This is a genomic window from Shewanella sp. 5S214 (genome assembly GCF_041439795.1).
GTDB classification, from domain to species: domain Bacteria; phylum Pseudomonadota; class Gammaproteobacteria; order Enterobacterales; family Shewanellaceae; genus Shewanella; species Shewanella vesiculosa.
Genome location: NZ_JBGOOV010000016.1, coordinates 1 through 108,750 on the forward strand (window position 1 = coordinate 1; position 108,750 = coordinate 108,750).

Genomic DNA, 108,750 nt, shown 5'->3' on the forward strand with positions numbered 1-108,750 from the left:
GTGCTGGCATGTCTTGTGGATAGGCATTAAACAAACGCTTAGGAAAGCCTTTCACTGAGGCGCGACTGTTACGATAAAGAACGCGGCCAGTACCATGACGATCGAGTAATTCTTGCAGTAATTCTTGACGTGCCGCTTGCTGTGATTCGGCATCAACATCCTTTGACTGGATCAAGCGGATACTTGGCTCGATGTCTTTTTCGCTCAGCAATTCGGTTAAGCTATTAATGGCGCTGTCGGGTAATTTACTGTCTTTACTTAATGCTTCAGCCGCTTCTGCCACATCTTTATAGCTTGATTCTTCTGCTAAAAAAGCATCGTAGTCATAAAAACGATCTGGGTCGAGTAGGCGCAAACGAGCAAAGTGACTTTGATGGCCCAGTTGATCTGGTGTTGCAGTTAATAGCAATACGCCAGGGACGACTTCACTTAACGCTTCAACGATTTTATAGGCGCGGCTTGGCGCATCTTCTGACCATTCTAAATGGTGAGCTTCATCGACAACCATTAAGTCCCAATCGGCATCGACAGCTTGTTCAAGACGTTTTTTCTTACGCAATAAATCAAGTGAACAAATAACCAATTGTTCGGTATAGAACGGATTATCATTGTCGGCATAAGCTTCAACACAACGATCTTCATCAAATACTGAAAAACGTAAATTAAAGCGACGTAACATTTCAACTAACCACTGGTGACGTAGCGTATCGGGTACGATAATTAAAATGCGTTCAGCACGACCTGTGAGTAACTGCTGATGAATAATTAAACCCGCTTCAATGGTTTTACCTAACCCTACTTCATCGGCCAATAATACACGCGGCGCATAGCGACTACCGACTTCATGAGCAATCCATTGTTGATGAGCAATTAAGCCAACTCGTGGGCCTTGCTGACCGAGTAAGTCTGATGTGGCTAATTTGTGGCGTAATAACTGACATTGGTAACGTACACCAAAGCGTTCTAAGCGATCAATTTGCCCAGCAAATAAACGGTCTTGGGGCTTATTGAAACGAATATTGTGGTTCAGCATCGTCTCACGAAGACTGACCTTTTCTTTGGTTTCGCTGTGGATCCCGTGATAAATCACCAATTGATTTTTTTCTTCAAGCTCTTCAATGGTGATACTCCAACCTTCACCGCTTTCGACAGTGTCTCCGGGGTTAAAAATAACCCGGGTTAAGGGAGCTTCACTGCGAGAAAACATCCGGTTTTCTCCAGTGGCAGGAAATAGCAGCGTAACCATGCGGCCTTCAACTTGAACGACTGTTCCTAATCCGAGTTCTGACTCGGTATCACTTATCCAGCGTTGACCTAAGGCAAACGGCATCTTCTACTCTCATTTATTGCGTGAAACAAAAAAGGGGGCGTATGTTAAACCAAACCCATCCAGATTGAAATTCTAGCATTGATTTATCGTGTAGATGTTCATTTTTACACCATCTTGACATGTTAGCGTCACATTGACGTCATAGTGTGAAACAAAGGCGTTAATGATGACATTGAGTTTTTCTTCAGCCAGTGGCATATTTTATGAAGGCAGCATTGTTATGGCAATGGCCTGTTTTCAATAAAGACTTTAATTATCCCTTTAATGTTATACGTTTAGCTAAGTGATACTGATTCTATTCATTGAGAGCACTCTGGAGGCACCATGCAACAAGACGACAAAAAGTTGTTTGTACTGGATACCAACGTGTTACTGCATGAACCTTTAGCGATATATTCGTTTAAAGAACATGACGTAATTATTCCCATGACTGTGTTAGAAGAGCTCGACAGTATTAAGGACAGGAAGCGAGATGTGAGTCGTGATGCTCGGGTTGCCATACGAGCATTAGAAGATATTTTGGGGGGACCCACTACTCCGGAGCAAATTTTAAAAGGCGTTCCATTACCTACACGCGAGGAGCATGCTGAGGTATCGGGGCATTTGTCGATTTTTCCTGATCATCAAATAGAATTTATTATCGGCTCACTCCCTGGCGATAATAACGATAACCGCATTATTAATACCGCGCTGCATTTACAAAAACTTCATTTTCCCCGCATCGTAGTGCTCGTTACCAAAGACATTAACATGCGCTTAAAGGCCAAAGGCGCGGGTATTGAGCGAGTAGAAGATTATCGTACTGATCAATTGATTGATGATGTGCGCTTTCTTGCTAAAGGCTTTTACCAGTTCCCGGGTGATTTTTGGCAAAATATCGATAAAGTCTCTACCGATCGCAAAGACCGCCATACGGTTCATCAAGTACCATTGGAGCATCTTGGTAATGAAAACTTTTATCTTAATCAGTATTTAATTGACGACAGTTCCGATTTTTGCGGCCGTGTTGCCAGTAAAACAGATCAATACCTAGAGATCATTGATCGTGGCCGCGATCGCTTATTGCATCATCAAGCTTGGGGGGTTAAACCGAAGAATATTTATCAAGGCATGGCACTTGATGCCTTGCTGGATCCTGACATCGAACTGATTATTCTGACGGGGCCCGCTGGCTGCGGTAAAACACTATTAGCCATGGCGGCTGCATTAGAGCTGGTGGTTGAGCGTAAACGTTACGACAAAATCATTGTAACTCGTAACACCCCCGAAATTGCTGAGTCGATAGGTTTTTTACCTGGCACCGAGGAAGAGAAGATGACTCCCTGGCTAGCGGCAATTACCGATACCTTAGAAGTGCTCCACAAAAATGATGTTAACCCTAGCGGCAGCGTGAACTACATAATGGAAAAGGCCAACATTCAATTTAAGTCGATTAACTTTATGCGTGGTCGCTCGATTCAAAACTCAGTGGTCATTTTAGATGAATGCCAAAACCTCACCGCATCACAAATTAAGACCATGATCACTCGAATGGGTGAGGGTACTAAGCTGATCTGCAGTGGTAATTTAGCGCAAATAGATTCGACTTACTTAACCGCAGTGACGTCAGGCTTAACCTACATAGTCGAGCGTTTTAAAGACTTTGAAGGCAGTGCTAATATTTATCTCAATGGTGTGGTTCGTTCACGATTAGCTGAATTTGCTGAGGAGCATCTGTAATCGGTTAACCAATAGAAAGCGTTATCTGCACCAAAGAAGCTGATATTCTCATACATACATAAGGTTACATTGGGTAACCTTATGTATTATCACTCTTTTAAATAAGTCTTAAGGTTTGTGATGTTTATTGGCCGCAGGTTGGGCAAGTCCCTTGGGCTATTAATACATGTGCTTGAGCTTATGTTCCTGATATCATAATCAATAGTTTTATATTACCGAATTTTTTGGTGTTATTCGTTCGACAGCGGGTCTTTCTTACGCTGTATCAAGGGTGGTTAATGAAACCGACTGAGCCAGATTTACAACTAAAATCTCCTATTCAACGTAATTATAACCGAGCGGTGTTCTACACTTATATCGGGGTAATTGTGATGGCGTTACTGACGGCAGGCATTATGTTTGAACGTCAAAAAGAGCAGCAAATTCAACAGCGAGAAGAGCAGGTTGCCCGTCATGTTATGCAGATCGACTTATTGCTCGAGTCGAGTATTCGCGCCGTGAAAAGTTTACGTGATGTGGCTGTTGATCATTTACGCTTGGGTGAGTTTGTGCGTAAACAACGCTTACCAGAATATGAAAAGTTTAACGAAGATGGCCAGTATTTTACCTTAGAACCCAATTACGCTAACAGCGGCTTGCCATTTACTAACATGGGCAGGATTACTGGTGCGGGCTCACTAGAAGGACGTAGTGAGAGCTTCTACCAAGAGTTGGAAATGCTGTTTGAACTATCATTATCTTTCCCCGTTGCCAAAGAAGCAGCCCCTAAAGCCTCATCAATTTATTATATTTCTAAACGTCGAATGATGTCATTTTACCCATGGGAAAGTAATGACTTACGCTTTAGAGATGAATTACTCAATAAGAAACAGTTTCAATTATCGACCCCTTCAATGAACCCGCAACGCAGCGTATTTTGGAGTGAGGCCTACATTGACTCAGCCCACCAAGGCTTAATTACTACGCTAGGTTTACCGGTATATTTAGACGATGAGTTTATTGGTTCAATTAATTTAGACATGACCTTGTCGTCGTTAGATAAGCAAATTCGTACTTACTTTAAAATGCCTGGTACGGTGATTTTGCTTGATCAGCAAAACAATATTTTATCTCACAGTGACTTTGATTCTAATGAGATGAATAAGGTTTATCACATTAGCCAGCGCATTCCGGCAGAGTTACATTCGTTGTCTGAATCTGAGTTATTTGATGCCCACGAAGGCATTTTACGTAACGGCTATTATATTCACAGCGTTGCACTGCATAACGCCCCATGGCGCTTGCTGTATTTGCAAGATGAAGATGATTTATTTAAAGATTCGTGGGACAAGCTGCAACTGAGCTTTTTGTTAGTGGTGCTGGCCCTGTCGCTGCTGGTTACTATTGTGCATTGGCAAACGCGTCGTGCATTCGTTAGCCCAGCTTCACGCTTGCTAACACATTTGGAAGCGTGTTCTCAAACACCAATCAGACCGCCGGAAAAAATGACTCATGGCTGGGAGCCGTGGTTTGCACTGGTGAGCCGTATTTTTGAAGAAAACCGCCAATATACTCATCATCTAGCCGAACAAAATAAACGCCTAGATAATTTAGTGGCGCGCCGAACTCAGCGTTTACGTGAAACGACTGAGCGCCGTGAACGTGAATTTGCACTACTGCGGTCATTAATCGACTCAATCCCTGAAGCGATTGTGTTTAAAGACAAAGAAGGTAAATATTTAGGTTGTAACAAGTCAGCAGAAAGAATGCTGGGTTACCGCGAAAATGAGATTATTGGCTTAACCTCATCAGAAGTGGTTAGCCCAGAGCAGGGCCAGCGCATTGGTGAGGAAGATAACAAAGTATTGACCCAACAGCATTCATTACGTTACCAAGAGCGGGTGAATATTGAAGGTAAACCAGTATTACTCGATACCTTTAAACTGCCATTTTATAATCGCCGTGGCGACCTATTAGGTTTGATTTCCGTTTGGCGTGATATTACTCGTGAATACGAGGCCGCTGAACAATTGCGGATGTCTGAGCAACGTTATCATCTTGCTATGGATGCGGTAGAAGATGGATTGTGGGATTGGTACATTGATTCGGAACAGATTATTTGTAATCCGGCCTTCTATTCGATGTTAGGTTATCAAGCCCATGAATTTCCGCCATTACTCGAATCAATCGATGAATTGTATCATCCTGACGATCGTGACCGGGTGCAGGAATATCGCTCTCAGTATGTGCGTGATCCGGTTGGTACTTATGAGATTGAGTTCAGAATGCGCGGTAAAAATGGCCAGTATTACTGGGTGTTATCCCGTGGTCGCGCAGTCGAATTTTCTGAGGACGGTTGCAGTAAGCGGATGCTCGGTACTCATAAAGACATTACCCGTCAGAAGAGTAACGAAGTGGCCTTGCTCGAAGCCAAACAAGATGCTGAATTGGCCAATATGTATAAGAGTGAGTTTTTGGCTAACATGAGTCATGAAATTCGCACGCCAATGAACGCGATTATTGGCATGCTGCAGTTGGCGCAACGGACTAATTTAACCCCGCAACAGCAAGATTACCTTCATAAAGCTGGTTTCTCAGCGCAGTCGTTACTGCGTATTATCAACGATATTCTAGATTTTTCTAAAATCGAAGCCGGTAAATTAGAGTTAGAAAGAGTCGCTTTCCCGCTGGATAAAGTGCTTGATCATGTTATTGATATTAATGCCATGAAAGCGCAAGAGAAAGGCGTTGAATTACTGCTGTATGCGCCAGTCACCGCAGGACTTATCCTGTACGGCGATCCGCTGCGTTTAGGCCAAGTCATCGTTAATTTATTGTCTAATGCGGTTAAATTTACCCAAACGGGTGAAGTTGAGCTGGGTTGTGAAGATGTGGGTGAGCGTGACGATCGCATTACCATGAAGTTTTGGGTACGCGATACTGGTATTGGGATCAGTAAAGATCAACAAGCAATGCTGTTTGATGCCTTTTCACAAGCAGATGGTTCAACCACACGTAAATATGGCGGCACTGGCTTAGGTTTATCGATCAGTAAACATTTAGTGTCGATGATGGGCGGCACCATGCAAGTTGAGTCCGAGCTAGGATCGGGCAGTACCTTCAGTTTTACCATTAGCTTTGAAATTGCCGAAGAACAAGTCGTCGAGCCATTAGTGGTGCCAGAACAATTAAATAATCTCACTACACTGGTGGTTGATGACAATCCAAGTGCATTACAGATTTACTCTACATTAATGACAGATTTCAGCTTTGGAGTGAATACCGCCGACAGCGGCCAAAAGGCTCTGGAGATTTTACGTAAAAAGCCGGTCGATTTATTGTTGCTAGATTGGATGATGCCAGAAATGAACGGTTGTGACGTGATTAAAGCCGTTGATCAAATGATTGAAGACGGCAGCTTAGAAAAACGTCCGATTATTATTTTAATGACAGCTTATGCAGCAGAACCATTAGACCATGAATTACAAAAAGATTCTGTTTATGCCGTATTACAAAAACCGTTCAAAGCTTCGGCCTTGTTTGATGAAATTATTAATGCTTTTGCCAAAGAGCCAAAGCTTAATGCTATGCCGGTTATTATTGAAGCCGAACCTACTAAAGCATCCGGTTTAGTGCTATTGGTTGAAGATAACTTTATTAATCAACAAGTGGCATCTGAATTACTCAAAAGTGCCGGTTATGAAGTGGTGATTGCCGATAATGGCCAAGTGGCGTTAGATGTGATCGATTCTAAGCCGTTTGATGCAGTGTTAATGGACATTCAAATGCCAATAATGGATGGATTAACCGCTACCGCAGAATTACGCAAACGTTTTAGTAAAGAACAAATGCCGATTATTGCCATGACTGCCCATGCAATGTCCGGTGATAAAGAAAAAAGTTTAGCCGCAGGCATGAATGCCCATATCACTAAGCCAATTGTGCTTACTGAATTATTTGAAACCTTATCGCATTGGATTACATATAAACACAATCATCAAGACGAGTAGTCTTTTGACGATAGGACATTACCGACAAGGAGATTAATTATGGTCCGCCGTAGTATTTCATTGGCACTGTTGCTGGCGATTACGCCAGCAACATTATTTTCTACAGCCGCAATAGCGGCTAGCGACTCAGCCCAAACAATAATCAACAATGCTGAGGCTGCAACAGGCTTTATCAATCTATTTTACGATGCTAAATCCGCTGAGTTATACCTACAAGCAGATAAACTCAATCAACCCTTTTTATTGCTGACCAGCTTACCTCATGGTGTGGGTTCAAATGATATTGGTTTAGATCGTGGCCAATTAGGCCAAACCCGCATGGTGCAGTTTGAACAGCACGGCCCTTTCATTATTTTAAAGCAGCTTAATCCTAATTTTCGCGCCTCTAGTGATAATGTCGCTGAACGCCAAGCGGTTACACAAGCCTTTGCTGAGTCGATTTTATGGCGCGGTAAAGTTGTGGCAGGTAAAACGGCAATCGTTGCAATTAATGACCTAGTGATTAATGATTTGCATGGTGTAACTGATGTGTTGGCGGCAACCAATCAAGGCACCTATAGCTTAGACAGCAGCCGTTCCGTCATTTTACCGCAAGGGATTAAATCGTTTGCACGAAATGCAGATGTTGATGTTAATTTAACCTTTACGGCTAGCAAAGCGGGTAAGCAAGTTGAGCAAGTCACTCCAGACGGTAAAATGCTGTCTGTACGGGTGCGTTATTCATTTGTACAACTGCCAGAGGCCGGTTATCAAGCCCGCAATTATCATCCTATGAGCGGTTATTTGTCTGATCAATATGCCGATTATTCTACTGCGGTTGATCAACCGCTGATACAACGTCATTTATTACGCCACCGATTACAGAAGGTCACGCCTGGGGATGCGCCTAGCAAAGTGGTTAAGCCCATTGTGTATTACCTTGATCCCGGTGTACCAGAGCCGATCCGCAGCGCCTTACTCGAAGGCGCCCGCTGGTGGGAAACGGCCTTTACTGACGCTGGCTTTATCGATGGTTTTAAGGTGGAATTACTGCCCGAAGGTGCTGACCCTCAAGATGTGCGTTATAACATGATCCAATGGGTACATCGCGCCACCCGAGGCTGGTCATATGGCGCAGCGGTTACCGATCCGCGAACGGGTGAAATTATTAAAGGTAATGTCACCTTAGGCAGTTTGAGAGTTCGCCAAGATCACCTCATCGCTAGGGGACTGATTGCTGGATGGCCAGATCGTAAAGCCGCAGCCGACGCGGCAATGGCATTATCACTTGCTCGTATTCGTCAGTTAGCCGCGCATGAGGTGGGCCATACTTTAGGACTGGATCATAACTTTGCCGCATCAACAAATGATGATGCCTCGGTGATGGATTATCCGCATCCATATGCCAGTATTCAAAACGATAAAATCAATATCGCCACCCCATATCGTGAAGGTATTGGTGAGTGGGATAAATACACCATAGCGTATGGTTATGGTGATATAAAACAAACGGATGCATTGTTAACATCGACCTTGACTAAAGGTTTTCGTTATATTGGTGAAGCAGATTCTCGCAGTGTTAGCGCCAGTAATGCATATGCCAGTTTATGGGATCGCGGTAACGATGCTGTTGCTGAGTTAGTGCGTTTAGAAACCGTGCGCCGTAAAGCGATTGACGATTTTAATTCAGATGCATTATTAGCCGATGAGCCCCATGGCGAATTAGCCGATGCGTTTGTGCCTATCTACTTGCTGACTCGTTATCAAATCGACGCCGCAGCGAAGTGGATCGGCGGAACAGATTACAGTTATCAACAAGTCGGCGCAGGTGTACGTTGGAATTATATTCGCCCTGAAATGCAATTTGCTGCACTCGATACCTTGTTGACGAGTTTGCAAACCAAGAGTTTATTAGTGCCGAGTAATGTGTTGCAAGCTTTGGTACCTAAAGCGGGAAACTATGCTAAAACTCGCGAAAGTTTTGGATCAAACTTAGGTGTGATTACCGATCCCGCTGCGATGGCTGAAGTCATGAGTCGTCATGTTGTGACTCAACTATTAGCGCCAGAGCGTTTAAATCGAGTCAGTCAGGGCTATATGGGTGATAGTCAGCAGCTGTCGGTGGTTAAATTAGTTGATAAACTTGTTGGCGCAACCTTGTACCAAGATTTACCTAGTGGACAAGGCTTAGCAGAGCAAATGCGGGTGAACACTGTGGTGATTGATGGCCTATTAGCGACGTATCATAATCCTAAAACAGCCCCTGAAGTGAAAGCCCAGTTGGCGGCAAGAGTTGATTATATTATCAAGCAGCTTAAACGCCGCAGTAATCGTGGTAGCGATTATCAATCAGCACATTATGATTGGTTATTTCAAGGGATAACCAAAGGGATGGATGACTCAAGTTATCGACTCATTACTAAGCCTGTGGACATGCCACCTGGCTCGCCGATTTAACATAGCCCATTATTTTTGACGACAAATATTTTTAACTGCTAATAATTTTGACGGCTAATAAAACGCGACTCTATCGGGTCGCGTTTTAGCTTGTGGCAGCTTAAAAACATACTTGTTATGTGGTTAAAAATATTAAAGTGGATGCCGGCATATAGTTTCATCACTCATTATGCGCAACTTGATGATCAATCTCTTTAGGGTTTTTAGGATAGAAGTTATCTGCTTTACGATCGATATGGCTAAATTGACGGGTATTTTTGTAGGGCAGTTTCATGAAGCCTGAAATCCCATGACCTTGAATTTTATTGGCATGAGCGATAATACGATCTAAACAGGCCCGAAACGAAGCTTGTTTACGTGGATTTAATAACCGTAAATAGCTATGAATTTTTAAGTGGTTTGGTAGCGCTTCAAAAATAATACAACCTGTGTGATGTATTTGGTTTAACCAGCCAAGTTCTGTCATGATTTCAGCTGGTAGTTCTAAGTTTTCTTCTGGATCTTTACCGTCTTCAAAGTATGAATGCAGCCGAGATTTGTCTTCTAAAGTGGGCACATCACCGACTTCAAAAGGCATTTGCAGTTCACCGGTTATTTTATATTGGTGCTCAGTGCTTTTCCGCTCAAGATGTAAGGTATCTTTAGCATTGAAGAAACAAGCTTTAAATACTCCGATTCGTTTAATTCCCCGCGCCATAGTGACCATGTTATTCACCGCTAATATTAACGGTGCTTTGCTGTCGGGATCGTAAATGGCTAAATTGGAGTCAATAAACACCCCTGATTCTTGCCAATGGATCACGAGACCACCGACAATCGGATACTGTGCTAAACGGCCTACTGCAGCAATAAAGCCTTTTTCGGTATCAGCCATACCGGCCATAAAGTTACGATAATATTTATCCAGTTGCACATCATCCATTTTAGCAATGGGATCTTGAGTATTGTGCTCTTTTAAAAATGATTTTCGTGAACTATAACTCACGGTTTCAACCGTTTTTGAGCGCGGTTGAGCCCACACTGGAATGTCGGGTGTTAACGGCGGAGTCGATAATATCGGTAAATGCATTCTATGGCTGTGACGCAAACTTTTGAGGAAATAATCACCAGCAAGATTGCGCCGTTCTACATCGTCACTGAGCATTGCATCGAGTGTTTTTGCCAGTTCTATGGGCAATCCTATGCTGGTGGCTGGAATGACTTTGGTGCCGAAACGACTGATTTGGCCTGAGGCGAGTGCATACAGGGTTGCAGCTGCGCCTTGCTCGTCAAATCTTGGTGTTGATAATGCGCCACTCAGTTGCTCGTCACCAATAAAGTAAACATCTCCCATGCGAGCATTGGTATGTTGCTGATCGCTGGATAATAAAGACATAACATTGTCATCAACCGCGCGGTTGTGTTCATCTCGCTGAGCAAATACCGCAGACCCCCAATCGATTAATGATAGCTTGTCGGTTTCAATATCATAAACTAAGTTCGATGGCTTAATATCGCCGTGTACTAGAGGCTTGCCTTTGCGCAGATAATATAAAATATTAGCCAATTGCCTGGCAATACTCACCACCATTACTGGAGGCAAGGCACCTAATCGCTGACAAATTTTGTCTAAATCTTCGCCTTGAGCCCGCTCCATGACTAATATTCCCTGCTTACCAACGCGTTCAAATTTAATTGCTCCAGGCACGTTAGGATGATGCACTTGGCTGAGCATATAGGCTTCTTCTTCCAGCCTATCTTGAACACTTTGGGGTAAATTTACTCTTGAGAATTTAAACACATGCGACTGGTTAAACTCATTGACTCCTGCAAACACAAAACCATAAGCGCCTTTACCAATAAATTCAATTTGTTGATATCCCAGCTTGCTGAGCTGTTGCTTACACAGACGAACCCATGCTTTATGCTTACGGGCGTCATTAGCGCTTAGCAGGTAGATAGACTGCTCTTCGTTAATATAAAAGTGCTGCAGTTGCGGTGTTTGCAAAGATTAGCCTCCATTGACTGTTAACTCATTAAACCTTGATTAACCTTACGACGGCAAGTGCTGTTATTTAAAACATGCGATATCCATTGATATATCATAAAGTCTATTTAACCTTTTTAGCTGCAAATCACTCAAAGAGCCTATATCAGTCGCTATTTTTAACTGATTAACAGCGGCTTCCTATCTAAAAAAATCCGATATGTAAACCTTGACCTATATCAAATCAAAATGAATCAACACTGGGTATTATGGTTGAAGCAGTTAATGAATGTTTTTTGTGAGAGGTTATATGCATAATATAAATAAAGCTGAATTAATTCAGTTGTTTAATTTTCCTCGGCAGCGAATTTTACAGTCTATGGAAGTGACCCATTGTCCTCATGCGGTATTTTTTAATCAAAGTGATGAGCAATGCATAACATGTCATCAGGGTGAAGAATGTGTGTGGATTAATCATAATGATGAAATGGTCGCACTTGAGTTGAAGTCAATCGACGAATTAAAGCAGCAATTATTAATCGCAGTTGATTACATCGATTCTAATTTAAGCCCACACCATATGTCGCGAAGAAAGTGCCAATGTGAAAACTGTCGTTGGTTAAGGCAAGTACAAATGACTCTAGACGGCAAAGCCTAGGTCGCATATTGCTAAATCAGTAACGGCAGTTGCATCCCTTTTTTTTAGTCTTTAAAGTAGCCTGCACAACACTAGCAACTTGACTGAAGAATAGCATTATGGAACCCAGCTTTTGGCATGAAAAATGGCAATTACAACAAATCGGTTTTCATCTAAACCAAGTGAACCCATTTTTAGTAAAATATTGGCCGCATTTGGGCTTACCTGAAAATAGTGAGGTGTTTGTTCCTTTATGTGGTAAATCGTTAGATATGTTTTATTTGGCCGAACAGCGTCATACGGTGTTAGGCTGTGAATTAAGCTTAATCGCGGTAAAAGATTTTTTTACTGATAACGATATAGTGTATCAAGAGTCTCGTATTAATGATCACGCGGTATTCTCTGCCGAGCAAGTGACCTTATATCAAGGTGATATTTTTACTCTACCTTCCCAGTTAACATCATCGATTAGCGGCTTTTATGATCGCGCGGCACTGATTGCTTGGCCTGAAGAAATGCGCCAACAGTATGTTCATACACTAGCTGCACTAGTGCCTGCTGATGTTAGTGGTTTACTCATTACCCTTGATTACCCACAAGAAACCCTAAAAGGACCACCGTTTGCTGTGAGTCCAACCTGGATTGAAACCTACTTAACAGCTTATTTTACGGTCGAGTTACTTGAGTGTGCTGACGTGTTGGCCGATAACTCTAGGTTTGTTTATAAACAGGTGCCTTGGCTTAATGAAGCTGTGTATAAATTGACTCGAAAATCATAACAATGCCCCCAAAAACCTACCGATATACTCTGTAGGTTTTTTAGGCTCAATAGTTTGTTAAGCCATTGCAGTGGAGAGCATAAGGGTTATGCTTTCAGCGTTATCGGTGGACACAAATCGATTTCAGCGTCGGCATAAATTGCCGCTAAATTTGCCAGCTCACGGACCGAGTCTAGCTGCACAGGTAGAGTAAAAGCATAACTAAGGCCAAACCAAGGGTTAATAGCAACAGGCTAAGTCAGCTATTTTCTGTAGGCTACCACATGAATAATCAAAGGATCCGCAATGAATTTCAGTGATAAACCTGACCGCAGATGGTCAAAAGCCCATAAATGGGAAAAATACAAAGGTACAGATATATTGCCTATGTGGATTGCTGATACTGAGTTTCGCTGTGCTGAACCTATTTTATCTGCCTTACATCAGCGCATTGATGATGGTCTGTTCGGTTATACCTCACCGGCTCACGATACAGATGCCTGTGAGGCCGTTGTGGCGTGGTGTCAACGTCAATATAACTGGAAGATTGATCCCAGTTGGCTAGTGTGGACTCCGGGTATAGTGCCGGCGTTTAATGTGGCTATTAAAGCATATTGCCAAACAGGGGATACGGTTATCGTACAAACACCCAATTATCCTCCTATATTAGCTGCAGCGGGTATTAATCATCTCAACCGAACCTGTATAGGTTCGATAAAAGTGGCAGGGCGCTGGACACTCGATTTTAATGCCTTAGAAGCGGCGGCCGCGGATCCCAAAGCCAGCTTATTTATTATGTGTAATCCAATGAATCCGCTTGGAACAGTCTTAAACCAAGCAGAACTCGACACAATTGCAGCAATATGCACAAAGCATGGCGTCATGCTGTGTTCGGATGAAATACACTGTGATTTAATTTTAGATGACGTGCCACATTTACCTGCCAGTGCGCACCCAGAGTTGGCTGAGCATTCAGTGACATTGATGGCCGCGAGTAAAACCTTCAATATTGCGGGATTAGGTACGTCTTTTGCTATTATTCCCAACGCAAAATTAAGAGCAGCCTTTAACCATGCCGCCCGTGGAATTATGCCATCGGTCACTGTGACAGGCCTTACTGCCACCAATGCAGCCTTCAGACATTGTGATGAGTGGCATCAACAACAAGTGGCTTATTTAACAGAAAATCGCGATTATTTAGTCACTGAAATTAACAAAATCGACGGTTTAAAAGCTATCGCACCCGCGGCAACTTTTTTACTCTGGGTTGATGCCAGCGGGTTGCAAGTTACCGATACGCAAGCCTGGTGTGAAGCCAAAGGTGTCGGCCCATCAGCGGGCAGAGACTTTGGTGATAAAGACTGTTTTCGCTTGAATTTCGGCTGTTCACGAGATTATTTAGTCGAAGCCATTAAAAAACTGCAGGGCAGAGACGTTTAACCGCCGGCAAAACTTTTGTTTTTTTACGGGTAATATCAATATAAAGTAAAAAAATTGACCCTTCATCCAGTAGTTACTCGTATAAATGTAGAATAAGAATTAAGGGAACGTGTTCCACGATGACATTACCTATACAAAACGCTCAAGAAATGGCTAAACGATCGACAAAGTTTGTTGACTCTGGAGCATTGCGCAGAACCCCTAAACTCAACAGTGGCACCGTGGATGATAAGCGCCAAGAAATAGCGCTTTACTTCACCAACACCTTTGATACCTATACGCAACTGTTTGATTGTTTGCGCGATGATGCCGGTTTTTATCAAAAACCTATCCCCTTGCGCCACCCGCTTATTTTCTATCTTGGGCATACGGCCACTTTTTTCATCAACAAGCTACTATTGGCAAAACTGATACCCGATAGGATTAATCCTCATATGGAATCAATTTTTGCGGTGGGTGTTGATGAAATGAGCTGGGATGATCTGTCTGAAGACAGTTATGACTGGCCCAGTGTTGCTGCGGTAAAAGACTATCGCGCTAAAGTACGTGCCACAGTATTAACATTAATTGATACCTTGGACCTGGTGCTACCCATTGATTGGGACAATACCTGGTGGCCTATCGTCATGGGTATTGAGCATGAGCGTATCCACCTTGAGACGTCGTCGGTACTCATTCGCCAACATGAATTGGCCAAAGTCCAGCCATTACCTCAATGGCAAGCTTGCAAAGATACTGGCCAAGCTCCAAAAAACAAACTTATCAGCGTTGCCGCTGGCTCAGTAAATCTTGGCAAATCACTTGATAGTGCCTTCTATGGCTGGGACAACGAATATGGCCAACATCAGGCAGAGGTCGCTGAATTTAAAGCCAGCCAATATTTAGTCAGTAATCAGGAGTTTCTCGAGTTTGTTGAGGACGGTGGATATGAGCAAAATCGTTTCTGGAGCGATGAAGGCCTGGCTTGGCGGCAATTTACTGAGGCGAAACACCCAGCATTTTGGCGTTGGCATAATGGCTGGTATTTGCGCTTGATGACGGAAGAAGTTGATATGGCTTGGGACTGGCCTGCTGAAGTTAACTACCATGAAGCGAAAGCGTTTTGTGAATGGAAAACAGTAGTAACCGGGCAACAAATTCGCATGCCAACTGAAGACGAATGGTATCGCTTGTGTGCACAAGCGGGCGTCGAAGAGTTGGGGAATAGTGCCGCCAATGCTAACTTGCATCTTGACCATTTTGCCTCATGCTGCCCGGTAACGCGCTATCAACATGGTAATTGGTTTGATGTAGTGGGCAATGTATGGCAATGGACCGAAACGCCGATTTACCCGTTCGATAACTTTAAAGTACACCCATTGTATGACGATTTCACCACGCCAACTTTTGATGGTAAACACAATCTGATCAAAGGTGGCTCATGGATTTCAAGTGGTAATGAAGCACGCCTTAGTGCACGTTATGCATTTAGGCGTCACTTTTTGCAGCATGCAGGATTTCGCTATATTGCCTCTGAAGTGGAGGCAACGTCTCATAAGGCTTACTACGAAAGTGACCAGTTGCTGTCAGAATATGCAGAGTTTCACTTTGGTGACACCTGGTATGGCGTAGATAATTTCCCTAAAGCCTTAGCTGATATTGCACTTGAGGCAATGAAGGGTAAACCCACTGTTAAAGCCCTTGATCTAGGCTGTGCCTGTGGCCGAGCAAGTTTTGAGTTGGCGCGTCAGTTCGATGAAGTAGACGGTATTGATTTTTCTGCCAACTTTACTCGCCTAGCGGCTAAAATGGCACAGCAAGGCGCAGTGCGTTATGCCCGAGCGGAAGAAGGCGAATTAGTGAGCTATCATACTCGAACCCTGCAAGAACTAGGGTTGGAAGCTTATGCAAACCGTGTCGCATTTCATCAAGGTGATGCCTGTAACCTCAAACCCCAATTCACTGCTTATGATTTAGTGCTAGCAGCTAATTTGATTGATAGGCTCTACCAGCCAAGCCGTTTTCTGGCGGATATGGCACAGCGCATCAATGATGGCGGTTTGCTTATTATTGCATCGCCTTACACTTGGCTGGAAGAACATACACCCAAGGCAGAATGGATAGGGGGTTTCAAAAAAGATGGTGAAAACTACAGCACGTTAGATGGCTTGAAAGATCAACTATCAAGCCACTTTAAGTTGATCGGTGAGCCGCGCAAAGTGCCGTTTGTGATCCGTGAAACTCAGCACAAGTTTCAGCATACCTTGTCTGAACTTACGGTTTGGGAGCGCTTGCCACGCTGATAAGCGCCTCAATTTCCTCAGCAATCAATTTGTGGTCTACCAGTTGTTCAAACCAGCTGGTGGCCACAATGTCGCTTTGCAATCCAAGCAAGGTTCCCAGCACTATGCCGCGATGTACGTTGTCGCCGCCTAAGTTAGTATTCACTCGCAGTGCTTGCCAAGGATCATGTTGGTATTTACAGGCCAGATACAAGACCACAGGCCAAGAATCTGAAATATAACATGCCCTTGAAAACACTTGGCCGACGACCTGATTGTCGGGCACATTACGTTTTAACAGACCGGCCAAATTAGTACTCGTTAAGCCTTTACTTGCTTCAAGTAAAAGTGCTTTCGCGCTGGCCTCATCCGGCCCTTCCATCAGAGCACACAAGAGTTGTACGTAGCTATCACACACCTGCATTAAGGATTCATCAGGATGGGTTAAGGCCAAATGCGCTCGGCAGGTAATCTTTATTTCGGCTTCGCTTATGCCCTTAAGTCGTTCTGAAAACACCAAAGGCGCTATGGTTACCAATGCACCAATGGATGCAGTGTCGTGAGTTATCATCCCACAATTTTCAGGCTTGCGTCCCTGTGCTAAGTTAGCAAAAAATCCTCTATGGTAAGACTCTGCATAAGTATCGGGATGAGAGGCGGGAGTCATTGTCATAAAGTCAATGTAGGCATTAACAAATGCTTGTCGGTCGTAGCGTTGTGGCGAACTCGCCAGAGTACGCATCAGTACGCGAGCGCAATGGGCGTTAAGGGTATTTTCACCCGCCTGCATGCCTTGATGATAATGCACATTCGGTCTGTCCCAAAACTGAGCTTTATCTTTTAAAATAATATCGCCTATTACTTGCGGCGGCTGATTGTGAGCATCATGTCCCTTAGACGACCGAGCATTGGATTGTCGCCCTCCTTTGTGTTTTGAGTGCAATGACATAATAGATGAAGGGTGAAACTCAGGTGCAGCTTCAAAGCGCTGAATACCACCCGTAAAAGCACGCTCGATTTCCATTGGTTGATAATACCAATGCACTGGCATGGCTAAAGCATCAGCAATAAAGCTTGTTTTAAGTGCCCAGGTAACGCGAAGTGGCTGAGAAGGATTGTGATTCATGGTAATGCCTCTTTCACATGGTATAAAAGCACTCGCATCTAGATTAGATACAGCAACAATGGATAACCAATGGATAATTTTTACGATGTGAATATTGATTAAAAACGTCTGTGTTTATACTTGATACGTGATTTATACAAAACTAGACGTTTTTTTAAGGCAATAGGTTAAATTTATTTCGCAAGCATAATCTTCACCCCGACAAGTACAACCGCTTTTTGAGTGTGTGGAAGATATAGAGGACGTAACAGATTATGTACAGCAATCTATGATGATATACCTGTTGATTTGGCTTTTGCTTCGGGGCTAAACCATTGCGGCTAAAAGATGAAAGGTTTATTTTTGATATCCTGCTTGTTTATAGTTTACCCAATTATCTGTACTGATATACTCAGCTTTATCTCAATTGTTACCATAATGTGTGCCAATGTCTGTAATTACGCCTAACTTACCCCGTAGCCCTAGTTTTTTGCAGTCTCTTATCTGTTTTAGCGTGATTATCATCACCATTGCAGGTGGGCTTTTTGGTCTAGGCATCAGCCTGCATACATTGATGTTCCTGTGTCTGTTGTGGGTAGGACTCAACGCTTTTAGTCTTGGTTACGGCTATATACATATACGTGAGTTGATGACTAACGCCCTCACCAGAGCCATGCCTGCCATCTATATATTTATATTGATCGGCATGGTGATTGCCAGTTTTATGCACAGTGGAACCATCGCCACGCTGATTTATTATGGCCTTAGTTGGCTGAGTCCGAGTTTGTTTCTGGCTGTCGGTTTATTACTGTGCGCCTTGATGTCGCTAGCAACTGGAACATCTTGGGGTACCGTCGGCACCTTAGGCGTGGTTTTTATTGGCATTGGTTCTGCCATGAATATTCCCCTGCCTTTGGTTGCAGGTATGATTGTCTGCGGTGCCACCTTCGGTGATAAAATGTCGCCGATTTCAGATACCACAAACCTCGCCGCTATGAGTGCTGGCACCGATCTTTATCGACATATTTATGCCATGCTGTTCACCACAACGCCGACCTTTATCCTCACTTTCTTAATATTTTTAGTGATCGGATTGAACTATGGCGAGCAAAATATAGACTTGGCAGAGGTCACTTCAATTCAAACAGCACTTGCTAACAATTACAGCCTTACGCCGCTGATCACCTTATTACCCCTGATTTTACTCGCGGTACTGAGCATTAAAAAAGTGCCCGCTGAAGTGACTATGTCATGCAGTATTATACTTGCTGTGTTAATTGCGATTTTTTATCAGCAACAAAGTGCTATCTCTGTGCTAAATGCGCTGTGGGAAAATACGCCCGAATCAACCGGTATTGCCAGTTTAGATGCTTTGCTTGGTCGCGGTGGCATTAGCAGCATGAGCTGGACCTTACTGCTGGCGTTAATGGCTATCGCGCTAGGCGGAATTTTGCACGGCGCGGGATTTCTCAGCGCACTATTAGCCGGTATTATAAAAAGAGTGCAGCGCACCGCCACCCTTATTGCGACGACGATTATGTCCGGCTTCTTAGGTAACATTGCTATGGGTGAGGCTTATATTTCGATTATTCTAAGTTGCCAACTGTTTAAGCCCAAATATGAGCAACAAAATGTAGAGGCAGCCATTCTTTCGCGCTCAGTAGAAGAAGGGGCCACTATGACCACAGGCCTTATTCCGTGGACCACGGCCGGTGCCTTTTATACTGCCACTCTAGGGGTAAACGTACTTGACTACGCACCCTATGCTTTTTTCAACTACCTTAATGCCATCATAGCAGTGGCAATGGCCGCCTTTGGCATTGGTCTTCTCAAACCAAACCTGCGCTGACATAAAGGAGATTAATCTTATATCAGTGAGTAGGGCTTTTAGGGTTAATACTGTAAATCTGGTCAATGCTTGAGTTGAATCGACCGCTGTGGTGTTTAACATGTATTGTAGAGAATATGGATTATCCCTCTTAAGCGTCACAGTGGCCTTTTAATATAAAAGGCCTATTTTACGTTTGAAATATACAGGCTAAATAGTCAAACTCAGTTAACGTTAAGGGTGAGTTGTCTTACCTCTCTAGTTGTTTGCCCACTGTTTTAATGATGTTCACATACCCAATAAAATGACGTTAATCCATAACCGAAGAGTTAAATATTAGCGTTCAATAAGCTTAATTAGCGTCACAATGCTAATTTTATCTCTGTCTTTCATGCGGTTTTATGAATCCAATTTAACTCAATAAAGCCTAAAATATCCTCTGTTAAACACAAGTTTGATTTTGCATAATATGGGTATTTTATAATGTTTATTTTTAATGCTACTAGCTAGACTTCGTCTTCAAAAATGCTTTCAATGGGTAAGTTAAACAATCTGGCTGCTTTAAAGGCTAATGGTAAACTGGGATCAAACTTACCGGTTTCGATCGCATTAATGGTTTGCCTAGAAACATTAAGTAAATCAGCTAGCTGTGCTTGGGTAAAGCCTTGCTCTGCTCGGAGCACTTTTAAGCGATTTTTCATTGGTACTTCCTATGACCTAGAATTATGCCAACTAAATAGCTTAGGCTCATGATAATGACCAAATGTGAAATCTCAGCATGACCGCTTATTAGGTTAGTGGTGTCTAAATTTGAGTAGCTTAAACCAACTATTAACCCCACCCCTAGACTGAGTCCCATCGCATGTAATTGAATTTTTTGCTGTAGCTCATCTAGGCCAAGTAGTTGGCGGCGGTTGGCCATAATCATCCCAATACCAATTATAAAGTTAATCCCAATGGCCAGAGCTGTGATGGCTTGTTGTTGCCACAGATATATTGGGCCAAAGTTTGCTATGGCCATAGTGATCACCCAAGCGAAGGTCCACTTTGCTAAGCGAGCAGTGTTTTGTTTGTTGGCGTTTTTCCAGTCTCGTGGATCTGATTGTGATGACATGATTAATACTCCTTTGGTCGTGTTTGTTTGTCATTAAGTAAAGTAAGCTTGACTTAAGTTAACGCAACCTCACAATAAATGTCAAGCACGCTTTACTTTTGGTCGTGGCTTAAATTGATGATAGAAGCAAAACCCTTAACTAAGCATCACCTTGTGTCATTCGAGTGATGAATGAACTTATTTATGGTTTTTAGCGAATGAATAAATGAATAAATGAATAAATGAGTGATTAAATATGAATGTAAGCGCATAACTGAGGGCACTTTTAGTTGCAAGTTTAGGCGCTATCACACTTACATCATGATGATTTTTGTATAGTGCTAAGTCACTCATGAGCCTCTGTGTATTTATATTGGACTAAAGTGTCGACTATCTTGTTGATATACATAGAAGTGTCTATGAGTATCATCGCCAAATAGCCAGTAAAAATCATTTTAATCAATTCACCTAAATTGAGTAGGACAGCTATCCCCATGATAACTAAAATTATATTAGACACAGATCCCGGTATTGATGATGTATTTGCGATTCTATTTGCCCAAGCGCATCCAGCAATTGAACTAAAAGCGATCACCACGGTTTATGGCAATGTGACCATTGAAAATGCGACCCATAATGCGCTTTATCTTAAGCAAAAATATCAGTTACAGGCTGATATTGTCACAGGTGCGAGTAAACCTATCGTACGATCTCCGCTAGGACCTACAGTAGTTGTTCATGGCGAAGGTGGTTTTGGTGATGTCATGGTTCCTTCTGAGGTCGAGGGGCAAGCGGATCCTCGTCCTGCATATCAATATATTATCGATACAGTAAAAGCCGAGCCAGGTGAAATTACCTTGGTCGCTATCGGTCCGTTAACTAACCTTGCACTCGCGCTTCAGGCTGATCCCACGATTGTTGATTTAGTTAAACAAGTGGTCATCATGGGTGGGGCCTTTGGTGAGAACAATCACAGTGGCAATGTGACTCCATTTGCTGAAGCCAATATTCATGATGACCCTCATGCGGCTGATATGGTTTTAACCGCCTCTTGGCCTGTGGTAGTGATTGGTTTAGATGTCACCGAGCAAAGTTTCTTTACCCGAGAGTATCTTGATAAGTTGCGCGATGATGCTGGTGAGGTAGGCCAGTTTATTTGGGATATTAGCCGGTTCTATTTACGGTTTTACAGTGAAAAAGTTGGCCTCGAGGCTTGCCATGTACACGATCCATCAGCGATTGCCTATGTGATTAATCCAACGCTTTTTACTCTTAGAGAAGGGCCAATACGGGTCGTGACCGATGGAGTCGCTGAAGGAATGACTATTCAGAAATTAGATAGCCGTGTGTATCTGCATGATGAATGGATGAGTAAGCCCTCACAAAAGGTTGGTGTTGCAGTAAAAAATCTCGAGTTGTTGGAGTTATACCGCAGCAGTATCATCGAATATGCCGCACGCTTGAAACCATCCAGTTAGTGAATTAACGTAAAAGTGCAGTTGTATTTACTCAGATAACGGTGCTGTTATTGGCTGTTTTGTGCCGGCTGAGCCACTGCGATGTAAAAATTGCATAGCATGCAGACTCGTTATATTGGGTGTAACCCTCGCGACTTTTAGTTAGACGTTAGCTTATGCTGCAACGAGGGAGGCTAAGCGTTATGTGCTGGCCTCCATAGCGCTGAAGACTAACCGCCCAAATGCTAATACTAGCGCTGTAAATGAATTTCCTTCACAGGACATGGGATAGTAATGTTTGCTGCCGTTAGCGCCTTCATAATAGCTAAGTTAGTGTGATATTTTTCTTCATAGTAACGTTGTGTTGGCACCCAATAGCGTACGCCAATCTCAATACCGATAGCATTAAAGCCATTGATGCCAACCAAGGGTTTCTTTTCTTGATAAATCGCAGGTGAGGCGGCTAGTACAGCGTTTATTAATTGGATAATGTGATCGGCATCGGCTTGATAATCAATATTAAATTTATTCTCAACCAGCTTATAAGCGAATGAGTTATGTAAAATCTCGCCAATAATATGTTTGTTGGGGATGCTGATCTGCTCACCTTCTTCATTCGTTAAAATGGTTTGGCCTAATTTTATTGTCTCGACAACACCACTAACATCCTTAATTTCAATGGTATTGCCCACCACAAAAGGGCGGGTAACAATAATTGTAACGCCAGCAGCATAATTAGCTAGCATGCCCTGTAATGCCAAGCCTGCACCTAGAGATGCGGCACCAATTGCAGCCACCATAGGTGTTACGCTAATTCCCAGTTTGCCTAAACAAATTACCGCGACCATTACGATAATGATTATTCTGACTAAGTTTGAGGCAAAATTACTGAGGGTGATATCAATGTTATGTTTTTGCAGTTGAGCGGCGACTATGCTGGCAGCTTTACTAGCAAGCCAAAGCCCCAATAAGAAAATAATAATTGCGCCTGCGATTTGAAAACTATATTCAATGACAAACTCAGTGATGAGACTATAAACATTTTGCAGTTGTTGGAGCTCTTGATCTAAACTGGGTTCGTTCATTTAATGTTCCTTATTGAAGATCATTGAGTTGATATCAACCTAGATAATAACAACTTTCCATACTCAGGGCTAAATCTGAGGCGAGTGTAAAAGCCATCATAGTGAAATATTTTACCGGCTTCATGCGCATTATCTTCACGAATGACTATACTTTTAGGCACAAAAGCGAATCAATAATGCGGATAAGTGGGTTGGCAATTTAGACATTTTGATTAAATTGCTTTAAAGAATAAAAAACTACACTTCCTGCATAAAAATTCGTTGCGTAATGATTAGAAATATCGTTTACTGCGCATGTTTTTACACAATAGCATTGACACTTTTTTCGCCCAACTAACAGGAGGCACTGGCCTAATGAGCCAATTTCAATCGATTGATGTTGCAGATTATTATGACAAGGACACGTTTGACCGCATTAAGGCATTTGCTGAAGATAAGCCAACGCCATTTGTCGTTATTGACACCCAAATCGTTGCGAAACAATACGATGATATGGTTACCAATTTTCCTTTCGCAAATATTTATTATGCGGTTAAGGCAAATCCGGCCAAAGAGATTTTAACTTTATTGCGAGATAAAGGTTCAAACTTTGATATTGCATCCATTTACGAACTTGAAATGGTGACGTCGATAGGCGTTTCTACTGATCGTGTTAGCTACGGCAACACTATTAAGAAACGTGTAGATGTTCGCTCTTTCTATAAGCAAGGCGTTCGTATGTTCGCTTCAGATTCTGAAGCTGATTTACGTATGATTGCTGAAGAAGCCCCAGGTTCAAAAGTATATGTACGTATTTTAACTGAAGGTACCCACACCGCTGACTGGCCTTTATCGCGTAAGTTTGGTTGCCAAAATGAAATGGCTTATGACTTATTAGTGTTAGCAAAAGAGTTAGGCTTACAACCTCATGGTATTTCGTTCCATGTAGGTTCACAACAACGTGATATCGGTGCGTGGGATTCTGCTATCGGCAAAGTAAAAAGTATCTATGACCGTTTAAAAGAAGAACATGGCATCGTACTTAAAATGATTAACTTAGGTGGTGGTTTTCCTGCTAACTACATGGATAAAACTAATGAGTTAGGCATTTATGCACAGCAGATTAAGCATTTCCTAGAAGAAGATTTTGGTGATGAATTGCCTGAAATCATTTTAGAACCGGGTCGTTCATTACTTTCAAATGCCGGCGTATTGGTGTCTGAAGTGGTGTTGATTTCACGTAAGTCGCACACCGCTTTAGAGCGTTGGGTATTTACTGATGTGGGTAAATTCTCTGGTTTAATTGAAACCATGGACGAAGCCATTAAATTCCCTATCTACACTGACCGCAGAGGGGAGTTAGATAAGTGTGTGATTGCCGGACCAACCTGTGATAGCGCTGATATTATGTACGAGCATTACAGTTATGGTTTACCGGTTGATCTTGCTATTGGTGACCGCATGTATTGGTTAACTGCAGGTGCTTACACCACCACATACTCGGCAGTCTGTTTTAACGGTTTTCCGCCACTTAAAGATTATTACCTTTAACTGATTGGTTTTAGATATCATTCTTTGTAAGACAAAAGGACGCTAGTGCGTCCTTTATTTTTATCTGTGACCTGAACTTAGTTTTATTCCTGATGGCTTTTTAACATCTCAAATATTTGTTCTTTAAGATGTAATCGCTTAGTTTTCATTAGTTTGAGCTCTGGTGTAGCATCGCTGCTACTGTGTTTTTCTAATTCGGTAATTTCTGCATCAAGCTGATTATGTTCATTAAATTTTTTTAAAAAATGATTATCAGTTGTTTTAAGTGTTGTAATTAAATCTCGGTACTCTGGAAACATACGTGACTCCTTATAAGTTAAGTTGACAATGCCGATCTCATATCGAACAGATTAATGGCATAATGGTAATTGACATTGATTGTATAAAATCATGAGTCCCTGCAGCAGTATCAACAGCTCTTCCAAAGATGGCATATATTAAAGCGACTATTGTATGCGCGTGACACTCTGTGATGGTGGTTAGCTTCAGCCTAGAATCATTGCTGTTAGGTTAACTTGATGTAAATCACGTTAATGCTTTTTGGGTTAGATAAATAGATTGTTGTTTATGCCTGTCCTCCATTATGCTGAAGTCCATGTATTTGGTGGGTTATGGTCATTTATTAGTAATAATTTAACGAATCAATATTATCTATTATGAATTTATATGTGATCAAGTTAACCTTATCGTTCGAAAGACTAGGTTAAAGTCTGTGATATAAGAATTTAATATTCAAAAATGAAAGGGGTTTTCATAATGTCCGATGTATTTCACTTAGGATTAACTAAAAAAATGTTAGATGGCGCAACCTTAGCAATCGTTCCTGGTGATCCAGAACGTGTTAAGCGAATTGCCGAGCTAATGGACAATGCAACATTCTTAGCAAGTCATCGTGAATATACTAGCTATTTAGCTTATATCGATGGCAAAGCTGTGGTTGTTTGTTCAACAGGTATCGGCGGACCATCAACGTCTATTGCAGTTGAAGAATTAGCACAACTAGGTGTAAGAACATTCTTGCGCGTAGGTACCACTGGCGCCATTCAACCAAACGTCAATGTAGGTGATGTTATTGTCACTCAAGCTTCTGTACGTTTAGATGGTGCGAGCTTACATTTTGCACCGCTTGAGTTCCCAGCTGCAGCAAACTTTGAATGTACTACAGCTATGGTTGCAGCATGTCGTGATGCAGGTGTAGAACCACATGTTGGTATCACTGCTTCTTCTGACACCTTCTATCCAGGTCAAGAGCGTTACGATACTGTGTCTGGTCGCATTACTCAGCGTTTTGTTGGTTCTATGAAAGAATGGCAATCAATGGGCGTGCTGAACTATGAAATGGAATCAGCGACACTATTTACTATGTGTGCGACTCAAGGTTGGCGTGCAGCATGTGTTGCGGGTGTTATTGTTAACCGTACACAGCAAGAAATTCCTGATGAAGCAACAATGAAGAAAACTGAAGTGAGTGCCGTTTCTATTGTTGTCGCAGCAGCGAAAAAATTGCTAGCGTAAGTTAACGCTTTTAATCAGCGATTACGTAAAAATACGTATTAAAAAAGGTGCCCTAGGCACCTTTTTTGTTAGCTGATTATTATCAATTGCTACGCGGATTAGAAATGATATTGTGCAATGATTGAATAGGTATTTTGATCAATACCAGCAACACCATATTTACTCTGCCAGTAATCATATTCAAAACCGACTAGCAGCTGGTTTTGTTTGTGATCACCAAATAAACTTTTGCCTAAGTCATATTTGATTTGCGGATTAATGTGTAGGTTTTCGTCATAGCCGTTATTGTCGGCAGAAAATACCCAATCAATAAAACCATCAACAATTATATTGGCATTACCGATAGGCATGTCGATTCTAAATACCGGGGTGAATTGCCAACCATCACTGATATTGCCATTGCTTATGGCATCACGACGGTAGGTGTTTAGCTGTAAGTAGCTAAAAAATGGTACGTCAATGTCTAAACCAATACCATAAAGCATGCTGTTAACTGGGCCTTCACCTTCTTCGAAAGTCAGTGCTAAAGAGACATCTTTTATCGCACCAAAGCCAACTGGCTGACCTAATATTTTGCTCGCACTAAAACGCGGTGAAATTTCGCCATAAGTGGTGCTATCAACACCGTTATTATTGCCATTAAAATTAATAAAATCTTGGAAGACAAACCAATCGCCATATTTCCAGCCACCAGCGGTTTCCAGCGTAATAGTGGTTTGCCTTTCTGATGGTGCTAAGTCATAGTTTTCGCCATGCAAGACAGTTGCGCTAACATCCCACCATTGCACTAAATCATCAGCAAAAACATTTTGAGAAAGTATAAGTGTTGCTAATAGGCAGATTTTTTTCATTTTTCTTCCGGTTAGTTAAGTGGCCAAGTACGCCACAATGGAGCATTTTAGAGTTAATTGTAGCTCGCTTGAGTGTAAATTTGTGAGCTATTATTTCTATTGGTGCACAATGGGGCGCAATATATTCAATATTGTGATAAATCACAATTAAAACTGAGCCAAATATACAGATTTCATTGTTTTCGTGGTTAATATAATAATGTAATGCTTAATAACACTGCCAATATGATGTGACACACAGCGATGATATGTTTGCACTGTTATGGTGAAGGGGACGTGTTATTTTTATACTGGTCACTGAGGCTTAATTCACTAGCTATATAAGTTAATGTTTTTCGTTTATCTGCAGGCAATGTTGAGTTGATGAGGTGCGTATCATATTTAATAAAACAAGTTAATTTGACATAATATGTCGCAATGATTCATAAAGCTGTTATAGTAAATTTAAGGTCATTCTCATTGTATGGAGGATAATATGGAACTTTCAAATCCCATTGCAGTCTGGCTAGTACTTGGGCTGTTATTAATGCTCTCGGAAATTGTCATTCCTGGGGGCATTGTTATTTTATTGGGTGCGGCTTGTGTTATCGTCGCATCAGCACTGGCTATTGGTATTGTCGAAGGCATGGTGCAAAGTCTGACACTATGGTTTATGGCCTCTATGGTGCTGTTATTGAGTTTTCGTCATGTGACCCAACGTTTGGTCGGAGGGGATTCTCATGTGGATAATACCGACGAAGAAGTGGACCTCTATAACCAGGTCGCTATCGTAAAGCAAGCCATAGGCCCAGGTCAAAAGACCGGTAGAATTAGCTGCTTAGGCTCTAATTGGACTGCATTAGGTGATGGTACTCTGATAAAAAAGGGCACCAAAGTTAGGATTATTTGTCGAGATAATATTGCTTTTGTTGTTGAGCCTATAATTGATTCAGTATAGTGATTTTGAGTATTGTGATTTGTACTTAACCAACATTTTTATTTAATAAACTAATAATATAGTGCTGTGATAGCTATTAAGCGTCATCTAGGAAAGTCAGATTAAAAGGGAGCAGATATGTTTGTGTTAACCATTGTTTTTTTATTTGTATTATTCATTTTGTACAAATTAATGTTAATCGTGCCAATGCGAGAAGTACATGTCATTGAGCGTTTAGGTAAGTTCCGTACCGTACTCGAGCCAGGGTTTCATTTTCTTGTTCCGTTTGTCGATCGCGTTGCTTATCGACACGACACGCGTGAAGAAGTGCTTGATGTGCCACCACAAAGTTGTATTTCAAAAGATAACACCCAATTAGAGGTTGATGGCTTGGTCTACCTTAAGGTGATGGACGGTAAGCTTGCCAGTTATGGTATTGAAAATTATCGCCGTGCAGCAGTTAACTTAGCGCAAACCACTATGCGTTCAGAAATTGGTAAGCTGACATTGACACAAACGTTTTCAGAGCGTGACAGTTTAAATGAATCGATTGTGCGTGAAATTGATAAAGCATCCGATCCTTGGGGGATCAAAGTCTTACGCTATGAAATAAAGAATATCTCACCTTCGCAAAAAGTGATTCATACCCTTGAAAAACAAATGGAAGCTGAGCGTCGTAAGCGAGCTGAAATCACCTTAGCCAATGCTGAAAAAGCGGCAATGATTAATATGTCGCAAGGTGAACGCCAAGAAGCGATTAATTTATCTGAAGGTCAAAAACAGAAACGTATTAATGAGGCTTTAGGTACCGGACAAGAAATTTCGATTATTGCTAATGCCAAGGCTGAAGGCATGGAAATGATCTGTAAATCTTTAACGGTTAATGGTGGCAATGATGCAATGAATATGCTGTTAAAAGAGCAGTTTATTGGTCAAGTTGGTAAGATTTTATCTGAAGCTCAAGTCTCAGTGGTGCCTGCAGAAATGGCTAAGTTAGAAGGCTTTTTTGAAGGCATGGAACAAGTGACTCATGCCGTATCCAATTCATCAGAAAAAGGAGCACGCTAATGTCGTTTAATGGAATTGATACCGATCTTATCGTGATGGCGATTTGGGGCATTATTTTTGCTATCTTTGTGCTGAAATTATTTCAATCTATTTGCCTGGTTCCGACAAAGTCAGCTTATATTGTTGAGCGTTTAGGTAAATATCACAGTACTTTAGATGCAGGCTTCCATGCTCTGATCCCCTTCTTTGATAAAGTGGCTTATATCCACGACTTAAAGGAAGAAACCATTGATGTACCGCCGCAAGAGTGTTTTTCCAGTGATGAAGTGAATGTTGAAGTGGATGGGGTGATTTATATTTCGGTTACCGATCCCGTTAAAGCCAGTTATGGTATTACTGATTACCGTTATGCTGCTATTCAGCTAGCCCAAACAACAACACGTTCAGTGATCGGAACTCTAGATCTTGATCGCACCTTTGAAGAGCGTGATGTGATTTCAGCTAAAGTGGTGGAAGTGCTCGATGAAGCTGGTTCTATGTGGGGGATTCGCGTTCACCGTTATGAGATTAAAAATATTACCCCACCTGAAACGGTTAAAAATGCCATGGAAATGCAGGTGAATGCCGAGCGTGAGCGCCGGGCATTGCTAGCTAAAAGTGAAGGTGATAAGCAAAGCAAAATTAACCGTTCAGAAGGTGTGATGGCGGAAACCATTAACCGCTCTGAAGGTGAAATGCAACGCCGTATCAATGAGGCCGAAGGTAAAGCTCAAGAGATTTTGACGTTAGCTAAAGCGACGGCTGAATCAATTGAGCGCTTAGCTGTGGTGATTTCATCTGAAGGTGGGCAAAGTGCCTTGCGGATGCAACTCGGTGAGCAATATATGAGACAACTTGATGGCTTAAGCAAACCTGATAGCCGCATTGTGTTACCGGGTAACTTAGTGAATTTTGAATACTGGATGGACAGTATTGGCTTGAAAGACGATCAGAAATAGTGATCTCGGTTAAGCGCTGTTGATCGCAGGGCAGTGAACATTGACACAAAAAAGGTTAGCAAATTCGCTAACCTTTTTTTATGGCTTATTACATATTACCGTGAGTTGTTTAGTACTCTAATTCGCCGCCATTTCGGTAAACAAATGCTCGCAAAAGGCTTTGGCCACAGAAGATTGAGGGCTTTTGGTGGAGTATACCAAGCTGATATCAGCAAAGCCGATGCTGTGTTGCGGTAAAATGTTAATCAATTGCCCCAGCTCGACAGCTTCATCAGCGATCACATGTGGCAACAATGCGATACCCGCTCCCGCTAAACAGAAGTGATACAGGGAGTTAAAATCACTGCAAATAACTTTGTAGTGCGTGGGCACATTAGCGTGTTGAAAATGCCAAGTTTGCTCAAGTTGGCCATGGGCATCTCTAAAGCCTAATAAAGAGTGGTATTGCAGATCATCGGTATTCTCTATAAGTGATGATTTTTCTAAATAACCTGGGCTAGCATAGATTTTACGCTCGAAGGTTGTCAGTTTATGAACCGCAAGGTTGGCTCCATTGACCTCATTAGCATCAATAATCACATCGAGTCCTAAGCGATTGAGCTCTTTGCTGCCAGCGGAGACAATTAATACTTCTAATTGCACTTGCGGATAAGCATGAATGAAACGAGCGATATATTTATCCATAAGCTTGTCGACAAACGGCAGTAAGCCAATGCGCAACTTGCCTTGCACTTCGTCATGACGATGTTTGAACACATAACCAGCATGATTTAATTGATTCACTAAAGGTTCGATTTGAGCAAGGTATTGCCGACCCGCGGTGGTTAAAGTCATTACTCTTGTGGTGCGGGTAAATAAAGGTGCCCCGAGCTGTTTTTCTATTTCCCCAATACGACGACTGACTAATGCTCTGCGAGTATCAAAAGATTTTGCAGCTTTAGAAAAACTGCCTAACTTTGCTACCGCAATGAATAACTCTAAATCTTTGATATCCAATATGACAACCTATACAGCGCATGCTGTGGGTAATAAATGCATTTTTAATCGACTTGAGTATTAACAAGGATAGTAAACAGGTTACTTAAAATAAATAGTCCTAAACAAGCACAATTACCCAGCTTATTTACCACAAGTATAAAAAATCAATCTACTGTTTTTAGTCATCTATTTAGTGCGTTTTAGCAACTATCAGAGCTATTGGCTAATACTAAAATTAATTAACACCTTTATTTGTATAGTAATTTTCGCTTACGACTTTGTCAATTTAGGCCTCGTTGTCGCAGTTAAACATCACAACCCGATGATTTTAGTGGCTTTGATATTACTCCGCTGACTAGATTATCTCAGCCAGCGCAGTGAATTGTTGTTATAAAATAGCTGAAGTATTGCACGCCATTAAGCCGCTATTTAAGATATAATGTCCCGCAGATTTCTGGGAGGAAGAATGGACGTATCATCATTATTAGACGGCCTAAACGATAAGCAGCGTGAGGCAGTCGGCGCGCCACTTTCAAATATGTTGGTGTTAGCGGGTGCCGGTAGCGGTAAAACCCGTGTATTAACTCATCGTATTGCGTGGTTAATGCAAGTAGAACAACAAAGTCCATATTCTATTTTGGCAGTGACCTTTACCAATAAAGCCGCGGCAGAAATGCGTGAACGGGTTGAAAAGGTTGTGGGCACAAATATGGGGCGCATGTGGATAGGTACATTCCACGGTTTAGCTCACCGCTTACTTCGCACTCACTATCAAGATGCCAATTTACCGCAAAGCTTTCAGATTATCGATTCAGACGATCAGTTGCGTTTATTAAAACGTATTCTTAAAAGCCTTAATTTAGATGAGAAGCAATATCCTCCTCGTCAGGCCCAAGGCTATATTAACGGTAAAAAAGACCAAGGCTTACGCCCTAAGCATATTGATGCGGGTGGTTTTCCTATTGAACAAAATTTACTGAATATTTATAAGGTTTACCAAGAGTCTTGCGATCGCGCGGGCTTGGTCGACTTTGCTGAAATTTTATTGCGTGCTCACGAGTTATGGCTCAATAAACCACACTTACTGGCCCATTACCAAGAGCGCTTCCGTCATATTTTAGTCGATGAGTTTCAAGATACTAACGCGATTCAATATGCGTGGATCCGGGTGTTAGCGGGTAATACTGCCAATGTGATGATAGTTGGTGATGACGATCAGTCTATTTATGGCTGGCGTGGTGCGCAAATAGAAAACTTACATCGTTTCTTAAAAGATTTTTCCGGTGCGACCACCATTCGTTTAGAGCAAAATTATCGTTCAACCGCGAATATTTTGAATGCTTCTAACGCGGTTATCTCTAATAACCCTGACCGTCTAGGCAAAGAGTTATGGACTGAAGATAAAGATGGTGAGCCGATTTCAGTTTATTGCGCCTTTAATGAGATGGATGAAGCCAAGTTTATTGTCGGTCGCATTAGCGACTGGCATGACAAAGGCGGTAGTTTGAGCGAATGCGCTATTTTATATCGTTCAAATGCGCAATCACGGGTATTAGAAGAGGCTTTTTTACACAAAGGGTTAGCGTACCGTATTTACGGTGGTTTACGCTTTTTCGAGCGCCAAGAAATTAAAGATGCGATGGGCTATATGCGTCTGATTAATAACCAAAATGATGATGCGGCATTTGAGCGTGTGGTGAATACCCCAGCTCGTGGTATCGGCGATCGTACTTTGGATATTATCCGCTCAACCGCAAGACAGCATGAGCTGACTCTGTGGCAAGCTTGCGTGAGTTTAATTGAAGAAAAGGTCCTTGCTGGACGTGCGGCTAATGCCATCAATGGCTTTATGGAACTGATTATTGCAATGCGTACGGATACGGCAGATATGTTGCTGTACCGCATGGCAGATAGCGTGATTGATCGTTCTGGCTTGCGTACCATGTACGAGGCTGAAAAAGGCGAGAAAGCCCAAGCGCGAATTGAAAACTTAAATGAATTAGTCACCGCCGCGCGCAGTTTCGAAATGCCTGAAGAGCTTGAAGACATGGGCGAGTTAAATGCCTTTTTGTCTCATGCTGCATTAGAAGCTGGTGAAGGTCAGGCTGACGCCTTTACCGATGCCGTTCAGTTGATGACCTTGCATTCTGCTAAAGGACTTGAGTTTCCAATGGTGTTTATGGCGGGCGTTGAAGAAGGATTATTCCCGAGCAAGATGGCATTAGACGAAGGCGATCGTTTAGATGAAGAACGCCGTTTGTGTTATGTCGGTATGACCCGTGCCATGCAAAAACTGTATATCAGTTATGCTGAATCTCGTCGTATTTACGGTCGTGAAGATTATGCCAGCCCATCGCGCTTCATTAATGAGATTCCTGAAAAGTTTGTTGAACAAATTCGCATTCGTGCTCAGGTCACGCCATCAATTAGTCAGCGTTTCCCTGCTCGTGCAGCAGCGGTTACTGTGACTAAAAAACCTCATGGTTTTAATGATACAGGCCATAAAGTGGGTTCTAAAGTGAAGCACTTTAAGTTTGGCGAAGGGGTTGTGACTAGCTTTGAAGGTTCTGGTGAAAAAGGCCGTGTACAAGTTAATTTTGTCGATTTTGGCAGTAAATGGCTGTTAGTGTCACTAGCAAAATTAGAGCGTTGTTAAGGTGTTTCGCTGGCAAAATCAGGGAGAGATGAAACCAATGTTATTGCAAGACAAGCTGCATGCTTATGCGCGACTGATGCGGATTGATAGACCCATTGGCACCTTACTTCTGCTCTGGCCATGTTTAATGGCCTTAGTGTTAGCTGCTCAAGGGTTACCAGATATTAAGGTACTGGTGATTTTCGTGGTTGGCGTAGTCATTATGCGTGCTAATGGCTGCATTATTAATGATTTTGCTGATCGCAATTTAGATGCGCATGTTGAGCGCACCAGTATGCGTCCTTTAGTATCGGGAGAAGTGTCTGTTAAAGAGGCACTGAGCTTATTTACAGTCTTAGGTTTGCTTGCGTTTAGCTTAGTGTTATTACTCAATCCATTAGTCGTGCAGTTATCTGTGGTCGGGATTGTGTTAACAGTGATGTATCCGTTTATGAAACGGGTGACCAACATGCCACAGATGTTTTTAGGTATTGTGTGGAGTTGGTCTATTCCGATGGCCTATGCCGCTCAACTTGGTGAAGTGCCAGTGGAAGCTTGGTGGTTATTTATGGCGAATTGGTGTTGGACGGTAGCGTATGACACTATGTATGCCATAGTCGATCGTGACGATGACTTAAAAGTCGGCATTAAATCAACCGCCATCTTGTTTGGTCGCTTTGATCGACAGATTATCGGCATATTTCAACTTGCTGCCCTAGGGTGTTTTGTTATGGCTGGGCTGGTGGCCGATCGTGGAGTTATTTATGGCTTGGGCATTATTAGCTTCATTGGGTTTGGTGTGTACCAGCAACGATTAATCTTTGGTCGTGAACGTGCACCATGTTTTAAAGCCTTTTTAAATAATAACTGGGCAGGCATGGTAGTGTTTATTGCACTTGCACTGGATTATATGATTTAAGGTTTGTGGTTTATTATCTTGTGGCAGGGATGCATGAAAACAACTGTTTGGTTAATCGTCGCGATAATGTGTTGTTGGTTATCCCTCGCCAGTGCGTCAACTCACAATGATGCTGTACTGGCTGGCTTACCAAACAACACTGCTGATGTGCATTCTTCTGCTGCGCTAGTTAATATTCCTCGTACCCGTCAATTTGTGCTTGAAGATGGTGATCGCCACTATCAAGTGATGATCAAATTGCCAAAAGATTATCGCCACAATAGCACTCATCGTTACCCTGTCGTCTATATGACGGATTCTATGTATAGCTTGCAAGTGGTGTCTGGTGCGACGCGATTTCCAATGAACACCAATATGATGCAGCAAGCTATTTTAGTCGCTATTGGCTATCAGAGGCCAAGTAAAGGTTCGGCGAGTCGGATCCGCGACTATACCCCAAGTCACGATGCAAGTTGGAAACTACCTACTGGCGAGGCTAAGCGCCACGTTGCCTTTATCAGCCAGGTTGTTATGCCCTTTATTGAAAAAAACTATCGAGTCGACACCCAACAAAACACCTTTGTGGGTAATTCGTTAGGCGGGTTACTCGGCGCATATATTTTATTAGAACAGCCAAAGCTATTTGCGTATTACGTGTTGGGTAGCCCATCTCTATGGTTTGATAATAAACAATTATTGCAGCAGTTTGCTCAGCGTTTTCAGCAAACGCCAGCAATATCTGCCAAGGTGTTTATTGGCATTGGCGAATTAGAAAAACCACCTTACACCCATGATGGTCATCAGATGGTTACCGATGCGCGCGCTTTTTTTAAACTACTCCAATCTCACCCTTCTGCTCAAGCAGGTACATTACAGCTTAAATTTTTGCTCATCCCTGAAGCAGACCATTCAATGGCTTTTCCAACCACGGCAATACACGGTTTATCTTGGCTGTTTAAACGAAGCATCTAGCTAAGATCCACAGTCGATCCTTTATATCCTGTAATCATTTCCTGTAACCATTTTTGTGGCAATCAATCTGCGTACAATTCATTTTTGCTGATATGTTAATAACTTGTTTTATTTTTATTTACCCCCATATCAATTTCTACAGTGCAGCATTAATTAAACTGAGATTACCCAAGGATGAGTATTGAATGAGAGCAACAGTTAAGTATCGGTTAGTTTTTTTAGTGTCAATGCTATGCAGTTTTTTCTTAGGCGTTCAGTTAACCCCAGAGTCGTTAACGAGCCATGCTGACAAGTTGACGCTTGGTATTATTTCTGCGCTTTATTTTGTGTTGCTACCACTGTGTTATTGGTATTGCATTATTAAAATGGGCGCTCAGAAACTGTGGAAAATAATTGTTATTTTCAGTTTAAGCAGCTTGGTTGCACGGCTAAGTTTTCCTGCAGAAATTGCCCATTACTTTGAGTTTGTGGCCTGGCTGCGCTACCCAATTATTGCCGTGTTATTAGTGATCCAACTGTACTTAATTGTCAGCGTCGCTCGTGGCTTGATTAAGGTACGAAAGTTAAAGGGCGATCCTCGAGTTGGGGCGGTGGAAACCTATCGAGATGGTGATGATAAAAGCTTAACTATCGCGCTTATTATGGCCAGTGAAGCGACTAACTGGTTTTATTCTATCCCATGGTTTTCACGTCATCATCCACCAGTAATTGCCAATATCAATCTTGTTAGCGCTACACGCTGGCATGTGTGGTTAATGCTTATCGGTTGTGTTGGTGCGTCGAGTCTGAGTTACGTATTACTGGCATCGTGGAGTGAGTGGGTGGCGATTATTGTATCAAGCATCATTGCCTATACCTTGATGTCTATTGTGGCTAACCATCGACTGTCACGCTATTACTCTTTATATTTTATGCGAGACAACCTAGTTATCAATAACTCCTTGTGGGGATTTATGGTGGTAAGCATGGCCGATATAGCCAGTGTGACACATCAAGAATCAATCGAATTAAATAAAGACCAAGCAGAAACGATTATGATTGGCCGCGGACAATGTAATGTTATTATTACCCTAAAACGTGCGGTTATTTATCATGGTGGTATGGGTCAGTTACCTGAACCGATGAAAACGGTGTATTTGAGTGTGGATAGTCCGCAGCGGTTCATTCAGGCGCTTAACAATAGTAGAGTTACTGTGGCTGAGTAATCTTCAAAAACGCATAAAAAATGCGCTGATGAAAGCGCATTTTTTTGTGAGTAAATCAGTACTGGCGAACTAAGCCCACGAGCTAATTTGTCGATTAGTCTCGCACTAATGTGGTTAAGTCAGCCGGGCGGTAATAAACTGACTTTAATACCTTACCTTGACGAACCACTTTACCGGCCATATCAACGTCTTTAGCGCATTTAGCGATAATAAACTCACCTTTAGTACTACCAACAATTTCAACACCTTGTTTGGCATAGTGGGCAATGGTTTCAGCTAATTCTTGCTGGTTGCGGCACACTTTGCTCATGTTGCTTGAATGCACTTCATTCCAACATTTAATAAAGTCTATTTCACGGTTCTTAGCCACGTTAAGCAATAAATCGACAAGATAGCTTATCTCTAAACGATCGCTTACCTGAGTCGCTCCTAAGTGCACTAAACGGCCCATTAACACGTAGACAGAATCAACAATAGCATCAGCTTGTTCAATACGAGAATCCGCTTCGGCAAGCTCGGTCATTTCTTCGATAATCAGTGATGTATGCAAAGTGTCTGCTTTGTGATCAAGACTGGTCTCGTCGTTGACGGGTAAGTCAAATGTGCTGCGAAACTCAAAGATGTCGCGGTATAAGTGATCGTAAATCGGTTGAGTTAATTGGCTGAGTTGCATGGGCTTACCTGCGAAAAATAATGTGGGCTAATTTTAAAGAATTGATCAGCAGAATACAAAAAATTGCCTAATGTTTTTTGCAGTAGGCAATCTTTTTTTATACTCTGAAAGTGTGGCGGAGTTCTTTGGCTTTATCTGCGTGAGTTTTAATATTTAATGCAGCAACTTCAATCACATTTAAGCTTGCCAAGTTACTGTGGCTTAATTCTGTAATCGTATGGATATTATGGGTTACCTCTGCGGTAACCCGTTTTTGTTGCTCTGCTGCAACAGTATTTTGTTGTGTAAATTGGTTTATCTCATTCACGCTTTGATAGATATCTTCAAATTTTGTCGAGGCAAATCCTATGTCCCTTGCGCACGTATCAGCCTGAAGTTTACTGGCTTGCATTTCGTCGGTCCAATTAATAAGCATAGCATGCATAGATTGCACGCTTTTAGAGATGAGCTCTGTTGAGAGCTGAGTTCTACTTGATAAGGTTCGAACTTCATCTGCTACGACGGCAAATCCACGCCCCTGCTCGCCAGCACGTGCGGCTTCAATGGCAGCATTAAGTGCAAGCAAATTAGTTTGCTCAGCAATGCTTTGAATTTCTTGCATGGCATTAGAGACATTATCTGCTTCTTTATTTAATAAGTGCGCATTCGATGCCGCTGCCGAAACTGAAGTCGCTAATCGCTCAATACTATTACGGTTAGCGTGCATTTCCGTTCTACTTTCAAGACACACTTGCTGTGCCTTGTTTACATGATCTGAGGTCGATATCGCATGTTGGGCTATCTCTGCAACAGAGGAGTTCATCGCTTCAATTGCGCTGGCGATTTCATCAATTTTATTTTTTTGTTGCTCAATACTATGATTAGCTTCTTGAGCAGAATGAACCAGTTCATTGGCGATATGATGTAAGTTGTTACCTTGATCTTGTGAGCGACCAAGTACCCCTTGCATTTTCGCCTGATTCAGAACCTGTTGAAATTCCAATACTGAAATACTGTCGTTACCACAATAGACTAATCGACTGACTGAATCATATTGTTGTTGATATTGGTTGATCTTATTCGGCAGTGAAAAGAGTTCTTTGGTAAATAATAGTGTATTAACCAGTGCTAAAGAGAAGATCACTGCTGCCATGGTCCAATTAAAAACTACACCACAGCCAATGATTGCAGCCAAGGTTATTGACGCGCCTAACCAGCGTTTATGTTGGCTAGTCATGACATAACTGGCCGTTTTTCCTTGTTTTATTTGGCTGTAAAGTTTTTGGGCATTAGTAATGTATTCAGGCTTTGCTTTAATGCGTACCGATTGGTATCCAGTAATTTGGCCCTTTTCATACAAGGGAGAGACAAAGGCATCAACCCAATAGTAACTCCCGTCTTTACAGCGATTTTTAACAATTCCACGCCACGATTCACCAGCTTTGAGTTTATCCCATAATTCTTTGAAAGCTTCTGCTGGCATGTCGGGATGTCTGACAATATTGTGATTATGAGTGACGAGTTCTTGCTCACTGAACCCTGAGATTTTAATGAACGTCTCATTGGCGTAAGTAATGATGCCGCGTTTGTCTGTAATTGATACCAGCTCGTCATTAGCATTAAGACTGACTTCTTTATCGATTACGTCCTTGTGTCTCATGGGCATACTTCCATTATTGTTCGACTTTTAACGGGAAAGTCATTGTGCTGCTTTCCTCACAATTATAGTGGATATCAAGATATAGATCATATTAGTAAATAGCTATTATCATTACCAGAGATTAAATAAATATTTAATTTGGCAATAAAAAAACCGACATCTATGTCGGTTTTAGTATTGAGCTATGGATTCAATTTTGCATAAATGCTGGTATTGAAATTAAGCCTATTTTATAAATGCGAAAGCATCACCATACAAATGGGCTTCTTCAATCCCAAGCTCACGGAACAATTCTCGTGCCGTGCCAACCATATCAAAACGGCCAGCAATGTAGATGTCGTAGCCATTCAAACTGACAAAGTCCTGCTTAATCTGCTCGAGTAAATTGGCTTTTTTACCTTCCCAGTTACCGTCAGCAAGTTCTACTACTGGAATAAACTCTAACCAAGAATGCTCGGCATGCCATTGACGGGCGATGTCTTGATAGTACATGGCTTCTTCGTTACGGCAGCCCCAATACAATTTAGTCTGAATGGTTTCGCCGTTGGCAATCTGTGCTTCAACGATACTTTTGATATATGAAAATCCAGTACCACCCGCAATTAAGATCCGCGGTCTGTGGCTTTCGCTACGTAAAAATGCGTCACCAGCAGGTGCTTCAATATCAATATAGCTTGCCGTTTGTAGTCGTTCAACGACTTGCATGGGATAACTTTCACTCACAGCAGCACCAATATGCAATTCTATTAAGGCAGCATTTGGGGCAGAAGCAATGGAAAAAGGACGTTTGTCTTTTTCACCCATGACCACAGATAAGTATTGGCCAGCTTTAAAATCAAAGGCTGCTTCGGGTTTAAGGAACACTTGATATACAGCGTCATTAAACGGGGTGACTTTTTCAATCTGACAACGAATGGTTTTCATCTAACGTCCTTTAAACCCTTTTATAATTTTTTATCAATCAGTTAATTATAGCTATTTACGACCTAACCGGATCACTATGGTTACAATGTTGGCACATCTTCTATGCCGAGATCATCCCAAATTTGGTCGATTCTTTGTTTTGTTGTCTCATCCATCACAATGGGAGTACCCCATTCTCTGGTGGTTTCGCCTGGCCATTTATTGGTGGCATCTAAACCCATTTTCGATCCTAAACCGGCAACGGGTGATGCAAAGTCAAGGTAATCGATAGGGGTATTATCCACCATCATGGTATCGCGAGTAGGATCCATCCGTGTGGTAATAGCCCAAATAACATCCTGCCAATTACGGCAATTGACATCCTCATCAACCACAACAATAAATTTGGTGTACATAAATTGGCGAAGGAATGACCATGCTCCCATCATGACACGCTTGGCATGACCCGGATATTGTTTACGGATTGAAATGATTGCCATACGATAAGAGCAGCCTTCAGGCGGCAGATAAAAGTCAATAATTTCAGGGTATTGTTTACGTAGGATAGGAACAAATACTTCATTTAATGCCACGCCTAACATAGCCGGTTCATCTGGTGGACGGCCGGTATAGGTACTATGATAGATGGCATCTTTACGGTGAGTAATATGGGTCACGGTAAATACTGGGAATGAGTCTGTTTCGTTATAGTAACCCGTGTGATCGCCGTATGGACCTTCTACTGCGGTTTCATCAGGATCTATATAGCCTTCAAGAATAATTTCGCTGGTGGCTGGTACTTCAAGATCGCAGCTAATGGCTTTACAGACCTCGGTACGTTCGCCGCGCAACAAGCCTGCAAAGGCATATTCACTCATCGAATCTGGCACTGGGGTTACAGCACCCAAAATAGTCACAGGATCGCTACCTAATGCCACTACGACAGGATAACGTTCACCTGGATGAAGCTGTTTAAAGTCTTTAAAGTCTAGGGCTCCGCCACGGTGGTCCAGCCAGCGCATGATCAGTTTATTTTTACTTAATAACTGTTGGCGATAAATACCTAGATTTTGTCTTTTTTGTCGCGGCCCTTTGGTGATGGTTAATCCCCAAGTGACTAATGGTGCCACATCGCCTGGCCAGCAGTGCTGGATTGGCAACGCGGTTAAGTCGACATCATCACCGCTTTTGACTACTTGCTGACAAGGTGGATTGCGCACTGTTTTCGGCGGCATATTTAACGCTTGCCTAAACATTGGTATTTTAGCTATGGCATCTTTAAAGCCACTCGGTGGTTCTGGTTCTTTTAAGAATGCTAATAATTCACCGACTTCACGTAATGCTAAAGGGTCATCTTTTCCCAATGCCATAGCAACACGTTTAGGCGTACCAAATAAGTTAACCAGTACCGGCATGGTATGGTTGGTCGGATTTTCAAATAACAGCGCGGGGCCACCTGATCGTAAAACTCGATCAGCAATCTCTGTCATCTCTAAATGAGGATCAACAGGATAGCTAATGCGCTTTAACTCTCCATTTGCTTCTAAATGATCGATGAAGCTGCGTAAATCTTTAAAACTCATGTTTACCGCCTGTAAATCAAATCCAAACCACTATGGCGCGCACTATAGCATTTTTCTAATATAGGGTTAAGCCATTTGATAGACCTATATTGTTGATATCGACTTTAGTGATACTTAGCGTAAACTGGATGTTGTGAACCAGATTGTGGAGGTGACTTATGTGGGTGAACAAACCGTGGGTTTTGATGCCGTTATTAGGGCTTAGTGCAAGTGTAACCTTAACTGTGATGAGTTTGGTCAGTGCTCAGCCTCTGTTAGCGAACGAGTATTCTCAGCGTGTTTCTCATTCTGTCGGCTCTCAACATAATAACCATCGCCAACATTATAATCATTATCGACATCGTGACCCTTGGCGTTGGGGGATCGGTTGGGACCAAGGCTGGGGAGGTAACCAATATTGGGGACCGAGTATTGGTGTTAGTTGGAGCAATGCTAATAACTTGCGATACAATTCGGTTTGGAGAAATAATGATTATCCTAGTCGCCAATCTGGTTTTTACCCCTATCAAAATCAGTTGAACGCAGTCTACCAGCCACAAGCTATCGAGGTTTTAGAGCCTGTTGCAGTCGCGCCACGGCAACAAACCACAACTAGCATTCAATATGCTCAAGGTTTGAATCATTTACCCGAAAATGCCAAAGTGATTCAGCGTGACAATGGCACTGTTTATGAGTGGCAAGGGGTAGAATATTATTTTGATTGGAATACTCAAACCTATGAAGTAGCCAAAGCGGATACTCGATGATCATCAGTATAGAAACAAAATTCAGTCCTGTGGTCAGCCTTAGCTTGATACATAGCCGTATCAGCCGCACTGATAAGTTCACGACTGTTTAAACCATCATTAGGCAGTACACTAATACCAATACTCGCCCCAACTTGTAAAGTGTGCTCGCCGATGGTTATGGGTTGCTTAATACTGCTCAATAATTGGTTTATTTTGTTTTTGATATCGATAGGTTCGGTGATCATATCGAGCCAAATGATAAACTCATCGCCTCCCAATCTACCGACAATATCAGTAGTACGCAGATTATTAACCAAACGATTAGCGATGGTCATGATCACTTCGTCACCAATGCTATGACCCAGAGAATCATTAATCTCTTTAAATTTATTAAGATCTATAAACAGTAATGCAGCTTGCTGTTCTCCGCGTAAATCACGTGCTATTGCGGCATCAATTTGCTTAATAAATGCGCGGCGATTATAAATCCCTGTGAGTTCGTCATGTTCGGCTAAAAAAATAAGCTTATCTTGCTGTTCAATTAATTTGCGGGTTTGAATATCAACTTCTTGTTTCAATTTTTCTTTTTTTATCGTGATTTGGGCTAATGATTGTTTCATTTCATTAAAATCATCAGCGAGTGCAGATAATTCATCGGTATCAAAAGAATTAATTTGACTGACGAGATCGCCTGCAGCGAGCGCTTCCATACCGATCCTGAGTGAGGCGAGCCCTTTCTTAAACCTAATTAGTGTCATAATAGACCAAGCTGTTACCATAATCGCTAACAGAAATAAGACCATTCCGACCATTAATAATAATGTTTGTTGTTTTTGACTCGCTTTTCTTATCGAGAATTGATGAAGCCGAAACATTTCTTCGGTCATTTCTTCAATAATCATGCTGTATTTCGCTTTAAATAATCGTTCAGCAGTCAGTGTTGATGCCACATTAACTTGTTTGCTGTGGAAGTCATGTTGAGTATTAATCAGTGATCTTATATTGGTATTTAATCTATTGATGTTGCTAATGATGAGTTTTTGCTGTGTCGCCCACTGAATATCTTCTGAGAGATCTTTGGCCAATTCGGCTTGGCGCAGATTAAGCTCTGAAAGCCCTCGATCATCGCTATACTCTTGGTAAAGCCATAGCTGACTGCGAAGACTATCAATGCTGACTTGTAATTTCATTGAGTAATTGAGTTGCCGGTATATTTGTTGTTGATAATGGTGAGCTTGTATCAGCGATAAACCGACGATCAATGTCAGTAATGAGCAAAGTGCAGCGGTTAGTTTAAGACGCTTAGATAACATCATAACTTACCATCCTGCCTCTAAGCTCATGAAGGTTTCAAATAATTTTCGGTCGAAAATCTGTCTAAAATCGACACTGTTTTCTTCATCTACCAGTTGATTATCAATAGCCCATTGGCTTTGAGTTTGGATGTTAGAAAATAGCGCATTGCTGAGTGATAATCTAAAAGTATAGTCATTCCATGAGTAACGGAGTTGCGATGGATCGATATTCAAAATACGACTAATATTTTGCTGAGCAAGTTCTGGGTTAGTATGGATATAGTCAGTGGCATCACTAATTGATTTAAGTATAGCCAACCTTTCTGTGGTGGATAACGTCGTCTCTTTAAGCTCAATTAAGTTAAAGGATAAGTGATATAGGCCGCGGCTATTAATGACACTGGTATCTGAGGTTACTTGTTGTGTTAATAAATAACTTAATGGCTCCCAAGCTGAAATAATATCAACCTCATTATTTAATAATGCTGGAATAAGTTCATCTGACCGCAAATATACTCGCGTGATAGGCTGTGCCGTTTTATTGTACATGATCAGTAAACTATCAAAGAAAAACTCACTAGCGCTGTCTTTGACTATGCCTATTCTGGCGTGCTGCAGGTTATTCAGCCGATGATATTTTTGTGGCGTTAAACTGAGTAATTTAAGATCATTATCTGATTCCACAAAGCTAGTTAATACTGAAAAGTTGCTCTGTTTAAAGCTATTAAACATGACGACAGTTTCCGAGGCGGTAGCCAGATCGACTTGCTTATCATTAAGGGCGTTAAAGCATTTTACCCCGCTGTCGTATTTAACTAATTCAACGTTAACACCATTCGCTTCAAAGTAACCAAGTTGTTTGGCAATAAAAACAGGCGACGAAAGTGGCGTGCTAGAAACCGCAATTTTAATGGATGCTTTATATGTAGGTGAAATCTTAGTGGATTGATGTGTTCTCTGTTCGCAACTGATGATGCTGGTTATGATAAAGATAAAAAAACAAATGCTTAACACCTTGGCCATAGGGACACTTCAATAATGAGTTAATGATACTAAGTGTAGTGAATTTATAACTATTTGATTGGGAATGTGACAAAAAAAGCCGTTTTTTTATCGTATCAGTCGATAGTTTTACTTTTTTAGTTTTAACGATAAGTGACAATTAAGAGGTATGTTGTGAACGGGTAAGGGAATATTTTCTTTTTTTAATCTTTATTTTTTAATTCAATAAGTTATTACATCTAAATTCAAGATGAATTTATGGGGCAGACAACTCAGCTAAAATCAGCATATTTAGCCGATTCTATATCAAAGTGCTCATTTTCTGTTCGTAATAGGCTGCAGTATAAATCGCTAATCGAGTACACGTTATTGTAATGATATTAGTTTTTTAAGTTAGCGTTTTATATGATTATGAAGTTATTTTAAGCTTGTTTGGCTAAGTCTGGGTCATCCTATATGAAAAGGCCCCATTGCATCCTTTGCTTTGGGGCCTTTGTTTGCATTGTCTGTTATTGTTTTTATGTTTGCTGTTGTAAAACCAACCCTGAGTTGGAGATTATTATTCTTTTGAGCTTGTCAGCCACAGGGTGGAATAAAAATGACGTTATTGGATAATAGAGTCTGGGGACCCAATAACGCCTTAACTGTAATGTTAGCCAATATCCTTAATGGCTAACGGTGAAACAATAAAGCGGCAAGGATGCAAGTATTTTGCGCTTATTATTAGAATGATTGTTGCTGTGATAACAACTTGCTGGGGGACGAGTTGTTATCATGGTCAAACATCCTTGCCAAAACGGTTTTGATCGTTAGCTCTGCTAATGGTTGCAGAAGCGCCGTCAATGGCGAAAGCTAAAAACCTGGATAAAAATGACGTTATTGGATAATAGAGTCTGGGGATCCAATAACGCCTTAACTGTAATATTAGCCAATATCCTTAATGGCTAACGGTGAAACAATAAAGCGGCAAGGATGCAAGTATTTTGCGCTTATTATTAGAATGATTGTTGCTGTGATAACAACTTGCTGGGGGACGAGTTATTATCATGGTCAAACATCCTTGCCAAAACGGTTTTGATCGTTAGCTCTGCTAATGGTTGCAGAAGCGCCGTCAATGGCGAAAGCTAAAAACCTGGATAAAAATGACGTTATTGGATAATAGAGTCTGGGGACCCAATAACGCCTTAACTGTAATGTTAGCCAATGTCCTTAACGGCTAACGGTGAAACAATAAAGCGGCAAGGATGCAAGTATTTTGCGCTTATTATTAGAATGATTGTTGCTGTGTTAACAACTTGCTGGGGGACGAGTTGTTAGCATGGTCAAACATCCTTGCCAAAACGGTTAACTGAATTTCAATTATTGTTTAAGATCGTTCCAACACTTTCTTAAACATGGATCCTTAGCTTGCTATAGCATGTAGTTGCTGATTTAACTGGGCAATCTTTTGTTGCAAATAGGCTATTTCTGATACGATTGCGCCCTTACTTTCTGTCTGGCGAACTTGGTTACTTCTGACCCACTGGTATACGGTTTTTGCCGATACACCATATTGTTTTGCTACGTCAGATAATAATCTTTGATTATTTTTTACTTCATTAATCACTTCTTTTTGTAAGTCCACTGGGTACTGTCTCGCATTTGACATATTCATGAAATAATCTCCTGCCAATTTACTTATGTTTACTAGAGCGAGTTTCCACTTCATCCCACTGGCTACAACCGAGATGTGCTAAGAAAAAAATGTTCTGGCGGCATTGTGAAATGATATTATTTACCATGACATTTATTGACTTAATGCTACGACTTCCGGTTATTTTATTCATTGCTATCTCCTACATCTACCAAGGACTACTTGTAAAATCACACTATCACTTAGTGGGTATGTGTTCTTATATGGAAAGCTTGTGCCAACTTTGATAAATATTTTTATCTGTTATTTATCAGTGTCTTATTTAAAACCTTTAACCTAGGTACTTTTTACCGACAGATTAGTTTGGTGCAATTGCACTAACTTGGTGAATAAGTTCTGCAGATGAATCGCTATCAAACTTATCGCTAGGTCGCAGTTTAGATGACAAATATGGCAGAAAAAGGTGACCTCAATGACAAAATAAAGATGGCGTTATATTGAATTTAATATTTACATGGATGATTTGAACATGATCAGAAGGGGGAGGTGAGTGCTGAGTTAACAGACTGACAATCTGTGGCTAGCGTGACCATTTGAGAGTCCGCCGCCCACAAAAGAGTCCTAAAGTAGACAGTTTTATAGACGGCATATTATTTAACCCAACTCGGGTTAAGAGATAAGAGCAATACTCTAGTGCATTAAATACAGCGTCGCTAAGCCTAAAAATGCAAATAGACCAACCACATCAGTGACTGTGGTTAATACCATGCCTCCAGCAAGAGCTGGGTCGATATTGAGCTTTTTGAGCATGATTGGAATAGTGGCACCCGCAAAGCCGGCAACTGTCATGTTAATTAGCATAGCACTGCCAATTAATCCGCCTAACGCAATGTCGTCTTTCCACAGCCACACAGCAAAAAAGACCAACACAGACCACATAATGCCGTTTAATAATCCAATGCCGAGTTCTTTGCCGATTAACCAACGTGAATTACTTTGGCCAATATGGCCAAGTGCAATACCGCGGATCACCAGCGCTAAGGTTTGATTACCGGCAACGCCGCCCATGCTCGGCACAATGGTCATTAAAATTGCGATGGTAGCAAATTGCTCTAAGGTGCCTTCAAACATATTACTGACAGATGATGCTAGTAATGCGGCAAATAGATTGATGGTTAGCCATAGAGAGCGTCTTAGAGTACTTTTAAGCACTGGGCCGAAGGTATCTTCATCATCATCCATGCCTGCCATCCCCATCATGGAATGCTCGGCATCTTCACGGATCACATCGATAACGTCATCAATGGTTATTCGTCCAAGTAATTTTGCTTGGCTGTCTACTACAGGGGCAGATATCCAATCGAGTCGTTCAAATTTTTGCGCAACATCTTTATCTGACATCTCAACCGGAATACTTTCTAGCTCGGTGTCCATAATGCTGCGAACTGTGACACTCGGATCGCATGTGAGTAAGTCGACCAATCTGACGCCACCTAAAACATGGTCATGGCGATCGACAACATATAATGTATCAGTGGTATCTGGTAAATTACCGCGTTGACGTAAATAGCGTAACACTACTTCGATATTAACATCGGGTCTTAGGGTAACCGTATCTGTGTTCATTATGCTGCCGGCAGTATCATCCGGGTAGCGCAGTGCTTGTTCTACTCTATCTCTGTCCTGGCTTCGCATTGACTTGAGTACTTTCTTGTAAACCGCATCGGGCAAGCTGCGAAGAATATAAGCAAGATCATCGGTGTCCATTCCTATTGTGGCCTGGGCGAGTTTCTCTGGTGTCATGCTGCTGATGAGCGAATCTTTCAGTTCTTCACCTAATTCATCCAGGATCTCACCCGCATATTGTTGATCAATTAATTGCCATAAGACTTGTCGATTTTTTGGTGGTGATGATTCGAGAATGAGGGCGACATCGTTGGGTGACATTGCATGTAACATATTGCGAGCATGAACAAACAATCCACTGTCTAACGCTTGAGCGAGTTGATTGAGTCGTTGTTCTGTTATTTCATTATCTAGGTACTCTTTACCCATATATCAACTTCCTATTTGTCATACGAATATGATTCTGTATGTAATGGTTTTGGGCAGTTTCAGTTTCTCTGTTTGGCATATTGATGCAAGAATTGTTATCTGCGGGCAAGAAATGAAATGCAGCAATAAAATCGTTGAGTGACTTGCTCCAAACGAAAGTCTGAACTGCTGATGTTGCTTTACACAAAAATTAACGTCCGATTATATCGGTGTTTGGTCAAGCGAGAACCGTGATTGAAATTGGCTACAACGCTAATATCTCTTAAGAGAACGAATACTTAATCAGCTGGGGATCCGCCGCGCGTTTTCAATATAAAGGCTAATATTATCGAGGAACTGATCGTTAACCTTCGAACAGCAATATCGTGGCAGTTTGGTTAGTATGACGACTTCATTTAAAGATGGAAATAAATAAGTGATGATGGCTTAACGATCAGTAATTAGTGAAAGTATCACTAAATAATTTAGCAAGACTCATCAAATTTAGCATTAATGAGATCACATACGGCATTTAATGCCACTTCAGCATCTGGGCCTTGGGCTGTTACTGTGATCATTTTACCTATGCCACTTTCAAGCATTAATAACCCAAGTACACTTGCTGCACTGGCGTTTTTATCGCCTTGAGTTAACGTGATACTGGCATCAAAATCACCCGCTAAAACAGCAAGTTTTGTTGCAGCTCGAGCATGTAACCCCAATTTATTTGAAATGGTTACTTGGCGTTCAAGTTTGATCATTAGCGCGATCCTATGCTCAGTTAGCTGTCAGTATCAGTTAAATTTAATTCTCTGTGGCGAGCATTAACTGTATGTTTACTGCCATGTCTAAACCTTTTTGCTAATTGATCGGCTATATATACCGAGCGATGCTGGCCACCGGTGCAACCAATGGCGATAGTCAGATAGCTGCGGTTATTACGTTCTAAATGCGGCATCCAGGTTTCAAATAAGTTTTCAATTTGCCAGATAAACTTATTCACTAGAGGTTGCCGACCTAAAAACTCTTGTACCGGTTCGTCTAAACCTGTGAGTGGTCGTAGTGCTATTTCCCAGTGTGGATTAGGTAAAAAGCGCACATCAAACATAAAGTCAGCTTCTGTTGGCATACCGTGTTTAAAGCCAAAAGACTCAAAGTTAATCACTAACTCTTTATCGACACTACCTAACAATATTTGCCTGACTTGGTCGCTTAATTCGTAAATATTCAGGGCAGAGGTGTCAATATAATGATCAACAATTTTTGCGATAGGCTCAAGTAAACGGCCTTCTAATATGATCGCTTCTTGCAGTGAAATATGATTTTTAGATAACGGGTGTAATCGACGCGTTTCGCTATAGCGTTTGAGTAGCACTTTATCATTAGAATTCAAAAAGAAGCTAATAATTTCAGTGTCATGTTCAAGTAAGGCAAGTTGATCTTGAAGGACTTTACCTTGCTCGGCAATGTTGCGTACATCAACACTAATTGCCACTAGATCGTTATTACCTTTGAGCTGAGCCAGTAATATGCCAATCAGTGGTAAAGGCAAATTATCAACACAATAATACCCTAGATCTTCTAATACTCTTAGAGCAACAGATTTTCCTGAGCCTGAACGTCCCGATACTATGACAAGTTTCATGCAGTAATAACCCGATAAAGTTCTGTTGAGTCGTGAGTTTTACGAAGCTGTTTCAATATTTGCTTATCGCTTAATTTTTGAGCCACGCTTGATAGCGTGCTTAAATGCTGTTGGCACTGATCTGCAGGTACTAACAAAGCAAATAAAATATCCACGGGCTGTTTATCGATTGCATCAAAGGCAATGGCTTCTTCACATTTAATAAATATTGCGATCGGATGCTCTATGGTCGTTAATCTACCATGAGGTATCGCAATGCCATTTCCTATACCTGTGCTACCCATTTTCTCTCTCGCTAATAGGCTTTCAAAAACCTCTTGCGAAGATAGGGGTGGGTACTGGGCAGCGACTAAATTGCTGATGAGTTCCAGTACTTTTTTCTTACTGCCCGGTGTGGCACAGGTAGTGCATTCCGGCTGCAGAATGGTACAAAGTTCCATCGTTAGTGTTTTGTATACTTCTCTTTGTGTTTAATTACCTGACGGTCGAGTTTATCGATCAGGGCGTCTATTGCAGCATACATATCAGTGCTTTCTGACATGGCAAAAATCTCTGCACCATTAAGGTTGATTTTAGCTTCTGCTTTTTGTTGTAATTTTTCTACATTGAGCACAACGTGTACATTATTGATCTGATCGAAGTGTCGTTCAAGCTTTGAAAATTTACCTTGAACGTATTCACGTAAAGATTCGGTAATGTCGATATTTCTACCTGTCATATTGATAAGCATAAAAATCCTCCGTTGCCTTGTAGGTTATAAACTCTTACGTTGGTTTGAGGGTGGAATGAGCATCGCTTCGCGGTATTTTGCAATCGTACGACGCGCAACGTTGATCCCCTGATCTGCCAGCAGTTGGGCCATTTTGCTGTCACTTAATGGCTTTTGCTGGTTTTCTGCCGCAACCAGTTTTTTGATAAAAGCACGAATAGCGGTAGATGAGCATTCTCCGCCATCGTCGGTGCTGACATGACTAGAGAAAAAGTACTTTAATTCAAATAGCCCACGTGGTGTGTGCATATATTTTTGAGTGGTAACCCGTGAAATAGTCGATTCATGCATTTCTACTGCTTCAGCAATATCATTGAGTACCATAGGTTTCATGGCTTCTTCACCATATTCAAAGAAACCTTGCTGAAATTGCACAATACAATTGGCGACTTTCAATAAGGTCTCATTGCGGCTTTCGATACTCTTGATGAACCATTTAGCTTCTTGTAAATGACCGCGAATAAATTGGCTATCGGCAGAGTTTTTACTGCTTCTAGCCATGGCTGCATATTGTTGATTAACGCCAATTTTAGGCATATTGTCCGGGTTTAACTCTACAACCCAACGGCCATTCTTCTTTAGTACGGTTACATCAGGAATAACATATTCGTCATCAATAGCGGTGACTAACAAGCCCGGGCGAGGGTTAAGTGACTGGATTAAGGTGATTGCGTCACGCAACTCGTTTTCTTTGAGCTTGGTTTTGCGCATCAATAATCTAAAATCGCGCCCAGCAATTAAATCTAAATAGTCTTTAATGAGCAGACGGGCATTGTCTATATGTGGGGTTGTGTCGGCATATTGGGCTAATTGAATGAATAAACATTCGCTTAAATCTCGTGCGGCAACACCAACGGGATCAAAGTGTTGAATACGTTTTAATACCGCTTCAACTTCATCTAGTTCAACACTTTCATCACCCATGGCTTCGAGAATATCTTCAGTGCTTTGGGTTAAATAGCCGCGTTCATCAATGGCATCAATGATCGCGGTAGCAATTGCTCGATCTGTGTCAGAAAATGGCGTGAGATTTTTTTGCCACTCTAAATGCTCATATAAGCCTTCAGTCGTTTCACCTTGGAATGGCATATCATCATCGCGCATGCTAGCACTGCCTGAACCTGACATTGGTGAGGCGGTGTACACTTCATCCCATGTGGTATCCATAGCTAAATCGTCCATGGTTTCTTTGGTCATGGATTCTGCTGTGTCGACTGTTGAGGTGTCTTTTTCTATATTGACCACGCTGTTGTCACTAAAGTCGGTGTCAGATTGGTCGCGACTTTCTTTTACTGAGTCTTTTGCTTGAGAAAACTCATCTTCTATTTCAAGCAATGGGTTTGAGTCCAATGCTTGTTGGATTTCTTGCTGTAGCTCCAATGACGATAATTGCAGTAAGCGGATCGCTTGCTGCAATTGAGGGGTCATGGTTAAGTGTTGACCCATTTTGAGTTGGAGTGACGCTTTCATTTACCGCTTATCCCTAGATGATTTCCATAAAAATGACAATCTCGAAAACTGTAATCGATTGTCACATACATCAATGACATTTAACGCTATTTAGATATCGTTCAATGAAATGAGTTAGATAGACTAAAAGGCCAGTAAAGTAACTATAGCTTGAATTGTTCACCTAAGTACACAGCCCGAACTTGTTGATTACTCAATATCTCATCAGGTGTGCCTTCGGCAATTAAATTGCCCTGGCTGACAATATAAGCGCGCTCACAGACGTCTAAGGTTTCACGTACGTTATGATCGGTAATTAATACCCCTAAGCCGCGGTTTTTAAGCTGTTGAATGATTTTTTTTATGTCGATGACAGAAATAGGGTCAACCCCCGCAAAAGGCTCATCGAGCAAAATAAATTTAGGATTAGCGGCCAGCGCGCGCGCTATCTCTACTCGACGACGTTCCCCACCAGACAACGACATGCCTTGGCTGTCGCGAATATGGGTGATATGGAATTCTTCTAATAAATGCTCTACTTGCTCAATCCGTTGGTCGGTAGTGAGTTCTTTACGAGTCTGCAATACGGCCATAATATTGTCGTATACGGTCAGTTTGCGAAAAATACTGGCTTCTTGCGGCAAGTAACCAATCCCTTTGCGAGCTCTAAGATGCATTGGGTCGGCGGTTAAATCGTCATCATCAATTAAGATCCGACCTTTATCGCTTTGCACTAAGCCGACAACCATATAAAACGTGGTTGTTTTACCTGCACCATTGGGGCCTAAAAGACCGACAATTTGGCCTGTTTTAACGGTTAAACTCACATCTTTAACAACCTGACGAGTTTTATAGCTTTTAGCTAAATTTTCAGCCGTTAGGGTTATTTGGGTCATGGTTTGATCTGCTTTTTAACAGGAATTTCAGGGAGCTTTTGCTTTGGTGCAGTCTCGTCTTGGAAATTCTCAGGTTGAATAATAGTAATAACGCGATCTTTCCCTGTACCAGTACTTTCAGCAATCAGCTCTTGAGCGTTAATGTTGTACTTAATACGGTTACCAGTTACTTGGCTACCAGATTGATCCAGTTTGGCATTACCTGTCAATGTCAGTGTAGTGGTAGCAAGATCATAGCTTATTTCGTTGGCACTGGCGGTACCAATTTGACCGTCGTCTAACTCTTGTGAAAACGTTGCAGGGTTACCTATAGCGATGAGTTTTTTACTGGTGCTATTTTCGGGAGTAAACGCCCGTAACTCATCAGCATTAATGTTAATAGTGCCTTGAGTAACGGTAACAGGACCATTAAAAACAATTTGATTATTTTTAATGTCAGCAGACTGGCTTACTGAGGCAATTTTCAACTCTTGTTGAAGATCACCTTGTTTCGCTATGGTAGGTAAACTCAGCAGGCAAAATATGCTGCCAAATAACATAACATTGGCGTGAGTGTTGAGGCGATTAATGTGGCTCATATGTTCCTTCTACCTGGCTGAGTAGCGATAATTTTTGCGAATTCAAGTCAGCATGTAGACCTAAACCTTGAATAATAAACCCTTTACCTTTGATGTACACCATCTCTTGTGAGGTGCCGATCATAGTGGTTAAATCCACCGAAACAGCTTGGGTACTGAGTGACTGCAGGGGTTCTTCTATATTAATGGCATCAATAATAACATTATTTTCTAATATGACTTGGCTGGTATTTTTATTCAATTGGCCTCTATCTGCGCTTAATTGCCATTGCGCTTGGCCGTTTTCAGGGTAAATGAGGTAAACAGGTTTAGTAAAGTGAGTAATGTCACTTGAGGCGTAATGCTCCATGTGTTCGGCACTGACTCGACTAGCAATTAAACCGAGTTTATTAAATTCTGTGGTGCGTAGGTTATCTGCTACAAAGTCGGGACGTTCAATACCTCGAACTTTCACAGCATCCATTTCACTGCGTTTTATTTGCGCTTGCCAGTAGAGGAAAAAAGCAAGTCCAAAAAAAGCCACAATACCTAGAGTGATTCTATTCATATACTCATACCATGAGCACAGGCAAATTTATCTTGGCTTAAAAGCAGTAAATCAGTGAGTTCTCGTAACGCGCCATGGCCACCATTAAGAGAGGTGGTCATATGGCAATGTTGCTTAACAAATGGGTGCCCGTCACCGACACACACGGCAAGACCAACTGCTTTCATAACCGGGAGATCTACCATATCATCGCCAATATAAGCGACTTCGTCTGCGCTGACATTATACAGTGATAGGAGTTGTTCAAATGGCTCAAACTTGTTATCAATACCTTGATAAATATGTTTAATACCTAATGCGGTCATGCGAGTTTCGACAATCTTTGATTTGCGGCCAGTAATGACAGCAACGTGCATTCCGCTTGTCAGGATAGATCGAACACCATAACCATCGCGAGTATGAAACGCTTTGAGTTCTTCGCCAGCGTTGCTGAGATAAATTCGACCATCTGAAAATACCCCATCGACATCACAGATTAACAGTTTGATTTTTTGAGCGCGTTGCCAAATATCATTGCTGATAGGGCCGTAAAATCCTTGGTGGCTGGTGGTTGATTCTGACATGATTAAATGACTCCCGCTTTAACCATATCGAGCATGTTTAATGCTCCGATCGGTTGATGTTTTTCATTGACTACAATCAGTCCGTTAATACTTTTCTCATCCATAATTTGCAGTGCTTGTGCCGCTAGAATGCCGCTAGGGCAGGTGACACAGTTCTGGGTCATTACCTGAGCTATCGGAGTGGTGCGAAGGTTGACTTCGGCGTCGATAACTCGGCGCAAATCGCCATCAGTAAAAATACCAACCAGTGTTGTTTCGCTGTCGACAACAGCTGTCATACCAAGGCCTTTTTTGGATATTTCATACAGCGTTTCAGTAATACAAATATCATTATGCACTATGGGTAAATCATCGCCTTTATGCATAACATCATCGACTTTTAATAATAATTTTCGCCCCAGAGATCCACCAGGGTGTGACAAAGCAAAATCATCTCGAGTAAAACCTTTGGCTTGCAATAAGGCAATGGCTAATGCATCACCCATTGCTAAAGTTGCTGTGGTACTCGAGGTTGGTGCCAACCCTAACGGGCATGCTTCTTCTTGTACTTCAATGCACAAATGGATTTTAGATAAACGCGCCATATTAGAGTCTGGTTTACCTGTTACTGCGATAACCGGTACGCCCATTCGCTGTATTACTGGCATTAATGTCAGTATTTCACTCGATTCACCTGAATTAGAAATGGCAAGCACAATATCGTTTTTAGCCAATGCGCCTAAATCACCATGACTTGCTTCACCTGGATGAACAAAAAATGCCGGTGTACCAGTGCTGGCAAAGGTCGCGGATATTTTATTACCAATATGCCCCGATTTCCCCATGCCCATAACAATCACTTTGCCTTTGCACTGCAAGATGAGCTCACATGCTTGACCAAACTCAACTGAGTCTACATATTGATATAAATTATCTAGGGCAGCCTTTTCAATATCAATGACTTTACGGCCCCACTGACGAAATTGAGTTTGATTTACCATACGGTTCTCTCTTTTAGCTGAATACTTTACCTTCATGCCCCAATCTAGTGAGACTGAAATACAATCACTTGGTACGCAATAAAGGTGATTAATAATAGTGTGCCATGCCAACGAGTCAGTTGTTGCTTAGCGCCACTGGATAATACTAAAACGGCTAATGCTGCACTGGTGCCTAATACCATGTAGAAGTCTCTGCCGCTGGCCGATGTATCGATTTCCCCGGGGGAAATTAACCCTGGCAATGCCAACACAGCAAGAATATTAAATAAGTTCGATCCAACGATATTACCAATGACAAGATCGTGTTCTTTTTTTAACACGCCAGCAATGCAGGCTGCTAATTCTGGTAGGCTTGTCCCTACTGCAATAATGGTTAAACCGATGACAAGATCGGACAAACCATAAAACTTTGCAATACCCACGGCACCATCAACCATCCAACCAGCTGATAGCGGGAGTAATATAATACCGACTGTAAGCCAAATGATAGCATGAAAGGTTGGTACATCTTTAGGGATCTCAGAGTCCATTTCAGTATCTAAGCTGTCGGTGGTTTTATCATGAGTTGCTTGCCAAATAAAATATCCCATTAACCCTAAAAGGGTTACAAGCAGCATGATACCTTCTACTCGTGTTAATACATTATCATGCAAGGTAAAGCCTGCAAATACAGTAGCTGCGAGCATAATAGGTATTTCACGTTTTAAGGTTTGTGAGCCTACGCTAATCGCACCCAGTAATGCGGTTAATCCTAAAATTAAGGTAATGTTAGCTATGTTAGAACCTAGGACGTTACCAATCGCGGTGTCACGCATGTCATCCATTGAGGCTGTGGCAGCAACAAACATTTCAGGAGCAGAACTCCCCATCGCAACAATGGTGAGTCCAATTAACATGGGAGGTAAGCCTAAATTACGCGCAAATGCGGCAGCGCCATAAACAAATCTATCCGCACTCCAGACTAAAACTGCAAGGCCGACGACTAACATTAGGATATTAACTAGCATGTGATTCCGGTAGTGGTAATTAATTGACGAGCATTTTCGCTGGATTTGTATCAAATTGAAAGCATTGCCCAGTAATTGTACTGACAATCATATGTGCTTATATGGATATAGTTGTCGCTTAATCGACAATTACAGTACAATTTGCGCTTAAACTTAATGCAAGGAAGGCTGTTATCTCCTCAACGCCAATGTCTGATATGAGTAAATCGAATAATAAACCTTTGGTCGAAGTTAACCATTTGGCCTTTAGTCATGGTTCGCGCGTTATCTATGAAGATATTTCTTTGTCGATCCCCAAAGGTAAAGTAACAGCAATCATGGGGCCTAGTGGTATTGGTAAAACGACCCTATTAAAATTAATTGGTGGGCAGCTAATTCCCGATAGCGGGCAAGTATTGTTCGATGGCCATGATATACATCAGCTTAAGCGTAAGGATCTTTTTCAACTGCGAAAGCGCATGAGCATGCTATTTCAAAGTGGTGCATTATTTACCGATCTTAACGTATTCGATAATGTGGCCTTTGCCTTGAGAGAACATTCTGGACTTCCAGAAGATGTTATCCGTTCAATTGTATTGATGAAGCTGCAAGCTGTCGGTCTTCGCGGCGCAGCATATATGATGCCAAACGAGTTATCTGGTGGCATGCAGCGAAGGGCCGCATTAGCTCGGGCGATTGCGCTTGAACCTGAAATGGTGATGTATGATGAGCCATTTGCAGGACAAGACCCCATTTCCATGGGCATGTTAGTTAAACTTATTCGTGAGTTGTCGGACTCATTAAAACTCACTTCGGTGGTTGTGTCTCACGATGTTGATGAAGTATTGGGTATAGCAGATTATGTTTATGTGATTGCAGACAAAAAAGTCATTGCTCATGGTACACCAGAGCAATTACGTCAATCTGATAATCCACAATTAGTTCAGTTTATTCAAGGCGCGCCAGATGGCCCAGTGCCATTTCATTATCCTGCAGAGGATTATCAAGAGGAGCTACTTCGTGGGCGCAACTGATTATATTGCCGATATCGGCAAATATGCACTGCAAATAGTGTTGGGCTATGGCCGAGCGGGCATTATGTTATGGCGCGCGATTGTACGTGTGCCTAATTTTAAAAAAGGTATGCCACTTCTGGTTAGACAAGTTTATGTGCTTGGTGTCCGTTCCATGGTGATCATTTTAGTGTCTGGCTTGTTCATTGGCATGGTATTAGCGCTACAGGGGTACAATATTCTTGTTGGGTTTGGTACTGAAGAAAGTTTAGGGCCTATGGTGGCACTAAGCTTATTACGTGAACTCGGGCCAGTGGTGGCCGCGTTATTATTTGCTGGCCGAGCAGGTTCTGCTTTAACGGCTGAAATTGGCTTAATGAAATCGACTGAGCAGTTGTCGAGTCTAGAAATGATGGCGATAGATCCGTTAAGACAAATCATTGCACCGCGTTTTTGGGCAGGCGTCATCAGCATGCCATTGCTAGCGTTAATGTTTAGTTTAGTCGGTATTTTTGGTGGTCATTTAGTCGGTGTAGAATGGAAAGGCATTGATAGTGGTGCATTTTGGTCTATTCTTCAAGCATCGGTTGAATGGCGACAAGACATAGTTAATTGTTTGATTAAAAGTACTATTTTTGGTGTGGTGGTGACATGGATTGCCTTGTACAGAGGTTATGAAGTCCAACCTAATCCAGAAGGTATCAGCCGTGCGACAACTTCAACTGTTGTGCAGGCAAGCTTAGCTGTTCTAGCGCTGGACTTTTTGCTTACGGCAATCATGTTTGGAAATTAAGATTTTTTCATTGTTTAGATTAATTTAAGTGGTTTAATAGTATGTTGACACGGAAAATAGAGTTATTAGTAGGCGTGTTTTTATTGTCAGGTTTGTTGGCTTTTTGCATCTTAGTATTCAATGTTGCTAATGTTCAAGTCAAATCTAATGACCAGACTTATAACTTGGTCGCTGAATTTAATAATATTGGCGGCTTAAAAGTACGTTCGCCAGTAAAAGTGGGTGGTGTGGTGGTTGGTCGTGTAACCAATATTACTCTCGATACCCATAAGTTGGTGCCAATAGTGACATTAACAATGGATAAGCGCTTTGATCAATTTCCGGAAACAAGCAGCTTAGCTATTTTGACTTCAGGACTCCTTGGCGAGCAATTTATTGGTTTAACGCCTGGGTTTATGGACGATGATATTTCGATGCTTGCCGATGGCGATAAAGTACATGACACACGTGGTGCATTGATTTTAGAAGATTTAATTGGTCAGCTTTTATATAGCATGTCATCTAAAGATAAATAGGATCCCAATTATGAAAACATTTTTTAATCATGTTATGGCGCTATGCCTAATAGGCAGTGCGGTTATCAGCCAAGGTGCAATGGCTGCTAATGATGAGGTCAATACCCGTGATCCTTATGAGATGATCAAGCAAGTCGCCAATATGACTTTTGATCGCTTTAAAGCAGATAAAGCCTTAATTAATGATGATTTAAGTCATTTAAAAGTTATTGTTCGTGAAGAGCTTATGCCTTACGTCGATTATAAATATGCTGCTTATAAAGTGATGGGGCAGTATTTAAGTGATACGACCGTCGATCAACGTAATCGTTTTGTCGATGCCTTTGAAGGCTATTTAGTGGCAACCTATGCACAAGCATTAACCGAATATACTGATCAAAAAGTGGCTTTTGACCCGCCGAGTGATTTCAGCAATGAAAAAATAGTTGAAGTGAATGTTCAAATCCTTGAGCAAGGTCGTCCACCGATTAAAATTCAATTTAAAGCGCGTCGTTTAAAAGACGATACGTGGAAAGCGTTCGATTTAGTGGCAGAAGGTGTGAGTTTATTGGCTTCTAAACAGTCTGAAATCTCTAATTTAATCCGCCAGCAAGGTATTGAAGCGGTGATTACCATGCTGAATGATAAAACCCAACAGACTATTGATCGCCAACCAGCAAAAGAAGCTGCAGCTGCGTGATTACCTTTAATCAACAAGATCAACGTTGCATCGTCAGCGGTCGCTTAACCCAAGATGAAGTAAAACAATTGTGGCCAAAACGCCATGAATTGTTTACTGCATCAACTCAAGTGGTAGACTTATCAGCATTAGAATACGTCGACAGTGCGGGTGTTGCACTGTTATTAGCGTTAATCAAACTACATGCGACAAGTAGCCCAGAAACAAGTGTGATACATCAGTTGGTTAATCCAAGTGAACAGCTCAAAAAAATGATTGAGCTTTATGATTTAGATGCTTTTTTCAGCCAAAAATAGAAACGAATAGTAAAGGTAATTGATTCCATGGAATGCAATGTTATAGAACAAATTTTAACCGAGGCGTTGTCGCTCACTGAAGCGCACGTTACCTCGGATGGCAGTCACTACAAAGTCGTCGCCGTAGGTGAGTGTTTTGATGGTATGAGCCGGGTAAAACAACAGCAAGCAATTTACAGTCCTTTAGCTGAGCAGATTGCCAGTGGTGAATTGCATGCGTTAACAATTAAAACTTTTACGCCGACTCAGTGGAAGCGTGAAAAACTTTTCAATATGTAACAACAGAGATTCACAGTGGATAAATTAACTATTAAAGCCAGCCAGCCTTTAGCTGGTGAAGTCGTGATCTCTGGTGCAAAAAATGCGGCACTCCCCATTTTAATGGCTGGCGTATTAGCCGAAACAGATTTTATTGTCTCAAATGTTCCCAACTTACGCGACGTGATCACCAGTTGTGAATTATTACGTTGTTTAGGTGCCGAAGTTGAAGACCTCGGCGGTAGCCGCATTCGTATTTCTACCTCTAACTTAAATGAATATTGCGCACCTTATGACTTAGTCAAAACAATGCGTGCATCGATTCTTATTTTAGGCCCGCTGCTTGCCCGTTATGGTACTGCAGATGTTTCTTTACCTGGCGGTTGTGCCATTGGTGCTCGTCCGGTGAACCTGCATTTACATGGCTTAGAGTTAATGGGTGCCAAAATTGAAGTCAAGGAAGGCTACATTAAAGCGCGTGTTGATGGCCGTTTAAAAGGCGCTCATATCTTTATGGATATGGTCAGTGTCGGCGCAACAGAAAACTTGCTGATGGCTGCAGCATTAGCTGATGGCACGACAGTCATTGAAAATGCGGCCCGTGAACCTGAAGTGACTGACTTAGCTCATTGCTTAATTGCCATGGGAGCAAAAATCACTGGTGTTGGTTCTGCCACGTTAACGATTGAAGGTGTGGAACGTCTATCGGGTTGTGAATACCGCGTCATGCCAGATCGTATCGAAACCGGTTCATTCTTGGTTGCCGCAGCCGTCACTCGCGGTAAGATTCGTTGTGTATCAGCCGATCCTAAAACCTTAGAAGCGGTATTATCTAAGCTTGAAGATGCCGGTGCTGAGATCACAACTGGCGAAGATTGGATTGAGCTTGATATGAAAGGCCAACGTCCAAAGTCTGTTAATATTAAAACCGCACCTTATCCTGCGTTTCCAACCGATATGCAAGCGCAATTTTGTGTGTTGAATGCACTTGCTCAAGGCACAGGTCGTGTTACTGAGACTATCTTTGAGAATCGCTTCATGCACGTTCCTGAATTAAGCCGCATGGGCGCAGACATAGAGCAAGAAGGTAATACTTGTATCATCCATGGTACTGAGCGTTTAAACGGTGCCCAAGTGATGGCGACAGATTTACGCGCCTCTGCCAGCTTAGTGATTGCAGGCTTAATGGCTGATGGCTTAACTACAGTCGATCGTATATATCACCTTGACCGTGGTTACGAGCATATTGAAGCCAAGTTTCAAGGTTTAGGTGCTGAAGTTGTTCGCGTGAAGAACTCTTAGGTTTATCTCGCTCTCAGCAGAAAATACGTTATAAAAAAGCCATTCAAATGAATGGCTTTTTTATAACGTTGATTTAATTAGTAATAGGTATTACTCAGGCGCTGTGGCTTTTTCTGCAATAATGACTGGCAGTATTTGACGCTTACCCTCACGTATAATGGTCATGTTGACTTTAGTTCCTGGGGGGGTCTCTGCAATTCTGTCCATCAACATTTCAACTCCCGGGACATCTTCATCATTATATTGGGTAATGACATCTCTTGGCGTTAAGCGCGCACGAGCCGCTGGTCCGTCAGGATCGATCCCCGTCACTAACACACCTTTTAAATCGGGTAGGTTGAGTATCTGTGCCATTACCGGATTAAGTGGTTCACCTGAAATACCTAGAGCACCACGGATAACTCGGCCATGTTTAATCAACTTATCCATAATGCTGTGGGCTAACTTAATGGGGATAGCGAAACTAATCCCATTACCGCCACTATCATTACCCACTTGGAATGCCGCGGTATTGATACCGATTAATTCACCGCCGGTATCGATTAATGCTCCGCCTGAGTTACCAGCATTAATGGCTGCGTCTGTTTGTAAAAAGTCGAGGTAACCTGAACTTAAGCCATTACGTCCTGTTGCACTAATAATACCCTGAGTAATTGTTTGGCCAATATTGTATGGATTACCAATGGCTAGCACCACATCGCCTACTTGGGCTAGTTTATCGAGATTAATCGGTACTATAGGTAAATTATCGCCTTCAATTTTAAGTACTGCTAAATCTGTCTCTTGATCAGAACCAACTACTTCAGCAGTAAATTTACGCCCATCTTGTAGCGCAATAACAATCTCATCGGCTTTTTTTATCACATGATAATTTGTGAGCACATAGCCTTCTTTACTCATTATCACGCCAGAGCCAAGGCCTTGAAGTGAGCTTGAATTGAGCGGATTACGTTGATCAATGCTAAGGCTATAAATATTGGCTACTGCAGGTGCGGCTCGACGAACGGCTTTAGCGAAAGATAATTCTGAGCCACTATTGCTGACATTTGTGAGGCTATTGTTGAATGAGGAATTTTGCATTAACGCTGTTATGGCTAAAAAAACAGCAGCCATAATTAGACCAAATACCACAGCTTTAGTTATATAGATGCAAGTGTCTTTTAGGTTCATGGCTTGAATAATTGTTAAAAAAAATGGCTGTTATATTAACATAGCTCAAATAAATAAGCACCGACCAAAAGTTGGCCGATGCTTCATTCTTGAACGGGTATCACAGACTATAACCTGATGATTCTTATAGCTGTGATGAGGCAAATTAAGTACCAACTATGTTAGCGTCAACTGCATTAGCGTAAAACAAGATAGAGTAAGTTATTGTCACGTAATATCTTCAGTGCCACAGAGTTTTTATTGTCTTTTAGCATTTCTTTTAATGCTTTAAGGCTGGTCACTTTACTGCGATTAAGCCCCACAATTAAGTCACCTTTGACTAAGCCACTCATTGCTGCAGGTGAACCTTGAGCAATATCAGTGATCTCAATACCTTTTTTACTGTCCTCAAGTGTCGCGCCTTGTAACATAGGATGTACGCTACCGGCTTCAGCCTCAACTTTGTCTGCTTCACCTAGTGTCGCTTTAATCTTCTTCGTATCGCCATCACGAATAATTCCGAATTCAACCTCGGCACCAGCACCCATAGTGGCTACTTTTGCGCGTAATTCCTGGAAGGTTTTAATACTCCGCCCATTGAGGCTGACAATAATATCACCCGCTTTTAATCCTGCTTTATCAGCAGCACTTTTTGGCATCACTTCATTAACGAAACCGCCGTGCTGGGTATCTAAACCAAACGCTTTGGCAAGTTCATTATCAAGATCGCGTCCTGATACCCCTAATACGCCGCGTCGTACTTCACCGTGTTCAATAATCTGTTCAACAAGGTTGTTAACCATATTGGCTGGGATAGCGAAACCAATACCAACGTTACCGCCATTTGGGGCGACAATCGCAGTATTAATACCGATGAGTTCACCTTTTAAGTTAACTAATGCACCGCCAGAGTTACCACTATTTATCGCGGCATCAGTTTGGATAAAGTTTTCTAGCATTTCAATGCCTAAACCACTGCGGCCGAGTGCGCTGACTATTCCTGACGTTACAGTTTGTCCAAGCCCAAATGGGTTACCGATGGCAACTGCAAAATCACCAACGCGGATGTCGTCAGAATCAGTTTGCTTAATCGCGACTAAGTTTTTCGCTTCAATTTGCAGCAGGGCAATATCAGACTCTTTATCTGCGCCAATGAGTTTAGCCGTGACTTCGCGACCATCATGTAAACCGACTTTAATATCGTCTGCACCGTTAATAACGTGGTTATTAGTAATGATATAGCCTTTATCAGCATCAATAATGACCCCTGAACCTAACCCTCTAAAAGGACGTTCTTGAACTTGTTCTTGTGGAGCGTTTGGACCAAAGAAGTAGCGAAATACATCAGGGACGCGTTGTTTTGATACTTGAGTACCAGATACTGCTACTGATACCACCGCAGGTGTAGTGCGTTCTAGCATTGGCGCTAAACTAGGAATAGCTTGGCCGTCAACCGCTTGTGGAATGGCTGCGAGCGATAGTGTTGGTGCTATGGCTAACGATGCCGTTAATAACGCAGCAGAAAGTAAACTTAATTTGGTTTTCATCTATGGATAGCTCCTGTATGCATTCAAGCTTTATGACATTAAAATATGTGGTTTGATGACATAAAATATGTGGCTTGAGGGCATTATTTTAAAGTTAAATATCGTTAATCATTTATATTAGTGCTGTTGCGAGCCCGTTTTGAAATGGTGAGCTAATCAGTTCGTTTGCAATAACAAGTAAGTAAAAAATAAGTCAGTTGACGATAATCAATCAGAGTAGTGCTCATCTGGTTAGTTGCATTTTTATTAACAAAGGTTAATTTGATCCTTTGAAGCCATTACTCGTATTTGTTGTTTAATGTTATTATTCGCAGCAATTATTTGATGTAAGAGAGTCGTAATCGTGTCGCAGTTAACCCCTTGGCAGCATTATCAGCAAGACCTTACCCGAGAAGATTTTTCACATGATGCCGCACAAGAAAAAGCGGTAAAATCATTACAACGCGTTTACGATGAATTAATGGTCGCGGCTAAACCGATATCTGGTATTAATAAATTGTTTGCTGCCGTTGGGGTTAAATCAACACCTGCAGCGGTAAAAGGCTTGTATTTATGGGGCGGCGTTGGTCGCGGTAAAACCTATTTAATGGATACTTTTTTTGACTCATTGCCTATTGAGCAAAAATTACGAGCTCATTTTCATCGGTTTATGCATCAAATCCATCATGACTTAGGCGAGTTAAAAGGTGTACAAGATCCGCTATTGTCTATAGCCAAGAAGATGGCGTCGCAATATAAAATTATTTGTTTTGATGAGTTTTTTGTCTCTGATATTACCGATGCCATGTTATTGGGGACTCTATTTCAAGCATTGTTCAAAGAAGGGGTAGCACTCGTGGCTACCTCAAACATCATTCCTGATGAATTATATAAAAACGGTTTACAGCGAGCGCGTTTTTTACCTGCGATTGCGTTGATTAATCAACAATGTGAAATTCTCAATGTCGATTCAGGTATCGATTACCGTCTTCGCACCTTAGAGCAGGCTGAGATTTATCATCATCCACTCGATGAACAAGCAGACATCAATTTGTTGCATTACTTTGATCAACTCGCGACCGAATCAGAAAGACTTACTGCACCGATAGAAATTGATGGCCGTGCCATTCGCATTCGTCAACAGTCACAAGGTGTTCTGTTAATTAATTTTCGTGATCTCTGCGATGGCCCTCGTTCACAGCGAGATTACATGGAAATGGCATGCCTTTATCATACTGTGTTGCTGAGTGGATTAGAGCAAATGGGTTCACAGCAAACTGGTGATGATATTGCCAGACGCTTTTTAGCCATGGTTGATGAGTTTTACGAGCGAAATGTGAAATTGATTATTTCTGCGCAAGTGGAATTAGAGCAGATTTATACCGATGGCCAGTTAACGTTTGAGTTCAGACGTTGTCGCTCAAGACTGATTGAAATGCAATCGAGAGAGTATCTGGCGCTGGAACATTTACCATAGGCTAGCAGTGAGATTTTTAAAAAAGCAGGCGGTTAATTATTCAGCCGAAATAGAGCAGTTTATTTAAAATATTATCAGAAATCAGGTGATCTTTGCTGTGGCTTTGCGTATAATCTGCGACCTGCCCGCGTTAATCCGCCAATTTGGGCGGAAGTTGTAAGCCAATATTCATGTTCGAAGGGGCAAGAATCGGTAATTTTGTGTTGATTGCAACCTGCAGTCGGCATGTGAGACAGAAAATTAACTTTGGGTTTTTGTAATAATGAAGACTTTTACTGCTACACCAGAAACTGTAACTCGTGACTGGTTTGTTGTTGACGCTGAAGGCAAAACTTTAGGCCGTATCGCAACTGAAATCGCAACTCGCTTACGTGGCAAGCATAAGCCAGAATACACTCCACACGTTGACACCGGTGATTACATCATCGTTATCAATGCTGAAAAAGTGACTGTAACTGGTAATAAAGCAGCCGGTAAGATCTACTACTCTCATTCAGGCTTCATTGGTGGCATTAAGCAAATCAGCTTTGAGAAGCTTCAAGCTCATAAGCCTGAAATGATCATCGAGAAAGCAGTTAAGGGTATGTTACCAAAAGGTCCTTTGGGCCGTGCCATGTTCCGTAAACTTAAAGTTTATGCTGGCACAGAACATAACCACGCTGCACAACAACCACAAGTTCTTGATATCTAAACGGGAGGAGTAAGCAAATGTCTGCAACTCAGTACTACGGCACTGGCCGTCGCAAAACATCTACAGCTCGCGTTTTCGCTAAAGCAGGTAGTGGCAATATCGTTGTAAACCAACGTCCTTTGGATGTTTATTTTGGTCGTGAAACTGCTCGTATGGTTGTTCGTCAACCATTAGAATTAGTTGAAATGACTGATAAATTAGACATCTATGTAACAGTTAAGGGCGGTGGTACTACTGGTCAAGCTGGTGCAATTCGTCACGGTATTACCCGTGCACTATTGCAACTAGACGAAGCTTTACGTCCTACTCTACGTACCGCTGGTTTTGTTACCCGTGATGCTCGTAAAGTTGAACGTAAGAAAGTTGGTCTACGTAAAGCACGTCGTAAGCCACAGTTCTCTAAGCGTTAATTCGTTTTTTGGATTCAAAAAACCCAGCTTATGCTGGGTTTTTTATTGCCTAAATTTTATCACTTTACACTGCAGCAATTTTATTCATCAGCAGCTATCAAGCGCTCTTTTGTCCTGCGAGTTCAGCTCTTAATACACTGGATATTAACCGAGTCTGGAATAAGTCACTTCTCCTTACCCGTAAAACAAGTCGCAAGTTTGATATGACATAGGCCGAAAGTGGTTATTTTACCTTACTTAGTTTCATCTCTTATACCAGCGCTTATTTCCCGTTCAGGTTAACTTTTTTGGCATTAGGTATTAGGCATGAGGTTTACAAGCTTGTGACTTATAAGGTCGAAATGCATTGAATAAAGATGTACTACTAATAGTGCTCACTAGATTGAACGTTTTGATTTAAGACAGCAGGGGACTTGGCGTATTAAGGTAATGTATTTATAAGGCAGATTAAACGCAGTTGCCAATCGTGTTTAACGTCTTCTTAGGCTAATCAAGCAGATATTGAATATAATAAGGCTCAATAAAAGAGAGACTAAAACATGAATATACCGTTATTAATGAGTGCATTTGGGTTAGTTTTAATCCTTGAAGGGCTAGGTCCATTACTTTTTCCTAACAAGTGGCAAAAATATTTATTAGAGCTTTCGACACAAAAGCAAAATGTTCTCAGACGCTTAGGTGGCTGCTTAGTAACAACAGGAGCCGTTTTATTGATCATTTTTCAATAAAATACTTGCCTATAACCCCCTAAAACCTGTTAAAATTCTATTTTATACCACAAGACGTTGCAGCTAATAATGGGCAAAAATGTAGTCGTACTCGGCACTCAATGGGGTGACGAAGGCAAAGGTAAGATTGTCGACCTTTTAACAGAACAGGCAAAATACGTAGTTCGTTACCAAGGCGGCCATAATGCTGGTCACACTTTGGTAATTGATGGTGAAAAAACCGTTCTTCATCTTATTCCGTCTGGGATTTTACGTGATAACGTAAAATGCATTATCGGTAATGGTGTGGTTGTTGCTCCTGATGCGTTGATGAAAGAAATCAACATGCTCAAAGGACGTGGCGTACCTGTAGAAGAGCGTTTATTAATTTCTGAAGCATGTCCGCTTATCCTTCCGTTCCATTGTGCATTGGATATTGCTCGCGAGAAAGCGCGCGGTAATCAAGCCATTGGTACAACTGGACGTGGTATTGGTCCTGCATATGAAGACAAAGTTTCTCGTCGCGGTTTACGCATCGGTGATTTGTTTAATGCAGAACTTTTCGCAACTAAGTTAAAAGAAGTGATGAAATATCATAACTTCATGCTAACTGAGTATTACAAAGTTGAAGCTGTTGATTATCAGCAAACACTTGATGATGCATTAGCGATTGCTGATTATCTGAAAAGTATGTGTACTGATGTCAGCGAAATGCTTGATGCTGCGCGTAAAGCGGGTGAGCCGATTCTATTTGAAGGCGCTCAAGGCACATTATTGGATATCGACCACGGTACTTATCCATTCGTGACGTCATCAAACACAACAGCTGGCGGTGTAGCGACAGGTTCAGGTTTTGGTCCTCGTCATTTAGACTATGTTTTAGGCATCATGAAAGCTTACACGACTCGCGTCGGTGCTGGTCCATTCCCAACAGAATTAGCCAACGAAATTGGCGATTATATTGGTGAGAAAGGCCAAGAGTTTGGTGCAACGACTGGTCGTAAACGTCGTCCAGGTTGGTTGGATGCAGTGGCCATGCGCCGTGCTGTTCAAATCAATAGCGTTAGTGGTTTTTGTTTAACTAAATTAGACGTTTTAGACGGTCTAAAAGAAGTTAAAATCTGTGTTGGCTATCAATATCCTGATGGAACTGTTTCTAAGGTAACTCCTTTGGCTGCAGAAGGTTATGATTTAGTTACGCCAATATACGAAACTATGCCTGGTTGGAGTGAAAACACTTTTGGTGCTACATCAATCGAGCAGTTGCCTACCGCGGCAATGAACTATATCAAACGTCTTGAAGAGTTATTAGAGACGCCTATTGATATTATCTCTACTGGGCCGGACAGAAATGAAACCATGATTTTGGTTAGTCCGTTCAAGTAAACTAAAGAGGCCGCGATAAGCGGCCTTTTTAATGAGCCTAATTAACGCTTGTAACAGTTTCTACTCAAGAAATACGCTATACTGCCGATGGATAAACCATGAAAGTGTCAGCGAGAATCCTTATGTTGCGTATCTGTTTATTGTTATTGAGTGTCGTTTCCATCAATGTATTTGCGGTGACAGAAGCCGTCGATATCTATAGCGATCAACAATTGATTTCGCTCATCCGCTCAAATCAATATTTACAACGCGTCAAAGCAGACGACTGTCAGTTGGTTCAAGATATTGAAGCCCGTGCTGAAGTATTACAGCAACCCATGTATCAGTTTTTATGGGGTGAAATGCTTAATAACGGTGTGTGTGTTAAGGCTCATCCTTCACGCGGTATGGCATTGCTGCAAACTTCTGCCGAGCAAGGCAGTGCTGAAGCGATGGTAAAATTGGCAGATTATTATTATCGCGGTAAACTAGTGGTTAAAGATCCCAATCGTGCAGTGCAATATGTGTTGCCTGCGGCAGCTAATGGGGATTTAACCGCAAGAATGACATTAGTTCGTTTGTTTGGTGAAGGCTATGGAAGTCCTGCCGATTATGAACTTGGCTATCATTGGTTATATAACAGTATATTTGATGACGATGCTCAACAGAAAAAAGCTTCGTCTTTATTACAGATGCTCGCTGCAAAAATGCCTGCCAGTATAGTGGCCAGGGCACAGCAGCCACAGCTGTACACACGTTAAAGGCTCCACAATATGGAGCGAATTATTTGGAAATTGAATGATCAACGATCCTCATTTTGAGAGAGAACAAGACAAGTACGACAATCCTATTCCTAGCCGTGAGTATATTTTAGAATACTTGCGTGCCCAAAAGTCTCCTGTTACCCGCGATAAAATAGCTGAAGCATTATCCATTACCGATGAAGTGCCATTAGAAGCACTTCGTCGTCGTTTACGTGCGATGGAACGTGATGGCCAGTTAGTCTTTACTCGCGGGCAAAGCTATGGCTTACCTGAGCGTATGGATTTATTGTCTGGTACCGTTTTAGGCCACCGCGATGGATTTGGCTTCTTTAAGCCTGATGAAGGCGGTGATGACTTATTTATCAGTAATCGCGATATGCTGATGTATTTCCATGGCGATAAAGTGCTAGCACAAAAAGCGGGTACTGATCGTCGTGGTCGTCGTGAAGCTCGAATTGTGCGCTTAGTTCATGAGCGAACGGCTGCCTTAGTTGGCCGTTACCACGTCGACGCCGGTATGGGCTTTGTGATTGCAGATGACAGACGCATCACCCAAGAAATATTAATCGCCAGTGAAGATACCCTAGGCGCCCGCGCCGGTGATGTGGTGGTGGTTGAGTTAACCCGTCGCCCTGGTCGTTTTGTTAAAGCGGCAGCGAAAGTGACCGAAGTCTTAGGTAAGACCATGGCACCGGGTATGGAAATTGAAATTGCCTTACGTAATTATGATTTACCCCACACTTGGTCAGCGATTATTGAGAAAAAACTCAAACGTATTCCTGACGAAGTCACCGAAGAAGATAAATTAGGTCGGGTGGATTTACGCCATTTACCCTTGGTCACTATTGATGGCGAAGATGCCCGTGATTTTGATGATGCGGTATATGCTGAAGCAAAACCAAGTGGCGGCTGGCGTTTATGGGTGGCGATTGCTGATGTGAGTCATTATGTACGTACTGATTCAGCATTAGATACTGAAGCGCGCGCACGTGGTAATTCGGTGTATTTCCCGTCGCAAGTTATTCCTATGCTGCCTGAGAAAATATCTAATGGCTTGTGTTCATTAAAGCCAAAAGTCGACCGTTTATGTATGGTTGCTGAGATGACAATTTCTGCAGCGGGTAAGTTATCGGGCACCAAGTTTTATCCAGCAGTAATGCATTCTCATGCTCGTTTTACCTATACCCAAGTTGCTGACATGCTAGAAGGTGGCCCAATAGCCCCTGAGCATGAAGCGCTATTCCCACATTTATTATGTTTGCAGTCGTTATATCTCACTTTAGATGAGCGTCGTGCTGAACGTGGTGCTATTGCATTTGAAACCTTAGAAACGCAGTTCATCTTTAATGAGCAGCGTAAAATTGACAAAATCGTCCCACGAGGCCGCAACCAAGCGCATAAAATCATTGAAGAATGTATGATTTTAGCCAACGTGGCTTCGGCAAAGTTTGTCAAAAAACACAAAGGTGAGGTGCTGTATCGTGTGCATGAAGCGCCGTCAGAACAAAAACTGGCTAACTTTAAAGAGTTTCTTGCTGAGCGCGGCTTAAGCATGGATGGTGGCTTAGAGCCAACCCCGACTGACTATCAAAATCTGATGTTAAAAATTGCTGACCGTCCTGACTTTGAGTTAATTCAGGTGATGTTATTGCGCTCAATGCGCCAAGCAGTTTACAGCCCAGATAACGAAGGTCATTTTGGTTTAGCATTAGAAGCGTATTCGCATTTCACTTCGCCAATTCGTCGTTACCCTGATTTGATTTTACATCGAGTGATTAAGTATTTACTCGCAAAAGAGCAGGGCGATGTCACCGACAAGTGGACTCAAGATGGCGGTTATCTTTATCAGCTTGAAGAGTTAGATCTATTAGGTGAAGAATGTTCAACCACCGAGCGCCGCGCAGATGAAGCCACTCGCGATGTCAGTGATTGGTTAAAATGTGAATACATGCAAGATCACGTCGGTGATACCTTTGATGCCGTCATTGCTTCAGTCACTAGCTTTGGTCTGTTTGTTAGATTAAACGAATTATTTATTGATGGCTTAGTACACATATCAAGCCTTGCCAGCGACTACTACCAATTCGATCCAATGCGTCAACGACTGGTTGGTGAAAACACTCGCCAAGTGTATCAAGTGGGTGATGCTGTTACTGTTAAGGTTGCTGCGGTTAATCTTGATGATCGTCAAATTGACTTGTTGATGGTGGGTGACAATAGTAAAGGCGCAGGCAAATCGGCACGTAAAGGCAGCAAGCCTTCAACGGCTCGTGAACGAGTGAATGTTGAAGGGGCTAAAGCCGCACGTAAAGGTAAGTCGACAGATAAACCTAAGTCAGACAAATCTAAGTCGGATAAGCCTAAGGCCAGTAAACGTCGCTCAAGCAATAAAGCGTCATCGCCTGCGAGCAAGCCAGTGGCGGCAAAGAAGTCCACCGCGGCAGAGCAAAAAGCTGATACCACAAAACCGAATTCTAGCGTTAAGAAAACCCCTGCCAAGCGCAGCAAGAGAAAGTAATTAAATGAAAAAACAAGATACCATTTTTGGCATTCATGCCGTTGAAGCATTATTAAATCATAGCCCTGAACGTGTGATTGAACTTTGGCTGTTACAAGGCCGTGATGACGAACGCTTAACGCCATTGATTAATATCGCATCAACTTTTGGTACTACATTGCAACGTGCTGCACGTAAAGTGTTAGACGACAAAGCGGGTAGCTCACAACACCAAGGTATTGTCGCGCGTGTAAAAGCGGTAAAACCTTTGACAGAAACTGATTTAGACGCATTACTTGATAAAACAGAAGTGCCTTTTTTACTCATTTTAGACGGTGTAACCGACCCACATAATCTTGGTGCTTGCTTACGTAATGCCGACGCCGCTGGGGTACATGCGGTTATTGTACCTAAAGATAATTCAGTTGGATTAACCTCAACCGTCAGCAAAGTGGCTTGTGGCGCAGCAGAAACGGTACCGTTATTCCAAGTGACCAATCTTGCTCGTACCATGCGTCATCTTCAAGACAAAGGTGTTTGGATTGTCGGCACAGCAGGCGAAGCAGATGGTAATGTATACCAAGCGGACCTTAAAGGGCCTCTAGCGATTGCTATGGGGGCTGAAGATAAAGGTTTGCGTCGTTTGTCACGCGAAGGCTGTGATTCATTGGTTTCGATCCCAATGGCTGGCAGTGTGTCGAGCCTTAACGTGTCTGTTGCCACTGGGGTGTGCTTATTTGAAGCCGTCAGGCAGCGTTTAGGTTAATTATTGCCTGCAGTAGAACGAAATAAAAAAACGGCGATATTTATCGCCGTTTTTTATTATCTCGAGTTTAGCTTGTGTTAGGTTATTGATGGGTGTCAGTCTTTAGCTTTTACAATCAAAGCCAGAATAAACACTAGCGTCTGCCAATTTCGTTATCGACATCTTCGTCATCTAACTCTTCAGGTATCAAGGTTTCTTCGCTCACACTGGCATAAGAGGTATTATATTCAGCTTGCTCATCAGCATCATCAAACTCATCATTGGTTGATTCCGGTTGGGCATCGAATGCATCTTCAGCGGGATTGATCATTTGTTCGTTGACCATTTCAATGTCAACACGTGGATCAAATGATGCTGCTAATGGCGAGCTGACTAAGTCGCCCCCTGCCATCATGTAATCTCCAGTACTTGTTTGCTCAGCTTTTTGACGCACATTAATCCACAGAAGCCTTGCCAATAAGGTGAATGAGCACATCGCCATAAATCCATATAGCATTTGATCACCTAATGCTTGCATTAAGCCAGAAGCGACTAAAGGACCAATACTTGCGCCAATACCAAAGGTGACTAAGATTGTGGCAGATAGCCCTACCCGCTCATGTTGTTCAACGCGCGAATTGGCTAATGCAGTTGCTAATGGATACAAGGTAAACGCTAAAATACCAAATAAGCTGGTTAATATTAACGAAGACACTGCGTGGAATGGGATTATCGTAATGATCAACACTATGACGCCTAATAAAGCGCAGTTAATTCGAATTAATAAGCTACGAGAGATGACATCGGATAATTTACCCATTGGCCATTGGGCTAGCAATCCTGCAAAAATGGTACACGACATATAGAGCGCAACGTGCTCAGGATCAATACCTTTAGCCGTGGCATAAGAGGGAGCCAAACCATAAAAACAGCCGACTATCATGCTTCCTAAGGCTATGGTTGTCAGAGCTTGGGGCGCTCTTTTCCAATAGAGTCCCATTTGTAATGGCGCAGGTGTTAACGGTTCGGGGTGAATTCTGCGCGTGATCGAAATCGGTACGATACATAAGGCAAAACAGATGGCAATCAACAACAGTGGCTCTAAGCCTAAATCGGGATATAAACTAATGGCTCCTTGCCCAGCCATTAGCGCTAAGTAAGATACGATCATGTAGCTCGCAAAAACAGTACCACGTTGGTTGTTTTCTGCCTGCTCGTTGAGCCAGCTTTCTAACACCATATATTGGCACATCATTCCCATACCTACTGCGAGGCGCAATACTAGCCAAATGGCTAAATTATCGATGAGGGCATGACCCAATGCAGAGGCAGTCACTATGCCCGCACAGGCAACAAAAGCACGAATATGACCAACTTGTGCAATCAGTTTATGGCCAACTTTAGAGCCGCAGACTAGGCCAATATAGTAAGCTGACATCATGCCACCAATCCATATTTGTGGCACCTGCATTGTGGTAAGACTTAGGCCTAAGTATGTGGTCAGTAGACCTGCAGCAAGCACCATCAAAAAGGTGGTGCTATATAATGAGGCAAAACTGCGTAGCGGGCTGTCCATAACTTGGCCTTTATTTTTTCAGTAAGGCCTCGTTTGCCTCATTGATTAATGGTCTTGTTTCGCTTCATTTAAGGTCAATAATTATTGAAACGTATACAACAAGTTGAATGTGGTGATGGTGTCAGTATTTTTACTGTCATCAGGAACCACTTCAGTGTACTTGATGTTCATACCTATTTTAAATGCCCAATCTTGAATAAAGGTGTTTTTATAACTCATATCAAGGGTTAAGGTATTATTAGTCTGACCTGTTTCAGCTGTCACATCAGCATTAAAGCTAGTGTACTCTTGCAGTTTAACTGTGTATTTGGCCGCTGAACGTAAAATAATATCGCGGTTTGCATCAGGATCGGGTTCTGCAACACTGCCTTGTGGTTGGTCATAACGATAACCCGGACCAGCTTCAAGGCTCAGTTTTGTTCTATTGTTCTTAATTAAATCAAAACCATAACCTGTTGAAATAGTAGATATTCGAGTGTACGAACCAAATTGATCCCAAGTAAATTCACCACGACCAAATATATAACCGCGCTCTAGCTTGTAGTTAGACTGTAAGTATAATTCGTAACGCTCAGCAGTAGACTCATTACCATCAGCAGCATAATAGGCCTTTAATGTTGCTTCTTGCTTAGTGTTCTTCGAATCATAAGTTAAATAAGTTCGACCGTTGAAGTTTTTAGTTTCGTTGTTACCGCTATTTAATTGCAAGCCTGCTTCTACCTCAGCATTAAAACTGCTGGGTGGTTCCTGATAATCAGGTGGAACTAAGGCCCATGCCGGAGCAGACAATAAAAAGAGGCAGCATGTTGTTACTATGTTTTTCATGGTCATCATTAAAGTGTTTTATTCTTGATGGCGTAAACGCGGTATTTCGGACTGCGGCCATCATACCTGTAATCAAGATTGCTGAAAAGAGTGAGTTAGTGCTTGAGTTTATCGTACACTTTATGTATCATCGCGCGCTCAAATCAGTCACTTTAATTCGTTCCTTGCCTCCACATTGGTCTGACTGAGCCAGAAAAGAGGCTACTTAACCGTAAGGAGCAATAAATGCGTCATTATGAAATCGTATTTATGGTTCACCCAGATCAAAGTGAACAAGTCCCAGGTATGATTGAGCGTTACACCGGTGTTATCACCGCTGCTAATGGTACAATCCACCGTTTAGAAGATTGGGGCCGTCGTCAATTGGCTTACCCGATCCAAGACCTACATAAAGCTCACTATGTTCTTTTGAACGTAGAAGCATCTGCAGAGTCTATCGAAGAACTAGAAACAGCTTTCCGTTTCAACGACGCTGTTCTGCGTAACATGGTAATGCGCACTAAAGTGGCCGTTACTGAAGCTTCTCCTATGGCAAAAGCAAGAGACGAACGTGATTCACGTCGTTCACCTTCTGATGACCGTAATGCAGAAGAAAGCGCTGAAGAAAACGCTGAATAATTTTTTTGAATAATCACTTAGTGTTGTCTGGCACGATAACTCGTACAAGACGATTAGATAGCCCAAGCGGGATTGCCCATGTGGTGATAACGGTAGAGCATAAATCACAGCGGCAAGAAGTAGAAATGTTGAGAAACGTCTACTGTTTGATCCAAGTGATATTAAGTGGTCCGCGCTTTAATAGCGTAGCAAATAAATTACAAGCAGGTGTGCAAGTTGATGTTGAAGGGTTTCTTTCACTACAACAAGGGCGAAATGGACAAAACCGTTTAGTCTTGCATGCTGAAAATGTCGAATTGAAAACTTAGGAGACTGTCAAAATGGCACGTTATTTCCGTCGTCGCAAGTTCTGCCGCTTCACCGCTGAAGGTGTTGTGGAGATTGATTATAAAGATATCGTTACTTTAAAGAACTACATCACTGAAAGCGGCAAGATTGTTCCTAGCCGTATCACTGGTACCAGTGCTAGATATCAACGCCAACTAGCTCGCGCTATCAAGCGTGCTCGTTATCTTTCTCTACTGCCATATACTGATTTACATCAGTAATATTGCAGTATTAATTCCTAATAGAATATAGAGGATTTGATAATGAATGTTATTTTGCTAGATAAAGTTGCAAACTTAGGTAGCCTAGGCGACCAAGTTTCTGTTAAAGCTGGTTATGCTCGTAACTTCCTTTTACCTTATGGTAAAGCAGTTGTAGCAAACGCAGCAAACACTGAAGTATTTGAAACTCGTCGTGCTGAATTAGAAGCTAAAGTAGCTGCTGAATTAGCTGCTGCGACAGTTCGTGCTGAAAAATTAACTGCATTAGAAGCTGTTGTTATTGCTTCTAAAGCAGGTGATGAAGGTAAATTATTCGGCTCAATTGGCAACCGTGATATCGCTGATGCAGTTACTGCAGCTGGCGTAGCACTTGCTAAATCTGAAGTTCGTTTACCTTTAGGTGCTTTACGCACTACTGGTAGCTTCGAAGTTGAAGTTCAAGTACACACTGAAGTTAAAGCTGTTGTTAAGATTTCTATCGTTGCAGAAGCTTAATTACGTTTTAGCTCCATAAAAAACACCGCCTCCGGGCGGTGTTTTTTTATGTGTATCATTTAATACTCATCCACTTCCAACAACACTTCCATGCACTATCTGGTTATATCGCGGTCGTTTAAATGTGTTATCTAATGAATGTTAACCAAGTAAACATTGCTATAAGGTTCACTTGGTTATGGTTTATTTAAGCTCAATCCACCACAGTCGGTTTCTTTTCTGGTATGTCAGTGACGGCTTCAGTTACTGATCCAGTTGCGAGTTCAGCTTCTGCTTGTACTTCATTAGTTGCTTCGTTGATGACTTCAGCTTCTACTTCACTTGCTGCTGGAGATTTATTGGCGGCTTTATTTACGACCCCAGCAGCGGCTTCAGTTGTCACTTGGTTAGGTAACTCAGCTTTATCTTCAATATCTACTGTAGGGACCAATTTAGGTACTGATTCACTCGAGAGTTCAGATTCTGCTTGTGCTTCATTAGTTGCTTCGTTGATGACTTCAGCTTCTACTTCACTTGCTGCTTGAGGTTTATTGGCGGCTTTATTTGCGACCCCAGCAGCGGCTGCAGTTGTCGCTTGGTTAGGTAACTCAGCTTTATCTTCAATATCTACTGTAGGGACCAATTTAGGTACTGATTCACTCGAGAGTTCAGATTCAATCGCGAGTTCTGTTACAGCCTCTGCTTCATTAGTTGCTTCATTAGTTGCTTCGTTGAAGGCTTCAGTTGCTGCTTGAGGTTCATTGGCGGCTTCATTTACGACCCCAGCAGCGGCTTCAGTTGTCGCTTGGTTAGATAACTCAAGCTGATCTTCAGTATCTTCTGTAGAGACTAATTTAGGTGTTGATTCACTCGCGAGTTCAGATTCAATCGCGACTTCAGTTGTCGCTTGGTTGGATAATTCAACTCTATCTTCAGTATCTACATCTTCAGTAACAGCATCTCCAATATCTTCTGTAGGGACTAATTCAGGTGCTGATTCATCACTGAGATCAGTTGTTGCTTGTGCTTCTGTCGCGGCTTCAATTGCTTGGTCAGAGAACTCAGCTTTATCTTCAGTATCTGCTGTGGTGGTTAATTCAGGTACTGACTCAGTTACTGTGTCATTCTCTAAATTGGTATTCGCTTCGATAGTGGCCTCAGTTGCTGTATCTGCTGGTATCTCGGTTTCTCCTGCAGTATTAGTCACTAAGGTTAATTCTTTTATCAAGTTATCAGCGTGATCGACTTTATCCATCATCCACAAAATATAACGAATATCGACATGCACGGCGCGAGTGATCGTGGGGTTAAAGAACCAGTCTTTAGTGATCGCTTCATAAGTTGAGTCGAAGTTAAGCCCAACTAATTCACCTTTACCATTAAATACCGGTGAGCCAGAGTTGCCGCCAGTGGTGTCGGCGCTGGATAAAAAATTAACCGGTACAGAGTTAAAATCAGCAGGCTTATCTAAACAAGACATAAACTGACAACTGCTTTGCTGTTTATAGACTGAAGTGACGCGATGTTTGCCTAAGTCGTCAGCTTTAATTGCATCTAACAACTTAGTCGGGGCATTGTAGGGAGCTTCACCGGTGTTTTTAGCTAGAATGCCTGCTAAACGAGTAAATGGCTGCTTGTATAACGCATCTTTAGATTGGTAACCATCAACCATGCCATAAGTTATGCGTAGGGTACGGTTAGCATCAGGATATACAGGCCAGTTATTTGATTTGTAATAGTCAATAATCGCCTTCATGTATTCCGGACGAACAGATGAAAGCTTACCGTAAAGTAATTTTTCGCTCTTTTCCATGGCCATATTGGTATCGTAAATAGCCACAGCTAATCGAATAAATGGGTCTCCGCTAACTTCAAACTCCTCTGCTGTTTTACTCATCCATGCAAGGCGTTTAGCCTGATCAGTGAGCTCAGTGAGTGCATATAAGCCTTCAACCTTTGACTCTAGCTCTTCAAAATCATCTGAAATGCTTAAGGCATTATCAAACACTTCGTTTTTAAGTGGTTGGCTGATATAGGCTTGTAAGTCTTGTAACCACAAGATTTTATCAACCACCGGATCAAAGCTACTATCGATACGTTTAAGTGCCGCTTTAAACATTTTCATATCACGAAGCTGAAACCCAGATTCACGTTGATCATTGGGTTTCTTTCTTTCTTGAGCTAAACGGTAAAGCTTGCTCGCGGCTTGGAGCATTTCGCTAGATTGGGCATTTTTAAAGAAATAAGTGGTTTGCATTTGTTGATGTTGTTCGGCGAGTAACGCTTCAAGGTTATTGATTAACTCTTGGTTAGCGCCAGGATCTTTTTTAAGCCAAGCGAGAAAGTCATTTTCACGTTGCTGCTTAATGCCGACAATATCGGTGGCGCTGAAACCATCCAATAAGCCATTGAGTTTCTTCATCCGGTTAGCCATAGAGGCGATTGTGCCGGCATATTTAAGCGCGATATCGTTATCGACATCACCCATTAAAGTGATCGTGTCAATTTGTAATTGGTAGCGTTTTGCGTAAGTTGGGTATATCCAATCACTGGCAAATTGTAGTTCACTGGTTAAATTGTAACGGCTGGTAGAACCTGGAAAACCGGCAACAAAGATACCATCGCCAGCTTTTACTCCATCGGCATTAATTTTTAGATAGCTTTTAGGCCGGTATGGCACGTTATTTTTATTAAACGTTGCTGGCTTACCGTCTTTACCCACATAGGCGCGTAAAAAAGTAAAATCGCCAGAATGACGAGGGTATTCATAGTTGTCGATGTCGCCGCCAAATCCGCCAACACTCTTGGGGGGTGCATACACCAAACGCACGTCTCGAATAATTAACTGTTTTGTCAGATAATATTCTAACCCATGATGAAAGCTGTTAACCGAACATCGATAGTTGTCATCTGCTTCACAGAGTTTAATTAAGGCTTTACTGTTAGTTTCTATGCCTTCAAAGCGAGCCATAGGTTCAGTGCTTAAGTTAGCCATTACTTCATCGGTCACATTGGTGACTGCTTGGGTAATGTATAAGCGTTCATTTGGCCCTGCGGAAGGTTCCTCTGCTTGGGTGTTTGCTAAAAAGCCATTTGCGAGGTAATTATGTTCTTTTTTACTGTTATATTGTATGCCGCGATAAGCACAATGATGGTTTGTGACAACTAGGCCTTGGGGGGATACAAAACTGGCGGTACAATAGCCCAAACTGACGACTGCATTCATTGGGTACTGCCCTAAGTCGGCCAGTTGTGATGCGGGAATATCAATACCACGTTGCTGAAGTTTGTCTGCAATGGATGGCATTTGATATGGCTGCCATTGGCCTTCATCGGCCAAAGCTAGGCCAGATGTCAGCACCAGTGCTGCAACGAGTATGATACGCATGTTATTTTTCCTTAAATGATTATTTGCGTTTGACGAAGTTGTTATTTGAATTCGTAATGACAGCGAAATAAGCTACACCACGGTGTTATACCATATTTTATAAAGTCGTTGTAAATTGGGAGTGTTAATGTCACAGCAAGGTGCTTTTAAAGCAAGAAACAGGCAGAGAGATGTAGAAGTTAATGCCTTAAAATTGCCTCCTCACTCTATTGAAGCTGAACAATCCGTCTTAGGTGGGTTGATGCTAGATGCTGAAGCGTGGGATCGTGTTTCTGAAGCGGTTGTGCCAGAAGATTTTTATTCTCGTTCTCATCGAATGATTTTTACGGCAATGCAACGTTTAATGGAATCTGGCCAACCGCTGGATTTGATTACCGTATCTGAACAACTCGAAATTGAAGATCAATTAGATGATGCCGGCGGCTTTGCTTACTTAGGCGAAATTGCCAAAAATACTCCCAGTGCCGGTAATATTTTATCTTATGCGGATATCGTGCGCGAACGTGCCGTGGTGCGTGACATGATTGCTGTAGCCCATGAAATTGCTGATGCAGGTTACAATCCTGAAGGGCGTGATTCTGGTGCATTATTAGATTTAGCAGAAACCAAAGTCTTTAAAATTGCTGAAATGCGAACCAATGCCAATGAAGGCCCGGAAAACATTAAAAGTATTCTTGAAAAAACCGTCGATAGGATTGAACAGCTTTATAACAATCCTCATAACGGGGTTACCGGCGTTTCAAGTGGTTTTAATGACTTAGATAAAATGACCGCCGGGTTTCAGTCTGGCGACCTAATTATTGTTGCCGCACGTCCTTCGATGGGTAAAACCACCTTCGCGATGAACTTGTGCGAACAAGCCGCCATGAATGAAGATAAGCCAGTGCTTATTTTTAGTCTCGAGATGCCTTCAGAACAGATCATGATGCGTATGCTGGCCTCACTCGGCCGGGTTGATCAAACCAAAATTCGTACTGGTCAATTAGATGATGAAGATTGGGCTCGCGTGTCATCAACCATGGGAATTATGCTTGAGCAAGGTAAAATGTACATCGATGATGGCTCAGGGTTAACCCCGACAGAAGTTCGCAGTCGTGCCAGACGGATTGCGCGTGAGCATGGCGGCTTATCAATGATCATGATCGATTACCTGCAGTTAATGCAGGTGCCAGCGTTAAAAGATAATCGTACTTTAGAAATTTCAGAAATCTCTCGTTCATTAAAAGCTTTAGCCAAAGAGTTAGAAGTACCGGTGATTGCTTTATCACAGCTTAACCGCTCGCTAGAGCAACGTGCCGATAAGCGCCCAATTAACTCTGACTTGCGTGAATCGGGTGCGATTGAGCAAGATGCCGATTTGATCATGTTTATCTATCGTGACGAAGTGTATAACGACAGCTCAGAAGATAAAGGCACCGCTGAAATCATTATTGGTAAACAGCGTAACGGGCCGATTGGGCGAATTCGACTGGTATTCCAAGGTCAGTTCTCTCGTTTTGATAATTATGCTGGGCCGCAATTCGAAGAAGATTAATCATTGATTAGATTATATTTGTGTTTTTAGTATCGTTATTTATGATACGAGTTTATCTCTGTTAGTGAAGGGTTCTTTATGGCACTAAACCTCCTAACAGGCAGCAAGCCGCGCCATGTTATTTATTGTTAATTAAGGCAATCTATTGAAACCTTTTCCCCGTGCAGAAATCAGTCGTTACGCATTACAAAGTAACCTAGCACAACTGCGTCTTATTGCACCAGATAGCAAAATTATGGCTGTGGTTAAAGCCAATGGTTACGGCCATGGTCTGCTAAACGTTGCAGAAAGTGTTGGCATATTAAATTTTATAGAAAGTGCAGGTAAATATTACGGCGGCGCCGATGGCTTTGGTTTAGCAAGGCTGGAAGAAGCATTGGAGCTCAGAGACGGTGGCGTAAAAGGTAAGCTTCTATTATTAGAAGGTTTTTTCCGCCAGTCTGACTTGCCGTTGTTGGTCACCCATAATATCGACACTGTTGTGCATCATGAATCACAACTGCAAATGCTTGAAACCATTAAGCTCGATAATCCGGTCACCGTATGGATAAAAATCGATACTGGTATGCATCGTATCGGCTTTAGTTTAGAGCAGTTTTCCGGCATATATCAGCGTTTAATGGCTTGCCCACAAGTGGCTAAACCGATCCATTTGATGACCCATTTTGCCTGTGCAGACGAACCTGATAATCAGCTGACTCAAAAGCAGATGGATGCCTTTGAACAACTGACAAGTCACTTAGATGGCGATCGTACTTTAGCCAATTCAGCCGGAACATTATTTTGGCCATTAAGCCAAGCCGATTGGATAAGACCAGGCATCGCACTTTATGGCATATCTCCAGTTGTTGGCGACAAAGGGATTAACCATCAACTGATTCCGGCTATGGAACTGGTGTCTAATTTAATTGCTGTTCGTGAGCATAAAGCCGGTGATAGCGTGGGCTACGGTGCCGTGTGGACCGCGAAACAAGATACCCGCTTAGGTGTAGTGGCTATGGGTTACGGTGATGGATATCCGCGTAATGCGCCAGAAGGTACACCGGTGTGGATTAATGGCCGCAGGGTGCCAATTGTTGGCCGAGTATCGATGGATATGCTAACGGTAGATCTGGGCGCAGATGCGCAAGATAAAGTCGGTGACAGCGTGCAGCTTTGGGGTAAAACCCTCGCGGTAGAAGAAGTGGCTGAGCATATTGGCACTATTGCTTATGAGTTAGTGACTAAATTAACCCCACGGGTAGTGGTTGAGTTACTTGACTAGCAACGTAACCATGCTGCGCTTTGCCCAATACGCTGTTGCGTCTTGGGCATTTTAGTTTATGCGGCACCATTTTAGCTGAAATATCATTCGTCTTTACAAGCTTATACATCTTCAAAACAAATTTCGATAAACACATTGCCGTGCTTATGACTAAAGGGCATCATAATTTTTTTGCCGCGGGCTTTGTGGGAAATAGTATGATTTTTGCCAGAGACGACGGCCGGAGTGGCCATATCAAAATCATATCCTTTTTCACTTAATAAATTTTTAGCTCCACCCGTCACCATATTGGTTATTTCACCGACTAAATCGGTTATGTCCTCATTAATGGATTCTGGTTTTTCCCCTAGCATATTGTTCATTATTTCAAGAATTAATGACTGTTCGAAGGTAATCGACAGTGAGCCGCGGGTTTTAGGACTTATCATGCCCATTAAGCCTGATACGTCACCTTTTGCAATATCATGATTTTTCAACTGTGGCTTACCAGGCGTTAACTCAATAGTTGCCATTGTTGAGATAACATTGATTAAAGAAACAAGGAATGGGTTAATGAATTCAACGTTCATAGGCTAAGCGATCCTTCTAGATTCAAAAATTGGCGATAGGTCATAGGCAGAGAATAGACAGAACATCACGTTACACGACCCTATCATGATAAACCATCATAGTTACTGATTTTTATAAATGCTTACTATATCAGCAAAATGGAATACAGCTTCAAGCTTAGAACACAAAAATGAAATTGAAAGAGACGTCAGTTGCAAAAACAAATATTAAGTTGAAATTGAGAGATTTACACATTGATAATGTATTTACATAACTGATTTCTTAATCCTATCTTGTTGATAATTTAATCGTTTTGTATCAATAACATGGTCAATCTAGGATGAGATAAATCAATAGTTTAAGCGGGTTAACTTATCGCTCGAGCCGTTCAATCAGCTTAATACGGAGAAATAGAGATTGATGAAAGTTGACGCTTTTTTGGTTAATTCCTTTACTGCCAATGGAAGCGGAGGAAACCCTGCAGGCGTAGTATTGCAGGCAGATAATCTGTCTAACGAACAAAAGTTAGCAATAGCACAGGTTGTTGGTTATTCAGAAACTGCTTTTGTATCTCAAGATGACGAAGTCGACTTTGGCTTGTCTTTTTTTACCATAACGGGTGAGGTTGACTTCTGTGGGCACGCTACCTTAGCTGCATTCTCAATAATGTATAAAAAAGGAATCATCACCGCAGGGCGATATGTCCAAAGGACTAAAGTCGGTTTACTTGCTGTGACAATAGCGTCTAATGGTCAAATAGTGATGGAGCAAAAGCTACCTGAATATCTTGGGGTGTATGGATACGAGGCTATATCAGAGTTAATTGGCATTGACGTGAAAACGTTAGCGTCAACACAATTACCAATCGAGGTTATTTCAACAGGCCTGCCTGATATTATGGTTCCAGTGCCATTTGGGTATCTAGATAAAATCCAAGTAAATGAACATTTACTCAGTGAATTCTGTAAAAAACATGATTTAGTTGGTCTGCTTGCTTTTGAATTGTGCGAGGGAAAAAGCGGCCTGACAGCGAGTTGTCGTAACTTTGCGCCTTTGTTTGGCATACCAGAGGAATCAGCTACAGGGAGTGCTAGCGGAGCATTAGCATGCTACCTAAGTAAATACCTTAGTAGTGAACATATGAATGACTTTACTTTCGAGCAAGGTAGGGCAATGAACTGTGTTTCAATCATTACAGCTTCAGTTGAGTCAAATGAATTGGCGACTCTCAAGGTGATGGTCGGAGGTTTTGCTCAAGAGATTGGACGGCAGCAAATCTTCGTTTAACAAATAAGGATAGCCGCGCGAAGTGGCGTTCTTATCTCAAGTGTGGAACCCGCCCAAATACTTGAGATGTACTCTTTATTAAGTTAATCATAGATAAAGAGTTTGATCTGTTTGGTGTGGTGTTAAACGGCCAGAGGTTATCAGTACGTCCGTTACATAAGCCGTTAGCACTCAAGGCGATGCAAAATATTCACACTACTCTGGACTATTTCAGCACTTTTCCCTGTCATATATGCAGTCGTGATGGCGCCTTCTTTAAGTAAACAGATAGCATTTATGAGATCCGGTGAAGCATTGTTTAGTTTGTTTTGAATAAGCTGGCGTACTTGTTCTTTGTGGTAACAGCAATAGCGAGAAATATCGCTTTCTGGGTTACTAAATTCTGCTGACGTATTGATGAAAAAGCATCCTCTAAAACCACCTAGTTCAGCTTCATTTCCACTAAACCAACTGTGTAACGATTGGAATAGAACATCGATTAACTCATGGTCGCTTGTTGTTTGTCTTAGCTTACGCTCTAGCCAGCTCATGAAGATTTGATGCCTTTGGTTTAACGCAGCCATGATCAAATCGTCTTTGCCGTTAAAGTGATTGTATAGAGTTTTTTTAGCTACTCCTGATACCTTAATGACTTCGTTAATTCCAATTGAGTTAATACCTTGTCGGTAAAAAAGATCTAGCGCTGTGTTTAACAGTAGCTCACGTTTCTTGCTCATCATGATTTCCATAAAACTAGTTGTCCTTATATTGACAAAAGTAGAACGACTTGTCTACAATTGCAGGTAGACAAGTCGTTCTACTTTTTGGGTGTTTATATGAATCGTTATTTGTTAGCTGTAATTGCTGGGATCGGGGCGTCATTTACCATTGGTTTATTGTCATTAATTGAAGCTAACATGGATAATGCTGTATTAATTATGGCTCCATTTGGAGCTACTGCAGTGCTTGTATTTGGTGTGCCAAGTAGTCCATTGGCTCAGCCAAAAAATGTTATTTTTGGACATTTGATAACGGCATTTATCGGAGTGTTTTTCTACCAATACATAGGCGTAACTCCGGTTACAGTCGCAATAGCGACGGGGTTAGGTGTTACCAGTATGTTGGTTTGCAAAACAACCCACCCACCTGCTGGAGCAAATCCAATTCTAATTATGCTTTCAGGGCAAGGATGGTTGTTTTTGGTTACCCCTGTATTAGTCGGTTCTGTTGTCATAGTTTTAATGGGTAAAGGGCTTCAAAAGCTTCAGGATTACCACTTTAAACCAGAATGCTAATTGATCTTTCCCTAAATCCGTAGACACTTGTTTCTCGATGACGGGTTAATGATATAATTAGCCATTATTTAGGGCTGCCTAGTTGTATTTGCTTAATTTATAACTTTCTTACTGGCTCCTTGTGCATAACCGATTAACTAAATGCATCTAAAAACGTGCATCAATACCGCAAATTATGAGTGTAAAAAATTCAGTGAATACAACGCCAAAGCTAGTCATACCAACAGATACGCTTGATCGCACCTTTTCCATAGCGCCGATGCTGGATTGGACTGATCGCCACTATCGCTACTTTGCCCGCTTAATGTCGAGCAAGGCGTTGCTGTATACCGAGATGATTACCACGGGTGCCATATTACAAGGTAAGGGCGACTATTTAGCTTATAGCGAGCAAGAGCATCCAGTGGCATTACAGTTGGGTGGCTCTAACGCGGTAGATTTGGCAGCGTGTGCTAAGTTAGCTGCTGAGCGCGGTTATGATGAAGTAAACCTCAATGTGGGTTGTCCATCTGATAGAGTGCAAAATGGTCGCTTTGGTGCGTGTTTAATGGCCGAGCCTGAGTTAGTTGCGCAATGTGTTGATGCCATGAAGCAAGTCACCGATATTCCGATCACGGTAAAAACCCGAATTGGAATTGACGAGCAAGACAGTTATCAGTTTTTAACTGATTTTATTGAAATTGTCAGCGCCCGAGGCTGTAGTGCATTTACGATTCATGCGCGTAAAGCCTGGTTACAAGGGTTAAGCCCGAAAGAAAACCGTGAAATTCCGCCGTTAGATTATGAACGGGTTTATCAGTTAAAGCGTGATTATCCACACTTGAACATTAGCATTAACGGTGGCATTAAAACCCTTGAAGAATCTAAGCTGCATTTAGCCCAGCTAGATGGAGTGATGGTGGGGCGTGAAGCTTATCAAAATCCTTATATATTGGCGCAAGTAGATCAGCAGTTGTGTGGACTCGATACACCAGTGATTACTCGTCAGCAAGTGATTGAGCAAATGTTGCCGTATATTGAGGCTCATTTAGCCCAGGGCGGTCGTTTAAACCATATTACCCGTCACATGATTGGTTTATTCCAAGGGTTACCGGGTTCCCGTGGCTGGCGTCGTCATTTAAGTGAGAATGCCCATAAGCCTAATGCTGATATTGGGGTTGTGTTAACCGCTGCTGAGTTTGTTGATGCTGAAGCCCTTAGCAGTGACCAAGCTATTTGATATCGCTTTGGTTATTTCACTAGAATATGTGGTGAAATAAACGCCCAAACGTACATGTTGAAAACCGCTATTATCAGATAAAAAGCGCCTATTGTTAGGCGCTTTTTCGTTTGTTCCTTTAAGCAACATCGTGGCAATAAACCCTTAACTTAAGTTGATGATTATTAGTGCTATTTTTAGCATGACTCTCAATAATCCTTTCACCCTTAAGCGGCCATTACTCATTAATTAATGGATTGTTGCCACAGTAACCCTCGCAGATATCTGAACATTTATTGCCACACGTTATGGCGTGTATCACGGCGAATAAATATCGGTGGTCATTTTTACTAACTATCTGGTGAATTTTACTACCTGTTGGTTTTTTGCTCACAGATTTAGTTCATTTGATTAAATGATAATTAATTTATTTGTTTTTAAAATTATATGCTTATGACTATTTTTAAAAGTTGGCACGGCGTTTGTAATACCTATTGTGTAATCAACTAAGCGGGTGTTTAGTTGCAACAAACCAACACAAGAAAGGATGCCATTATGTTTACTTTAACCAACGTGATTCGCCGTAGTGTTCAATTATCAATTGCTGCAGCATTACTTGTCACTGCCAGTGCTTCGGCACAAGCTGATGAAATTTCAATTTCTAACACGGTTGCAGTGCTAGAGCAAAATATGACTCAAGTGAGCCAGGAGATGATTTCAAATGTGAAGCAAGAGTTAATGCTGTCGTTACAAACCCAAATTGCTGAACAAGTTTATGAAATTAATTCGGCATTAGAGTTTGCTAGTTTTGAACAGCCAAAAGTTAGTGCCACTGTTGCTGCTGAGAATAAGTAATGGATTGGCTGATAAATATAGGCTTGGTGCTGCCATTAATGTCGTTATTGTTATTGCCAGTTATCAGTTTTGCACTGTGTGCGACGTTAGTCAGCTGGCTGTTGTGGCCAAGCATTAATGACCAAGCTTAACCGATAAGTCATGACTTACAACAATAAACTTTGTTCAATACGTGAGGATAATATGAACCGTTTAATCAATAGATTACGAGATGAAACCCGAATTGTGTGTGGGGTCTCGTCTAAGTTAGCGAAACAATATGGCTGGTCATTACTTTGGACCCGAATCGTAACGATAGGATTAGTATTAACAAACCCAAGTATTAGTTTGTTAGCGTACTTTGTGATTGCAGTGGTAATGAGTCAAAAAACATCTCGATTTTAAGGCTTACCCAGTGTTGGGTAGGCGGGGATATTAACTTCCCCCGCAGAGAGATTATAGTGTCAATGGATTTATTTTTTTAAGAAAGCTTGGAAGCGCTGTTTTGCTTCATCGCTTTGTAGACGCTCTGCAAACTCAGCTAATTCTAATTTCATCTGGGCTTTCACTTCAGCCTGGTTATGACGTAAAAGCCGTTTTGATGCTTGCATAGATAAGGGGGGCAGTGCAGCCAATTTTTTTGCCTGGGCTAAACTGAAGCTAATCAGCTCGTCTTGGGCCACCACGCGGTTAATAATATTTAAATCCGCCGCAGTTTGTGCATCGAAGGCTTCACCAAGTAAAATGAGTTCGGCTGCTTTTTGTTGGCCAACAATTAATGGTAATAATATGCTCGAAGCGGCTTCTGGTACCAAGGCCAAATTAACAAAAGGCATTTGAAATTTAGCATTATTATCAGCGTACACTAAGTCACAATGCAGCAGCAAAGTTGTACCAATTCCCACCGCCGCCCCCGTTACCGCAGCGACTACAGGTTTTTTAAGATCTAATAAACAAAACAAGAATTTAACGGTTGGATGATTATCATCTAAGGCGCCACTTTGGAGGAAATCTACGATATCATTACCAGAGGTAAAACAGTTTTCTGTACCATGAAACATAAAGGCACGAATATCATTGTCTGCTTCACCTTGGATCAGGTATTCTGTAAATTGCTGATACATTTCTAGATTAAAGGCATTGCGCTTTTCTGGACGATTAAAACTGATGATACGTACGCCTTGATCATCTCTTACCTGAATATGATTCATTCGTAGTTTCCTTTAATGAACGCGAGTGGAATTGCATGGAGTTTAAGACATTGAAAGCAATATTCAAACATCTGTTTAACTTTTTAGTGTTATCATCAATATCATTCGCAGCCACAGCTAACGTAATGTTAGTTGATGGGTATGTTAGAGCCATGCCTGCGAGTGTGCCTAACACCGCTGCTTATTTTACCTTAGAAAATCACAACAATAGCGATGTTAAGCTTGTTGGCGTGAAGACAAGTGCGGCAAAAGTGGCACAGTTACACACAATTCTAAAAGAAGATGGCATGATTAAAATGCGCCAAGTTGAAGGGTTTACCATACCGTCTCACGGGGCGTTAACCTTGCAACCTACTGGTGACCATGTGATGTTGTTATCGTTAATTGCGCCTTTGGCCGTAAATGATAATGTGGCTTTAGAATTAATTTTTGAAGATGGTCAGCAACTTATGATTGAGCTTCCCGTGCTTAAACAAGCCGCGACTCAACATGACGAAACTGTTGAACATCATCACCATCATTAAGGAGTTATATTGATGCAAGTAACAAGGAATAAGATTTTAGCCGTTGTTGGTGTGATTGGTTTAGTACTTTATTTTGTCAGTGTATGGTGGAGTATTGAACCAGATCCGATTAAACCGGCATCGCAGCAAACAGATAGTGGCAAGTTAATTGTGGGCTATGCTACAACAACGTCATTAATTGCCACCATGGAAACCTTGCTGGATAAACCAGGTGGTTGGCTATCTAATGATATTATGCCTCCGTCGGTAATGATGGATAATATGCCTGCATTTGAATTTGGTGCATTAGAGCAAGTGCGCGATTTAGCGCTTATAATGCGTAAAGAGTTTAGTCGCTCACAGTCGCAGTCTTCTGCAGATAGTGATTTATTAGCGGCACACTCGAAATTAAACATCGATAACACCAGTTGGTTAGTGCCTAGTGCCGAAGGTGAATATCGTGATGCAATCAAATTGCTGAAACTTTATCGTGCTAAAATCAGCGATGCAGATAACAATAATGCCCAGTTTTATGCCCGTGCAGACAACTTGAATGAATGGCTTAAAGAAGTTCAGAAACGCTTAGGCAGCATGTCACAAAATTTATCTGCCAGTGTGGGTCAAGAGCGATTGAATACTGATTTAGCAGGTGATATCTCTGCCCGTCAATCGACTCCTGGTTTAACAAGTAATGAAGTTAAAACCAGTTGGTGGAAAATTGATGACGTATTTTATGAAAGTCGTGGTTCAGCTTGGGCATTATTGAACTTTATGCGCGCCATTGAAGTGGATTTTGCCGACGTATTAGAAAAGAAAAATGCTGAGGTCAGTTTACGTCAAATTATTCGTGAACTTGAAGCAACTCAGCAAACAGTTTGGAGCCCTTTGGTTCTTAATGGAAATGGTTTTGGTTTAGTGGCTAATCACTCGTTGGTGATGGCTAATTATATTTCGCGTGCAAATGCCGCGGTAATTGATTTAACTAACTTACTCTCACAAGGATAATGATGAAAAAGACTCTTCTTGCCACAGCAGTAGTGGGCCTATTAAGTGTGTCATCGGCGCATGCGGCAACTGTATTGGGTTTTAAAGTAGGCGCTGATTACTGGCAGGCTGACACCACAAACACATTTAATGATGATAGTGGTGTTGCTCACAGCTTTAATGATGATTTATCACAAGGTAGCGTGTGGATTGCCGTTGAGCATCCATTACCGTTTGTGCCTAATGTTAAAATTCGTGAAAATCGTCTTGAGTCGAGCGCTGGTATTGCCAATGCCGATTTTAACTTTAACGGTCACAATTTTACTGGTGCAACATCGGTGACTAATGACTTAAGTAATACTGACTTTGTGTTGTATTACGAAATTCTTGATAACGATTTAGTGTCTGTTGATTTAGGCGCTGCCTATAAATTAATGAATGGTTCATTACGCATTAGTGATGCAGGCCACCCTGAAGAAGTCAATATCGACAGTGGTATTGTAATGGGATACGCCAGTGCACAAGTCGGTATGATTGGCTTAGGCTTATTTGGCTTTGCTGATGTGATGTTAGGTTTAGATGAATCTAATGTGTATGACTACGGCGCTGGTTTAGGATGGCAGTTTGACGGTTTAGCTGTTGATACTTCTGTTCGTGTTGGTTACCGCGAGTTTAATTTTGATGTGAATAACTTCTCTGGTGTGTCACAAAACACTCAGTTTAGTGGCGCATTTGCTGGTGTAGAATTAGTTTTTTAATTCGGCATAGCGTTAAACCGTGCTAAGTAATCAGCATAAAATTGATTAACAATATTATGCCAATAAAAAAAACCGCCAATAGGCGGTTTTTTTATGTGCGGTTAATGGCTACTGAGCAATCAGTCCGCTATTAATCGAGATAACATCATCTTCGTTCAACGTACCAGCCGCCTGTTTAAGGGCTAGTATTGAGTTAATATAACCATAACGTGCTTGAGATAGTTGGCGCTTTGAATCATATAAGTCACGTGTGCGGTTCAGTACATCAACAATTGTACGAGTACCGACTTCAAAACCCGCCTGAGTCGCTTTCAGTGCACTTTCAGACGAAATCACAGATTGCTCATATGCTTTAATTGAGCTGATAGACGCGGTAACGTTGTTAAAGTTATTACGCACGTTTTTAGTCACGCTGCGATGAGTTTGTTCTAGTTTCTCGCTAGCTTCAACATATCTGAATTGAGCTTGTTTCACTTGCGAAGTCACTTTAAAACCTTCGAAAAGTGGAATGCTCAAGGTCACACCAATATTAGCATTGTCGTAATCTGGGCCTGGCGTTTGATCAACACCTTTGTTGTAACCAGCATTTAAGTTCAATGACGGCATATGGCCCGCTTTGTACAATTTAATGGTTTCGTTGGCGATATCTTTAGCAATACGCTGAGTCATTAAATCGATGCTATTTGTTTCAGCCATTTTTAACCAACCAGCAGATGCTGCTGGGGCAGGTGAACCTGCTGAAAAACGGCTAGTATCAAGAATATTAATTGATTTGTGATCTATACCTGTAATTTCACGTAATGCTTCATAGCTGTTGTCTAAGGTGTTTTGTGCTTGAATCTCCAATGCTGAAGCTAAGTCATATTGTGCTTGTGCTTCATGAACATCGGTAATGGCGGTTAGACCGACGGCAAAGCGTTGTTTAGTTTGCTCAAGTTGACGTTCAATTGCCGCTTTCTCAGCACCTTGGAATTCATAGTTGTCTTTAGCGGTTAAAACATCAAAATACGCTTTCGTGACACGGGTAATGAGTGATTGTAATGTTGATGCATAAGCAGAATCTGCTTGAGATGCTGCCATTTCAGCAAGGTCTAAACCAACCCATGCACTGTGATCGTAGATAACTTGAGTTAAACTAACACCACCGGTTAAACCGTCGGTGTCTTCTAAAGGGTCATTCCACGCTTTAGCATAGCCAACGTTTGCACTTATTTTTGGTAATAACGGTGCACGATTCTCTTGAATGGTTTCGTATAACGCATCACGCTGTGCTTTGGCTTGTAAAACGATAGGGTCGCTAGTAAGTGCTTGCTGATATATTTGAAGTAAATCATCAGCTTGTGCTGCTGGTGCTGCGATAGCAAATGCTAATGCTGCGTATAATGAACCAATTTTGAATTTCATTTGCTGCCCTTTTTAGACAATGCCTCGGTATGCTGAGGTGTTAAGTAACTTATAAATTTGGTCATGCCCTTCATTAAGTGAATGAGTTAACATCATTCATCCTTAACGCGGCAATCTGCGTTAACTGACTTGCTTTGTGGTTATGTACAATAATTTGCTAAAGATATCGTGGTTCAATATCGAGATTTATTGCTCATTATTAATGTTCACAATATGTTGTTCGCGATATGCTGATTATCGACATATTGTGCACTAGTTAATAATTGTGCACTACTATGCTCACGACTAATTGTGTACTACTTAATAGTAGTGATTTTTTCATTTTCAAGTCAAATTTGAAGTGTAACAGATTTTATTTTAATTCGGCCTATTTTTGCTTAGGCAAGCTTAAATGCTTAGTTATTAATTATGTTAATTTAAACTGTCAAAATGATAAGACTGTTTACGTTTTGATAGGCAAGGATAAATATGTTCGAGCAACCCGTGGTCCCAAGCTTTGACGCAGAGTCAGGTTTTAGTCTTATATCTAAAAAAGTATTGTATAAAGGTTTTTTTCAGTTAGACGAATACACCTTCAAACATAAGTTGTTTAAAGGTGGTTGGAGCGGTGAAGTTACCCGTGAAGTGTTTGAACGAGGTCATGCGGTGGTGGTACTGCCATATGATCCAGTTCGTGATGAAATTGTACTGATTGAACAAATTAGGGTTCCTGCATTAGCAACCACTAAATCAATCTGGCTTCTTGAGTTAGTGGCAGGTATGATTGAGCCTGGCGAATTACCAGAACAAGTCGCTGAACGAGAACTAGCCGAAGAAGCCGGATTAAGTTTATTAGGGTTAACACCTATAAACAGTTATTTAGTCAGTCCTGGTGGCACTTCTGAGCGTTTTCATTTGTTCTGGGGGCATGTTGATACAACCAAAGCTAGCGGTATACACGGTCTTGAGTGTGAAAATGAAGATATTCGAGTCCATGTTGTCAGTCGCGAACAAGCTTATGAGTGGGTTAATAATGGTCGTATTGACAATGCTTCGACGGTATTAGGTATCCAATGGTTGATGCTCAACTACCAAAGAATTCGTCAGGCACTTTAGTTATTGAACGTGATAATGATCAAGATAGGAACGATCGAGTGGCAGAGTTTAACCTCAAAAAAAAGCAAAAATATCAACCCAACATCAGTGCTTTTTTAGCAGTCTGTGGTCGAAATTATGCGCATATTTTAAAGTGGTTACCTGAACAAATTAACGTCAATGTGCCGTGGCAGGTTGACGGTGAGTTTGGCACTTTATCGATTAATCTTATTGAAAATACTAAGTATACTCAGTTAATCGAAATTTCGCGCCCGATACCAAATGGACATTTTTTTAAATCTCCAAAAGCCATTGTTCGTATCTATCATGATGCGCAATTAGCAGAAGTGTTAACTAGCCAACAGATTTATCGTTTAAAGCCAGTGTATGATTATCCTAATCTACATATGCATCATAGCGATGAAAAATTTCAAGTGAATGCATTCCTTGAGGAGCTGTTGAAGATTGGGTCTAGGAGAGTGAGTTTCCAATCATAGCTTTTTTATTCTTTTTACCATGTTAGGAATCTTTTGTGCTTAAAGACGCAGTGCATTATTCTGTTGCTGAAAATGAGCCTGTGCGATTAGTACAAGTTACTGATCCGCATCTTTTTGCTGATCCTGAAGGTCAATTATTGGGCGTTAACACGGCACAGAGCCTTCAAGCCGTGTTAAATACCTTTATCGCCACTCAATATCCAGCCCATCTTCTATTGGCTACGGGTGATATTAGCCAAGATTATTCACCTGAATCTTATCAGCATTTTGTGCATAAGATTGAGATGTTAGATCTGCCTTGCCATTATTTACCTGGTAATCATGACGACCCTCGCTTAATGAGCTTGCGCATGCAAGGTGAAAAAGTGTTTGGTCAGCAAAGAATTATCATTGGCAACTGGTTAATACTTATGCTCGACTCCACTGTTTCTGGTAAGCCTGGTGGTTATATGGGCGAGCAGCAGTTTGCTTTAATCGACGCAGCTATCAAGGCTGAACCGAATAAGCATGTACTGTTAGTGATGCATCATAATCCTATTTTAATGCAGTGCGCCTGGTTAGATCAGCATTGCATGATGAATGGAGCAGACTTTTTGCAACGTACAAGCCGTTACCCGCAGGTAAAAGGCATTCTGTGGGGACATGTTCATCAGCAAGTCGATAGAACTCATCTTGGGCCTCATGGCCATATTCCATTGATGGCGACACCATCAACGTGTATACAATTTAAGCCATTGTCATCCTATTTCGCCTTAGATCATCTTCAACCTGGTTATCGTTTGCTGGAGTTGGCAGGCGATGGTAGCATTCGTACTAACGTATATCGCGTGCCTGGTAATCGTTTTGCGCCAGACAATGAGGCCAGCGGATACTAGTTTACTGCGTCATCTTATGTAAAATAGGAGGCGCTTAGTACTCATTAACCGTCTCGCGAGGGAATATGCTGCTCTATATACATGGTTTTAATAGTTCCCCGCGGTCAGACAAGGCCATGCAAACCGCACTGTATATTCAGCAACATTATCCACAAGTCGATTTTCAGCAACCACAATTACCGTCATCACCCACAGCCGCAATGATGTTACTGTGCAACATCACTGAGCAAGCTAAACAGCAAGGTCAGGTGTTGCGCTTTATTGGCTCGTCGTTAGGTGGCTATTTTGCCAGTTATTTAGCCGAAACCTATGGTGGCAGAGCGGTATTGATTAATCCGGCGGTAAAACCGTTCGAATTATTTGAAGAGTTTATCGGGCCTCAATATAATCCCTACACCAATGAGCATTATCAGGTGTTACCGCAGCATCAAGATGATGTTGCCTTATATAATACTCATGTGATCCGTCACCCCGATCGTTTCCTGGTGCTGTTGCAAACTGGTGACGAAGTGTTAGATTATCGACAAGCACTGCATAAGTACCATAGCTGTGAATTACATTTAGAGCCTGATGGCGACCACAGTTTTGTCGGCTATGAACAACAATTAGATAAAATATGTAAATTTATTCAGTTGTAACGTAATACCGTTACATACAATGATCAATTTGAGCTAACTTTGGCTCTATTTAACTCCAAATGTGTGGACTATGAGCAACCAATATACTTCTGACGCTATTGAGGTCCTTAATGGACTTGACCCGGTAAAACGCCGTCCAGGTATGTATACCGACACCTCTAGACCTAATCACCTCGGGCAAGAAGTCATTGATAACAGTGTTGATGAAGCTCTGGCGGGGCACGCGACTAAAATTGAAGTTGTACTCCATAACGATAACTCCCTTGAAGTGACCGACGATGGACGTGGTATGCCGGTGGATATTCACCCTGAAGAAGGCATGCCTGGGGTTGAACTCATTCTGACCAAGTTGCACGCAGGTGGTAAGTTTTCCAATAAAAACTACCAGTTTTCGGGTGGGTTACATGGGGTGGGTATTTCTGTTGTTAACGCCTTATCCACTCGAGTTGAAATTAGCGTTCGCCGTGATGCACAGATATATGAAATGGCCTTTGAAAATGGCTTTAAGGTTGAAGAGCTTGTTGTAACCGGTACTTGTGGACGACGCAATACTGGTACTCGAGTCCATTTTTGGCCCGATGTGAGTTATTTTGATTCACCTAATTTTTCGGTCAGCAAGTTAATTTACATACTCAGAGCCAAAGCAGTATTGTGCCCCGGTTTACGTATTAAGTTCACTAATAAACACAATGGTGAAGTGCACGAATGGTTCTACGAAAGTGGCCTAACCGATTACCTCAAAGAAGCGATTAAAGACTCTATTTTGCTACCTGAAGAGCCGTTTGTAGGCAGTTTTAAAGGTAAATTAGAGGCTGCTGAGTGGGCCATTACTTGGCTGCCAGAAGGTGGCGACAGTTTAAGTGAAAGTTATGTTAACTTAATTCCTACCCCACTTGGCGGAACCCATGTCAATGGCTTTAGGCAAGGTTTACTTGAGTCAATGCGCGAGTTTTGTGAGTTTCGCAATCTTGTGCCCCGAGGCATTAAGCTGTCGCCCGAAGATATTTGGGATCGTGCGGCATTTATCCTGTCGATAAAAATGCAAGACCCACAATTTGCTGGGCAAACTAAAGAGAAATTATCGAGTCGTCAAAGCTCTGCATTTGTTGCGGGTATTGCTAGAGATGCGTTTTCTTTATGGTTAAATTCCAATACTGAGTTAGCTGAACAACTAGCAGAATTGTGTATTGGTAATGCTCTGCGTCGTTTGAAAGCGGCTAAGAAAGTGGCACGTAAAAAGGTCACGTCTGGTCCAGCACTCCCAGGTAAGTTAACCGATTGCAGTGGTCAAGACCCAATGCGAGGTGAGTTATTTCTTGTCGAAGGTGATTCTGCTGGTGGTAGTGCTAAACAAGCTCGAGACCGAGAGTTTCAAGCTATCATGCCGTTAAGAGGCAAGATATTAAATACTTGGGAAGTCGATTCTGGACAAGTGTTAGCGTCGCAAGAGGTTCATAATATTTCGATTGCGATAGGTTGCGATCCCGACAGCGATGATATTTCAGAATTACGTTATGGTAAAATTTGTATTTTAGCGGATGCCGACTCTGATGGACTGCATATTGCCACCTTATTGTGTGCTTTATTTTTAAAGCATTATCGTGTGTTAGTCGATAATGGTCATGTGTATATTGCAATGCCACCGCTATTTCGTATTGATATTGGTAAAGAAGTTTTTTACGCCCTTGATGAGGAAGAAAAAACAGCAATTTTAGACCGTATCGCTGCCGAGAATAAAAAAGGCAAAGTACAAGTCACTCGCTTTAAAGGTCTGGGTGAAATGAACCCGTTGCAACTGCGTGAAACTACGATGGATCCTAATACTAGACGTTTGGTGCAATTAACCATAGATGATGCGGATGAAACCGTGGCATTAATGGACATGTTACTTGCTAAAAAGCGTGCTCCTGATCGAAAGAGCTGGTTAGAAACTAAAGGTGACTTAGCGTTACTTTAGTTGTTGCTTATACCATAAGCTGTCATTTTAGTGTCATAAGCTGTCATTTTTGCACCATAAGTTGACACGGCTTCATTTGTGGCATAGCTTTGAAGAAACTTTCAGGGTTATGTCCTTATGTTTAAAAAGCCGAAACGTCGTGTAGTAAGAAAGTTAATGTCTAAAAGCGTTAATGTCTTTAATGGGCGTAAGTCTTTAGATAAAATTACTCACTTAGAAAGTCCACTAGAAGCTGATTTCTGCTATCACTTAGAATTTGACCAAAACATTAAGAGTTACCAAGCACAGCCTTTGTCATTTCTGTATCATTTTGAGGGTGCAGCCCATCGTTACACCCCCGACTTTGAAGTTGTATATCAAGATGGAAGCATTAGCTATTTTGAAATTAAGTTTGATGCTGACATTTTACGTATGAATGATTTTTCACAATGGGAAGAGGCTATACGTAAAGCTGCGCTTAAAAATGGCAAAGGTTTCATAGTATTAACTGAGTCCTTTATAAGAAAAAAGCCATTATATGAAAACCTGTTAAATACATGGTCAGCAACAAATATCGACATAGATAAAGACTTCCTCATACATTTAATCCAACAACTTGATGATAGAAAGCAAGCCCCAATCCGTGAATTAATTTTAGATACATCTTCTGACTATCAATTTGAACAAATTTATCGCCTGATTTTTGAAAAGAGATTAGTAACATCTTTACAAAATGAGCTCCTTTCAAAATCTTCAATGGTCGAACATAGCGGAAAGCCTTATGACACTTACTTATAAACAAGGTGATTACATAATCGTTAGCCAAAATGAAATCGACATTCAATTTGAAATCGTCGAATGCAGTGTAGGTTTCATCACGTTACTAGATACTTTATCTAGAATAGAGTCAGTTCGCAGAGTTGTGGAAATTGATGAACTAGTCGTTTCAGGAAGGGCTTCTGTTAAAGCTAGAAATATAAAAGAAAGGCTACTTAAAAAACAAAATGCAATCGACTTTGGTAGTTATTCCGAATCACTTAAGCAACAAGCAAGAGAGCGATACAATTTTGTAATAGCGGTTTTAGAAAGCAAGCTGCCGTCTAAATCTGTAGAGAAACTCACTCCAATTATTGAAAATACTTGGAGTAATAATGTGTTTAAGACAATAAATTCACCACCTAGTCCAAGAACAGTGCAACGATGGGTTAAATCTTACATTGACTCAGGCTTTAGTGTGCGAAGTTTAATTTCTGCTAATGCTGGTAAAGGAAATCGTTCAGCTAAAGTCGATGATGCATTAGAGCCATATATTCAACAAGCCATAAAACATTTTAAACAACTAGAACAGCCGACAATAGCTAAGTCATATGACCAACTCACGACCTTAATTCACTACGACAACATACTTATAGCCGATCCATCCCAAAAGCTAAAATTAATGACTTATTCTGCATTTTTGAAACGATTAGAAAAAGAGGCACCAAAACAGCTTTTAATCGCAAGAAAAGGTAAAGAAGCAGCAAATATAATGTATCGGACATACAAGGAAGTTCAAGAAACAACATTAATCCTTCAACGTACAGAAGTAGACCATACCCAATTAGACCTATTTATCGTAGATTCTAAGCAAAAAATGGTACTTGGACGGCCATATATTACAGTCATTCTCGATTATAAATCGAAGTCTATCTTGGGCTTCTATATTGGATTCGAAAAGCCTAGTTATATGAGTATAGCAAGAGCTTTACGTCATGCTATTTTACCCAAAAGTTACGTTCGTCAGATGTATAAAGAGGTAGAGTATGATTGGGATTGCTATGGCATTCCTAGAACGCTAGTTGTTGACCGCGGTAAAGATTTCGAAAGTATTGCACTAGTTGATGCATGTATGGACTTAAATATACGAATTCATCGGAACCCCGGTAAGCATCCTTGGTATAAAGGATCTGTTGAGTCATATTTTAAATCATTAAATTTAAGGCTGTTAAATGATTTAAGAGGGAAGGTGTTCCCTAATATCGTTGACTCTAATACTTATGATCCTAAAAAAAATGCAATCATCACAATGGACTTGTTTCTAACTATTTTCCATAAATGGGTTATAGATATTTACCAACGAGATTTGGTTGCAAAAGGAACCATTATCCCGAGGGTCAGCTGGCAAGAAGACCTAGAATTTGTTCCTCGTAGAGTAATGAATAAAGATGCATTGGATATAGTTTTGGCTGAAAGGACCACAAGGCAAAATGGACCCCATGGAATTGTCTTTGAGCATATTCGTTATGATAGTGATGAGTTAATGAAATTGAGGTCGTTAACTGGGTTTCGCAAATTAGAGATAAAATATAATCGAGAGGACTTAGGATATATCTATGTCCTAGATGATAGAAATTCTCGAGATAAGACCTATTTCAAAGTACCTACGATTATGCCTGAGTACGCGAAAGGGTTAAGTCGCCATCAACATCGAATTATTTTAGCATTCAACAAAAAATATCTTGATGGTTTTAAGGAGCCTGAAGCATTAGCGGCAGCCAAAATGAAGGTGAACTATCTAATCGGAGAATACTTAAATACACAGAAAGATAATTCTGTTGCAACGGTGCAAAATGTGGCTAGATACAAAGACATTGGCCAACAATCGGATCAAAGTGTGACATCCTCCGTGAGCAAACAACAAACAGATGAATATTCTGGAGTTCCCAAATCGAAGGTTGCAATACCATCGCCAATTAATTTAGATAAACCTGATTTTGATGGTTTATCTAATACTCTTCCAGATGAATTAGATTTCTAAAAGAGCATATCAATGACACAAGAAGAACAAATCCGTGCCATAAAAAACATTTTTGTACCTACTAATACGCTACAGGAAATCCTGGGAGCGATGAAGAGAATTAGGGAACTCTCTAAAATTTGTGATTATCAAACTGATCCTGACTGTATGTTTATTACGGGGGAAACCGGTGTAGGGAAAACAACCTATATAAATCAATATATGAACAAAAATCCGAGGTATACCTTACAAGATGATGATGTAGAGAGAACTATAGTTCCAGTATTGTATTGTTCTATGCCTAAAGCAAAGCATCCAAAGCCTATTATTGCTGCGATTTTAACTGTGTTGGGTGATCCACTTCAAGGAGCCAATGGTGATGCTCGACAGCTTACAGAACGTCTTGTTCGCCTAGTGCAAGAAACAAGAGTTGAATTGATCATCATAGATGAGTTTCAGCATGGTATAGAATCAAAAAGTAAAAACGTTATCCAAGAAATTGGCGAATGGTTTAAGATCTTCATTAATAGTGCCAGAATACCAATAGTGTTTGTTGGAGTACCATGGGCTAGGCCTGTACTGGAAATTAACGTACAACTAAAAAGACGCGTTAGAAAACGTAATTACACTATCCCGAATTATACTTTGGACACCTTTGATGTATTTCAAATGTTTCTTCAGAAAGTTGAAGAAGCACTTCCAGTCAAACCTGAACACTCGCTTTGGCAAGTTGAGTTTGCCTTTAGATTGTTTGCTGTATCGAAAGGAAATATTTCGGAGCTGATGGATGGCGTAATTATACCCGCCGGAATAGAGGCTATTTATGATAAATCAGAAGTCATAACCTTAAGCCATTTCATTAAAGCGGTAGAAGAAAACACTGATTTTTTACCTGAAAATAATCCAATAAGCATGGACATCGAAAAGGTGGTGGCTTTCCAGCAAAAAGAGGAGTCGACATGGAATCCTAATGCGAAGAAAACCGAAAAACGTGTTGTTGATGCAACGTATGCAAAAGTTAAATTCTCTGATTTAAACTTAAAATCGATTTTGAGCAAGAGATGATTGTATGAGATGCGTCGGTTTGAGTATATGCAATTTTGAGTTCTAATGATAACCAAGTCCCTCTCAACACCAACTTCAATTGTGAATCTCAAAAAGGTCATATGAATAATCGCCAGTTACTTATTAGGTTAAAATCTCAGCATGCTGAGTCATTGCAGGGCTATATCTATAGGTTGTGTAGGGTTAATGGCTATCAAGTTAAAATGTTCAGCGCATTAGTGAGGCAACGCTCCAATGTGCTGATAACCTCGCTTAAGCCATCAGACCGCAAAATAGTGAAAGGAGCTATACAAGATTTAACCAATGGTTCACTTCGATCAGATACCTTTGATGAAAGGCTTTTTAAACAAGATTTTGGTGAGCTATTTGAATATCAAAAAATCAAACTATGTATTGAGTGTTATCGTAGTAAAAAAATTATTCACCGACTTTGGAGCTTTAAGCATTATCTAGTCTGCTCACATCATGGTTTGCTATTAGTTGATCGTTGCGATCAATGTCATGTCCAATTTTCCGGAGCAACTTTAATTGATGAGTCTTGTTGTCAATGCAAAAAGCCGATAGGTAGCATTGCTCAAAAAAACTATGAAGTTGACCCTATTTCATATCAAATTAGTCAGCTTCGTGAGTTTAATGAACAAACGCTAGATGATATTCGAAGCATGGTACAGCCACTTACTCCATACGGTATGCTGTATTCGAGAGAAAAATATCGCGGTTGGCTTAATAGTAAAGAAACCGAAATATCTAGTTTGTACGAAGCCCAAACCGATTTTTTGTCAGTATTTAAAAACCGTGAACTAACCCGTAAATTGATTTTTGATTACATTGAGAATGCTCCTGGTAACATTGCTGTCAAATTTGAAACATCGTTTTATCATAATTTGCGCAAAGATATATATCAGGATTTTAAAGCTGATTTACAGTATGTGTTATTCGATAAAGCGGAACAATTCACCCCTTTTAATGTGACCTTAAATTGGATTGATGTGATATTGCATATACCTTCCGAGAAAGTGAAGCGTCGCTTGAACGACCTAGACCCAGGAATTATCACTGGCAGGGGGAATTTTTCTGTCTGTCATATGAGTCAATTGCAAGATATCGTCTACGTGGATGCATCTTTGCTTGAGCCTGTGAATCTTAAGTCTAAAGTAAAATAGTAGAATTAATTTACCTTACTGGTTGTGCGGAACGAAAAGTATAAACGCTCGATAGCGTTAGCACTTGGGTAAGCATAATGAGCTTTTGGTATTTGACTATAGCTTGCCCAAAGTGATGCAGATACTTACGAATTATTTCATCTAATTGCCATTATAACTTAGCCCCCGCCTTTTTAGCCTCTGGAAAAATTACATCTTGAATGAGTTCTTTTATCACTTCGCACGTTGCACCCGATACCTGAATCTGGCCAGCTGAATGCTGGCTCGAAGATATAGCTGGCTCGAAGATATAGCTGGCTCGACATTAATACGTGTGTATGTTGGCACATTGCTAAGAGCTTTGTGTAATGCAGAACCACGCGGTCCCCAAAACGATTTTGGAAATGAAAAAATTCCTCTACGCATAGCTGCCACTCCAACTTCTTTACCATCAAGGCGGAACAAATATAACAACGTTTCACTATTACTGGGACCCTTCCATTTCAAACCTGCTTCAATGAGTTTGTCATGAATGCTTTGTACTGCACCACTTTTATCGTGGCGAATAATATTGGCTAGTAAATCTTCCTTTGCTCCCATGGTAAAGCTCCTTTTTGAATTGAATTAGTAATTATCAAAATCATTGTGTGGTGTTGATAAGCTTACAGACGCATACATTTCTAACAGTGCTTGTCTCATTGGATCTGGCTCAGATACATATCGGACGTGCATTTCTCGTACTCGTAGCTTCTGTTTAATAAATACAGGACCAAAAGATGGGTGTTTTTCTAAATGTGCCCTAGACCCTTCTTTCACGTATGAGGCCTGAGTAATACCTGTAAATTCTCGAGTAAGCCTAAATGCAAATGTTGCTGAATTATGTCCCGAACTTGGACGACTGTGATTTTGTAATCTCTTCCTAAGAGTGTTGGTTCTTCCAACGTAAAGATGAGTATCGCTTTCTGAAAATAGATAAATGCCGGATAAAGGCATTTCTTTGGGGAGCGATGAAACTGTTACTGGAGTCATCTTTAGCAGCTTTTGAAAAGAGGGCTCTAATGAATCTATATACGCTTTAAATATAGGATGCATGTAATAAAAACCTTCTCGTTTATGCAGTAGTATTAACACTTCAGGAAATTCAATATCTCACTTGCAGGTAAAGCTAGGTGTGGGATACTAATAAATTACCTTTAGAAAACATGACAGCTCTTTTGGCGGTAGTAAAGACAATGCGAGTGGGTGTTATGCATAACCACCTTGTTCAATACCACTGATATAGCTGATGACTTCGCTAGCTAAACCTCTGTTGCAGGCTTCAATAGCTGAAATATAACCAAATGCAGGTATGGGACTGTGTAACCAGTTTTCAACGTCGTCATAATTTCCGGTCCATGAATAGAGCAAAGACAAAATGTAGTCTATTTGTGATTCACTAAAAAACTCTTCTAAAACACCAACTAAAACTTGTTGCTTTGTCATTGTACCTGCCTCTATGTTTTACAACTATATATGTTGATTAATCCACCATCAATCTTGGGACCAGAAACCTGCTTTATTGGTAGATTTGAATTATTTTTTAACTGATGTCGTAACAAATATTTCTGCTTAAACACAGTTACACTCGCTTTGGTTACTAATAAAACCTTCCTTGTTGTTCTACTTACTTTTTGTTTAGTTGCCTGAATAAAACCGAGTTTTATTAGTTCGTAAAGTACGTTTTTATTAACGCCTAAAGCAATACTTGCTTCTTTTGGGGATAGTGAATCTTTGGGTACTGATTCCGAGTTAAGATGAAACTTGAACTGATCAAACTTAAGTGATGTGGTTGCACTTTTATGGATTGTAAAACGAAGTTCACCATTTAGCATTTTTTCTATAATAGTGGGAAAATTCATCTTTCTAAGGTTAAGGTGTTTCAGCCCATAAAACGGTTTTTTTAGGCTGTTATCTGCTTTTAGTTGCAGTAATGTGATTAAATTCTCTACTTCTGTTGATGAAATTAACCATGATTTGTGTTTTGGGGATGGTTTAAATACCGCAGATATCGCTCCATTATTCAATAACATGTACATGTTGTAATCACTAACTCCCATTAGTTTTGCACTATCGGAAAGCGACAATAAATCAGCGGAACCCTCTTTTAAAGAATTAAGGTCAGAGCGCTTAAACAAAGATAGGCCGTTATCCAACAAGTTTGTTGGGGTTAATAAGCCACTATGAATGAACCGCTCTACATTCAATTGACTACAATTCAAAATCTCACATGCCTGCTGTAATCCCACAAAGTCGGATTGGTTAATGATGTGCTCTGGAATGAGTTGAATAGCACTATTAAAAACACTATTAGTAAAATGATGTTGTAGATAATATTCAAAATGGCACTTTAACAGTTTATAGCCTGTTGAATTAGCATTGAGAGGGTTATAAATTTCATCATACAGATCTCTATAGCAACGTCTTATCCCCGTTTTTCGCTTTTGGGACATTGGATTTTGTTCATAATAAGCTAATAATTCGTAGTAGTTTTCAGGCCATGAATAGAGGTACTGTAATAACTTAGCTTGATTTTTTGTGTCATCAATTAATCGATCAAAACGCTCGAAAAATGAGATCATATCAAGTAAGCCTGGTAAGTCGATGTTCGGAAAAGGGCTGTCATAAGGCTCAGTGTTTTGCCACAACTGGTACACCAATTTATTAAAGGCGCATTCATTCGTCCAGACACTGTCACTGATATAGTCATGGTCTATTTCGCATCTAATTTTATAGTCCAGATTCTTGGTGGCCCATGTCAGTGGTTTATTTGTGTGAATGTCAGATGCGATAAGGCGACGATGATGTATCGGGCACCACGACACATAATTAAATGCTGTGACCAGAGACAAGATACCTGATTCTTCATAGCAAGTCGGACAAAATTTTACCCGATTAAAACTGATTGTTTTCATCTGAAATCGTTGGTCGTGAAACTTAAAACGTGTATTCGATGTTTTTTGGAATGCAATATGGGTTAACTTGCCGATCGGAAGATTGAGTAAGTTTGCCAATTTCTCAAGATCTAAATCGCCATAGTACAGACGCTTGTTGGGGACCTGGCCATTAGTGATTTGTTCGTCAAGTAACTTCAGCATTTGCATAATGTTTTGATAACCATTCGCTGTTGAAACCCTTAAAAGGTATTGAGGTAATCCTTCAAATTCATTGGGAAATGGACGAATCAATAGCATGATAGTAGCCATTAGTGAGCGATAAATATACTGTAGGCGTCTTTCCCGTAAGATCAAATTTAATGATTTTTATGATCAAAAAATACGGGGGTGGCGAATGCTTAACATAAATAAGATCAATAGCTGGTTGCTGTAGGCTGAATCAGTGATTTAATACTTCAAAGCTGCTGTAACGCGTTTTAAGCTAAAAATAATAAAAAACAAATGAACAAGATGGAATCAGAACAATTTTGCTTATTAAGGCCCTTTTAGGGCGTTTAAAAGCTAACATATGACGTATGCTCTAATCGAACCGGTGGGTTTAACCTTAGAAATGTTAATCTAAAACTTACTAATTAGGGTTAACAATTTAGCTCAAAAATGCCCATAGTGAGTCAGGATAGCTTAACCATAATAAGCTAAGCACAAATCAGTCGCCCCCATTCTAGTTATACTACAGAGTAACTACTGTAACGGTGACGATTCAAAGAGAAGAATTGTTAATGAAGAATACTAAACTCAATATATTGCTCTCAAAATGTGACGCAACAGCACCAATACCTGATGATTTAGCTGCATGGCTTGATTCTCCTTCCGTTGGAAATGAGATTATTACGTATTGAAAAGAGACGTCGATATGTCCTGATGATGAGTATCGTGCAGCGTTAAAGAAAATTGAGGGATTATTCGATGCAATACCGAATACAGTAGAAGGTTCTGAGCTTGAAATGTGGATTTCATTAGTTGAATTATATGAAAATGAACACATTCCCAATGTAACTCATAGTTGCCCCTTTATTCGTTAGAGTAAACACTCATTCATATTCTGTTAATGTCACTTTGCCTTATCAACATTTATCTGAAATCCGCTGGCTACTTCAAGCTGAATCATGGTCTCCTGAAATTCGACGGTCCATGTATCTAAGCTTTTTGAGTCTCGACCAAAAAGAGAAGCATTGTGCTTCCCTTAGATTCTTTTGGTTGGTTTGCCTTCAATGATCAGGCTTTAGAATCGCAAAAATGGAATGCTTCATCAGCTATCGAAAGACATTCTGAACACTCTGTTTCAGTTGGTTTATAGCCATCATGAACGACGTCGTTCCTTATTCCCTTAAACCTAAGCAACTGCTTCACCAAACCATCAACTTCTTTATTAAACAAGTTTGGCAAAGCTTCGGTTATCACATCATGAATGCGCCTATACTTTTTGATCTTATTACCTTTAGCTCTGTAGACGTTTAGTAAGTCGTACAAAGACAGCTCAAGTGCAATGAAAGACTCCAACACAGCCGCACTGTAATTATCTTGTTCATTCGCCATTTCATAAGCCCGCATAAGAGTTACACGCCAGCTAGGAAAGTCTCCTGTCGTAAGGTCATGGGCAATGTGACTAGTGAATTTAGCTCGGTCAAAATTAGGCAATTCATGATCTGCTAGGTTCAGCGGTTGCAAAGAAGTGAATCTTTGAGCATCAGGCTCCCAATCATCGAATAGTTCGTGGAGTCGTCGGTCGGTATCTTTAATTAAGTGATGTTGCTCGTATTGTTTAAACCCAGTAACAATGAAGGGTTTAAAGCCTGTCATAAAGTCTACTTCTTTAACCGATGTGTCTCGCGTGGCGTAGCGATAGACCCTGATGAAGTGGTTCAGGACGTTTAAAGATTTAATCTCTAAACCTTTGGAGAGTCCATCAGCTTCAACAGCAATACGGACAAGCGTGGTGATACTAGAGCTACTAAATTGTGTGTGCTCGTTGTCAGTATCCATCAACAAACTAACATCAATTGAACCATCAGCCCGTTTTACAGCATTGCAAATCTGGTTGTCACCAGTCTGACGTGATGCTTCAAAGTCATATTTATAGCCCTCTGAATTATCATGGGTGACTGTGATTATCCTGTCATTTACAGATAAGGTGTTGACGGAATCCATAGGTTTCCCTATGCCTACAACAACACGAACACCTTCATAATCGAAGTAGGCTTCACCAGGCATAACCCTTATATTTCCTGGGTAAAAGAACTGAAATAATGCACAACCTTTCAATGTAGCCTCCTATGGTTAATTAATTCTGTCGTAACTCTTGTACGAATGTCATGGCCTTTGAGTAATAAAGATATTGCAAATGAATGGCGGAAAGTATGGGCGGTAACGCGCTTATCTATACCACAGTTAGTGGTAGCTTGCCTTAATGCACGTGAAAAAGCCGTTGGATGAATATGGTGTCTGCACACATAGTTGTCACTTGGGTGCATACAACGGCGGCTAGCAGGAAAGAGATATTGCCAATGAAACTTAGAGGCTTTACTGCGGTATTTTCTGATGAGAGAGATGGGCAATGAAGCAAGTCCAAAGCCATCTGACAAATCCGCCTCGTGGAGCTTTTTTACCTGTTTCATTTGTGACTTTAGAACATCAATCAATCCGTTAGGTAGCATACAAACTCGATCTTTTTGCCCTTTACCTCGGTACACAAAGATAGATTTAGTGGTTAGATCAATATCTTTTACCCTAAGTTTTAAGGCTTCCTTTAATCTTAGCCCTGAGCCAAATAGGATGGCACCAATTAAATAGTGGTAGCCTGACAAATTGCTGATGATCAGTTTTGC

General features: G+C 41.4%; 100 protein-coding genes and 1 pseudogene. 58 read left to right on the forward strand and 43 right to left on the reverse strand.

What is annotated here, in order from left to right; all coding sequences use genetic code 11:
- The coding region (rapA, locus tag ACED29_RS11890) for an RNA polymerase-associated protein RapA (protein ID WP_371697748.1) at window positions 1-1,330 on the reverse strand (1,330 nt) is incomplete at its 3' end.
- A gap of 324 nt (window positions 1,331-1,654) precedes the next feature.
- Here rapA and ACED29_RS11895 point away from each other — a divergent pair.
- The 3 genes from ACED29_RS11895 to ACED29_RS11905 all read left to right on the forward strand — a co-directional run bounded on the left by ACED29_RS11895 (window position 1,655) and on the right by ACED29_RS11905 (window position 9,474).
- Window positions 1,655-3,049 (forward strand): PhoH family protein, encoded by a 1,395-nt coding sequence (locus ACED29_RS11895; protein WP_371697749.1) that lies wholly within the window; start codon window positions 1,655-1,657, stop codon window positions 3,047-3,049.
- A 278-nt stretch (window positions 3,050-3,327) separates the two neighbouring features.
- Entirely contained in the window at window positions 3,328-7,038 is a 3,711-nt protein-coding gene (locus ACED29_RS11900) for a response regulator (RefSeq protein ID WP_182722386.1), read from the forward strand.
- Between the two features lie 39 nt (window positions 7,039-7,077).
- Window positions 7,078-9,474, forward strand: a complete 2,397-nt coding sequence (locus ACED29_RS11905) for a zinc-dependent metalloprotease (RefSeq protein ID WP_371697750.1) — start codon at window positions 7,078-7,080, stop codon at window positions 9,472-9,474.
- Window positions 9,475-9,634: 160 nt separating this feature from the next.
- Here ACED29_RS11905 and ACED29_RS11910 read toward each other — a convergent pair whose 3' ends face one another.
- Window positions 9,635-11,461 (reverse strand): protein kinase, encoded by a 1,827-nt coding sequence (locus tag ACED29_RS11910; RefSeq protein ID WP_182755378.1) that lies wholly within the window; start codon window positions 11,459-11,461, stop codon window positions 9,635-9,637.
- Window positions 11,462-11,750: 289 nt separating this feature from the next.
- Here ACED29_RS11910 and ACED29_RS11915 point away from each other — a divergent pair, with 289 nt between their 5' ends.
- The 4 genes from ACED29_RS11915 (at window position 11,751) to ovoA (ending at window position 16,557) form a co-directional block, all read left to right on the forward strand.
- Window positions 11,751-12,098, forward strand: a complete 348-nt coding sequence (locus ACED29_RS11915) for a hypothetical protein (protein ID WP_124015111.1) — start codon at window positions 11,751-11,753, stop codon at window positions 12,096-12,098.
- Window positions 12,099-12,196: 98 nt separating this feature from the next.
- Window positions 12,197-12,856, forward strand: a complete 660-nt coding sequence (locus ACED29_RS11920; RefSeq protein ID WP_124015110.1) for a thiopurine S-methyltransferase — start codon at window positions 12,197-12,199, stop codon at window positions 12,854-12,856.
- A gap of 285 nt (window positions 12,857-13,141) precedes the next feature.
- Window positions 13,142-14,275, forward strand: coding sequence for a MalY/PatB family protein (locus ACED29_RS11925; protein ID WP_182696740.1), 1,134 nt, complete (start codon window positions 13,142-13,144; stop codon window positions 14,273-14,275).
- 119 nt (window positions 14,276-14,394) lie between these two features.
- Complete coding sequence (gene ovoA, locus ACED29_RS11930; RefSeq protein ID WP_371697751.1) at window positions 14,395-16,557, forward strand: 5-histidylcysteine sulfoxide synthase; 2,163 nt, start codon at window positions 14,395-14,397, stop codon at window positions 16,555-16,557.
- On the opposite strand, the gene ACED29_RS11935 is transcribed toward ovoA, so the two are convergent.
- Entirely contained in the window at window positions 16,529-17,662 is a 1,134-nt protein-coding gene (locus ACED29_RS11935) for an ADP-ribosylglycohydrolase family protein (protein WP_371697752.1), read from the reverse strand. The two genes, ovoA and ACED29_RS11935, sit on opposite strands and share 29 nt — an antisense overlap.
- A gap of 427 nt (window positions 17,663-18,089) precedes the next feature.
- Between ACED29_RS11935 and nhaC the strand changes: the two genes are divergently transcribed.
- Window positions 18,090-19,490, forward strand: a complete 1,401-nt coding sequence (nhaC, locus tag ACED29_RS11940) for a Na+/H+ antiporter NhaC (RefSeq protein ID WP_371697753.1) — start codon at window positions 18,090-18,092, stop codon at window positions 19,488-19,490.
- Window positions 19,491-19,975: 485 nt separating this feature from the next.
- Here the strand turns inward: nhaC and ACED29_RS11945 are convergent, their stop codons facing one another.
- Both ACED29_RS11945 and ACED29_RS11950 read right to left on the reverse strand, forming a co-directional pair.
- A complete protein-coding gene (locus tag ACED29_RS11945; RefSeq protein ID WP_124015105.1) occupies window positions 19,976-20,170 on the reverse strand; it encodes a helix-turn-helix transcriptional regulator in 195 nt (64 codons plus the stop codon).
- A complete protein-coding gene (locus ACED29_RS11950) occupies window positions 20,167-20,583 on the reverse strand; it encodes a hypothetical protein (RefSeq protein WP_124015104.1) in 417 nt (138 codons plus the stop codon). Before ACED29_RS11950 ends, ACED29_RS11945 begins: the two co-directional genes overlap by 4 nt.
- A 473-nt stretch (window positions 20,584-21,056) precedes the next feature.
- Here ACED29_RS11950 and ACED29_RS11955 point away from each other — a divergent pair, with 473 nt between their 5' ends.
- Window positions 21,057-22,040, forward strand: a complete 984-nt coding sequence (locus ACED29_RS11955; protein ID WP_273057894.1) for a nucleoside hydrolase — start codon at window positions 21,057-21,059, stop codon at window positions 22,038-22,040.
- A gap of 230 nt (window positions 22,041-22,270) precedes the next feature.
- Here the strand turns inward: ACED29_RS11955 and ACED29_RS11960 are convergent, their stop codons facing one another.
- Complete coding sequence (locus ACED29_RS11960) at window positions 22,271-23,104, reverse strand: mechanosensitive ion channel family protein (protein WP_124015102.1); 834 nt, start codon at window positions 23,102-23,104, stop codon at window positions 22,271-22,273.
- A gap of 354 nt (window positions 23,105-23,458) precedes the next feature.
- Between ACED29_RS11960 and ACED29_RS11965 the strand changes: the two genes are divergently transcribed.
- On the forward strand, window positions 23,459-24,634 hold the full coding sequence (locus tag ACED29_RS11965) for a type III PLP-dependent enzyme (protein WP_124015101.1): 1,176 nt from the start codon (window positions 23,459-23,461) through the stop codon (window positions 24,632-24,634).
- A gap of 83 nt (window positions 24,635-24,717) precedes the next feature.
- Here ACED29_RS11965 and ACED29_RS11970 read toward each other — a convergent pair whose 3' ends face one another.
- Window positions 24,718-24,933, reverse strand: a complete 216-nt coding sequence (locus tag ACED29_RS11970) for a YdcH family protein (protein WP_124015100.1) — start codon at window positions 24,931-24,933, stop codon at window positions 24,718-24,720.
- A 457-nt stretch (window positions 24,934-25,390) separates the two neighbouring features.
- On the opposite strand from ACED29_RS11970, the gene udp reads away from it, so the two are divergent.
- A complete protein-coding gene (gene udp / locus ACED29_RS11975; RefSeq protein WP_124015099.1) occupies window positions 25,391-26,149 on the forward strand; it encodes a uridine phosphorylase in 759 nt (252 codons plus the stop codon).
- Between the two features lie 98 nt (window positions 26,150-26,247).
- Here the strand turns inward: udp and ACED29_RS11980 are convergent, their stop codons facing one another.
- The gene (locus ACED29_RS11980; protein WP_124015098.1) at window positions 26,248-27,000 is read right to left on the reverse strand and encodes an outer membrane protein OmpK; all 753 of its coding nucleotides are present in this window, start codon (window positions 26,998-27,000) and stop codon (window positions 26,248-26,250) included.
- A 475-nt stretch (window positions 27,001-27,475) separates the two neighbouring features.
- Here ACED29_RS11980 and ACED29_RS11985 point away from each other — a divergent pair, with 475 nt between their 5' ends.
- From ACED29_RS11985 to ACED29_RS11995, 3 genes are all read left to right on the forward strand, one after another.
- The gene (locus ACED29_RS11985; protein WP_182696735.1) at window positions 27,476-27,937 is read left to right on the forward strand and encodes an NfeD family protein; all 462 of its coding nucleotides are present in this window, start codon (window positions 27,476-27,478) and stop codon (window positions 27,935-27,937) included.
- Window positions 27,938-28,054: 117 nt separating this feature from the next.
- Window positions 28,055-28,984, forward strand: coding sequence for a slipin family protein (locus ACED29_RS11990; protein WP_182696734.1), 930 nt, complete (start codon window positions 28,055-28,057; stop codon window positions 28,982-28,984).
- On the forward strand, window positions 28,984-29,922 hold the full coding sequence (locus tag ACED29_RS11995; protein ID WP_124015095.1) for an SPFH domain-containing protein: 939 nt from the start codon (window positions 28,984-28,986) through the stop codon (window positions 29,920-29,922). Before ACED29_RS11990 ends, ACED29_RS11995 begins: the two co-directional genes overlap by 1 nt.
- 117 nt (window positions 29,923-30,039) lie before the next feature.
- Here ACED29_RS11995 and ACED29_RS12000 read toward each other — a convergent pair whose 3' ends face one another.
- Window positions 30,040-30,918 (reverse strand): LysR family transcriptional regulator, encoded by an 879-nt coding sequence (locus ACED29_RS12000; protein ID WP_182741600.1) that lies wholly within the window; start codon window positions 30,916-30,918, stop codon window positions 30,040-30,042.
- A gap of 448 nt (window positions 30,919-31,366) precedes the next feature.
- On the opposite strand from ACED29_RS12000, the gene uvrD reads away from it, so the two are divergent.
- From uvrD to ACED29_RS12020, 4 genes are all read left to right on the forward strand, one after another.
- Complete coding sequence (gene uvrD / locus ACED29_RS12005; RefSeq protein ID WP_124015093.1) at window positions 31,367-33,556, forward strand: DNA helicase II; 2,190 nt, start codon at window positions 31,367-31,369, stop codon at window positions 33,554-33,556.
- A 37-nt stretch (window positions 33,557-33,593) separates the two neighbouring features.
- Window positions 33,594-34,454 (forward strand): 4-hydroxybenzoate octaprenyltransferase, encoded by an 861-nt coding sequence (gene ubiA / locus ACED29_RS12010; RefSeq protein ID WP_124015361.1) that lies wholly within the window; start codon window positions 33,594-33,596, stop codon window positions 34,452-34,454.
- Between the two features lie 33 nt (window positions 34,455-34,487).
- Window positions 34,488-35,405: an alpha/beta hydrolase gene (locus ACED29_RS12015; RefSeq protein ID WP_182696732.1), complete on the forward strand. Its 918-nt coding sequence runs from the start codon at window positions 34,488-34,490 to the stop codon at window positions 35,403-35,405.
- Between the two features lie 185 nt (window positions 35,406-35,590).
- Entirely contained in the window at window positions 35,591-36,610 is a 1,020-nt protein-coding gene (locus ACED29_RS12020) for a hypothetical protein (protein ID WP_371697754.1), read from the forward strand.
- Window positions 36,611-36,704: 94 nt separating this feature from the next.
- Here ACED29_RS12020 and ACED29_RS12025 read toward each other — a convergent pair whose 3' ends face one another.
- From ACED29_RS12025 to ubiD, 4 genes are all read right to left on the reverse strand, one after another.
- Window positions 36,705-37,283, reverse strand: coding sequence for a nucleoside triphosphate pyrophosphohydrolase family protein (locus ACED29_RS12025; protein ID WP_182722374.1), 579 nt, complete (start codon window positions 37,281-37,283; stop codon window positions 36,705-36,707).
- A 97-nt stretch (window positions 37,284-37,380) separates the two neighbouring features.
- A complete protein-coding gene (locus tag ACED29_RS12030) occupies window positions 37,381-38,922 on the reverse strand; it encodes a PAS domain-containing methyl-accepting chemotaxis protein (protein WP_273057896.1) in 1,542 nt (513 codons plus the stop codon).
- Window positions 38,923-39,147: 225 nt separating this feature from the next.
- Window positions 39,148-39,846, reverse strand: a complete 699-nt coding sequence (gene fre, locus ACED29_RS12035; protein ID WP_371697755.1) for an NAD(P)H-flavin reductase — start codon at window positions 39,844-39,846, stop codon at window positions 39,148-39,150.
- An 80-nt stretch (window positions 39,847-39,926) separates the two neighbouring features.
- Window positions 39,927-41,408, reverse strand: coding sequence for a 4-hydroxy-3-polyprenylbenzoate decarboxylase (ubiD, locus tag ACED29_RS12040; RefSeq protein WP_182696728.1), 1,482 nt, complete (start codon window positions 41,406-41,408; stop codon window positions 39,927-39,929).
- A gap of 158 nt (window positions 41,409-41,566) precedes the next feature.
- Here ubiD and ACED29_RS12045 point away from each other — a divergent pair, with 158 nt between their 5' ends.
- Window positions 41,567-42,154 carry a hypothetical protein gene (locus ACED29_RS12045; protein WP_371697756.1) on the forward strand — a complete coding sequence of 196 codons (588 nt, stop codon included), beginning with the start codon at window positions 41,567-41,569 and terminating at the stop codon, window positions 42,152-42,154.
- Here the strand turns inward: ACED29_RS12045 and ACED29_RS12050 are convergent.
- From ACED29_RS12050 to ACED29_RS12120, 15 genes are all read right to left on the reverse strand, one after another.
- On the reverse strand, window positions 42,124-43,452 hold the full coding sequence (locus tag ACED29_RS12050) for a diguanylate cyclase domain-containing protein (RefSeq protein ID WP_371697757.1): 1,329 nt from the start codon (window positions 43,450-43,452) through the stop codon (window positions 42,124-42,126). The two genes, ACED29_RS12045 and ACED29_RS12050, sit on opposite strands and share 31 nt — an antisense overlap.
- Window positions 43,453-43,455: 3 nt before the next feature.
- Window positions 43,456-44,454, reverse strand: coding sequence for an ABC transporter substrate-binding protein (locus ACED29_RS12055; protein WP_182696725.1), 999 nt, complete (start codon window positions 44,452-44,454; stop codon window positions 43,456-43,458).
- Window positions 44,455-45,835: 1,381 nt separating this feature from the next.
- Window positions 45,836-46,087: a transposase gene (locus ACED29_RS12060; protein WP_182755353.1), complete on the reverse strand. Its 252-nt coding sequence runs from the start codon at window positions 46,085-46,087 to the stop codon at window positions 45,836-45,838.
- Window positions 46,088-46,756: 669 nt separating this feature from the next.
- The gene (gene mgtE / locus ACED29_RS12065; RefSeq protein WP_182696724.1) at window positions 46,757-48,121 is read right to left on the reverse strand and encodes a magnesium transporter; all 1,365 of its coding nucleotides are present in this window, start codon (window positions 48,119-48,121) and stop codon (window positions 46,757-46,759) included.
- A 464-nt stretch (window positions 48,122-48,585) separates the two neighbouring features.
- Window positions 48,586-48,861 carry an HPr family phosphocarrier protein gene (locus ACED29_RS12070; RefSeq protein ID WP_124015081.1) on the reverse strand — a complete coding sequence of 92 codons (276 nt, stop codon included), beginning with the start codon at window positions 48,859-48,861 and terminating at the stop codon, window positions 48,586-48,588.
- A 20-nt stretch (window positions 48,862-48,881) separates the two neighbouring features.
- Window positions 48,882-49,745 (reverse strand): RNase adapter RapZ, encoded by an 864-nt coding sequence (gene rapZ, locus ACED29_RS12075; RefSeq protein ID WP_182696723.1) that lies wholly within the window; start codon window positions 49,743-49,745, stop codon window positions 48,882-48,884.
- On the reverse strand, window positions 49,742-50,185 hold the full coding sequence (gene ptsN, locus ACED29_RS12080) for a PTS IIA-like nitrogen regulatory protein PtsN (protein WP_124015079.1): 444 nt from the start codon (window positions 50,183-50,185) through the stop codon (window positions 49,742-49,744). The genes rapZ and ptsN overlap by 4 nt, the downstream gene beginning before the upstream one ends.
- 2 nt (window positions 50,186-50,187) lie before the next feature.
- Window positions 50,188-50,475 (reverse strand): ribosome hibernation promoting factor, encoded by a 288-nt coding sequence (hpf, locus tag ACED29_RS12085; RefSeq protein ID WP_124015078.1) that lies wholly within the window; start codon window positions 50,473-50,475, stop codon window positions 50,188-50,190.
- A 24-nt stretch (window positions 50,476-50,499) separates the two neighbouring features.
- Window positions 50,500-51,984: an RNA polymerase factor sigma-54 gene (locus ACED29_RS12090; RefSeq protein ID WP_124015077.1), complete on the reverse strand. Its 1,485-nt coding sequence runs from the start codon at window positions 51,982-51,984 to the stop codon at window positions 50,500-50,502.
- A 143-nt stretch (window positions 51,985-52,127) separates the two neighbouring features.
- Window positions 52,128-52,859, reverse strand: a complete 732-nt coding sequence (gene lptB, locus ACED29_RS12095) for an LPS export ABC transporter ATP-binding protein (RefSeq protein ID WP_124015076.1) — start codon at window positions 52,857-52,859, stop codon at window positions 52,128-52,130.
- Window positions 52,856-53,437 carry a lipopolysaccharide transport periplasmic protein LptA gene (gene lptA, locus ACED29_RS12100; protein ID WP_124015075.1) on the reverse strand — a complete coding sequence of 194 codons (582 nt, stop codon included), beginning with the start codon at window positions 53,435-53,437 and terminating at the stop codon, window positions 52,856-52,858. Before lptA ends, lptB begins: the two co-directional genes overlap by 4 nt.
- A complete protein-coding gene (gene lptC, locus ACED29_RS12105) occupies window positions 53,424-53,984 on the reverse strand; it encodes an LPS export ABC transporter periplasmic protein LptC (protein WP_124015074.1) in 561 nt (186 codons plus the stop codon). Before lptC ends, lptA begins: the two co-directional genes overlap by 14 nt.
- Window positions 53,981-54,547 (reverse strand): 3-deoxy-manno-octulosonate-8-phosphatase KdsC, encoded by a 567-nt coding sequence (kdsC, locus tag ACED29_RS12110; RefSeq protein WP_371697758.1) that lies wholly within the window; start codon window positions 54,545-54,547, stop codon window positions 53,981-53,983. Before kdsC ends, lptC begins: the two co-directional genes overlap by 4 nt.
- A 2-nt stretch (window positions 54,548-54,549) precedes the next feature.
- On the reverse strand, window positions 54,550-55,527 hold the full coding sequence (locus ACED29_RS12115) for a KpsF/GutQ family sugar-phosphate isomerase (RefSeq protein ID WP_124015072.1): 978 nt from the start codon (window positions 55,525-55,527) through the stop codon (window positions 54,550-54,552).
- A gap of 44 nt (window positions 55,528-55,571) precedes the next feature.
- Window positions 55,572-56,534, reverse strand: a complete 963-nt coding sequence (locus ACED29_RS12120; RefSeq protein ID WP_371697759.1) for a calcium/sodium antiporter — start codon at window positions 56,532-56,534, stop codon at window positions 55,572-55,574.
- Between the two features lie 188 nt (window positions 56,535-56,722).
- On the opposite strand from ACED29_RS12120, the gene ACED29_RS12125 reads away from it, so the two are divergent.
- Genes ACED29_RS12125 through murA form a run of 7 tightly spaced genes read left to right on the forward strand, consistent with a single transcriptional unit; the run spans window position 56,723 to window position 61,369 of the window.
- Window positions 56,723-57,547, forward strand: a complete 825-nt coding sequence (locus tag ACED29_RS12125; RefSeq protein WP_124015070.1) for an ATP-binding cassette domain-containing protein — start codon at window positions 56,723-56,725, stop codon at window positions 57,545-57,547.
- Window positions 57,534-58,319 carry a lipid asymmetry maintenance ABC transporter permease subunit MlaE gene (mlaE, locus tag ACED29_RS12130; RefSeq protein WP_124015069.1) on the forward strand — a complete coding sequence of 262 codons (786 nt, stop codon included), beginning with the start codon at window positions 57,534-57,536 and terminating at the stop codon, window positions 58,317-58,319. Before ACED29_RS12125 ends, mlaE begins: the two co-directional genes overlap by 14 nt.
- Window positions 58,320-58,360: 41 nt before the next feature.
- Window positions 58,361-58,834, forward strand: a complete 474-nt coding sequence (gene mlaD, locus ACED29_RS12135) for an outer membrane lipid asymmetry maintenance protein MlaD (RefSeq protein ID WP_124015068.1) — start codon at window positions 58,361-58,363, stop codon at window positions 58,832-58,834.
- Window positions 58,835-58,868: 34 nt separating this feature from the next.
- Window positions 58,869-59,513 carry a phospholipid-binding protein MlaC gene (locus ACED29_RS12140; RefSeq protein ID WP_124015360.1) on the forward strand — a complete coding sequence of 215 codons (645 nt, stop codon included), beginning with the start codon at window positions 58,869-58,871 and terminating at the stop codon, window positions 59,511-59,513.
- On the forward strand, window positions 59,510-59,809 hold the full coding sequence (locus tag ACED29_RS12145) for a lipid asymmetry maintenance protein MlaB (protein WP_182722364.1): 300 nt from the start codon (window positions 59,510-59,512) through the stop codon (window positions 59,807-59,809). Before ACED29_RS12140 ends, ACED29_RS12145 begins: the two co-directional genes overlap by 4 nt.
- A gap of 27 nt (window positions 59,810-59,836) precedes the next feature.
- Window positions 59,837-60,088, forward strand: a complete 252-nt coding sequence (locus ACED29_RS12150; RefSeq protein WP_124015066.1) for a BolA family protein — start codon at window positions 59,837-59,839, stop codon at window positions 60,086-60,088.
- A 15-nt stretch (window positions 60,089-60,103) separates the two neighbouring features.
- Complete coding sequence (murA, locus tag ACED29_RS12155) at window positions 60,104-61,369, forward strand: UDP-N-acetylglucosamine 1-carboxyvinyltransferase (RefSeq protein WP_371697760.1); 1,266 nt, start codon at window positions 60,104-60,106, stop codon at window positions 61,367-61,369.
- A 90-nt stretch (window positions 61,370-61,459) separates the two neighbouring features.
- Here murA and degS read toward each other — a convergent pair whose 3' ends face one another.
- On the reverse strand, window positions 61,460-62,539 hold the full coding sequence (gene degS / locus ACED29_RS12160) for an outer membrane-stress sensor serine endopeptidase DegS (protein WP_124015064.1): 1,080 nt from the start codon (window positions 62,537-62,539) through the stop codon (window positions 61,460-61,462).
- Between the two features lie 176 nt (window positions 62,540-62,715).
- A complete protein-coding gene (gene degQ / locus ACED29_RS12165; RefSeq protein WP_124015063.1) occupies window positions 62,716-64,065 on the reverse strand; it encodes a Do family serine endopeptidase DegQ in 1,350 nt (449 codons plus the stop codon).
- Between the two features lie 343 nt (window positions 64,066-64,408).
- Between degQ and zapE the strand changes: the two genes are divergently transcribed.
- The 8 genes from zapE to rlmB all read left to right on the forward strand — a co-directional run bounded on the left by zapE (window position 64,409) and on the right by rlmB (window position 72,721).
- A complete protein-coding gene (zapE, locus tag ACED29_RS12170; protein WP_182696720.1) occupies window positions 64,409-65,521 on the forward strand; it encodes a cell division protein ZapE in 1,113 nt (370 codons plus the stop codon).
- Window positions 65,522-65,783: 262 nt separating this feature from the next.
- A complete protein-coding gene (gene rplM / locus ACED29_RS12175) occupies window positions 65,784-66,212 on the forward strand; it encodes a 50S ribosomal protein L13 (protein WP_011638797.1) in 429 nt (142 codons plus the stop codon).
- 17 nt (window positions 66,213-66,229) lie between these two features.
- Complete coding sequence (gene rpsI, locus ACED29_RS12180; RefSeq protein WP_124015061.1) at window positions 66,230-66,622, forward strand: 30S ribosomal protein S9; 393 nt, start codon at window positions 66,230-66,232, stop codon at window positions 66,620-66,622.
- Window positions 66,623-67,161: 539 nt separating this feature from the next.
- Window positions 67,162-67,350, forward strand: coding sequence for a DUF2065 domain-containing protein (locus ACED29_RS12185; RefSeq protein WP_124015060.1), 189 nt, complete (start codon window positions 67,162-67,164; stop codon window positions 67,348-67,350).
- A 69-nt stretch (window positions 67,351-67,419) separates the two neighbouring features.
- Window positions 67,420-68,715, forward strand: coding sequence for an adenylosuccinate synthase (locus ACED29_RS12190; protein ID WP_124015059.1), 1,296 nt, complete (start codon window positions 67,420-67,422; stop codon window positions 68,713-68,715).
- Between the two features lie 122 nt (window positions 68,716-68,837).
- Window positions 68,838-69,455 (forward strand): SEL1-like repeat protein, encoded by a 618-nt coding sequence (locus ACED29_RS12195; protein WP_165870045.1) that lies wholly within the window; start codon window positions 68,838-68,840, stop codon window positions 69,453-69,455.
- 37 nt (window positions 69,456-69,492) lie between these two features.
- Complete coding sequence (gene rnr, locus ACED29_RS12200) at window positions 69,493-71,976, forward strand: ribonuclease R (protein ID WP_182722361.1); 2,484 nt, start codon at window positions 69,493-69,495, stop codon at window positions 71,974-71,976.
- Between the two features lie 4 nt (window positions 71,977-71,980).
- Entirely contained in the window at window positions 71,981-72,721 is a 741-nt protein-coding gene (gene rlmB, locus ACED29_RS12205; RefSeq protein ID WP_124015056.1) for a 23S rRNA (guanosine(2251)-2'-O)-methyltransferase RlmB, read from the forward strand.
- Between the two features lie 133 nt (window positions 72,722-72,854).
- Here rlmB and ACED29_RS12210 read toward each other — a convergent pair whose 3' ends face one another.
- Together ACED29_RS12210 and ACED29_RS12215 are read right to left on the reverse strand one after the other, a co-directional pair.
- The gene (locus ACED29_RS12210) at window positions 72,855-74,276 is read right to left on the reverse strand and encodes an MFS transporter (RefSeq protein WP_182696718.1); all 1,422 of its coding nucleotides are present in this window, start codon (window positions 74,274-74,276) and stop codon (window positions 72,855-72,857) included.
- 81 nt (window positions 74,277-74,357) lie between these two features.
- Window positions 74,358-75,110 (reverse strand): YdiY family protein, encoded by a 753-nt coding sequence (locus ACED29_RS12215; RefSeq protein WP_124015054.1) that lies wholly within the window; start codon window positions 75,108-75,110, stop codon window positions 74,358-74,360.
- Window positions 75,111-75,326: 216 nt separating this feature from the next.
- Between ACED29_RS12215 and rpsF the strand changes: the two genes are divergently transcribed.
- The 4 genes from rpsF to rplI are packed head-to-tail and all read left to right on the forward strand — an operon-like array spanning window position 75,327 to window position 76,762.
- The gene (gene rpsF / locus ACED29_RS12220) at window positions 75,327-75,719 is read left to right on the forward strand and encodes a 30S ribosomal protein S6 (protein WP_124015053.1); all 393 of its coding nucleotides are present in this window, start codon (window positions 75,327-75,329) and stop codon (window positions 75,717-75,719) included.
- A 5-nt stretch (window positions 75,720-75,724) separates the two neighbouring features.
- Window positions 75,725-76,027, forward strand: a complete 303-nt coding sequence (gene priB, locus ACED29_RS12225; RefSeq protein ID WP_124732151.1) for a primosomal replication protein N — start codon at window positions 75,725-75,727, stop codon at window positions 76,025-76,027.
- Between the two features lie 12 nt (window positions 76,028-76,039).
- Entirely contained in the window at window positions 76,040-76,267 is a 228-nt protein-coding gene (rpsR, locus tag ACED29_RS12230) for a 30S ribosomal protein S18 (protein WP_101085203.1), read from the forward strand.
- 42 nt (window positions 76,268-76,309) lie between these two features.
- Window positions 76,310-76,762 carry a 50S ribosomal protein L9 gene (gene rplI / locus ACED29_RS12235; RefSeq protein WP_182722358.1) on the forward strand — a complete coding sequence of 151 codons (453 nt, stop codon included), beginning with the start codon at window positions 76,310-76,312 and terminating at the stop codon, window positions 76,760-76,762.
- A 1,177-nt stretch (window positions 76,763-77,939) separates the two neighbouring features.
- On the opposite strand, the pseudogene ACED29_RS12240 reads toward rplI, so the two are convergent.
- Window positions 77,940-80,129, reverse strand: a pseudogene (locus ACED29_RS12240) (S46 family peptidase); the annotation flags it as partial.
- Window positions 80,130-80,256: 127 nt separating this feature from the next.
- Between ACED29_RS12240 and dnaB the strand changes: the two are divergent.
- Window positions 80,257-81,663 (forward strand): replicative DNA helicase, encoded by a 1,407-nt coding sequence (gene dnaB / locus ACED29_RS12245; RefSeq protein ID WP_124015049.1) that lies wholly within the window; start codon window positions 80,257-80,259, stop codon window positions 81,661-81,663.
- Window positions 81,664-81,808: 145 nt separating this feature from the next.
- On the forward strand, window positions 81,809-82,927 hold the full coding sequence (alr, locus tag ACED29_RS12250) for an alanine racemase (protein ID WP_124015048.1): 1,119 nt from the start codon (window positions 81,809-81,811) through the stop codon (window positions 82,925-82,927).
- Between the two features lie 101 nt (window positions 82,928-83,028).
- Here alr and ACED29_RS12255 read toward each other — a convergent pair whose 3' ends face one another.
- Complete coding sequence (locus ACED29_RS12255; RefSeq protein ID WP_124015047.1) at window positions 83,029-83,496, reverse strand: chemotaxis protein CheX; 468 nt, start codon at window positions 83,494-83,496, stop codon at window positions 83,029-83,031.
- A 400-nt stretch (window positions 83,497-83,896) separates the two neighbouring features.
- On the opposite strand from ACED29_RS12255, the gene ACED29_RS12260 reads away from it, so the two are divergent.
- On the forward strand, window positions 83,897-84,763 hold the full coding sequence (locus tag ACED29_RS12260; RefSeq protein ID WP_371697761.1) for a PhzF family phenazine biosynthesis protein: 867 nt from the start codon (window positions 83,897-83,899) through the stop codon (window positions 84,761-84,763).
- A gap of 164 nt (window positions 84,764-84,927) precedes the next feature.
- Here ACED29_RS12260 and ACED29_RS12265 read toward each other — a convergent pair whose 3' ends face one another.
- On the reverse strand, window positions 84,928-85,491 hold the full coding sequence (locus ACED29_RS12265; protein WP_235781741.1) for a TetR/AcrR family transcriptional regulator: 564 nt from the start codon (window positions 85,489-85,491) through the stop codon (window positions 84,928-84,930).
- A gap of 87 nt (window positions 85,492-85,578) precedes the next feature.
- Here ACED29_RS12265 and ACED29_RS12270 point away from each other — a divergent pair, with 87 nt between their 5' ends.
- The 5 genes from ACED29_RS12270 (at window position 85,579) to ACED29_RS12290 (ending at window position 88,474) form a co-directional block, all read left to right on the forward strand.
- Entirely contained in the window at window positions 85,579-86,037 is a 459-nt protein-coding gene (locus ACED29_RS12270; RefSeq protein ID WP_124015045.1) for an HPP family protein, read from the forward strand.
- Window positions 86,038-86,212: 175 nt separating this feature from the next.
- Window positions 86,213-87,256: a tRNA dihydrouridine(20/20a) synthase DusA gene (gene dusA / locus ACED29_RS12275; protein ID WP_371697762.1), complete on the forward strand. Its 1,044-nt coding sequence runs from the start codon at window positions 86,213-86,215 to the stop codon at window positions 87,254-87,256.
- A 534-nt stretch (window positions 87,257-87,790) separates the two neighbouring features.
- Window positions 87,791-88,090, forward strand: coding sequence for a hypothetical protein (locus tag ACED29_RS12280; RefSeq protein WP_124018286.1), 300 nt, complete (start codon window positions 87,791-87,793; stop codon window positions 88,088-88,090).
- On the forward strand, window positions 88,090-88,221 hold the full coding sequence (locus tag ACED29_RS12285) for a hypothetical protein (RefSeq protein ID WP_259395234.1): 132 nt from the start codon (window positions 88,090-88,092) through the stop codon (window positions 88,219-88,221). The genes ACED29_RS12280 and ACED29_RS12285 overlap by 1 nt, the downstream gene beginning before the upstream one ends.
- A 52-nt stretch (window positions 88,222-88,273) precedes the next feature.
- On the forward strand, window positions 88,274-88,474 hold the full coding sequence (locus ACED29_RS12290; protein WP_371697763.1) for a PspC domain-containing protein: 201 nt from the start codon (window positions 88,274-88,276) through the stop codon (window positions 88,472-88,474).
- A 68-nt stretch (window positions 88,475-88,542) separates the two neighbouring features.
- Here the strand turns inward: ACED29_RS12290 and ACED29_RS12295 are convergent, their stop codons facing one another.
- On the reverse strand, window positions 88,543-89,280 hold the full coding sequence (locus ACED29_RS12295; protein ID WP_371697764.1) for an enoyl-CoA hydratase-related protein: 738 nt from the start codon (window positions 89,278-89,280) through the stop codon (window positions 88,543-88,545).
- 35 nt (window positions 89,281-89,315) lie between these two features.
- Here ACED29_RS12295 and ACED29_RS12300 point away from each other — a divergent pair, with 35 nt between their 5' ends.
- From ACED29_RS12300 to ACED29_RS12310, 3 genes are read left to right on the forward strand one after another with little or no spacing between them, the layout of a single operon-like run.
- A complete protein-coding gene (locus ACED29_RS12300) occupies window positions 89,316-89,804 on the forward strand; it encodes a copper chaperone PCu(A)C (protein WP_182696708.1) in 489 nt (162 codons plus the stop codon).
- Window positions 89,805-89,816: 12 nt separating this feature from the next.
- Window positions 89,817-90,788: a DUF2333 family protein gene (locus tag ACED29_RS12305; protein ID WP_124018290.1), complete on the forward strand. Its 972-nt coding sequence runs from the start codon at window positions 89,817-89,819 to the stop codon at window positions 90,786-90,788.
- Between the two features lie 2 nt (window positions 90,789-90,790).
- A complete protein-coding gene (locus ACED29_RS12310) occupies window positions 90,791-91,525 on the forward strand; it encodes a TIGR04219 family outer membrane beta-barrel protein (protein WP_371697765.1) in 735 nt (244 codons plus the stop codon).
- Window positions 91,526-91,633: 108 nt separating this feature from the next.
- Here the strand turns inward: ACED29_RS12310 and tolC are convergent, their stop codons facing one another.
- Window positions 91,634-92,929, reverse strand: coding sequence for an outer membrane channel protein TolC (gene tolC, locus ACED29_RS12315; RefSeq protein WP_124018292.1), 1,296 nt, complete (start codon window positions 92,927-92,929; stop codon window positions 91,634-91,636).
- Between the two features lie 468 nt (window positions 92,930-93,397).
- Here tolC and nudF point away from each other — a divergent pair, with 468 nt between their 5' ends.
- The 9 genes from nudF to ACED29_RS12360 all read left to right on the forward strand — a co-directional run bounded on the left by nudF (window position 93,398) and on the right by ACED29_RS12360 (window position 102,953).
- Window positions 93,398-94,024 carry an ADP-ribose diphosphatase gene (gene nudF / locus ACED29_RS12320; RefSeq protein WP_124018293.1) on the forward strand — a complete coding sequence of 209 codons (627 nt, stop codon included), beginning with the start codon at window positions 93,398-93,400 and terminating at the stop codon, window positions 94,022-94,024.
- A gap of 38 nt (window positions 94,025-94,062) precedes the next feature.
- Window positions 94,063-94,500, forward strand: a complete 438-nt coding sequence (locus ACED29_RS12325; protein ID WP_124018294.1) for a DUF1249 domain-containing protein — start codon at window positions 94,063-94,065, stop codon at window positions 94,498-94,500.
- A gap of 35 nt (window positions 94,501-94,535) precedes the next feature.
- A complete protein-coding gene (gene cpdA, locus ACED29_RS12330; RefSeq protein ID WP_124018295.1) occupies window positions 94,536-95,375 on the forward strand; it encodes a 3',5'-cyclic-AMP phosphodiesterase in 840 nt (279 codons plus the stop codon).
- A 65-nt stretch (window positions 95,376-95,440) separates the two neighbouring features.
- A complete protein-coding gene (locus ACED29_RS12335; protein WP_124018296.1) occupies window positions 95,441-96,013 on the forward strand; it encodes a YqiA/YcfP family alpha/beta fold hydrolase in 573 nt (190 codons plus the stop codon).
- 70 nt (window positions 96,014-96,083) lie between these two features.
- The gene (parE, locus tag ACED29_RS12340) at window positions 96,084-97,970 is read left to right on the forward strand and encodes a DNA topoisomerase IV subunit B (protein WP_124018297.1); all 1,887 of its coding nucleotides are present in this window, start codon (window positions 96,084-96,086) and stop codon (window positions 97,968-97,970) included.
- Window positions 97,971-98,087: 117 nt separating this feature from the next.
- Window positions 98,088-98,747: a Tn7 transposase TnsA N-terminal domain-containing protein gene (locus ACED29_RS12345; RefSeq protein WP_371697766.1), complete on the forward strand. Its 660-nt coding sequence runs from the start codon at window positions 98,088-98,090 to the stop codon at window positions 98,745-98,747.
- Window positions 98,731-100,746: a Mu transposase C-terminal domain-containing protein gene (locus tag ACED29_RS12350; protein ID WP_371697767.1), complete on the forward strand. Its 2,016-nt coding sequence runs from the start codon at window positions 98,731-98,733 to the stop codon at window positions 100,744-100,746. The genes ACED29_RS12345 and ACED29_RS12350 overlap by 17 nt, the downstream gene beginning before the upstream one ends.
- A 12-nt stretch (window positions 100,747-100,758) precedes the next feature.
- Window positions 100,759-101,790, forward strand: a complete 1,032-nt coding sequence (locus tag ACED29_RS12355; protein ID WP_371697768.1) for a TniB family NTP-binding protein — start codon at window positions 100,759-100,761, stop codon at window positions 101,788-101,790.
- 101 nt (window positions 101,791-101,891) lie between these two features.
- The gene (locus tag ACED29_RS12360; protein ID WP_371697769.1) at window positions 101,892-102,953 is read left to right on the forward strand and encodes a TniQ family protein; all 1,062 of its coding nucleotides are present in this window, start codon (window positions 101,892-101,894) and stop codon (window positions 102,951-102,953) included.
- A 213-nt stretch (window positions 102,954-103,166) separates the two neighbouring features.
- Here the strand turns inward: ACED29_RS12360 and ACED29_RS12365 are convergent, their stop codons facing one another.
- The 6 genes from ACED29_RS12365 to ACED29_RS12390 all read right to left on the reverse strand — a co-directional run.
- A complete protein-coding gene (locus ACED29_RS12365; RefSeq protein ID WP_371697770.1) occupies window positions 103,167-103,532 on the reverse strand; it encodes a hypothetical protein in 366 nt (121 codons plus the stop codon).
- A gap of 24 nt (window positions 103,533-103,556) precedes the next feature.
- Complete coding sequence (locus tag ACED29_RS12370; RefSeq protein WP_371697771.1) at window positions 103,557-104,024, reverse strand: GIY-YIG nuclease family protein; 468 nt, start codon at window positions 104,022-104,024, stop codon at window positions 103,557-103,559.
- Window positions 104,025-104,177: 153 nt separating this feature from the next.
- Window positions 104,178-104,414: a hypothetical protein gene (locus tag ACED29_RS12375; RefSeq protein ID WP_371697772.1), complete on the reverse strand. Its 237-nt coding sequence runs from the start codon at window positions 104,412-104,414 to the stop codon at window positions 104,178-104,180.
- Between the two features lie 11 nt (window positions 104,415-104,425).
- A complete protein-coding gene (locus tag ACED29_RS12380; protein WP_371697773.1) occupies window positions 104,426-106,162 on the reverse strand; it encodes a TniQ family protein in 1,737 nt (578 codons plus the stop codon).
- Between the two features lie 978 nt (window positions 106,163-107,140).
- The gene (locus tag ACED29_RS12385; RefSeq protein WP_371697774.1) at window positions 107,141-108,187 is read right to left on the reverse strand and encodes a hypothetical protein; all 1,047 of its coding nucleotides are present in this window, start codon (window positions 108,185-108,187) and stop codon (window positions 107,141-107,143) included.
- Window positions 108,184-108,750, reverse strand: a 567-nt coding sequence (locus ACED29_RS12390) for a tyrosine-type recombinase/integrase (RefSeq protein WP_371697775.1), incomplete at its 5' end; no start/stop codon positions are given. The genes ACED29_RS12385 and ACED29_RS12390, both read right to left, overlap by 4 nt.

Bases quoted from the DNA above. Each gene is read 5' to 3' on its own strand.
- ACED29_RS11895 (WP_371697749.1), top strand. From the start codon at position 1,655: ATGCAACAAGACGACAAAAAGTTGTTTGTACTGGATACCAACGTGTTA.
- ACED29_RS11900 (WP_182722386.1), top strand. From the start codon at position 3,328: ATGAAACCGACTGAGCCAGATTTACAACTAAAATCTCCTATTCAACGT.
- ACED29_RS11905 (WP_371697750.1), top strand. From the start codon at position 7,078: ATGGTCCGCCGTAGTATTTCATTGGCACTGTTGCTGGCGATTACGCCA.
- ACED29_RS11915 (WP_124015111.1), top strand. From the start codon at position 11,751: ATGCATAATATAAATAAAGCTGAATTAATTCAGTTGTTTAATTTTCCT.
- ACED29_RS11920 (WP_124015110.1), top strand. From the start codon at position 12,197: ATGGAACCCAGCTTTTGGCATGAAAAATGGCAATTACAACAAATCGGT.
- ACED29_RS11925 (WP_182696740.1), top strand. From the start codon at position 13,142: ATGAATTTCAGTGATAAACCTGACCGCAGATGGTCAAAAGCCCATAAA.
- ovoA (WP_371697751.1), top strand. From the start codon at position 14,395: ATGACATTACCTATACAAAACGCTCAAGAAATGGCTAAACGATCGACA.
- ACED29_RS11935 (WP_371697752.1), bottom strand. From the start codon at position 17,662: ATGAATCACAATCCTTCTCAGCCACTTCGCGTTACCTGGGCACTTAAA.
- nhaC (WP_371697753.1), top strand. From the start codon at position 18,090: ATGTCTGTAATTACGCCTAACTTACCCCGTAGCCCTAGTTTTTTGCAG.
- ACED29_RS11945 (WP_124015105.1), bottom strand. From the start codon at position 20,170: ATGAAAAATCGCTTAAAAGTGCTCCGAGCAGAGCAAGGCTTTACCCAA.
- ACED29_RS11950 (WP_124015104.1), bottom strand. From the start codon at position 20,583: ATGTCATCACAATCAGATCCACGAGACTGGAAAAACGCCAACAAACAA.
- ACED29_RS11955 (WP_273057894.1), top strand. From the start codon at position 21,057: ATGATAACTAAAATTATATTAGACACAGATCCCGGTATTGATGATGTA.
- ACED29_RS11960 (WP_124015102.1), bottom strand. From the start codon at position 23,104: ATGAACGAACCCAGTTTAGATCAAGAGCTCCAACAACTGCAAAATGTT.
- ACED29_RS11965 (WP_124015101.1), top strand. From the start codon at position 23,459: ATGAGCCAATTTCAATCGATTGATGTTGCAGATTATTATGACAAGGAC.
- ACED29_RS11970 (WP_124015100.1), bottom strand. From the start codon at position 24,933: ATGTTTCCAGAGTACCGAGATTTAATTACAACACTTAAAACAACTGAT.
- udp (WP_124015099.1), top strand. From the start codon at position 25,391: ATGTCCGATGTATTTCACTTAGGATTAACTAAAAAAATGTTAGATGGC.
- ACED29_RS11980 (WP_124015098.1), bottom strand. From the start codon at position 27,000: ATGAAAAAAATCTGCCTATTAGCAACACTTATACTTTCTCAAAATGTT.
- ACED29_RS11985 (WP_182696735.1), top strand. From the start codon at position 27,476: ATGGAACTTTCAAATCCCATTGCAGTCTGGCTAGTACTTGGGCTGTTA.
- ACED29_RS11990 (WP_182696734.1), top strand. From the start codon at position 28,055: ATGTTTGTGTTAACCATTGTTTTTTTATTTGTATTATTCATTTTGTAC.
- ACED29_RS11995 (WP_124015095.1), top strand. From the start codon at position 28,984: ATGTCGTTTAATGGAATTGATACCGATCTTATCGTGATGGCGATTTGG.
- uvrD (WP_124015093.1), top strand. From the start codon at position 31,367: ATGGACGTATCATCATTATTAGACGGCCTAAACGATAAGCAGCGTGAG.
- ubiA (WP_124015361.1), top strand. From the start codon at position 33,594: ATGTTATTGCAAGACAAGCTGCATGCTTATGCGCGACTGATGCGGATT.
- ACED29_RS12015 (WP_182696732.1), top strand. From the start codon at position 34,488: ATGAAAACAACTGTTTGGTTAATCGTCGCGATAATGTGTTGTTGGTTA.
- ACED29_RS12020 (WP_371697754.1), top strand. From the start codon at position 35,591: ATGAGAGCAACAGTTAAGTATCGGTTAGTTTTTTTAGTGTCAATGCTA.
- ACED29_RS12025 (WP_182722374.1), bottom strand. From the start codon at position 37,283: ATGCAACTCAGCCAATTAACTCAACCGATTTACGATCACTTATACCGC.
- ACED29_RS12030 (WP_273057896.1), bottom strand. From the start codon at position 38,922: ATGAGACACAAGGACGTAATCGATAAAGAAGTCAGTCTTAATGCTAAT.
- fre (WP_371697755.1), bottom strand. From the start codon at position 39,846: ATGAAAACCATTCGTTGTCAGATTGAAAAAGTCACCCCGTTTAATGAC.
- ubiD (WP_182696728.1), bottom strand. From the start codon at position 41,408: ATGAGTTTTAAAGATTTACGCAGCTTCATCGATCATTTAGAAGCAAAT.
- ACED29_RS12045 (WP_371697756.1), top strand. From the start codon at position 41,567: ATGTGGGTGAACAAACCGTGGGTTTTGATGCCGTTATTAGGGCTTAGT.
- ACED29_RS12050 (WP_371697757.1), bottom strand. From the start codon at position 43,452: ATGATGTTATCTAAGCGTCTTAAACTAACCGCTGCACTTTGCTCATTA.
- ACED29_RS12055 (WP_182696725.1), bottom strand. From the start codon at position 44,454: ATGGCCAAGGTGTTAAGCATTTGTTTTTTTATCTTTATCATAACCAGC.
- ACED29_RS12060 (WP_182755353.1), bottom strand. From the start codon at position 46,087: ATGAATATGTCAAATGCGAGACAGTACCCAGTGGACTTACAAAAAGAA.
- mgtE (WP_182696724.1), bottom strand. From the start codon at position 48,121: ATGGGTAAAGAGTACCTAGATAATGAAATAACAGAACAACGACTCAAT.
- ACED29_RS12070 (WP_124015081.1), bottom strand. From the start codon at position 48,861: ATGATCAAACTTGAACGCCAAGTAACCATTTCAAATAAATTGGGGTTA.
- rapZ (WP_182696723.1), bottom strand. From the start codon at position 49,745: ATGAAACTTGTCATAGTATCGGGACGTTCAGGCTCAGGAAAATCTGTT.
- ptsN (WP_124015079.1), bottom strand. From the start codon at position 50,185: ATGGAACTTTGTACCATTCTGCAGCCGGAATGCACTACCTGTGCCACA.
- hpf (WP_124015078.1), bottom strand. From the start codon at position 50,475: ATGCTTATCAATATGACAGGTAGAAATATCGACATTACCGAATCTTTA.
- ACED29_RS12090 (WP_124015077.1), bottom strand. From the start codon at position 51,984: ATGAAAGCGTCACTCCAACTCAAAATGGGTCAACACTTAACCATGACC.
- lptB (WP_124015076.1), bottom strand. From the start codon at position 52,859: ATGACCCAAATAACCCTAACGGCTGAAAATTTAGCTAAAAGCTATAAA.
- lptA (WP_124015075.1), bottom strand. From the start codon at position 53,437: ATGAGCCACATTAATCGCCTCAACACTCACGCCAATGTTATGTTATTT.
- lptC (WP_124015074.1), bottom strand. From the start codon at position 53,984: ATGAATAGAATCACTCTAGGTATTGTGGCTTTTTTTGGACTTGCTTTT.
- kdsC (WP_371697758.1), bottom strand. From the start codon at position 54,547: ATGTCAGAATCAACCACCAGCCACCAAGGATTTTACGGCCCTATCAGC.
- ACED29_RS12115 (WP_124015072.1), bottom strand. From the start codon at position 55,527: ATGGTAAATCAAACTCAATTTCGTCAGTGGGGCCGTAAAGTCATTGAT.
- ACED29_RS12120 (WP_371697759.1), bottom strand. From the start codon at position 56,534: ATGCTAGTTAATATCCTAATGTTAGTCGTCGGCCTTGCAGTTTTAGTC.
- ACED29_RS12125 (WP_124015070.1), top strand. From the start codon at position 56,723: ATGTCTGATATGAGTAAATCGAATAATAAACCTTTGGTCGAAGTTAAC.
- mlaD (WP_124015068.1), top strand. From the start codon at position 58,361: ATGTTGACACGGAAAATAGAGTTATTAGTAGGCGTGTTTTTATTGTCA.
- ACED29_RS12140 (WP_124015360.1), top strand. From the start codon at position 58,869: ATGGCGCTATGCCTAATAGGCAGTGCGGTTATCAGCCAAGGTGCAATG.
- ACED29_RS12150 (WP_124015066.1), top strand. From the start codon at position 59,837: ATGGAATGCAATGTTATAGAACAAATTTTAACCGAGGCGTTGTCGCTC.
- degS (WP_124015064.1), bottom strand. From the start codon at position 62,539: ATGAACCTAAAAGACACTTGCATCTATATAACTAAAGCTGTGGTATTT.
- degQ (WP_124015063.1), bottom strand. From the start codon at position 64,065: ATGAAAACCAAATTAAGTTTACTTTCTGCTGCGTTATTAACGGCATCG.
- rplM (WP_011638797.1), top strand. From the start codon at position 65,784: ATGAAGACTTTTACTGCTACACCAGAAACTGTAACTCGTGACTGGTTT.
- rpsI (WP_124015061.1), top strand. From the start codon at position 66,230: ATGTCTGCAACTCAGTACTACGGCACTGGCCGTCGCAAAACATCTACA.
- ACED29_RS12185 (WP_124015060.1), top strand. From the start codon at position 67,162: ATGAATATACCGTTATTAATGAGTGCATTTGGGTTAGTTTTAATCCTT.
- ACED29_RS12190 (WP_124015059.1), top strand. From the start codon at position 67,420: ATGGGCAAAAATGTAGTCGTACTCGGCACTCAATGGGGTGACGAAGGC.
- ACED29_RS12195 (WP_165870045.1), top strand. From the start codon at position 68,838: ATGTTGCGTATCTGTTTATTGTTATTGAGTGTCGTTTCCATCAATGTA.
- rnr (WP_182722361.1), top strand. From the start codon at position 69,493: ATGATCAACGATCCTCATTTTGAGAGAGAACAAGACAAGTACGACAAT.
- rlmB (WP_124015056.1), top strand. From the start codon at position 71,981: ATGAAAAAACAAGATACCATTTTTGGCATTCATGCCGTTGAAGCATTA.
- ACED29_RS12210 (WP_182696718.1), bottom strand. From the start codon at position 74,276: ATGGACAGCCCGCTACGCAGTTTTGCCTCATTATATAGCACCACCTTT.
- ACED29_RS12215 (WP_124015054.1), bottom strand. From the start codon at position 75,110: ATGATGACCATGAAAAACATAGTAACAACATGCTGCCTCTTTTTATTG.
- rpsF (WP_124015053.1), top strand. From the start codon at position 75,327: ATGCGTCATTATGAAATCGTATTTATGGTTCACCCAGATCAAAGTGAA.
- rpsR (WP_101085203.1), top strand. From the start codon at position 76,040: ATGGCACGTTATTTCCGTCGTCGCAAGTTCTGCCGCTTCACCGCTGAA.
- rplI (WP_182722358.1), top strand. From the start codon at position 76,310: ATGAATGTTATTTTGCTAGATAAAGTTGCAAACTTAGGTAGCCTAGGC.
- dnaB (WP_124015049.1), top strand. From the start codon at position 80,257: ATGTCACAGCAAGGTGCTTTTAAAGCAAGAAACAGGCAGAGAGATGTA.
- ACED29_RS12255 (WP_124015047.1), bottom strand. From the start codon at position 83,496: ATGAACGTTGAATTCATTAACCCATTCCTTGTTTCTTTAATCAATGTT.
- ACED29_RS12260 (WP_371697761.1), top strand. From the start codon at position 83,897: ATGAAAGTTGACGCTTTTTTGGTTAATTCCTTTACTGCCAATGGAAGC.
- ACED29_RS12265 (WP_235781741.1), bottom strand. From the start codon at position 85,491: ATGGAAATCATGATGAGCAAGAAACGTGAGCTACTGTTAAACACAGCG.
- ACED29_RS12270 (WP_124015045.1), top strand. From the start codon at position 85,579: ATGAATCGTTATTTGTTAGCTGTAATTGCTGGGATCGGGGCGTCATTT.
- dusA (WP_371697762.1), top strand. From the start codon at position 86,213: ATGAGTGTAAAAAATTCAGTGAATACAACGCCAAAGCTAGTCATACCA.
- ACED29_RS12280 (WP_124018286.1), top strand. From the start codon at position 87,791: ATGTTTACTTTAACCAACGTGATTCGCCGTAGTGTTCAATTATCAATT.
- ACED29_RS12285 (WP_259395234.1), top strand. From the start codon at position 88,090: ATGGATTGGCTGATAAATATAGGCTTGGTGCTGCCATTAATGTCGTTA.
- ACED29_RS12290 (WP_371697763.1), top strand. From the start codon at position 88,274: ATGAACCGTTTAATCAATAGATTACGAGATGAAACCCGAATTGTGTGT.
- ACED29_RS12295 (WP_371697764.1), bottom strand. From the start codon at position 89,280: ATGAATCATATTCAGGTAAGAGATGATCAAGGCGTACGTATCATCAGT.
- ACED29_RS12300 (WP_182696708.1), top strand. From the start codon at position 89,316: ATGGAGTTTAAGACATTGAAAGCAATATTCAAACATCTGTTTAACTTT.
- ACED29_RS12305 (WP_124018290.1), top strand. From the start codon at position 89,817: ATGCAAGTAACAAGGAATAAGATTTTAGCCGTTGTTGGTGTGATTGGT.
- ACED29_RS12310 (WP_371697765.1), top strand. From the start codon at position 90,791: ATGAAAAAGACTCTTCTTGCCACAGCAGTAGTGGGCCTATTAAGTGTG.
- tolC (WP_124018292.1), bottom strand. From the start codon at position 92,929: ATGAAATTCAAAATTGGTTCATTATACGCAGCATTAGCATTTGCTATC.
- nudF (WP_124018293.1), top strand. From the start codon at position 93,398: ATGTTCGAGCAACCCGTGGTCCCAAGCTTTGACGCAGAGTCAGGTTTT.
- ACED29_RS12335 (WP_124018296.1), top strand. From the start codon at position 95,441: ATGCTGCTCTATATACATGGTTTTAATAGTTCCCCGCGGTCAGACAAG.
- parE (WP_124018297.1), top strand. From the start codon at position 96,084: ATGAGCAACCAATATACTTCTGACGCTATTGAGGTCCTTAATGGACTT.
- ACED29_RS12345 (WP_371697766.1), top strand. From the start codon at position 98,088: ATGTTTAAAAAGCCGAAACGTCGTGTAGTAAGAAAGTTAATGTCTAAA.
- ACED29_RS12350 (WP_371697767.1), top strand. From the start codon at position 98,731: ATGACACTTACTTATAAACAAGGTGATTACATAATCGTTAGCCAAAAT.
- ACED29_RS12355 (WP_371697768.1), top strand. From the start codon at position 100,759: ATGACACAAGAAGAACAAATCCGTGCCATAAAAAACATTTTTGTACCT.
- ACED29_RS12360 (WP_371697769.1), top strand. From the start codon at position 101,892: ATGAATAATCGCCAGTTACTTATTAGGTTAAAATCTCAGCATGCTGAG.
- ACED29_RS12365 (WP_371697770.1), bottom strand. From the start codon at position 103,532: ATGGGAGCAAAGGAAGATTTACTAGCCAATATTATTCGCCACGATAAA.
- ACED29_RS12370 (WP_371697771.1), bottom strand. From the start codon at position 104,024: ATGCATCCTATATTTAAAGCGTATATAGATTCATTAGAGCCCTCTTTT.
- ACED29_RS12375 (WP_371697772.1), bottom strand. From the start codon at position 104,414: ATGACAAAGCAACAAGTTTTAGTTGGTGTTTTAGAAGAGTTTTTTAGT.
- ACED29_RS12380 (WP_371697773.1), bottom strand. From the start codon at position 106,162: ATGCTATTGATTCGTCCATTTCCCAATGAATTTGAAGGATTACCTCAA.